The organism is Actinosynnema sp. CA-299493 (assembly GCF_050946825.1).
In the GTDB taxonomy this organism is placed as follows: Bacteria; Actinomycetota; Actinomycetes; order Mycobacteriales; family Pseudonocardiaceae; genus Actinosynnema.
In genome coordinates, this window is sequence record NZ_CP191993.1 from 8,917,811 (window position 1) to 9,029,353 (window position 111,543).

115 protein-coding genes and 4 tRNA genes (2 of these 119 only partly in view) are annotated in these 111,543 nt (G+C 72.3%); 41 read left to right on the plus strand and 78 right to left on the minus strand.

Annotation, left to right across the window (positions count from 1 at the left end):
• The 3 genes in view from ccsB to ACQPYE_RS38485 are tightly spaced (at most 50 nt apart) and all read right to left on the minus strand, a layout consistent with a single transcriptional unit that may run on beyond the window.
• Window positions 1-590: the 5' portion of a c-type cytochrome biogenesis protein CcsB gene (gene ccsB, locus ACQPYE_RS38475; RefSeq protein ID WP_498718009.1), read on the minus strand. Its footprint begins 352 nt before the window's first position; 590 of the gene's 942 nt are visible here — the first part of the coding sequence; it begins with the start codon at window positions 588-590; its stop codon lies off the left edge, out of view.
• Window positions 590-2,101, minus strand: a complete 1,512-nt coding sequence (gene resB / locus ACQPYE_RS38480) for a cytochrome c biogenesis protein ResB (RefSeq protein WP_498723072.1) — start codon at window positions 2,099-2,101, stop codon at window positions 590-592. The genes ccsB and resB overlap by 1 nt, the downstream gene beginning before the upstream one ends.
• Window positions 2,102-2,151: 50 nt before the next feature.
• Entirely contained in the window at window positions 2,152-2,973 is an 822-nt protein-coding gene (locus tag ACQPYE_RS38485) for a cytochrome c biogenesis CcdA family protein (protein WP_498718010.1), read from the minus strand.
• Between the two features lie 150 nt (window positions 2,974-3,123).
• On the opposite strand from ACQPYE_RS38485, the gene ACQPYE_RS38490 reads away from it, so the two are divergent.
• On the plus strand, window positions 3,124-4,089 hold the full coding sequence (locus tag ACQPYE_RS38490; protein WP_498718011.1) for a M64 family metallopeptidase: 966 nt from the start codon (window positions 3,124-3,126) through the stop codon (window positions 4,087-4,089).
• Window positions 4,090-4,120: 31 nt separating this feature from the next.
• Here ACQPYE_RS38490 and ACQPYE_RS38495 read toward each other — a convergent pair whose 3' ends face one another.
• From ACQPYE_RS38495 to ACQPYE_RS38575, 17 genes are all read right to left on the minus strand, one after another.
• Complete coding sequence (locus tag ACQPYE_RS38495) at window positions 4,121-4,708, minus strand: TlpA disulfide reductase family protein (protein ID WP_498718012.1); 588 nt, start codon at window positions 4,706-4,708, stop codon at window positions 4,121-4,123.
• Window positions 4,705-5,334 carry a histidine phosphatase family protein gene (locus ACQPYE_RS38500; RefSeq protein WP_498718014.1) on the minus strand — a complete coding sequence of 210 codons (630 nt, stop codon included), beginning with the start codon at window positions 5,332-5,334 and terminating at the stop codon, window positions 4,705-4,707. Before ACQPYE_RS38500 ends, ACQPYE_RS38495 begins: the two co-directional genes overlap by 4 nt.
• Entirely contained in the window at window positions 5,331-6,620 is a 1,290-nt protein-coding gene (gene hemL / locus ACQPYE_RS38505) for a glutamate-1-semialdehyde 2,1-aminomutase (protein ID WP_498718015.1), read from the minus strand. The genes ACQPYE_RS38500 and hemL overlap by 4 nt, the downstream gene beginning before the upstream one ends.
• 11 nt (window positions 6,621-6,631) lie before the next feature.
• Window positions 6,632-6,979 carry a hypothetical protein gene (locus ACQPYE_RS38510; RefSeq protein ID WP_498718016.1) on the minus strand — a complete coding sequence of 116 codons (348 nt, stop codon included), beginning with the start codon at window positions 6,977-6,979 and terminating at the stop codon, window positions 6,632-6,634.
• A 31-nt stretch (window positions 6,980-7,010) separates the two neighbouring features.
• Window positions 7,011-7,454 carry a transport-regulating membrane protein Mce1N gene (gene mce1N, locus ACQPYE_RS38515; protein WP_498718017.1) on the minus strand — a complete coding sequence of 148 codons (444 nt, stop codon included), beginning with the start codon at window positions 7,452-7,454 and terminating at the stop codon, window positions 7,011-7,013.
• Window positions 7,455-7,470: 16 nt separating this feature from the next.
• On the minus strand, window positions 7,471-8,052 hold the full coding sequence (locus tag ACQPYE_RS38520; RefSeq protein ID WP_498718018.1) for a hypothetical protein: 582 nt from the start codon (window positions 8,050-8,052) through the stop codon (window positions 7,471-7,473).
• The gene (locus ACQPYE_RS38525; RefSeq protein ID WP_498718019.1) at window positions 8,049-8,684 is read right to left on the minus strand and encodes a hypothetical protein; all 636 of its coding nucleotides are present in this window, start codon (window positions 8,682-8,684) and stop codon (window positions 8,049-8,051) included. Before ACQPYE_RS38525 ends, ACQPYE_RS38520 begins: the two co-directional genes overlap by 4 nt.
• A gap of 17 nt (window positions 8,685-8,701) precedes the next feature.
• Complete coding sequence (locus tag ACQPYE_RS38530) at window positions 8,702-9,103, minus strand: hypothetical protein (RefSeq protein ID WP_498718021.1); 402 nt, start codon at window positions 9,101-9,103, stop codon at window positions 8,702-8,704.
• Window positions 9,100-10,260, minus strand: coding sequence for a hypothetical protein (locus ACQPYE_RS38535; RefSeq protein WP_498718022.1), 1,161 nt, complete (start codon window positions 10,258-10,260; stop codon window positions 9,100-9,102). The genes ACQPYE_RS38530 and ACQPYE_RS38535 overlap by 4 nt, the downstream gene beginning before the upstream one ends.
• Entirely contained in the window at window positions 10,257-11,234 is a 978-nt protein-coding gene (hemB, locus tag ACQPYE_RS38540) for a porphobilinogen synthase (protein WP_498718023.1), read from the minus strand. Before hemB ends, ACQPYE_RS38535 begins: the two co-directional genes overlap by 4 nt.
• Window positions 11,235-11,507: 273 nt before the next feature.
• On the minus strand, window positions 11,508-13,040 hold the full coding sequence (locus tag ACQPYE_RS38545) for a bifunctional uroporphyrinogen-III C-methyltransferase/uroporphyrinogen-III synthase (protein ID WP_498718024.1): 1,533 nt from the start codon (window positions 13,038-13,040) through the stop codon (window positions 11,508-11,510).
• Window positions 13,041-13,054: 14 nt separating this feature from the next.
• Window positions 13,055-14,017: a hydroxymethylbilane synthase gene (gene hemC, locus ACQPYE_RS38550; RefSeq protein ID WP_498718025.1), complete on the minus strand. Its 963-nt coding sequence runs from the start codon at window positions 14,015-14,017 to the stop codon at window positions 13,055-13,057.
• Window positions 14,014-15,336, minus strand: coding sequence for a glutamyl-tRNA reductase (locus ACQPYE_RS38555; RefSeq protein WP_498718026.1), 1,323 nt, complete (start codon window positions 15,334-15,336; stop codon window positions 14,014-14,016). Before ACQPYE_RS38555 ends, hemC begins: the two co-directional genes overlap by 4 nt.
• A 34-nt stretch (window positions 15,337-15,370) precedes the next feature.
• Window positions 15,371-16,159, minus strand: coding sequence for a redox-sensing transcriptional repressor Rex (locus ACQPYE_RS38560; RefSeq protein WP_498718028.1), 789 nt, complete (start codon window positions 16,157-16,159; stop codon window positions 15,371-15,373).
• A gap of 138 nt (window positions 16,160-16,297) precedes the next feature.
• The gene (locus ACQPYE_RS38565) at window positions 16,298-17,800 is read right to left on the minus strand and encodes a molybdopterin-dependent oxidoreductase (protein WP_498718029.1); all 1,503 of its coding nucleotides are present in this window, start codon (window positions 17,798-17,800) and stop codon (window positions 16,298-16,300) included.
• Window positions 17,801-17,859: 59 nt separating this feature from the next.
• Window positions 17,860-18,096 carry a glutaredoxin family protein gene (locus ACQPYE_RS38570; RefSeq protein WP_201437781.1) on the minus strand — a complete coding sequence of 79 codons (237 nt, stop codon included), beginning with the start codon at window positions 18,094-18,096 and terminating at the stop codon, window positions 17,860-17,862.
• Between the two features lie 5 nt (window positions 18,097-18,101).
• Complete coding sequence (locus ACQPYE_RS38575) at window positions 18,102-19,589, minus strand: AMP-binding protein (RefSeq protein ID WP_498718030.1); 1,488 nt, start codon at window positions 19,587-19,589, stop codon at window positions 18,102-18,104.
• A 171-nt stretch (window positions 19,590-19,760) separates the two neighbouring features.
• On the opposite strand from ACQPYE_RS38575, the gene ACQPYE_RS38580 reads away from it, so the two are divergent.
• From ACQPYE_RS38580 to ACQPYE_RS38590, 3 genes are all read left to right on the plus strand, one after another.
• Window positions 19,761-20,414: a sigma-70 family RNA polymerase sigma factor gene (locus ACQPYE_RS38580; RefSeq protein WP_201437783.1), complete on the plus strand. Its 654-nt coding sequence runs from the start codon at window positions 19,761-19,763 to the stop codon at window positions 20,412-20,414.
• Between the two features lie 102 nt (window positions 20,415-20,516).
• Complete coding sequence (locus ACQPYE_RS38585; protein WP_498718031.1) at window positions 20,517-21,611, plus strand: DUF5667 domain-containing protein; 1,095 nt, start codon at window positions 20,517-20,519, stop codon at window positions 21,609-21,611.
• Between the two features lie 39 nt (window positions 21,612-21,650).
• The gene (locus tag ACQPYE_RS38590; protein WP_498718032.1) at window positions 21,651-22,538 is read left to right on the plus strand and encodes an HAD family hydrolase; all 888 of its coding nucleotides are present in this window, start codon (window positions 21,651-21,653) and stop codon (window positions 22,536-22,538) included.
• A gap of 106 nt (window positions 22,539-22,644) precedes the next feature.
• On the opposite strand, the gene ACQPYE_RS38595 is transcribed toward ACQPYE_RS38590, so the two are convergent.
• The 13 genes from ACQPYE_RS38595 to ACQPYE_RS38655 form a co-directional block, all read right to left on the minus strand.
• The gene (locus ACQPYE_RS38595) at window positions 22,645-23,661 is read right to left on the minus strand and encodes a lysophospholipid acyltransferase family protein (protein ID WP_498718033.1); all 1,017 of its coding nucleotides are present in this window, start codon (window positions 23,659-23,661) and stop codon (window positions 22,645-22,647) included.
• Window positions 23,662-23,722: 61 nt separating this feature from the next.
• Window positions 23,723-24,760, minus strand: coding sequence for an NAD-dependent epimerase/dehydratase family protein (locus ACQPYE_RS38600; RefSeq protein ID WP_498718034.1), 1,038 nt, complete (start codon window positions 24,758-24,760; stop codon window positions 23,723-23,725).
• A 210-nt stretch (window positions 24,761-24,970) separates the two neighbouring features.
• A complete protein-coding gene (locus ACQPYE_RS38605) occupies window positions 24,971-25,072 on the minus strand; it encodes a 30S ribosomal protein bS22 (protein WP_015105422.1) in 102 nt (33 codons plus the stop codon).
• Between the two features lie 123 nt (window positions 25,073-25,195).
• Window positions 25,196-25,399: a helix-turn-helix domain-containing protein gene (locus ACQPYE_RS38610; protein WP_498718035.1), complete on the minus strand. Its 204-nt coding sequence runs from the start codon at window positions 25,397-25,399 to the stop codon at window positions 25,196-25,198.
• A 121-nt stretch (window positions 25,400-25,520) separates the two neighbouring features.
• Entirely contained in the window at window positions 25,521-26,333 is an 813-nt protein-coding gene (proC, locus tag ACQPYE_RS38615; RefSeq protein WP_498718036.1) for a pyrroline-5-carboxylate reductase, read from the minus strand.
• 105 nt (window positions 26,334-26,438) lie between these two features.
• Entirely contained in the window at window positions 26,439-27,245 is an 807-nt protein-coding gene (locus tag ACQPYE_RS38620) for a thioesterase family protein (RefSeq protein ID WP_498718037.1), read from the minus strand.
• An 8-nt stretch (window positions 27,246-27,253) separates the two neighbouring features.
• Entirely contained in the window at window positions 27,254-28,174 is a 921-nt protein-coding gene (locus ACQPYE_RS38625; RefSeq protein WP_498718038.1) for a proline dehydrogenase family protein, read from the minus strand.
• A gap of 136 nt (window positions 28,175-28,310) precedes the next feature.
• Window positions 28,311-29,096, minus strand: coding sequence for a sugar phosphate isomerase/epimerase family protein (locus ACQPYE_RS38630; protein ID WP_498718039.1), 786 nt, complete (start codon window positions 29,094-29,096; stop codon window positions 28,311-28,313).
• Window positions 29,093-30,313, minus strand: coding sequence for an Rv0497 family membrane protein (locus ACQPYE_RS38635; RefSeq protein ID WP_498718040.1), 1,221 nt, complete (start codon window positions 30,311-30,313; stop codon window positions 29,093-29,095). The genes ACQPYE_RS38630 and ACQPYE_RS38635 overlap by 4 nt, the downstream gene beginning before the upstream one ends.
• Entirely contained in the window at window positions 30,313-31,326 is a 1,014-nt protein-coding gene (locus tag ACQPYE_RS38640; protein ID WP_498718042.1) for a Ppx/GppA phosphatase family protein, read from the minus strand. The genes ACQPYE_RS38635 and ACQPYE_RS38640 overlap by 1 nt, the downstream gene beginning before the upstream one ends.
• A 27-nt stretch (window positions 31,327-31,353) precedes the next feature.
• Entirely contained in the window at window positions 31,354-32,034 is a 681-nt protein-coding gene (locus tag ACQPYE_RS38645; RefSeq protein ID WP_123745146.1) for a response regulator, read from the minus strand.
• The gene (locus ACQPYE_RS38650; RefSeq protein ID WP_498718044.1) at window positions 32,031-33,230 is read right to left on the minus strand and encodes a sensor histidine kinase; all 1,200 of its coding nucleotides are present in this window, start codon (window positions 33,228-33,230) and stop codon (window positions 32,031-32,033) included. Before ACQPYE_RS38650 ends, ACQPYE_RS38645 begins: the two co-directional genes overlap by 4 nt.
• 108 nt (window positions 33,231-33,338) lie before the next feature.
• On the minus strand, window positions 33,339-34,154 hold the full coding sequence (locus tag ACQPYE_RS38655; protein WP_498723073.1) for an oxidoreductase: 816 nt from the start codon (window positions 34,152-34,154) through the stop codon (window positions 33,339-33,341).
• Between the two features lie 55 nt (window positions 34,155-34,209).
• Between ACQPYE_RS38655 and ACQPYE_RS38660 the strand changes: the two genes are divergently transcribed.
• Window positions 34,210-34,857 carry a DNA-binding response regulator gene (locus tag ACQPYE_RS38660; RefSeq protein WP_498718045.1) on the plus strand — a complete coding sequence of 216 codons (648 nt, stop codon included), beginning with the start codon at window positions 34,210-34,212 and terminating at the stop codon, window positions 34,855-34,857.
• Here the strand turns inward: ACQPYE_RS38660 and ACQPYE_RS38665 are convergent.
• From ACQPYE_RS38665 to ACQPYE_RS38700, 8 genes are all read right to left on the minus strand, one after another.
• Window positions 34,854-35,600: a phosphoglyceromutase gene (locus ACQPYE_RS38665; RefSeq protein ID WP_498718046.1), complete on the minus strand. Its 747-nt coding sequence runs from the start codon at window positions 35,598-35,600 to the stop codon at window positions 34,854-34,856. The genes ACQPYE_RS38660 and ACQPYE_RS38665 overlap by 4 nt on opposite strands.
• Before the next feature lie 114 nt (window positions 35,601-35,714).
• On the minus strand, window positions 35,715-35,966 hold the full coding sequence (locus ACQPYE_RS38670; protein WP_498718047.1) for a hypothetical protein: 252 nt from the start codon (window positions 35,964-35,966) through the stop codon (window positions 35,715-35,717).
• A gap of 158 nt (window positions 35,967-36,124) precedes the next feature.
• Window positions 36,125-37,690 (minus strand): 4-coumarate--CoA ligase family protein, encoded by a 1,566-nt coding sequence (locus ACQPYE_RS38675; RefSeq protein ID WP_498718048.1) that lies wholly within the window; start codon window positions 37,688-37,690, stop codon window positions 36,125-36,127.
• A gap of 366 nt (window positions 37,691-38,056) precedes the next feature.
• Window positions 38,057-38,932 (minus strand): DUF4349 domain-containing protein, encoded by an 876-nt coding sequence (locus tag ACQPYE_RS38680; protein ID WP_498718049.1) that lies wholly within the window; start codon window positions 38,930-38,932, stop codon window positions 38,057-38,059.
• A gap of 68 nt (window positions 38,933-39,000) precedes the next feature.
• Complete coding sequence (locus ACQPYE_RS38685; protein ID WP_498718050.1) at window positions 39,001-39,483, minus strand: type III secretion system chaperone family protein; 483 nt, start codon at window positions 39,481-39,483, stop codon at window positions 39,001-39,003.
• A complete protein-coding gene (mshA, locus tag ACQPYE_RS38690; protein WP_498718051.1) occupies window positions 39,480-40,733 on the minus strand; it encodes a D-inositol-3-phosphate glycosyltransferase in 1,254 nt (417 codons plus the stop codon). The genes ACQPYE_RS38685 and mshA overlap by 4 nt, the downstream gene beginning before the upstream one ends.
• A complete protein-coding gene (locus tag ACQPYE_RS38695) occupies window positions 40,730-41,527 on the minus strand; it encodes an alpha/beta fold hydrolase (protein WP_498718053.1) in 798 nt (265 codons plus the stop codon). Before ACQPYE_RS38695 ends, mshA begins: the two co-directional genes overlap by 4 nt.
• 342 nt (window positions 41,528-41,869) lie before the next feature.
• The gene (locus ACQPYE_RS38700) at window positions 41,870-43,015 is read right to left on the minus strand and encodes a L,D-transpeptidase (RefSeq protein WP_498718054.1); all 1,146 of its coding nucleotides are present in this window, start codon (window positions 43,013-43,015) and stop codon (window positions 41,870-41,872) included.
• Window positions 43,016-43,105: 90 nt separating this feature from the next.
• Here ACQPYE_RS38700 and ACQPYE_RS38705 point away from each other — a divergent pair, with 90 nt between their 5' ends.
• The gene (locus ACQPYE_RS38705) at window positions 43,106-43,837 is read left to right on the plus strand and encodes an SDR family NAD(P)-dependent oxidoreductase (RefSeq protein WP_498718055.1); all 732 of its coding nucleotides are present in this window, start codon (window positions 43,106-43,108) and stop codon (window positions 43,835-43,837) included.
• Between the two features lie 68 nt (window positions 43,838-43,905).
• On the opposite strand, the gene ACQPYE_RS38710 is transcribed toward ACQPYE_RS38705, so the two are convergent.
• Window positions 43,906-44,871, minus strand: coding sequence for a chymotrypsin family serine protease (locus ACQPYE_RS38710; protein WP_498718056.1), 966 nt, complete (start codon window positions 44,869-44,871; stop codon window positions 43,906-43,908).
• A 103-nt stretch (window positions 44,872-44,974) separates the two neighbouring features.
• Window positions 44,975-46,084, minus strand: coding sequence for a UDP-N-acetylmuramate dehydrogenase (locus ACQPYE_RS38715; RefSeq protein WP_498718057.1), 1,110 nt, complete (start codon window positions 46,082-46,084; stop codon window positions 44,975-44,977).
• Here ACQPYE_RS38715 and ACQPYE_RS38720 point away from each other — a divergent pair.
• From ACQPYE_RS38720 to ACQPYE_RS38740, 5 genes are all read left to right on the plus strand, one after another.
• Window positions 46,083-46,577 carry a DUF2505 domain-containing protein gene (locus ACQPYE_RS38720; RefSeq protein WP_498718058.1) on the plus strand — a complete coding sequence of 165 codons (495 nt, stop codon included), beginning with the start codon at window positions 46,083-46,085 and terminating at the stop codon, window positions 46,575-46,577. The two genes, ACQPYE_RS38715 and ACQPYE_RS38720, sit on opposite strands and share 2 nt — an antisense overlap.
• Window positions 46,556-47,359: a class I SAM-dependent methyltransferase gene (locus ACQPYE_RS38725; protein ID WP_498718059.1), complete on the plus strand. Its 804-nt coding sequence runs from the start codon at window positions 46,556-46,558 to the stop codon at window positions 47,357-47,359. Before ACQPYE_RS38720 ends, ACQPYE_RS38725 begins: the two co-directional genes overlap by 22 nt.
• A gap of 95 nt (window positions 47,360-47,454) precedes the next feature.
• Window positions 47,455-48,189 carry a maleylpyruvate isomerase family mycothiol-dependent enzyme gene (locus tag ACQPYE_RS38730; RefSeq protein WP_498718060.1) on the plus strand — a complete coding sequence of 245 codons (735 nt, stop codon included), beginning with the start codon at window positions 47,455-47,457 and terminating at the stop codon, window positions 48,187-48,189.
• Window positions 48,190-48,201: 12 nt separating this feature from the next.
• Window positions 48,202-49,080: a formyltetrahydrofolate deformylase gene (gene purU, locus ACQPYE_RS38735; protein WP_498718061.1), complete on the plus strand. Its 879-nt coding sequence runs from the start codon at window positions 48,202-48,204 to the stop codon at window positions 49,078-49,080.
• Between the two features lie 28 nt (window positions 49,081-49,108).
• Window positions 49,109-50,191 (plus strand): LOG family protein, encoded by a 1,083-nt coding sequence (locus tag ACQPYE_RS38740; RefSeq protein ID WP_498718062.1) that lies wholly within the window; start codon window positions 49,109-49,111, stop codon window positions 50,189-50,191.
• Between the two features lie 193 nt (window positions 50,192-50,384).
• Here ACQPYE_RS38740 and ACQPYE_RS38745 read toward each other — a convergent pair whose 3' ends face one another.
• On the minus strand, window positions 50,385-50,933 hold the full coding sequence (locus ACQPYE_RS38745) for a YbaK/EbsC family protein (protein ID WP_498718063.1): 549 nt from the start codon (window positions 50,931-50,933) through the stop codon (window positions 50,385-50,387).
• A gap of 71 nt (window positions 50,934-51,004) precedes the next feature.
• On the opposite strand from ACQPYE_RS38745, the gene ACQPYE_RS38750 reads away from it, so the two are divergent.
• A complete protein-coding gene (locus tag ACQPYE_RS38750) occupies window positions 51,005-51,763 on the plus strand; it encodes a MerR family transcriptional regulator (RefSeq protein ID WP_498718064.1) in 759 nt (252 codons plus the stop codon).
• Window positions 51,764-51,832: 69 nt separating this feature from the next.
• On the opposite strand, the gene ACQPYE_RS38755 is transcribed toward ACQPYE_RS38750, so the two are convergent.
• From ACQPYE_RS38755 to ACQPYE_RS38775, 5 genes are all read right to left on the minus strand, one after another.
• A complete protein-coding gene (locus tag ACQPYE_RS38755) occupies window positions 51,833-52,387 on the minus strand; it encodes a type 1 glutamine amidotransferase domain-containing protein (protein ID WP_498718065.1) in 555 nt (184 codons plus the stop codon).
• Between the two features lie 9 nt (window positions 52,388-52,396).
• Complete coding sequence (locus ACQPYE_RS38760; protein ID WP_498718066.1) at window positions 52,397-53,056, minus strand: alpha/beta fold hydrolase; 660 nt, start codon at window positions 53,054-53,056, stop codon at window positions 52,397-52,399.
• Window positions 53,053-53,337, minus strand: coding sequence for a DUF2516 family protein (locus ACQPYE_RS38765; protein WP_498723074.1), 285 nt, complete (start codon window positions 53,335-53,337; stop codon window positions 53,053-53,055). Before ACQPYE_RS38765 ends, ACQPYE_RS38760 begins: the two co-directional genes overlap by 4 nt.
• Before the next feature lie 116 nt (window positions 53,338-53,453).
• Complete coding sequence (locus ACQPYE_RS38770; RefSeq protein ID WP_498718067.1) at window positions 53,454-54,152, minus strand: hypothetical protein; 699 nt, start codon at window positions 54,150-54,152, stop codon at window positions 53,454-53,456.
• Between the two features lie 5 nt (window positions 54,153-54,157).
• Window positions 54,158-54,556 (minus strand): helix-turn-helix domain-containing protein, encoded by a 399-nt coding sequence (locus ACQPYE_RS38775; protein ID WP_498718068.1) that lies wholly within the window; start codon window positions 54,554-54,556, stop codon window positions 54,158-54,160.
• Between the two features lie 112 nt (window positions 54,557-54,668).
• Here ACQPYE_RS38775 and ACQPYE_RS38780 point away from each other — a divergent pair, with 112 nt between their 5' ends.
• Complete coding sequence (locus ACQPYE_RS38780) at window positions 54,669-55,793, plus strand: methyltransferase domain-containing protein (protein ID WP_498718069.1); 1,125 nt, start codon at window positions 54,669-54,671, stop codon at window positions 55,791-55,793.
• Window positions 55,794-55,911: 118 nt separating this feature from the next.
• Here the strand turns inward: ACQPYE_RS38780 and ACQPYE_RS38785 are convergent, their stop codons facing one another.
• Window positions 55,912-56,457, minus strand: coding sequence for a TFIIB-type zinc ribbon-containing protein (locus tag ACQPYE_RS38785; protein ID WP_498718070.1), 546 nt, complete (start codon window positions 56,455-56,457; stop codon window positions 55,912-55,914).
• 73 nt (window positions 56,458-56,530) lie between these two features.
• On the opposite strand from ACQPYE_RS38785, the gene ACQPYE_RS38790 reads away from it, so the two are divergent.
• Window positions 56,531-58,468: an NACHT domain-containing protein gene (locus ACQPYE_RS38790; protein WP_498718071.1), complete on the plus strand. Its 1,938-nt coding sequence runs from the start codon at window positions 56,531-56,533 to the stop codon at window positions 58,466-58,468.
• Here the strand turns inward: ACQPYE_RS38790 and ACQPYE_RS38795 are convergent.
• Window positions 58,448-59,620, minus strand: coding sequence for a pyridoxal phosphate-dependent aminotransferase (locus ACQPYE_RS38795; RefSeq protein ID WP_498718072.1), 1,173 nt, complete (start codon window positions 59,618-59,620; stop codon window positions 58,448-58,450). The genes ACQPYE_RS38790 and ACQPYE_RS38795 overlap by 21 nt on opposite strands.
• 29 nt (window positions 59,621-59,649) lie before the next feature.
• Here ACQPYE_RS38795 and ACQPYE_RS38800 point away from each other — a divergent pair, with 29 nt between their 5' ends.
• On the plus strand, window positions 59,650-60,906 hold the full coding sequence (locus ACQPYE_RS38800; RefSeq protein WP_498718073.1) for a DUF445 domain-containing protein: 1,257 nt from the start codon (window positions 59,650-59,652) through the stop codon (window positions 60,904-60,906).
• Window positions 60,907-61,049: 143 nt separating this feature from the next.
• Here ACQPYE_RS38800 and ACQPYE_RS38805 read toward each other — a convergent pair whose 3' ends face one another.
• Window positions 61,050-61,586 (minus strand): CGNR zinc finger domain-containing protein, encoded by a 537-nt coding sequence (locus ACQPYE_RS38805; protein ID WP_123745119.1) that lies wholly within the window; start codon window positions 61,584-61,586, stop codon window positions 61,050-61,052.
• 152 nt (window positions 61,587-61,738) lie between these two features.
• On the opposite strand from ACQPYE_RS38805, the gene ACQPYE_RS38810 reads away from it, so the two are divergent.
• The 7 genes from ACQPYE_RS38810 (at window position 61,739) to ACQPYE_RS38840 (ending at window position 70,286) form a co-directional block, all read left to right on the plus strand.
• On the plus strand, window positions 61,739-62,263 hold the full coding sequence (locus ACQPYE_RS38810) for a PadR family transcriptional regulator (RefSeq protein WP_498718074.1): 525 nt from the start codon (window positions 61,739-61,741) through the stop codon (window positions 62,261-62,263).
• A complete protein-coding gene (locus ACQPYE_RS38815) occupies window positions 62,260-63,045 on the plus strand; it encodes an ABC transporter ATP-binding protein (RefSeq protein WP_498718075.1) in 786 nt (261 codons plus the stop codon). Before ACQPYE_RS38810 ends, ACQPYE_RS38815 begins: the two co-directional genes overlap by 4 nt.
• A complete protein-coding gene (locus ACQPYE_RS38820) occupies window positions 63,042-65,387 on the plus strand; it encodes an FtsX-like permease family protein (protein WP_498718076.1) in 2,346 nt (781 codons plus the stop codon). Before ACQPYE_RS38815 ends, ACQPYE_RS38820 begins: the two co-directional genes overlap by 4 nt.
• 170 nt (window positions 65,388-65,557) lie before the next feature.
• Window positions 65,558-67,759 (plus strand): FtsX-like permease family protein, encoded by a 2,202-nt coding sequence (locus ACQPYE_RS38825; protein ID WP_498718077.1) that lies wholly within the window; start codon window positions 65,558-65,560, stop codon window positions 67,757-67,759.
• A gap of 88 nt (window positions 67,760-67,847) precedes the next feature.
• Window positions 67,848-68,387, plus strand: coding sequence for an RNA polymerase sigma factor (locus tag ACQPYE_RS38830; protein WP_498718078.1), 540 nt, complete (start codon window positions 67,848-67,850; stop codon window positions 68,385-68,387).
• Window positions 68,384-68,848, plus strand: a complete 465-nt coding sequence (locus ACQPYE_RS38835; protein ID WP_498718079.1) for a hypothetical protein — start codon at window positions 68,384-68,386, stop codon at window positions 68,846-68,848. Before ACQPYE_RS38830 ends, ACQPYE_RS38835 begins: the two co-directional genes overlap by 4 nt.
• A gap of 496 nt (window positions 68,849-69,344) precedes the next feature.
• The gene (locus tag ACQPYE_RS38840) at window positions 69,345-70,286 is read left to right on the plus strand and encodes a hypothetical protein (RefSeq protein ID WP_498718080.1); all 942 of its coding nucleotides are present in this window, start codon (window positions 69,345-69,347) and stop codon (window positions 70,284-70,286) included.
• A gap of 708 nt (window positions 70,287-70,994) precedes the next feature.
• Here the strand turns inward: ACQPYE_RS38840 and yczR are convergent.
• A complete protein-coding gene (gene yczR, locus ACQPYE_RS38845) occupies window positions 70,995-72,455 on the minus strand; it encodes a MocR-like transcription factor YczR (RefSeq protein WP_498718081.1) in 1,461 nt (486 codons plus the stop codon).
• A 61-nt stretch (window positions 72,456-72,516) separates the two neighbouring features.
• On the opposite strand from yczR, the gene yczE reads away from it, so the two are divergent.
• Window positions 72,517-73,146, plus strand: a complete 630-nt coding sequence (gene yczE, locus ACQPYE_RS38850) for a membrane protein YczE (RefSeq protein WP_498718082.1) — start codon at window positions 72,517-72,519, stop codon at window positions 73,144-73,146.
• Here yczE and ACQPYE_RS38855 read toward each other — a convergent pair.
• Both ACQPYE_RS38855 and ACQPYE_RS38860 read right to left on the minus strand, forming a co-directional pair.
• Window positions 73,115-73,651 carry a Clp protease N-terminal domain-containing protein gene (locus ACQPYE_RS38855; RefSeq protein ID WP_498718083.1) on the minus strand — a complete coding sequence of 179 codons (537 nt, stop codon included), beginning with the start codon at window positions 73,649-73,651 and terminating at the stop codon, window positions 73,115-73,117. The genes yczE and ACQPYE_RS38855 overlap by 32 nt on opposite strands.
• Window positions 73,648-73,860, minus strand: a complete 213-nt coding sequence (locus ACQPYE_RS38860; RefSeq protein WP_077010893.1) for a helix-turn-helix domain-containing protein — start codon at window positions 73,858-73,860, stop codon at window positions 73,648-73,650. Before ACQPYE_RS38860 ends, ACQPYE_RS38855 begins: the two co-directional genes overlap by 4 nt.
• 65 nt (window positions 73,861-73,925) lie before the next feature.
• Between ACQPYE_RS38860 and ACQPYE_RS38865 the strand changes: the two genes are divergently transcribed.
• Window positions 73,926-74,693, plus strand: coding sequence for a protein phosphatase 2C domain-containing protein (locus tag ACQPYE_RS38865; RefSeq protein WP_498718084.1), 768 nt, complete (start codon window positions 73,926-73,928; stop codon window positions 74,691-74,693).
• Between the two features lie 44 nt (window positions 74,694-74,737).
• Here the strand turns inward: ACQPYE_RS38865 and ACQPYE_RS38870 are convergent.
• The 4 genes from ACQPYE_RS38870 to ACQPYE_RS38885 form a co-directional block, all read right to left on the minus strand.
• Window positions 74,738-74,814 (minus strand) — tRNA-Phe (locus tag ACQPYE_RS38870).
• A gap of 35 nt (window positions 74,815-74,849) precedes the next feature.
• A tRNA-Asp gene (locus ACQPYE_RS38875) sits at window positions 74,850-74,923 on the minus strand.
• A 76-nt stretch (window positions 74,924-74,999) separates the two neighbouring features.
• Window positions 75,000-75,072, minus strand: a tRNA-Glu gene (locus tag ACQPYE_RS38880).
• Window positions 75,073-75,316: 244 nt separating this feature from the next.
• Window positions 75,317-75,562 carry a hypothetical protein gene (locus ACQPYE_RS38885; RefSeq protein WP_498718085.1) on the minus strand — a complete coding sequence of 82 codons (246 nt, stop codon included), beginning with the start codon at window positions 75,560-75,562 and terminating at the stop codon, window positions 75,317-75,319.
• Between the two features lie 164 nt (window positions 75,563-75,726).
• Here ACQPYE_RS38885 and ACQPYE_RS38890 point away from each other — a divergent pair, with 164 nt between their 5' ends.
• Together ACQPYE_RS38890 and ACQPYE_RS38895 are read left to right on the plus strand one after the other, a co-directional pair.
• Window positions 75,727-76,143: a hypothetical protein gene (locus ACQPYE_RS38890; protein ID WP_498718086.1), complete on the plus strand. Its 417-nt coding sequence runs from the start codon at window positions 75,727-75,729 to the stop codon at window positions 76,141-76,143.
• 263 nt (window positions 76,144-76,406) lie between these two features.
• Window positions 76,407-76,721, plus strand: coding sequence for a hypothetical protein (locus ACQPYE_RS38895; protein WP_498718087.1), 315 nt, complete (start codon window positions 76,407-76,409; stop codon window positions 76,719-76,721).
• 134 nt (window positions 76,722-76,855) lie between these two features.
• Here ACQPYE_RS38895 and ACQPYE_RS38900 read toward each other — a convergent pair whose 3' ends face one another.
• The 3 genes from ACQPYE_RS38900 to ACQPYE_RS38910 form a co-directional block, all read right to left on the minus strand.
• Window positions 76,856-77,059, minus strand: a complete 204-nt coding sequence (locus ACQPYE_RS38900; protein WP_015105489.1) for a cold-shock protein — start codon at window positions 77,057-77,059, stop codon at window positions 76,856-76,858.
• Between the two features lie 213 nt (window positions 77,060-77,272).
• On the minus strand, window positions 77,273-78,100 hold the full coding sequence (locus tag ACQPYE_RS38905) for a glutamate ABC transporter substrate-binding protein (RefSeq protein WP_498718088.1): 828 nt from the start codon (window positions 78,098-78,100) through the stop codon (window positions 77,273-77,275).
• Window positions 78,101-78,281: 181 nt separating this feature from the next.
• Window positions 78,282-78,413: a hypothetical protein gene (locus ACQPYE_RS38910; protein ID WP_498718089.1), complete on the minus strand. Its 132-nt coding sequence runs from the start codon at window positions 78,411-78,413 to the stop codon at window positions 78,282-78,284.
• A gap of 128 nt (window positions 78,414-78,541) precedes the next feature.
• Here ACQPYE_RS38910 and ACQPYE_RS38915 point away from each other — a divergent pair, with 128 nt between their 5' ends.
• Complete coding sequence (locus ACQPYE_RS38915) at window positions 78,542-79,084, plus strand: excalibur calcium-binding domain-containing protein (protein WP_498718091.1); 543 nt, start codon at window positions 78,542-78,544, stop codon at window positions 79,082-79,084.
• A gap of 88 nt (window positions 79,085-79,172) precedes the next feature.
• On the opposite strand, the gene ACQPYE_RS38920 is transcribed toward ACQPYE_RS38915, so the two are convergent.
• From ACQPYE_RS38920 to ACQPYE_RS38940, 5 genes are all read right to left on the minus strand, one after another.
• Complete coding sequence (locus ACQPYE_RS38920) at window positions 79,173-84,017, minus strand: DNA repair ATPase (RefSeq protein WP_498718092.1); 4,845 nt, start codon at window positions 84,015-84,017, stop codon at window positions 79,173-79,175.
• Window positions 84,014-86,011, minus strand: a complete 1,998-nt coding sequence (locus ACQPYE_RS38925) for a flotillin family protein (RefSeq protein WP_498718093.1) — start codon at window positions 86,009-86,011, stop codon at window positions 84,014-84,016. Before ACQPYE_RS38925 ends, ACQPYE_RS38920 begins: the two co-directional genes overlap by 4 nt.
• Entirely contained in the window at window positions 86,011-86,592 is a 582-nt protein-coding gene (locus ACQPYE_RS38930) for a hypothetical protein (protein ID WP_498718094.1), read from the minus strand. Before ACQPYE_RS38930 ends, ACQPYE_RS38925 begins: the two co-directional genes overlap by 1 nt.
• Window positions 86,593-86,672: 80 nt before the next feature.
• Complete coding sequence (locus tag ACQPYE_RS38935) at window positions 86,673-87,893, minus strand: hypothetical protein (RefSeq protein WP_498718095.1); 1,221 nt, start codon at window positions 87,891-87,893, stop codon at window positions 86,673-86,675.
• Between the two features lie 48 nt (window positions 87,894-87,941).
• On the minus strand, window positions 87,942-88,487 hold the full coding sequence (locus ACQPYE_RS38940) for a TetR/AcrR family transcriptional regulator (RefSeq protein ID WP_498718096.1): 546 nt from the start codon (window positions 88,485-88,487) through the stop codon (window positions 87,942-87,944).
• 57 nt (window positions 88,488-88,544) lie between these two features.
• On the opposite strand from ACQPYE_RS38940, the gene ACQPYE_RS38945 reads away from it, so the two are divergent.
• Complete coding sequence (locus ACQPYE_RS38945; protein WP_498718097.1) at window positions 88,545-89,570, plus strand: FAD-dependent monooxygenase; 1,026 nt, start codon at window positions 88,545-88,547, stop codon at window positions 89,568-89,570.
• Window positions 89,571-89,620: 50 nt separating this feature from the next.
• On the opposite strand, the gene ACQPYE_RS38950 is transcribed toward ACQPYE_RS38945, so the two are convergent.
• A complete protein-coding gene (locus tag ACQPYE_RS38950; protein ID WP_498718098.1) occupies window positions 89,621-90,478 on the minus strand; it encodes an exodeoxyribonuclease III in 858 nt (285 codons plus the stop codon).
• 156 nt (window positions 90,479-90,634) lie between these two features.
• Here ACQPYE_RS38950 and ACQPYE_RS38955 point away from each other — a divergent pair.
• The 7 genes from ACQPYE_RS38955 (at window position 90,635) to phoU (ending at window position 98,522) form a co-directional block, all read left to right on the plus strand.
• A tRNA-Lys gene (locus ACQPYE_RS38955) sits at window positions 90,635-90,707 on the plus strand.
• 119 nt (window positions 90,708-90,826) lie between these two features.
• Window positions 90,827-91,297 carry a superoxide dismutase gene (locus ACQPYE_RS38960; protein WP_498718099.1) on the plus strand — a complete coding sequence of 157 codons (471 nt, stop codon included), beginning with the start codon at window positions 90,827-90,829 and terminating at the stop codon, window positions 91,295-91,297.
• Window positions 91,298-91,590: 293 nt separating this feature from the next.
• Window positions 91,591-92,739 (plus strand): tRNA dihydrouridine synthase DusB, encoded by a 1,149-nt coding sequence (gene dusB, locus ACQPYE_RS38965; protein ID WP_498718100.1) that lies wholly within the window; start codon window positions 91,591-91,593, stop codon window positions 92,737-92,739.
• Window positions 92,732-93,187, plus strand: coding sequence for a hypothetical protein (locus tag ACQPYE_RS38970; RefSeq protein WP_498718101.1), 456 nt, complete (start codon window positions 92,732-92,734; stop codon window positions 93,185-93,187). Before dusB ends, ACQPYE_RS38970 begins: the two co-directional genes overlap by 8 nt.
• Window positions 93,188-93,367: 180 nt before the next feature.
• Window positions 93,368-94,231: a GGDEF domain-containing protein gene (locus ACQPYE_RS38975; protein ID WP_498718103.1), complete on the plus strand. Its 864-nt coding sequence runs from the start codon at window positions 93,368-93,370 to the stop codon at window positions 94,229-94,231.
• Window positions 94,232-94,440: 209 nt separating this feature from the next.
• The gene (locus ACQPYE_RS38980; RefSeq protein ID WP_498718104.1) at window positions 94,441-97,770 is read left to right on the plus strand and encodes an LCP family protein; all 3,330 of its coding nucleotides are present in this window, start codon (window positions 94,441-94,443) and stop codon (window positions 97,768-97,770) included.
• 80 nt (window positions 97,771-97,850) lie between these two features.
• Entirely contained in the window at window positions 97,851-98,522 is a 672-nt protein-coding gene (phoU, locus tag ACQPYE_RS38985) for a phosphate signaling complex protein PhoU (RefSeq protein ID WP_498718105.1), read from the plus strand.
• A 66-nt stretch (window positions 98,523-98,588) separates the two neighbouring features.
• On the opposite strand, the gene ACQPYE_RS38990 is transcribed toward phoU, so the two are convergent.
• The 10 genes from ACQPYE_RS38990 to ACQPYE_RS39035 form a co-directional block, all read right to left on the minus strand.
• Window positions 98,589-99,383, minus strand: coding sequence for an ESX secretion-associated protein EspG (locus tag ACQPYE_RS38990; RefSeq protein WP_498718106.1), 795 nt, complete (start codon window positions 99,381-99,383; stop codon window positions 98,589-98,591).
• A complete protein-coding gene (locus ACQPYE_RS38995; RefSeq protein ID WP_498718107.1) occupies window positions 99,380-100,939 on the minus strand; it encodes a PPE domain-containing protein in 1,560 nt (519 codons plus the stop codon). The genes ACQPYE_RS38990 and ACQPYE_RS38995 overlap by 4 nt, the downstream gene beginning before the upstream one ends.
• Before the next feature lie 17 nt (window positions 100,940-100,956).
• The gene (locus ACQPYE_RS39000) at window positions 100,957-101,496 is read right to left on the minus strand and encodes a DUF3558 family protein (protein WP_498718108.1); all 540 of its coding nucleotides are present in this window, start codon (window positions 101,494-101,496) and stop codon (window positions 100,957-100,959) included.
• A 12-nt stretch (window positions 101,497-101,508) separates the two neighbouring features.
• Window positions 101,509-101,910, minus strand: coding sequence for a hypothetical protein (locus tag ACQPYE_RS39005; RefSeq protein ID WP_498718109.1), 402 nt, complete (start codon window positions 101,908-101,910; stop codon window positions 101,509-101,511).
• 162 nt (window positions 101,911-102,072) lie between these two features.
• A complete protein-coding gene (gene pstB, locus ACQPYE_RS39010) occupies window positions 102,073-102,849 on the minus strand; it encodes a phosphate ABC transporter ATP-binding protein PstB (protein ID WP_123745088.1) in 777 nt (258 codons plus the stop codon).
• Between the two features lie 10 nt (window positions 102,850-102,859).
• Entirely contained in the window at window positions 102,860-103,774 is a 915-nt protein-coding gene (gene pstA, locus ACQPYE_RS39015; RefSeq protein ID WP_498718110.1) for a phosphate ABC transporter permease PstA, read from the minus strand.
• The gene (gene pstC / locus ACQPYE_RS39020; protein WP_498718111.1) at window positions 103,771-104,826 is read right to left on the minus strand and encodes a phosphate ABC transporter permease subunit PstC; all 1,056 of its coding nucleotides are present in this window, start codon (window positions 104,824-104,826) and stop codon (window positions 103,771-103,773) included. The genes pstA and pstC overlap by 4 nt, the downstream gene beginning before the upstream one ends.
• 34 nt (window positions 104,827-104,860) lie before the next feature.
• Window positions 104,861-105,988: a phosphate ABC transporter substrate-binding protein PstS gene (gene pstS / locus ACQPYE_RS39025; protein ID WP_498718112.1), complete on the minus strand. Its 1,128-nt coding sequence runs from the start codon at window positions 105,986-105,988 to the stop codon at window positions 104,861-104,863.
• Window positions 105,989-106,182: 194 nt separating this feature from the next.
• Window positions 106,183-107,061 (minus strand): mycothiol synthase, encoded by an 879-nt coding sequence (mshD, locus tag ACQPYE_RS39030; protein ID WP_498718113.1) that lies wholly within the window; start codon window positions 107,059-107,061, stop codon window positions 106,183-106,185.
• 200 nt (window positions 107,062-107,261) lie between these two features.
• Window positions 107,262-108,017, minus strand: a complete 756-nt coding sequence (locus tag ACQPYE_RS39035) for a winged helix-turn-helix domain-containing protein (RefSeq protein ID WP_498718114.1) — start codon at window positions 108,015-108,017, stop codon at window positions 107,262-107,264.
• Window positions 108,018-108,246: 229 nt separating this feature from the next.
• Here ACQPYE_RS39035 and ACQPYE_RS39040 point away from each other — a divergent pair, with 229 nt between their 5' ends.
• The 6 genes from ACQPYE_RS39040 to ACQPYE_RS39065 form a co-directional block, all read left to right on the plus strand.
• A complete protein-coding gene (locus ACQPYE_RS39040) occupies window positions 108,247-108,951 on the plus strand; it encodes an alpha/beta hydrolase family protein (protein WP_498718115.1) in 705 nt (234 codons plus the stop codon).
• Entirely contained in the window at window positions 108,948-109,751 is an 804-nt protein-coding gene (locus ACQPYE_RS39045; protein WP_498718116.1) for an LmeA family phospholipid-binding protein, read from the plus strand. Before ACQPYE_RS39040 ends, ACQPYE_RS39045 begins: the two co-directional genes overlap by 4 nt.
• Window positions 109,752-110,180, plus strand: a complete 429-nt coding sequence (locus ACQPYE_RS39050; RefSeq protein ID WP_498718117.1) for a TlpA family protein disulfide reductase — start codon at window positions 109,752-109,754, stop codon at window positions 110,178-110,180.
• A gap of 65 nt (window positions 110,181-110,245) precedes the next feature.
• Window positions 110,246-110,323: a putative leader peptide gene (locus ACQPYE_RS39055; RefSeq protein WP_360462167.1), complete on the plus strand. Its 78-nt coding sequence runs from the start codon at window positions 110,246-110,248 to the stop codon at window positions 110,321-110,323.
• 102 nt (window positions 110,324-110,425) lie between these two features.
• Window positions 110,426-110,881, plus strand: a complete 456-nt coding sequence (locus tag ACQPYE_RS39060) for a DUF4395 domain-containing protein (protein ID WP_498718118.1) — start codon at window positions 110,426-110,428, stop codon at window positions 110,879-110,881.
• A gap of 40 nt (window positions 110,882-110,921) precedes the next feature.
• Window positions 110,922-111,543, plus strand: partial view of a sulfurtransferase gene (locus tag ACQPYE_RS39065; protein WP_498718119.1) — the 5' portion only. It continues 224 nt past the right edge of the window; the window shows 622 of its 846 coding nt (coding positions 1-622); it begins with the start codon at window positions 110,922-110,924; its stop codon lies off the right edge, out of view.

Consider the following 111,543-nt stretch of genomic DNA (forward strand, 5'->3'; position numbering starts at 1 on the left):
AGCAGGTACAGCACGCTGGCCACGCCGGGCACCAGCAGCACGCCGCTGGACACCGAGATCACCGAGACGTGCACCACGAGCCAGTACGACTGCAACGCGGGCTGCACGGGCGCGGCGTCGGCGTAGAGCACCGTGCCGCCGAGGAACATCAGGACCACGATCGGCACGAGCACGAAGCCGCCGAGCTTGCGGACGTCGAACGTGCGCGAGAGCACGAGCCACGTCACGACGGCGGCCAGCGTGAGCAGCGAGCCGTACTCGTACATGTTGCCCCACGGCGCGCGCCCGGTCGCGAACCCGCGCAGCACCAGGGAAGCGGTCTGCAGCAGCGCGCCGAGGACGGTGAGCGCCACGCCCATGCGGCCGAGGCGTTCGGCGCGGGACAGCTCCGGCTTGGTGACCCGGCCGGGCGCCCACGTGCCGTCGGCCTGCGTGCCGCCCGCCGCGACGGCCCCGGCCGGTTCGCGGGTCTTCGCGGGCCGGGCGAACGCCGCCTCGCACAGGTACAGCACGGCGGCGAGGAAGTAGATCGCCACGGCCGCGCCGTAGGTCCAGTCGCTGTAGGTCGCCAGCGTCGTGTTGACCGGCATCAGCCCTCCTCCTTGTGAGCGAGCAGGTCGCGGGAGGAGACCAGGTCACGGGCCAGCGCCGTGAACTCCTCGCCGTACCCGGCCTGATCAGTGCGTGCGAGGCCGCCGACCTCGACCACGGTACGCCCGTCCTCCCGGGGCGCCGCCCGCACCCAGACGCGGCGGCGCTTGATGCTCAGCGAGACGGCCAGACCGAGGATGACCAGCACCGAGAACACCAGCACCCACACCTGGGTGGGGTCGTGGGACACCTGCAACGACACCCAGTCGCGGACGCCGTCGAAGCGGATCACGGTGCCGTCGTCCAGCTCCAGCTGCTCGCCCTGCTTGAGGTTCTGCCGGGCGACCTTGGTCAGCTTGCCGTCCTGCACCATCTTCTGGTCGATCGAGAAGATGGACTGGCCGCGGCCGGAGTCGGTGCCGAGGTCGCCCCGGTAGACGTCGATCGCGACCGCCGGGTCGTTCGCGGCGGGGAACGCGGAGTCGAGCAGCTCGCCCTGGAAGGCGGCGGTCGGCGCGAGCAGGCCGGTGATCGCGAGCTGGCTCCTGCGGCGCTGCTCGGCGTCCGGCACGTTCGGCGGGTCGAACTTCGTCGCACCCTCCGAGGCGAGCGTGACCTGGTCGACCGGGCGCCACTGGGTCGCGCCGGTGCGGGTCTCGCCGTTCGGGAAGGTGACCGTGAACAGCGGCGTGTAGCCGTGGCCGAGGAGGTAGAGCCGGTCGCCCGCGGTGCGCAGGGGGCTGTTGACCTCCAGCGGGTACGGCCGCCAGGCGCCGGTCGCCAGGTCCGCGCCGGACTGGTACTGGATGCTCGCGCGGAAGCTCTCCGCCTGGCCGTTGTGCAGGTACGTGGCGTCGAAGTCGTCGACCCGCACGCAGAACTGGTTGAGCTGCGTGCCGTCCACGCGCAGCCCCGGGCGGAACGAGTCGTAGTTGTAGACGCCCGAGTTGCAGAACTGGCCGCCGGCGGCCTGGACGATGACCTGGCCCTCGTAGCCGAACATCTTGCCCAGCGCGAACGCGACCAGCAGGCCGAGCAGGGAGAAGTGGAACACCAGGTTGCCGGTCTCGCGGAGGAACCCGCGCTCGGCGCTGATCGTGCGCGCGCCGTCCGGCTCGTCGCGGGTGATCGTGCGCCAGCCCTTGAGCCGGCGCTCGGCGTGCTCGATGACGGCGCTCGGCGACGCGGCCGTGTCACCCGACGCGTGGTGCGGCATCCGGGCCAGGTTGCGCGGCGTGAGCACCGGCTTGACCCGCATCTGCTTGAAGTACTCCCACGTGCGCGGCAGCAGGCAGCCCACCAGGGACACGAACAGCAGCACGTAGATCGCGGAGAACCAGAAGCTCGCGTAGACGTCGAAGAACTGCAACCGGTCCAGGAGCCGGCCCCACCAGCCCTTGTCGGCGATGTACTCGTCGACCTTGAACGAGTTCAGCGAGCGCTGCGGCAGCAACGCGCCCGGCATCGCGCCGAGGGCGAGCAGGAAGAGCAGGGTCAACGCGGTGCGCATGGCCGTGAGGCCGCGCCACGTGTTGCGCAGGAAGGCGATGAGGGTGCGCACTACAGCGGCAGTTCCAGGTCGTTGATCACCGCGTCGCGCAGCCAGGCGACGAAGTCGCCCCACAGACCGGTGACCAGGGCCACGCCGACGGCGATCAGCAGCACGCCGCCGAACACCTGCACCTGGCGGACGTGCGAGCGCAGCCAGCCGGTCGTGCGGACCGCCCAGCGCGCGCCGACCGCGATGAGGATGAACGGCAGGCCGAGGCCGAGGCAGTAGGCCAGCACGAGGACCGCGCCGCGGCCGGAGACCGAGCCGACCTCGGTGCTGCGGGCCAGCGCCATCACGCCCGTCAGCGTCGGTCCGAGGCACGGCGTCCAGCCGAGCGCGAACACGCCGCCGAGCAGGGGCGCGCCGAGCAGGCCGGCCCGGGGCGTGCGGTGCAGTCGGACGTCGCGCTGGAGGGCGGGCACGAGGCCGATGAACACCAGGCCCATGGCGATCGTGATGACGCCGCCGACGCGCTGGAGCAGGTCGGCCTGGATCAGGAACAGGTCGGTCAGCCCGAGCACCACGAACGACATCAGGGCGAACACGACGGTGAAACCGAGGACGAACAGCAGCGCGGCGCCCGCGACCCGCCAGCGACCGCGCTTGGCGGCCTCGCCGTCCGCAACGGCCGGCGCTTCCGCGCCCACCAGGCCCGCGAGGTACGCGAGGTAGCCGGGCACCAGCGGGACCACGCACGGTGAGGCGAACGAGATCGCCCCGGCCAGCACCGCCACCCCGGTCGCGAGCAGGATCGGGCCGGAGGTGGCCAGATCGGTCGGGTTCACGTCGTCCAGGGTAGGTATCCGCACCTTGACGCCGTGCACCGGCATCCCTTATGGGCGACCCACGTCACAGCGCGGAGGTCGTCCGGATGGCGCTGCGGCGGGGTGATGAGACGGCCTTGATACCCCATCCGGTGAATGTCTAAACGCGACCATCAACCCTTGTGGGTTAGTGGTCCGCTTCATAGCGTCACTGCCATGCGAGCACACCGGCTCACCCTGCCCGTGCTGGCCGTCGCCTTCGCCGTCGTCGCCGCTCCCCTGCCCGGCAGCGCCGCGGAGTCCGGCGGTCCCGGCGCGGAGTGGGTGGAGGTCTTCTCACCGGACGGCACGATCTCCCGCACGCCCGTGCCGGTCGCCGTCGAGACCAGGGCCGCGCCCGGTGAGGTGGCCGCCGACGTGGTGGCGATCCAGGAGACCGGCCCGCCCGACCAGCGGTTCGACCTGGTCTTCGTCGGCGACGGCTACACGGCGGGCGAGATCGCCGTCTTCCACGAGCACGTGGTGGACAAGTGGGCGGAGCTGTCCGCCGTGGAGCCGTTCAAGTCCCACCGCCAGTACTTCAACGTCTGGCAGGTCGACGTCGTGTCGGACGAGTCCGGTGTGGACCACGACCCGGCCCTGGGCGCGGACCGCGACACGGCGCTCGACATGGGCTTCTGGTGCCAGGGCCGTGACACCCAGACCGAACGGCTGCTGTGCGTGAACCAGACCAAGGCGGCCCAGTTCGCCGCGCTCGCGCCGCAGGCCGACCAGGTCATCGCGCTCGGCAACACGGCCAAGTACGGCGGCGCGGGCGGCGGCGTGGCGACCGCGGCGGGCGCGAACGACCAGGCCGGCCAGATCGCCGTGCACGAGCTCGGCCACTCGATCGGCGGGCTGGCCGACGAGTACGACTACCCGTACGACCGGTACGGCGGCGACGAGCCGGCCGAGGTCAACGTGACCGCGGACCCGACCGGCGCGAAGTGGTCGGCCCACCTGGGCCAGGCGTCGCCGGACGGTGGCGTGGTCGGCGCGTTCGAGGGCGCCCGGTACCACAAGTCCGGCCTGTACCGGCCGACCGACAACTCGATCATGCGCACGCTCGGCCGCGAGTTCAACCTCGTCGGCCGCGACGCGATGGTCGAGGCGTTCCGGGCGAAGGTGCCGGAGCTGCGCTGACCTCGGTGGGACGGCCGAGCCGCGGTGACGGCTACGGCTGTTCCGCGGCGAGGTCGTCGACCAGCGGCACCAGGTCGGTGGCGATCACCGCGCCGAGGAACGCCGCGGCCACCCGGTGCTGCTTGTCCAGCACGAACGTGGACGGCACGGCGTTGGGCGGCAGCCCGCGGAACGCCAGCATCGCCCGCCCCGACTCGTCATAGATCGACGGGTAGGCCAGCTTCCGGTTCGTCATGAAGTCGCGGGGCGACTCGGTGGAGGACTCCTTGACGTTGACGCCCAGCACCTGGACGACCTCCGACCCGAGCTCGTCCTGCACCTTCTGCAGCTCCGGCGCCTCGGTCCGGCACGGCCCGCACCACGCGCCCCAGATGTTGACGATCACGACCTTGCCCGCGTAGTCGTCCAGGGAGACGGTCTTGCCGTCCTCCATCAGGCTCGGCCCGGCCAGTCCGGTGACCCGCTTGCGCTCGTCGCCGTCGTAGCGCAGCTTCGTCTCGCCGTTGGGCGCGACGAGCTGGAACTCCGAACCGGCGACCACCGCGTCGTCGCCGGTCGAGCAGCCGGCGAGGAGCAGGAGCGCCACCGCGAGGCCGGCGAGGGGTGAGCGGGCCCTCATGCCCCGGTCACCCTCGGGTTCGTCGCGCCGGCGGGCTCGGTGTAGACCACCCGCACCAACTGCTCCCCCTCGAACACGAGGCTGGTCAACGACGCCAGCGAGCACTCGCGGCGACGCGGGTCGTGCCACATCCGCTTGCCCTCCAGGAACCGCCGCAGCGTCCAGATCGGCAGCTGGTGCGACACGCACACGGCCTCATGGCCCTCGGCGGCGGACCGGGCCCGCTGCACCGCGCCGAGCATCCGGTGCGCGATCGCCAGGTACGGCTCGCCCCACGACGGCCGCAGCGGGTTGACCAGCTTCGGCCAGTGCCTCGGCGAGCGCAGCGCGCCGTCGCCGACGGCCACCTTCAGGCCCTCGAACTTGTTGTCCGCCTCGATCAGCCGCTCGTCGGTGTCCAGTTCGAGGCGGTGCGAGTCGGCGATCGGCGACGCGGTCTGCTGCGCCCGGTCCAGCGGGGACGCCACGACGTGCGCGATGTCGTGGTCGGCCAGGTGCTCGGCCACGGTCAGCGCCTGCTTCTGGCCCCGTTCGGACAGCTTGAAGCCCGGCAGGCGGCCGTAGAGGATGCCGGTCGGGTTGTGCACCTCGCCGTGCCGCAGCAGGTGGACGACAGTCCGGCTCACTGGGTCGCCTCCGCGGCGGCGCGGGCGGCGTGCGGCAGGGCGTCGGCGATGACCTGGAAGTCGTCGTCGGTCATGGCCGCGTTGACGAACCACGCCTCGAAGGCGCTCGGCGGCGCGTACACGCCGCGGTCGAGCAGGGCGTGGAAGAAGGCCGGGAAGCGCCACGTCTCGGCTCGCTGGGCGCCCGCGTAGTCGGTGACCTCGGTGTCGGTGAAAAACACGCTGACCAGGTTGCCGGCGAACTGGACGCGGTGCGCGACACCCGCCTCAGTGAGCGCGGCGGTGAACAGCGCGCCCAGTCGCGTGGCGTTGGCGTCCAGGGTGCGGTAGACGTCGTCGGTCGCGGCGCGCAGCGTGGCCAGGCCCGCCGCCACCGCGACGGGGTTCCCGGACAGCGTGCCCGCCTGGTAGACCGGGCCGGCCGGGGCGAGCTTCGACATCACGTCGGTCCGGCCGCCGAACGCCGCCGCGGGCAGGCCGCCGGACATGACCTTGCCGAACGTGTAGAGGTCGCCCTCGACGTTCTCCAGGCCGTACCAGCCGGCGCGGGAGACGCGGAAGCCGGTCATCACCTCGTCCATGACCAGCAGCGCGCCGTTGTCCCGGCAGAGCTGCTTGAGCTCGGCGTTGTGCTTGGGCGCGATCGCGCCCATGTTGCCCGCGGCGGCCTCGGTGATCACGCAGGCGATCTCGTCGGGGTTCTCGGCGAACGCCCGGCGGACGGCCTCGACGTCGTCGTAGGGCAGCACGAGGGTGTCGGCCGCCTGCGCGCCGGTGACACCGGGCGAGGTGGGCAGGCCGAGCGTGGCGACGCCGGAGCCGGCCTGGGCGAGCAGCGCGTCCACGTGGCCGTGGTAGCAGCCGGCGAACTTGACGATCTTGCGACGGCCGGTGAAGCCGCGGGCCAGCCGGATCGCGCTCATGGTGGCCTCGGTGCCGGAGTTGACCAGGCGCACCTGGTGCACCGGGGCGACCCGGTCGATGATCTCCTCGGCCAGCTCGATCTCGCCCTCGGTGGGCGTGCCGAACGACAGGCCGCGCACGGCCGCCTCGCGGACGGCGTGGACCACGTCCGGGTGGGCGTGCCCGAGGATCATCGGGCCCCACGACGAGACCAGGTCGACGTACCGGTTGCCGTCGGCGTCCCACAGGTGCGGTCCCTCGCCGCGCACCATGAACCTCGGCGTGCCGCCGACCGAGTGGAAAGCCCGCACCGGGGAGTTCACGCCACCGGGGATCACCGCCGCCGCGCGCTCGAACAGTGCCTGGGATCGCGTCGCTGTCACGCCGTCCAGTCTCACACGTCGGGTTCTTCGCCCTGCTTCCGACCACGGGTGCGCACGGCGAGCACGGTCTGGCGGACGGCGTCGAGCAGGAGCACGCCCGCGATCGTGACGAGGCCCGCCGACGCGCCGATCCAGTTGCCCTTGAAGCGGGTGGACTCCAGCGGCGGGTGGTCGGGCACGGGGTAGCTGTAGTGCAGGACACCCCGGTTCCAGCACCACGCGGCGAGCGGCACGAGCAGGGCGACGAGCACCACCTCGCCGACCGCGACGAGCGCGCGTTTCGGCTGGTGCAGCGTCGGCGCGCCGGGTTCCGGCTCGGGTTCCGGCACGGTCTCGGTCTCGGCGGTGGCCGCAGTCACGTCGGTCAGCCTCTCATGCCCGGCTCGCTCGTCACGCACGTGTGCTCAACAGTGCCGCGATCTCGGCGCGGAGGGCGTCGGCGTCGCGCGCCCAGCCCATCACCACCGCGCCGCCGACGAGCCGCAGGGGCACCGCCGTCGTGCCGCGCGGCAGGGTCCAGGCCCCGCCGAGCACCTTCACGCCCGCGCGCGGTTCGACGCCCTCGACGGCCTCGACGTCGCCGAGCCGCAGCTCCTCGCGGCCCTGGCGCAGGGCGACGGGGGTGAGGCGGACCTGGTAGAGGCGACGGCGGGCCTGCACCCAGAGGGCGGTGGGCAGGAGCAGGACCAGTGCGACGGCGAGCCACAGGAGCGGGCGGGCCGCGCCGGTCGACGCCTCGACGCCGAACCCGAGCGCGGCGAACACCGGGCCCCACAGCAGCGGCCACCAGGACGTGCCGGACTCGGCGTACAGGGTCGGCTGGTCGTGGTCCACTCGTCGGTCCCCCTCGTCAGTTCCCCGAGAAGTACTGCCGCGTGCCGGGCAGGAAGCCGAACACCGACGCGGCGGCGGGCAGCGCCAGCCGCAGCACGATCACCACCCAGTCGACCGGACCGGTGTCGCCGTCGCGGGCCGCCACGATCGCGGCGGCCAGGGCGAGGACGCCGATGACCAGCGCGCCACCGCACAGGCCGAGCCGCGCGTGGTAGTTGCCGCCGAGGAGCAGGACCGCGCCCCAGCCGCACGCGATGGCCAGGCACGCGCTGGTGAACAACGCCATGATCGGCCCGAAACCGGTGACCGCGCCGTCCTCGGCGAGCGTGCGGGCGAGCGAACCGACCGGCCAGGAGAGGGCGGTCAGGAGCCAGAGGACGAAGGAGACGACGACGGCGGTGGGACGGGACCGCGCGGTGGTGTGCTGGTCGACGTCGCGCATCCGGCCGGGGTAGGGCGACGGGGGTTGGTAGGGCGACGGGGGTTGGTAGGGCGACGGGGAGTGGTAGGGCGACGGGTAGGGCTGTTGCGGGCCCGCCGGCGGGTACTCGACGGGCTGGACGGGCTGGTGGTGGGGGTCGAACGGCGGCTGGGTCATCTCGTGGCCGCCCTGGTGTAGGCGTTCGACGCGGGCAGGTACATCGACACGAAGCCGAGCGCGCAGACGCCGAGGAACACCCACGACCACGCCACGCCGACCACCCAGTCCACGTACGTCTCACCGGAGGCGAACATCAGCATCGCGACCAGCCCGAAGGCCGCGCCGGGCAGGCCGAGGACGGTGAGCAGCACGCGCGCCCAGTTCCGGCCCGAGCGGAGCTTGGCCGCGGCGATCACGAACGGCACGGACAGCACCGCGAACCCGAGCGCGAACAGGACCGGTGTCAGCCGCGCGGCCACCTCCGCCTCGCCCCGGGTCAGCGGGTCGGCCTGGAGCGGCGCGTCCGGTTGGACCGCAGGGGCGCGCGCGAGGTCGTCGGCCAGGCCGTCGATCCCGGTGTAGAACAGGCCGGGCAGCGCGAGCACCACCAGCACCGCGCCCGCGATCCAGCACCACGAGGCGACGGTGGCCGTGACGGGGCGGCGTGGCGCGTACTCGCCCGCGCCCACCGGAGGCATGGGCGCGGGCAGCTGGAAGCCGGGCGGCAGGGGCGCGTTCGACGGCCCCCGGCCCGGCAGGTCCACGTGGTGGAAGGGCGAGGTGAACGGATCCGGATCCGGTTCGGGCATGGGGTTCTCCGCAGGGGTCAGTGCTGCTTCACCCACTGTGCCGTACCCGGCAGCCAGGTGACCGCCAAACCGACGGCGATCAGCAGCAACGTCACCAGGTTCACGGCACTGGCGCCCGGCAGCACGATCCACAGCACGTGCAGCACGGCCACGCCGGTGAGCACACCGCGTGACCACCGCCTGCCCCGCTTCAGCAGCCACCCGAACAGGCCGTAGCCGATCGTGAAGGCCACCGCGACGACGGTCAGCTGCGCCAGCAGCCCCGGCACGTCGGCCGGGTCGTCGCCGGCGCGGACGGCGGCCTCTTCGAACTCGGCCCGGCGCAGCCACAGCACGGCGTTCTCCAGCAGCAGGAACACGCCGAGGGCCAGCCACACCGCGACCGCGCCGCGCACCACCGCGGGCGGCTGCCCGGTCATCCGGCTCGCTTCACCGAGTCGAAGTAGGCCTTCGAGGCGGGCAGGTACAGGGTCACCACGGCGGCGGCCACGACCAGCACGACCAGAAGACCGACCAGCGTGAGACCGATCAGGTAGTAGATACACACAATCGCGCCGAGCACCGTAAGGGTGATCCGCGCCCAGTTGCGGCCTGCGCGAACCTTGAGCCCGAAGAACACCATCAGCGCAGCCAGCACTACACCGATGACCACTGAGATCATCAGGATCGCAGAGGTCAAGGTCTCTACCTGATCCAGCTGTTCTGCCGTGAAACCCTCGGCTCCACGTGCCGCCTTGCGCGCTTCTTCGAGCAACGTGTCGCGACTGAGCAGTACCAGCACCGACGACACGACGAGCAGGACCGCACTGGCCAGCCAGAGGAAGAACGACAGGCGGACTTCCTTCGGCTCCGGCACGGCGGGCCGCTGCGCGCCGTAGCCGGCCAGCTCCGACTCGCTCAACGGCGGCGGAGCCGGGGTGTAGGGCTGCTGCTGGTACGGCTGCTGCGGCTGGTACGGCTGCTGCGGAGGTCGGTTGTCAGGGTCCTGTGGGGTGGTCACGCCTGCAGACGCTAGGGCCCGGCCGAGGCCGTTGTCCACCGTGACAGGCGGTGGCTGCGCACCTGTGACCTGCGACCTCGGGTGGTGGGGAGGGGCTGGGCGGGTGATGAAGTAGCCCGACGCGGACCGCTGGTACATCAGCACCAGGGCGGTCGCCTCGACGAGCATCGTGACCACGCCGACCAGCGCCGGGACGCCGGAGTCGGCGATGACCAGCCGCAGGACGCCCAGGAGGAGCGCGAGGCCGGCGATGATCGTGAGCAGGACCCGCGCCCAGTTGCGGCCGGCGGCCATCCGGTTCGCCAGCAGCGCGTAGACCAGGACCACGGCGGACGCGAGCACCAGGCCGAACAGGATGCCGCCGGTCGCGGCGGCGTCGACCTCGTCCTGGCTCAGCGTCGGCTGCAGCACGCGCAGCTCGCGGATCAGCATCTGCCGGTCGCCCAGCTGCACCATGAACCGGACCATGCCGATCACGGCGCTGAGGATGAACAGCCAGCGCGCGAGGTCGACCGGCTTGGGAGGCGTCGGCTTGGGAGGCTTGGCGGGCTTGCGTGCGTTCAGCGCGCTGGTCATTCCCGGTCCAGCCAGGCGGCGGCTTCGACCGCCCAGTAGGTGAGGACGATGTCCGCGCCGGCGCGGCGGATCGACGTCAGCATCTCCAGCACGGTCCGCTCGCGGTCGATCCAACCGTTGCGGGACGCGGCCTCGACCATCGCGTACTCCCCGGAGATCTGGTACGCGGCGACGGGGACGTCGGAGATCTCCGAGACGGCCTTGAGGATGTCGAGGTAGGGCAGCGCGGGCTTGACCATGACCATGTCGGCGCCCTCGGCGAGGTCGAGCGCGACCTCGCGGAGCGCTTCCCTGGCGTTGGCCGGGTCCTGCTGGTAGGTCTTGCGGTCGCCTTGGAGCTGGGACTCGACGGCATCGCGGAACGGGCCGTAGAGGGCGGACGAGTACTTGGCGCTGTAGGCGAGGACGCCGGTGTCGGTGTGGCCGGCCTCGTCGAGGGCGGCGCGGATGAACCCGATCTGGCCGTCCATCATGCCGCTGGGTCCGACGACGTGCGCGCCCGCCTCGGACTGGGCGACGGCCATCTCGCCGTAGACCTCCAGGGTGGCGTCGTTGTCCACGGCGCCGTCGGGGGTGAGGACGCCGCAGTGGCCGTGGTCGGTGAACTCGTCCAGGCAGCAGTCCGACATGAGGACGGTCGAGTCGCCGAGCTCGTGGCGGAGGTCGCGCAGGGCGGCGTTGAGGATGCCGTCCGGGTCGGTCGCGCCGGAGCCGACGGCGTCGCGCTCGGCGGGGACGCCGAACAGCATGATCCCGCCGACACCCGCCTGGACCGCTTCCACGGCGGCTTTGCGCAGCGACTCGCGGGTGTGCTGGACAACGCCCGGCATGCTCTGGATCCCGGTCGGCGCGGTCGCGCCTTCCTTGACGAACATGGGCAGGACCAGCTGCCGCGGGCGCACGGTGGTCTCGCTGACCAGGCGGCGCATGGCCGGCGTGGTGCGCAGGCGGCGGGGGCGGTGGGATGGGAACACGGCGGCACTTCCCTGGTGGTCGGTCTGCTTTGTCGGTGCCCTGTGGTTCGGTATGTGCAAGGGGTGCTGCGGGTCGGGGTACGCCTGTTCCGGGCTGAGGCCGGCTCGATTGGACATGGGGCCCTTACGAGCACCCCAGGCAGGCCGCAGCCGGCAGGCCCGGCGGGGAAGAGCGTCCCGCCAAGCCTGCCGGCTCCGACCAGCCTAAGGCACTCGAACCCATGTCAAATCGGGCCTCGTCGGCCCCGGCTGTGTCGTCGGGGACCGGGTGGGTCAGGAACGGCGCAGGCGCTTGGTCTTGCGAGGGGGTGGCAGGGCGCCTTCGGCCCGCAGGCGTGCGGCGTGCTGGGCGAGGGCGTCGACCAGGGCGGGGACGTTGGCGTCCTCTGGTTGGACGTCCACGCGGAGGCCGAACTCGCGTGCCGTTTCCGCGGTCTGCGGGCCGATGCACGCGACCAGGGTGCGGGCGTGCGGCTTGCCCGCGATGCCCACCAGGTTGCGGACGGTCGAGGACGAGGTGAAGCAGACCGCGTCGAAGCCGCCCGACTTGATCATCTCGCGGGTGTCCGCGGGCGGCGGGGCGGCGCGGACCGTGCGGTAGGCCGTGACGTCGTCGATCTCCCAGCCGCGATCGCGCAGGCCGGCCGCCAGGGTTTCGGTGGCGATGTCCGCTCGCGGCAGCAGGACCCGGTCCACCGGGTCCAGTATGTCGTCGTACGGCGGGAAGTCGGCCAGCAGCCCTTCCGAGGACTGCTCGCCGGAGGGGACCAGTTCCGGGATGATGCCGAAGCTGCGGACCTTGGCGGCCGTGCTCTCGCCGACGCAGGCGATCTTCACGCCGGAGAACGCGCGGGCGTCCAGGCCGAACTCGCGGAACTTCTCCCAGACGGCCCGGACGGCGTTGGTCGAGGTGAAGACGACCCACTGGTAGCGGCCGTCGACCAGGCCCTTCACCGAGCGCTCCATCTGGGCGGGGCTGCGCGGTGGCTCGACGGAGATGGTCGGGACCTCGACCGGGATCGCGCCGTGGGAGTGCAGCCGGTCGCTCATCGCGCCCGCCTGTTCCTTGGTGCGCGGGACGAGGACCCGCCAGCCGTAGAGCGCGCGGGACTCCCACCAGGAGAGCTTCGGCCGGCCGGCCACGGCCGCGCCGACGGTGACGACCAGCGGGCCGCCCAGGTCGCCGGCGTCGGCGGCCAGGGAGGCGAGCGTGGTGTCCACGGTGCGCTGGCCGAAGCCGGTGCCGTCGCAGGTCACCGCGACCGGGGTCTGCGGGGCCAGGCCGTTCTCGACGAGCGACGACGCGGCCTCGGCCAGGTGGCCGCCGGTGGCGTGCAGGACGAGCGTTCCCGGCGCGGCGGCCAGGCCGGACCAGTCGGTCACGCCCCGGACGTCGGCCTCGGTGTGGACGGCGCCCAGTGCGACGCCGGCGTAGGCGGGCACGGCGGTGCCGGCGGGGACGCCGGGCACCACGTCGAAGGCGATCGTGGTCTTGGAGACGGCTTGCGCCTCCTTCACCACCGAGTCCAGGGTCAGCGGGTCACCGGCTACGAGGCGGACCACGGCGAGGCCGTTCTTCGCCTCGGCGACCAGGTCCTTCGCGACGTCGGCGGGATCGCCCACGGCGGGTCGCACCTCGACGCCGTCGGGTACCAGCGCCACCACCTCGGCCGGGACGTCCGGGTCCGTGACCACGAGCTCCGCCTTGTGGAGCAGGTCGCGGGCCCGGACCGTGAGCAGCCCGGTGTCGCCCGGACCTGAGCCGACGAACGCGACTCGGCCGGGGGTCTTGCGTGCGCGGGTCATCAGGGCACTCCCCATCAACTACGCCCCGCCGGCGACGCGGTGGCGTGGCCGGAGAGGTCGAGCAACTCGGCGGCCAGCGCGCGGCCGAGTTCCTCTGCTGCGGTCAAGTCACCGGTGGCGGACGCACGGAGGAGGTAGCCGTCCTCCGTCGCCATGACCCCGCGCAGGGACAGGCGGAGGACGACTCGCGTCGTTCCGTCCGCGTCGCCCGCGTCTTCGGCGAGGTCTTCCACCACATCGGCCAGTGCGCCGACCGGCGCGCTGCAACCTGCCTCGAGCGCGGCCAGGAGGGCACGCTCGGCGGCGACAGCGGCCCTGCTGGCCGAATCGTCCAAAGTGGACTGGAGTAGGTGTTCGGCGTCGACGTCGTCGACCCGGCACTCCACTGCGAGGGCGCCCTGTGCGGGCGCGGGGAGCATCTGGATGGGCTCCAAGGTCTCGGTGATCTCGGCCGTGCGGCCGAGGCGGGCGATGCCGGCGCGGGCGAGCACGACGGCGTCCAGCTCGCCGTCCGCCACCTTGCGGATGCGGGTGTCGACGTTGCCGCGGAGAGCGACGACCTCGATGCCCAGTCCGAGGGCGTTGAGCTGCGCGGCGCGGCGGGGTGAGCCGGTGCCCACCTTCGCGCCGGTCGGCAGTTCGCCGAGGGTCAGGCCGTCGCGGGCGACCAGCGCGTCGCGCGGGTCCTCCCGCAGCGGGACGGCGGCCAGCGACAGGCGCGGGTCGGGCGCCGTGGGCAGGTCCTTGTAGGAGTGCACGGCGACGTCGATCTCGCCGTTCGCGAGCGCGTCGCGCAGCGCCGAGGTGAACACCCCGATGCCGATCTCGGCGATGGGTGCGGACGAGCGGTCACCGGGCGTGGAGATCGTGACGATCTCCACGGTCGCGCCCGCGTCGCGCAGCGCGTCGGCCACGTGGCCGGTCTGCGCGAGCGCGAGGGCGCTGCCGCGGGTGCCGATCCTCAGGGTGCGGTTCACCGCTTCTCACCTTTGGGTTGCGTCGAATGGGGGGTGCTGACGGCGGACGGCGCCTGCGGGTCGAGCCCGAACAGCTCGCGCAGCGCCTCGGCGTAACCGGCGCCACCGGGCGCGGCGGCCAGCTCCTTCACCCGCACGGTGGGGGTGTGCAGGAGCTTGTCCACCACCCGGCGCACGGTCTTGGCCAGCTCGTCGCGGACCGGTGCGGGCAGCTCGGGCAGCCGCGAGTCCAGCCGCAGGAGCTCGGCGTCCACGACCTCGGCGGCCCGCTTGCGCAGCGCCGTCACGGTGGGCGTGACCCCGGCCGAGCGCTGTCCGGCCAGGTAGGCGCGGACCTCCTCGGCCACGATCTCCGCCGCGCGCAGCGTGCCCTGCCCGGTCGGGGCGTCGGACAGCCTGCGCTGGAGGGTCTCCAGGTCGACCACGCGGACGCCGTCGAGCAGCGCCGCCGCCGGGTCGACGTCCTTGGGCAGGCCGAGGTCGCAGACGACCAGCGGCCGGTCCGGCGCGCGGTCGCCGATGTGCTCGGCGCCGACGACCGTGCCGACGGAGCCGGTGCACGCGAACAGCACGTCGGCCTCGGCGACCTCGGCGGCGAGGGTGTCCAGGCCGGTCGAGGTGGCGTTCACGCCGTCCGCGCGCAGGGCCGTGGCCAGGCGTTCGCCGTTGGCGGGCGTCCGGTTGGCGATCACGACCCCGCCGATGCCGGCTCGGCGCAGGTGGGCGGCGGCCAGGCCGCCCATGGAGCCCGCGCCGACGATGAGCGCCTTGCGCCCTTCGAGGCCGTCGAGGGCCGCCGCGGCGTCCGCGAGGGCTTCGGAGACGACGGACGCGCCGGCGTGGTCGATGTCGGTCTCGGTGTGCACGCGCTTGCCGACCCGCAGGGCGTGCTGGATCAGCTCGTGCAGGGTGCGGCCGACCACGCCCTGCTCGTCGGCGGCGTTGTAGGAGGTGCGCAGCTGGCCCAGGATCTGGGCCTCGCCGACCACCATCGAGTCGAGGCCGCCGGCCACCGAGAACAGGTGTTCGACGGCGGCGGCGGAGTAGTGCACGTACAGGTGCTCGAACAGGTCGGCGGGCTCGGCCCCGGCCTGGCGGGCGAGCACCTCGACGACCTCGTTCATGCCGCCGTGGAACGTCTCGACGACCGCGTACACCTCGACCCGGTTGCAGGTCGACAGCAGCACGGCCTCGGACACGCTCGGCGCCGCCAGCAGCTGGTCGAGGACCTTGCCGCGGTCGGCGTCGGCGACCGCGACGCGCTCCAGCACGGGAACCGGGGTGGTCCGGTGGGAAAGACCGACGACGAGCACGCTCATGCGCGCACCACCGATCGGCTCGCTACCCGCACGATCACGGGCGAATCACCACCCCGTCCACACCGATGCCGTTGACGACGTCACCGGCGGCCTCGTCAGCCCGTCGCGCGACGTGGAACGACAGGATCTGCATCTCGACCGCCAGGTCGACCTTGCGCACTTCGACGTAGTCCGGCACTTGGAGCACGACGGGTGCGAAGTTCAGGATGCACTGGACTCCGGCGGATACCAAACGGTCGCAGACGGCCTGAGCTGCCTGCGGGGGTGTCGCGATGACCCCGATCGAGACCTCGCGCTCCGCGCAGACGGACGTGATGTCGTCGATGTGGTTGACGGGTATGCCGCCTACCGGCACTCCCGTCAGGTCCGGGTCGATGTCGAACAGCGCGGCGACCGGGAAGCCGCGGCTGGGGAAGCCGCCGTAGTTGGCCAGCGCGTGACCAAGATTACCGATGCCGACGACCGCCACCGAGTGCTTGCGGGTGAGGCCGAGGATGCGCTCGATGTGGCTCACGAGCACCTCGACGTCGTAGCCGACGCCGCGCGTGCCGTACGAGCCGACGTAGGAGAGGTCCTTGCGGAGCTTGGCCGAGTTGACCCCCGCCGCGCCCGCGAGCTCCTCGCTGGAGATGGTCGTCACGCCCTGCTCGACCATGCCCGAGAGCACGCGGAGGTAGACCGCGAGCCGCGCCACCGCCGCCTCGGGGATCGCGCGCGCCCGCTCCCGGACGTCGGCGGGCGCTTCGGGGCCGGTCTCCCCCGGGCGGGTCACGACACCGTCACCCTCGCCCCGCTGAGCCGCCACGCTGGAACTCCTCGACATCCGTCGCACTGACCCGCCGGGTATCGCCACCAGCGGAGTGATGCACCCACCGTACCGCTTGTGAACGCATGCACAAAGTCGGCGACCGGACCCCGGACCAACGCGGACGCGCGGCTCCACCTTGGGGTGAACTCCCGGTCACCGGACCGTGAAGAAGACGGAGTGCCAGCCGGTCGCGCCGTCGGGGATCGGGGCGAGGCGGGTCTGGGGCTGGGTGAAGCCCGACTTGTCGGTGGCGCGTGACTCGATGGTGTGACCGCCGGACGGCAGGTCGAGCTCCACCCGCCACATGCGCCACGTCGAGCCGTTCACCTCGTCGGACAGCGCGGCGGTCCGCCACGGGCCGTTGTCGACCCGCACCTCGACCCGCTGGACGCCGGTGGGCTGGGCCCACGCCACGCCGGTGGCGACGACCCGGCCGGAGACCGTGGACCGGCCCGCCGGGCGGTCGACCCGGGACATCACCTTGACCGGCGCCTTCGCCGCCCACGCGCGGTCCAGCCAGTAGCCGCGCCTGGCCTCGAACGTGGTCAGCTCCAGGTCGACGACCCACTTCGTGGCCGAGACGTAGCCGTAGAGGCCGGGCACGACCAGGCGGGCCGGGAAGCCGTGCTCCAGCGGCAGCGGCTCGCCGTTCATGCCCAGGGCGATGAGCGCGCCGCGGTCCTCCTCCATGACCACGTCGACCGGCGAGCCCGCCGTCCAGCCGTCGGCACTGGTGGAGAACAGCTGGTCGGCGCCCCGCCGGACGCCCGCCTCCAGCAGCACGTCGCGCAGCGGCACGCCGACGAAGTTCGCGGTGGAGACGTAGTGCCCGCCGACCTCGTTGGACACGCAGACCATGGTGATCGTGCGCTCGACCAGGTCACGGCGGCGCAGGTCGTCGTAGCGGAGGGTGAGCTCGCGGTCGACCAGGCCGTGCACGCGCAGCACCCAGTCCTCGGCGCGCACGCGCGGCACGCTCAGCGCGGTGTCGATGCGGTAGAAGTCGGCGTTCGGCGTGATGAAGGCGGGGGTGCCCTCGGCGGCGAAGTCCGCGCCCGGCGGGACGGGAGGCGCGGGCGAGGCCGGTTCGAGCGCGCCCACGGCCCGTCGCGACGCCTCGACGTCCACCCGGTCGCCCGCGAACCGGCCGACCAGGGCGGCGAGACCGGCGACCGCCGCCGTCGCGCCCGAGGCGACGAGGAACGCGCGCCTGCCCTCGGCGGGGTCGGCCGGGTCGAGCGCCTTGGCGTGCAGCCACCGGAAGACCGCGACACCGGCGGCCAGGGCCGCGACGGGCGCGAGGACGCCGAGCTGTCCCAGGTCGGGCCGGTACAGCACGGCGCCGACGCCGAGCAGGCCCAGGACGACGGCCAGGACCGTGCCCGGCCGCGGCGAGCGGCGGGACAGCAGGCCCGCGACGACGGCCGCGACCAGCAGGACCACCGCCATGCCGAGCCGCAGCACGAGCTTGTCGTAGGTGCCGAACGCCTGGATCGCGAAGTCCTTCAGCGCGCTCGGCGTGAGGTCGATCGCGGTGTTGCCCACCGCGAGGAACGGCGAGGCCGACGGCCCGACCACGCCCGCGACGAGGTGCCCGGCCGCGAGCGCGGCGGCCACGCCGAGGATTCCGATGAGGGCGGCGGTCGCACGTGTCACGAGGTGATTCGACACCCTCGGCGGCCCGGTCCGGCGATTCCGTAAGCGGTCGGTAATCGTCAGCGCAGGGCGGCGCGCAACCGGTCCTCCTCGACCGACCAGTACCCGTGCTCCTCGCCGTCGACCAGGATCACCGGCACCCGGTCGCCGTACTCGGCGCGCAGCTCGCGGTCGGCGTCGACGTCCCGCACGTCCCAGGGCACGCCCAGCTCGCCGCAGATCCGCTCCAGGTCGGCCCGGGCCTGCTCGCAGGCGTGGCAGTCGACCCGGCTCATCAAGGTGACGTGGTGGCTCACGGCGTTCAGGCTAGGGGTAGCCGCAGCCGGGCCCGCGCGAGCTTGCCGGTCGGCGAGTGCGGCAGCGCGTCGGCGAACTCGACCACGGTCGGCACCTTGAACTTCGCCAGCCGACCGGCGCAGTGGTCCTTCACCGCGTCCTCAGTGAGCTCCGCGCCCGCGGCGGGCACCACGACGACCTTCACCGACTCGCCGGTCCGCTCGTCCGGCACGCCGACCGCCGCCGCCTCGGCCACGCCGGCCAGCTCGGCCAGCACCTGCTCGACCTCGTGCGGGTAGACGTTGAAGCCGTTGACGATGATCAGGTCGCCCGCCCGGTCGACCAGGTGCAGGTCGCCGTCGGCGTCGAGGTAGCCGACGTCGCCGGTGCGGAACCAGCCCTCGGCGTCGGGCCCGTGCGCGCGGTCCGGCCAGTAGCCGCTGAACAGGTTGTCGCCCTTGGCCGCGACCAGGCCGGTGCCGGGCTCGTCCTCGTCCTGGTCGAGCGGCCGGCCGTCGGAGTCGACCAGCCGGACCAGCACGCCGGGCAGCGCGCGGCCGACCGACCCCGCCTTGGGCGCGCCGCCGGCCAGGGTGGTGGTCAGCACGGGACCGGTCTCGGTCAGGCCGTAGCCCTCGTAGACGGGCAGGCCGACGGCGGCGCGCACGGCGTCGAGCAGGCCGGCCGCCAGGGGCGCCGCGCCGGAGGTGAACAGGCGGACGGTGGCCAGGTCCTCGCGGAGCCGTTCGACGGGCTCGGCCAGGATCGCCGCGTACATCGGCGGCACGCCGACCACCGTGGTCACCCGGTGCTCGCGGATCGCGGTCAACGCCTGGTCCGGGTCGAACCGCTCCAGCAACACGGCCGTCGCGCCCGCGCCCGCCACCTGGAGCAGGCCCGGGCCCAGGCCGTAGACGTGGAACAGCGGCAGCGCCAGCAGCACCCGGTCGCCCGCCGTCACCGGCGCGGGGCGCAGGGACGCGCACTGCGCGACGTTGGCCAGCAGCGCCCGGTGCGACAGCATCGCGCCGCGCGGCGAGCCGGACGTGCCGGAGGTGTAGCCGAGCACGGCCAGGTCCTCGCCCGAGCCGATCGCGGGGAACTCCTCGCCCGGCTCCATCGACGGCGCGGGCAGCACCTCGACGTCCACGCCGCCGGCGTCGCCGACGAGCAGCTTCGCGCCGCTGTCGTCGACCAGTCGCCGCAACTCGCGCGCCGGCTGGCCGGGTCCGGCGGGCACCAGCACGCCGCCCGCCCGCAGCACGCCGAAGACGGCGACGCAGAAGGGGGCGCCGGTGGGCAGCCGCACGACCACCCGGTCACCCGGCCGCACGCCCGCCCGGACGAGCCGGTGCGCCTCGCCGTCGACGGCGGCGTCGAACTCGGCCCAGGTGTGGCTGGTCGCGGTCGTCCGGTCGCCGTGGGTCGTGACATCCACCAGCGCGGCGTGCTTGGGTCCACGGTGCGCGGAGGCGCGAACCAGGTCGGCGATGTTGCTTGCGGATGCGGTCAACGTGACCTCCTGGTGAACCACAGCGGACCTCAGCGCAGTCTGTCACGGCCGGGCGGCGTCACGCAGTGCCTCCACCCGCGTCGCGGATTCGAGACCACTTGCCGCTACCTACTACGGAGTAACAAGACGTATGCTGCCGGCACGGCGACTCTGTGGAGGTGCCGCGAGCCGATGACCGCAAGGGCACGCGAGAACTCCGTCCGAACCATCCGGACGCTCCGCTCGAAGTGGAGTGCGGGAGGGCAGTCCAGCACGATCGAGAGCGTGGAGAGCAACGCGGCCGAAGAGCCGTGGAACCTGGTCCGCGCCGCTCAGGGCGGCGACACGGACGCGTTCGGCGCGCTGTACGACCGGTACGTCGACGTGGTCTACCGCTACGTGCTCTTCCGGGTCGGTGACCGCACCCTGGCCGAGGACGTGACCAGCGAGACGTTCCTCCGCGCGCTGCGCAGCATCGGGTCCATCAGCTACCAGGGCCGGGACGTGGGCGCGTGGTTCGTCACGATCGCGCGGAACATCGTCTTCGACCACGTGAAGTCCAGCCGCTACCGACTGGAGATCACGACGGCCGAGCTGGCGGACAACCGCGAGGTCACGGACGGTCCCGAGCAGGAAGTGCTGACCGACGCGACCAACGCCGAACTGCTCCGCTGTGTCGCCCAACTGGGTGACGACCAGCGCGAATGCATCACCCTCCGCTTCATCCAGGGCTTGTCCGTGGCGGAAACGGCGGCGAGGATGGGACGCAATGAGGGCGCCATCAAGGCCTTGCAGCACCGGGCGGTGCGCCGGTTGGCCCAACTGCTGCCCACCTGGCTGCGGTGAGATCACCGTCGCACCTCCCGGCGTGCGCGTAACCCCGGGACCTCCCGGTTCGTTGTCCGGGGCAGGAGCGCTCAAGACGTGCGGGATGGTTGGCCAAGCGGGATGGTAGGCAAAGGGGTCACGCCGCTGCGGCGGCACAGGCAGCGCGAGCGGTTCGCCCGCGCGGTCGAAGCGCACCCCGGGTCCGCGCCGCCCGAGGACGACGAGCTCGCCGAGGAGCTGGCGGTGGTCGCCCTGCTGCGGGAAGCCGCAGTCACGGTGGGGCCCGACGAGGCCGCCAAGGCGCGCATGCGGGCACGGGTGCTGGGCGCGGCCGAGGCGCCGCCGACCAAGCTCGACCGGCCCGTCCGGGAACGCCGCACCGGCGCGCGCGGACGATTAGCGGTGGCCCTCGCCGCGGCGCTGTGCCTGTTGTTCTCGCTGGCCGGGATGAGCCTGCTGCTCAGCCGGGACGCGTTGCCGGGCGACGCGCTGTACGGCGTCAAGCGCACCGCCGAGTCGGCTTCGCTCGGCCTCACCTTCGGCGAGGAGTCGAAGGGCTACAAGCGCCTGGAGTTCGCCGCCGCGCGCGTCGCCGAGATCGAGACCCTGGTCGACCGGTACCGCGAGTCCGGCGGCGGACCGCTCGGCGGCTACCTGACCGCGTTGACGGACTTCGACGCCGACGCGGCGGCCGGTTCCCGGGTGCTGACCGCGCTCGGGTCGAGCGCGGACCGACGCGTCCTCGAAGGGCTGCGCGACTGGGCCGACTCGCAGGCCACCCGGCTGACCGGGCTGCGCGCGTCGCTGCCCGCCGAGGCCGCCGACCGCGCGGGCACGTCGCTGGACCTGCTCGACCGGATCGCCGACCGCGCGTCCGCGCTGCACGCCAGGGCCGACTGCGCGGCCGTGACGTCGGGGCAGGTCGACCAGGTCGGGCCGGTGCCCGCCGAGGACGAGTGCGCGGCGCGACCCGTCGACCCCGGCGTCCCGCCGAGCGACTCGCCGTCCGCGCCGCCGACCACCACCAGCACCGCCGCCGTCGCCCCCACCACGCCCGGCTACGCACCGGGCGGCACGAGCACACCGGGCGGCGGCGTGCCGGGCACCACGGCTCCCCCGGCGCCACCCGCGCCGACCACCACGACCCCCGGACCACTGCTCCCGCTGCCCACGTTGACCCTCCCGTCGCTGCCGCTGCCCGGCCTCGGCGGCTGATCGCTACCCTGTCCCCATCGGACCGCGGGAGGCGCTGACGTGGTGAAAAGGCGTGTGGTGGAGGGCTCGGCGGAACGGGAGCGGCGTGCCGCGCTGGCCGGCGAGGCCTCGGCCGAGGCCGCGACCACGGTCGGGCCGTCCGGGAGCGCGCCCACCGACCTCACCGCCGCCGCCTTCTTCGACGTCGACAACACGATGATGATGGGCGCGTCGATCTTCCACTTCGCCCGGGGTCTCGCCGCCCGCAAGTACTTCAAGAACTCGGACCTGGCCGGGTTCGCGTGGCAGCAGCTCAAGTTCCGGGTCGGCGGCCGGGAGGACCCGCAGAGCGTGGCGGCGTCCCGTGAGCAGGCGCTCTCGTTCGTGGCCGGCCGGTCGGTGGCGGAGCTGATCTCGCTCGGCGAGGAGATCTACGACGAGCTGATGGCGGACCGGATCTGGGCGGGCACCCAGGCGTTGGCGCAGATGCACCTGGACGCCGGGCAGCGGGTGTGGCTGGTCACCGCGACGCCGGTGGAGCTGGCGCAGATCATCGCCCGGCGGTTGGGCCTGACCGGCGCGCTGGGCACGGTGTCGGAGAACACCGACGGCATCTACACCGGACGGCTGGTCGGCGACCTGCTGCACGGCCGGGCGAAGGCGCACGCGGTGCGGGCGCTGGCCGCGAAGGAGGGCCTGGACCTGCGCCGGTGCACGGCGTACTCGGACTCGGTGAACGACGTGCCGATGCTGTCGGTGGTCGGCACGGCGGTCGCGGTGAACCCGGACTCCGGCCTGCGCGAGACGGCGCGCAAGCGCGGCTGGGAGATCCGCGACTTCCGCACCGGCCGCAAGGCGGCGAAGATCGGCGTCCCGTCCGTCCTCGGCGCCGGCGCCCTGGCCGGCGCCGTGGCCGCCACCCTGGCCTACCGCCGCCGCGTCCGCTGACGCCCGCGAGTTGTCCACAGACCCGCTCCGACCGACCGCGACCGTCGGTCCACGCCGGCAAGATCAAAGCAGGGGTCCCCTGGGCGAGGACCCCTGCGAAGCGTGATCAGCCGAGGAAGACGTTGCGCCGTTGCGTGAGCAGCCGGTACAGGGTCTGCTGGATGGTCTCGCGCACCTGGTCGGTCAGGTTGAACACCAGCATCGGGTCGTCCGCCGCGTGCTCGCCGTAGACGTCGGTCCGGATCGGCTCGCCGAACTCGATGTACCACTTCGACGGCAGCGGGATCGCGCCGAGCGGGCCCAGGAGCGGGAAGAACGGCGTCACCGGGAAGTAGGGGAAGCCGAACAGCCTGGCCAGCGCCTTGATGTCGCCGATCTTCGGGTAGATCTCCTCGGCGCCCACGATCGAGCACGGGATGATCGGCACGCCGGTGTTCAACGCCGCCGACACGAACCCGCCCCGGCCGAACCGCTGGAGCTTGTACCGGTCCCGGAACGGCTTGCCGACGCCCTTGAAGCCCTCCGGCCACACGCCGACCAGCTCGCCCGACCTGAGCAGGCGCTCCGCGTCCGGGTTGCACGCCAGCGTCTGACCCGACTTGCGGGCCAGCGCGCCGAGCACCGGCGTCTTGAACACCAGGTCGGCGCCGAGCATCCGCAGGTGGCGGCGCTTCGGGTGGTCGGCGCGCACCGCGTACGCGGTCATCGTGGCGTCCAGCGGCAGGGTGCCGGAGTGGTTGGCGACGATCAGCGCGCCGCCCTCGCCCGGGACGTTGTGCATCCCGATCGTCTCCACCCGGAACCACCGCTCGTACAGCGGCTTGAGCGGCGGCATCAGGACGTGGTCGGTCAGGTCCGGGTCGAAGCCGAACTCGTCCACCTCGTAGTCGCCCCGCAGGCGCCTGCGGGTGAACGCCAGCAGGTCGGCCAGGCGCTGCTCCCAGCCCGTCGCGCCCCCGGCCGGCTCCGGTTCCGGCTCCGGTTCCGGCGCGGGCGGTTCGGGCACGGGAACCGGTCCGAGGGCCTGGTCCGCGGCGCGCCGTCGTCGGGCCGCCTCCCGGTCCGCCCCCCGGTCCGCCCCCCGGTCTGCACCGTGCAACGGGATCACCCGTGCCTCTGCCACGTGCCACCTCCTCTGTCTGATCGCCGACGTCGTCTGATCGCCGACCCCGCCGGCGTCGCCGCTAGCGGAACCTCGCGGCGAGGTCGAGCACACCGCGCTCGATCGACGCCACCAACCCCGGATCGATGACCGGGCGCAGCGCGCGCCCGCTCACGTAGTCGTCGAACGCCTGCTGGGTGGTCCACCTCGGCGTGAACCCGAACTCCCGCTTCAGCAGGGTCGTGTCCATCACCCGGCCCCAGTTCAGGAACCTCATCTGATCCGGCGAGAAGTCCACCAGCCGGGCGCCGCGGAACAACCGGCCCATCGTCGGCACCGCCGCGCTCGGCACGGGCAGGCTGACCCGGCCCGCCCGGCGGATGGCCTGCGACAGCATCAGCACGCCGTCACCGCCCACGTTGTAGACGCCGGGCAGGTCGTGCAGCGCGGCCCGTTCCAGCACGGCCAGCGCGTCCTCGGAGTGCAGCAGCTGCACCCTGGCGTCGTACCCCATCACCGTCGGCACGACGGGCAGGGCGAAGTACCTGGTCAGGACCGTGTCGATGCGGGGGCCGATGAAGTTGCCGAACCTCAGCGCGGTGACGTCCACGTCCGGCCTGCGGCGCGCGAACCCGCGCACGTACCCCTCGACCTCGACCGCGTCCTTGGCGTACCCGCTGGACGGCAGGTCCTTCGGACCCATGTCCTCGGTGAACACCGCCGGGTCGCGCGAGCTGGACCCGTAGACCGCGCTGGTCGACTTCACCACCAGCTTGCGCACGTGCGGCGACTTCTGGCACGCGGCCAGCAGCTGCATCGTGCCGATGACGTTCATCTCCTTCATCGCGGTCCGCCCGCCGGGGCCGGCCGGGTTCGCCGTCACCGACGCGTGCACGACCGTGTCGACCTGCGCGGTGGCGATGACCTTCGCGATGAGGGGGTTGCGGATGTCGGCGCGCACGAACTCGGCGCGGCCCATGCGGCGCAGCAGGTCGCGCGACGGCGGTTCGGTGTCCACGCCGAGCACGCGCTCGATGTCGGGGTTCGCCGCGAAGCGCGCGGCGAGGTGACCGCCGAGGTAGCGGCTGCAACCGGTGACGAGAACGACCTTGGGCGCCATGCGACTCCCTGTGCGGGTGGTGCGACTCGACGATGCTAGCCGGGAACCGGGAGCGCGATCGGTCGCGGAACGTCCTCTCGACGCAGGTCACCGGGGCTTCACCGGTGAATCACCCGGATGGCGGGACCACGCCGGGTGGCGAGGAACGAAGACACCGCCAGTCCCGCGACCGGTGTGGCCGGGGACTGGCGGTGCTAGAACCCGCAGGGGTTACTTGCCGCGCTTCCTGCGCTGGACCCGCGTCTTGCGCAGCAACTTGCGGTGCTTCTTCTTCGACATGCGCTTGCGGCGCTTCTTGATGACCGAGCCCATGCGGGTTCCTTCACTACTAGACGTCGGGTGGTCTCCACGCGCCGGTGGAGACACCCGTCAAGTGGGCGCGCCGACACCAGGCACGAACGGCCTATGAGTTTACCCGGCGGCCCGATCGCGCCGTCACCCGGCGTCGAAGTAGGCGTTCCGCAGGTACTCGTCGACCGCCTTCTCCGGCACTCTGAACGACTTTCCCACGCGCACCGCCGTCAGCTCACCGGAGTGGACCAGGCGGTACACCGTCATCTTGGACACGCGCATCATCAGCGCGACCTCGGCGACCGTCATGAATCTGACTTGACCGAGGGACTTCTCCTCCGCAGGCATTGGATCACCGCGTCCTTCGACACGCGTCGTGCCGTCGGCTTCCCCACCGACGGTTCGACACGCACGTGCTCCCCTGAGGGTAACGGGACGGGTGGGACTGGTGCGACGGCTAATGGCGGTATCAGTCCGCCTCGTGGCCCCGTCCCAGCTCCACCGAACGGTCGCGGGCCGCCTCGATGGCCGCCAGCATGGCCGCGCGCACGCCGTGCTTCTCCAGCTCGCGGATGGCCATGATGGTGGTGCCGGCGGGCGAGGTGACGGCCTCGCGCAGGATGACCGGGTGCTGGTCGCCCTCGTTCAGCATGGTGGCCGCGCCCACCGCCGACTGGATGATCAGCCGGCCGGCCAGGTCGCGCGGGATGCCGAGCAGGATGCCCGCGTCAATCATGGCCTCGACCAGGTAGAAGAAGTAGGCGGGGCCGGAGCCCGACAGCGCGGTGACGGCGTCCTGCTGGTTCTCCGGGACGCGGGCCACCTTGCCCACGGTCGTCAGCAGCTCCTCGACCAGGTTCAGGTGCTCGTCGGTGGCGTAGCGGCCCGCCGAGATGGCGCTCATCGCCTCGCCGACGACCATCGGGGTGTTCGGCATGACCCGGACCACGGGCGTGCTGTCGGGCAGCCTGCGCTCGTACAGGGACGTCGGCAGGCCCGCGCACAGGGACACGACGAGCGTGCCGGGCTTGAGCACGGGTGCGAGCTCGTCCAGCAGCGGTTCGATGTCCTGCGGCTTGACCGCGACCACGAGGACGTCGGCCCGCTGGGCGGCTCCTGGCACGTCCAGGCCCGCCACCCCGTACCGCTCGGTCAGCGCGGCGGCCCGTTCCGGGTGCTTCTCGGTGAACAGCAGGTCATCGGCCTTGCGCCCCCCTTGGAGCAGCCCCGACAGCAGCGCTTCACCGATCTTGCCGGCACCCAGCACGGCGATGGTCGTCATGCGCCAAGCCTGCCACGCCACCACAACCCGAATACCCACAGGTCCCGCGCGTGTCCTACGTCCAGAACGACCGTGTCCTACGTTCAGGACCCCCGAGTTCAACGCTCAGGTCGCTGGCGTCAGCGCCAGCTGCCGCGCCTGGCACACCAGCCGCCCGGCCGAGTCGATCACCACGGCGTCCTCGTCGAACCACTGCCCGTGCACCGCGCTGCACGACACCCGCACGCGCAGCCACCCCGGCGCCGGGTTCGCCCGCAGCAACGCCGTCAGCTGCACGGTCGGCGACCACCCGAACCGGCCGAGGTTGAACGTCACCGGCATCGAGATGTCACCGGCGACCAGCGCGAAGTACGGGTCCGGCCGCTCACCCAGCGGACGCGCCCACAGCCGCAGCACCAGCGGGTCGCCGACCCGTCCGGTCAGGAACCCCGCGCCCTTCTGGTCCAGCCGCACGTCGCACACCGCGCCGAGCTTGTACACGCCGGCCGCGCCCATGGACGCCAGGTCGATCGCGTCCGGCGGCGGCGCGGCGGGCATGTCGGGCAGATCGGCGTAGTCCGGCGCGGCCGTCGGCATCCGCCCGACCGTCACCACCGCCTCCACGCAGCTGCGCCCGCGCTGCTCCAGCGTCGACGTCACCACGGTCGCCGTCCGGCCCGCCTTGCGCACCTCGGTCCGCACCAGCACCGGCCCCACCTCGGGCGCGCGCAGGAACTGCGTGCTCACCGACAGCGGCGCGAGGTCGTCCGCCCCCGGCACGGCCGCCCGCGCCCTGTCCACCGCCGCCCGCGCGACCAGGGCCAGCAGGAACCCGCCGTGCGGCTTGGGGCCGACGGTCCACTCGGCGGGCAGGGACGCGGTGTACGTGCCGTCGCCGAGGGGGCGGACCGCACTGGCTACCGAGAAGGACACAGGGCTCCTCACGAGCGGCTGACCAGCGAACGCAGGAAGAACGCGACGTTGGCCGGCCGCTCGGCCAGCCGGCGCGTCAGGTACCCGTACCACTGCCGCCCGTACGGCACGTAGACGCGCACGACGTGCCCCTCCGCCGCCAGGTGCCGCTGCTCGCCCGGCCGGACGCCGTGAAGCATCTGGAACTCGAAGTCGTCGACCGCCTTGCCGTGCCAGCGGGCGCGTTCGGAGACGATCTCGATCAGGCGCGGGTCGTGGGTGGCGAACATCGGGTAACCGGAGCCGGCCAGCAGGACGTTGGCGCAGCGCACGTAGTTGAGGTCGACCTCGTGCGGGTCGACGTGGGCCACCGACGGCGGTTCGGCGTACGCGCCCTTGCACAGCCGGACGCGCGTGTCCGCGAGTTCGCGCACGTCGTCCAGGGTGCGGCGCAGGTACGCCTGGAGCACCGCGCCCGTCGACGGCCAGTGGCGGCGCAGCTCGGCGAGCACGCGCAGGGTGGCGTCGGTGGTGGCGTGGTCCTCCATGTCGATGGTGACGGTGGTGCCCGCCTGCTCGGCCGCCGCGCAGACGCGGGAGGCGCTGTCCAGCGCGAACGCCTCGCTCGAACCGAGGCCGACGGCGGACAGCTTCACGCTGACCTCGGCGTCCGCGGCGAGGCCGACGTCGTGCAGCTGGTCGAGCAGCTCCAGGTAGGCGCGCACGGCCCAGTCGGCGGTGGCGCGGTCGGCGGTGCCCTCGCCGAGGTGGTCGAGGGTGACGCGCAGGCCGTCGCCGATCAGCCGGCCGGCCGCGTCGACCGCGTCGGCGGTGGTCTCACCCGCCACGAACCGGCGCACCACGTCACGGCTGACGGGGGCGGTCGCGACGACCCGGCGCACCGTGTCGTTGCTCGCGGCGGCGAGGATCAACGTGCGCACCGGGTTCACGATCAAGACCCTAGCCGCTGACCCGCGCCGGAGCGGATGCGAGTTCGGCGTCCGGTGACCCGAGCGTTGAATTCGGGTGTCCCGAACGTAGGACACGGTCGTTCCGAACGTAGGACACGCGCGGGCTGGAGGTTGGTCAGAGGTGCAGGCGGGCGAACAGGAGCGATTCGGTCAGCAGCTCGGTGCGCTCGGCGGCGGTGCGGGCGCGGCGGGTGTTGACCTCCAGCACGACCTGCCCGGTGAAGCCCGTGCGGGTCAGGTGGGCCAGCAGCTCGCCGCACGGCTGGGTGCCGCGGCCGGGCACCAGGTGCTCGTCCTTGGGCAGGCCGGAGCCGTCGGCCAGGTGCACGTGGGCCAGCCCGTCGCCCATGCGCTTGGCCAGCTCCATCGCGTCCACGTGCGCGGCCGAGGCGTGCGACAGGTCCAGCGTGTAGTTCCGGTGGCCGACGTCGGTCGGGTCGATCGACGGCCGGAACGCCGTGACCTGCACCGATCGCCCCCGGCCGAGGGGACGCCGCACCGGGAACATGTTCTCCACCGCGATGGCGACGCCGCTGTCGTCCTCCAGCGACGCGACCAGGTCCGCGAACCCCTCCGCGTACCGCCGCTGCCACACGAACGGCGGGTGCAGCACGACCGTCCGCGCGCCCAGGTCACCGGCCGCCTGGACGCTGCGCCGCAGCCGCTCGGCCGGGTCCGGCGACCACACGCGCTGGCTGATCAGCAGGCACGGCGCGTGCACGGCCAGCACCGGCACGCCGTAGCGCTTGGACAGCCGGTCCACCGCGCGCACGTCCTGGCTCACGGGGTCGGCCCACACCATGACCTCGACGCCGTCGTACCCCAGCTCGGCCGCCGCCTCGAACGCGGCGCCCGCGGGCTGCGGCCACACGGCCGCGGTGGACAGGCCGACCGGGATCAAGAGTTCACCAGCAGCATCGCCGCGGGCGACACCGTCACGATCAACCCGACGAGCACCGCCAGCACGGTCGTCTGGAGGTCGTCCGCGCGGCGGATCTTGCGGACCATCATCACCAGGCCCACGGTCACCGCCAGGGCCACCACCAGCGCCGCGGGCGCGGCCGTGCGCCACAGGAAGTTGAAGCCGAGCCACAGCGCCGCGCCACCGATCACGCCGGCGGCGAGCTGCCCGATCATGAGCAGCCACTCCTTGCCCGCCGAGCGGTCGGCGGGGCGCTCGTCCTCGTCGTCCTCGTCGTCGAGGTCGCCCAACCCGGCGGGGCCGTCGTCGTCGGGGTCGCGGCGCTTGAAGTCGCGGCGCGGGTAGTCCTCGTCCTCGTCTTCCTCGTCGAGGTCGACGTACGGGTGGAACGCGGTGCTCTCGCCCTCGACGGCCTCTGCCGGCTCGTCGTCGCCGAACCAGTCCTCGGCGGACTGGTCGGGCAGCGGTTCGGGCAGCCTCGGCGGCGCGGGCGGCACGATCAGCACCGACTCGGTCGGCAGCGACTCCAGCGGCACGTTCGGCGTGAGCTTGTCGGTGATGCGCGGTATCACCTCGGTGACCGGCTCGCGCACCGGCGACTTCGCCGCGGGCGGCACGCCGGGCGGCACGGGCCGCACCAGGTTCGAGCGCGACGCCTCCGGCTTGACCGGCGGTGTCGGCAGGGTGGACCGGGACGGCTCACCCTGGTAGTCCGCCACGATCGGCGGCACGACCCGGGTCTCCTCGGCGGGATCGACGTCGGGCGCGCGTCTGCGCCCGGACTCGGCCTTCTTCGGCGGCTCCAGCCGGGACGCGGGTGGTTCCAGCCGCGAGGCTGGCGGCTCCAGCCGCGAGACGGGTGGCTCCAGCCGGGAGGCGGGCGGCTCGGGACGGGACACCGGCGGCTGGTAGGCCGTGCGCTCGGCCTCGACGGGACGTTGCCGCTGCGGCAACGGCGCGGGCGACAACGGCGCCGGTGGCGCGGCGGGCGGCGGCTCGGGCTCGTCGCGGATGGCGCGCAGCTGGCCGCTGTCGGAGTTGACCCGGTCGATGATGGCCTGCGGAGCGGTGTCCGAGGTCTCTTCGGCACGGCGCCGTCGCCGACGCGGCGTCACCTCGCCGGAGCCCCCGCCGTACTGGGCGAGCAACTCCGCGACGGTGCGCTGGGTCTGCTCCGACTCGCTCTCTCGACTCATCAACTCCACCGTGCCCCGTGGCGGCCAGTCCGTCCAGTGTCACCCGTCCGGCGGGTGCGATCCGGTGGGGTGTCGTCCGGTTCCGCACCACCAGTGTGGTCCAGCCGACGCAGGATGACACCTTCCCGCAGGGCCCAGGGACAAATCTCCAGCTCGCCGAGTGACAGCGCTCGCATGGTGGCCTCCGCCACCAGCGCGCCCGCCACCAGTTGGTGGGCCCGGCTCGCGCTCACCCCTTCGAGCTCGGCCAGGTCGGCCGCGGACATCCGGGAGATGAACGCGATGAGCTGCCGCAGGCCCGAATCGGTGAGCACGCGCCGCGCGTGCGGACCGGCCGACGACGGCGCGGCGCCGGTCAGCCTGGCCAGCGTGCGGAACGTCTTCGACGTCGCGACCACCCGATCGGGGGCGCCCACCCGGCGGAGCTTCTTCGCCACCGGCGCCAGCTGCTCGGCCAGCCACTCGGCGGTCTCGCCCACCTCGGCCCTGGTCGGCGGGTCGTGGCGGAACCGGGTCCGGGTCAGCCTGCCCGCGCCCAACGGCACCGAGAACGCCTCCTCCGGCTCCTCGTCCACGCCGACCGCCAGCTCCAGCGACCCGCCGCCGATGTCCAGGCACAGCAGCCTGCCCGCCGACCAGCCGTACCAGCGGCGCACCGCGAGGAACGTATACCGCGCCTCGTCCTCGCCGGTCAGCACCTGCAGGTCGACGCCGGTCTCGGCGCGCACCCGGTCCAGGACCTCGGCGGAGTTGCCCGCCTCGCGCACCGCGGACGTGGCGAACGCCATCAGGTCCTCGCAGCCCAGCCGCTCCGCCGACGCCTTGGCGGCGGCGACGGTGCGCACCAGCTGGTCGGCGCCCTCGCGCCCGAGCAGCCCGACGCCGTCCAGCTGCTCCGCGAGGCGCAGCACGGACTTCTCCGAACTCATCGGCGTCGGGTGGGCACCACGATGAGCGTCCACCACCAAGAGGTGGACGGTGTTCGACCCGACATCAAGCACCCCTAGGCGCACGCGGTGCACCGTACCTGGTCGGGGTGATCAGGATTCGAACTTGTAGCCCAGTCCGCGCACGGTGACCAGGTACCGGGGCGCCGAGGGGTCGGGCTCGATCTTCGACCGCAGCCGCTTGACGTGCACGTCCAGGGTTTTGGTGTCGCCGACGTAGTCCGCGCCCCACACCCGGTCGATCAGTTGGCCGCGGGTCAACACCCGGCCGACGTTGCGCAGCAGGTACTCCAGGAGGTCGAACTCCTTGAGCGGCAGGCTCACCTCGCCGCCGTCCACGGTCACCACGTGCCGCTCCACGTCCATCCGCACCGGCCCCGCCTCCAGGACCTGCGGCAGCAGCTCCTCGGACTCGCCGCCGCGCCGCAGCACGGCCCGGATGCGGGCGATCAGCTCACGGGCCGAGTACGGCTTGGTGACGTAGTCGTCCGCGCCCAGCTCCAGGCCGACGACCTTGTCGATCTCGCTGTCCCGCGCCGTGACCATGATCACCGGAACGGCGGAGCGGGCGCGCAGCTGCTTGCACACGTCCGTGCCGCTCATGCCGGGCAGCATGAGGTCGAGCAGCACGATGTCGGCACCGTTGCGGTCGAACTCCTCCAACGCCTCCTGGCCGGTGGCCGCGAGCGCCGCGGTGAAGCCCTCCTTGCGCAGCAGGAAGGCGAGCGGATCGGCGAAGGACTCCTCGTCCTCCACGATGAGCACCCTGGTCACAGCTCTCCTCCGTGGTTGCTGCCCGTGCCGCTCGGCACCGGGCTCGCCAGCTCCTGCGTCGGCAGGTCCTGGGTGGGCTCGTCCTGGTCGGGATGAGCCGGGATGCGCAGCGTGAAGGTGGAGCCGGTGCCCGGCAGGCTCCACAGCTTCACCTCGCCGCCGTGGTTGTTGGCGACGTGCTTGACGATGGCGAGGCCGAGCCCGGTGCCCCCGGTGGCCCGCGACCGCGCCTTGTCGACCCGGTAGAAGCGCTCGAACACGCGGATCTGCTGGTCCTCCGCGATGCCGATGCCGCGGTCGGTGACGGCGATCTCCACGACACCGTCGACCAGCTTGCGGCTCACCGACACCGGGCTGCCCGGCGGCGAGTACGCGACCGCGTTGTCCAGGAGGTTGCTCAGCGCCGTGACCAGCAACGTCCGGTCGCCCTCGACCTCGAGGCCGCTCGGGGCGTCGGTGGCGATCTCGATGCCCGCCGACTCGGCGGCCAGCCTGGAGCGGCCCATCGCCTCGTCGATGACCACGTCGACCTCGACCCGGCTGAGCTCCGGCAGCTTCTCCGCGCCCTGCAACCGCGACAGCGCGATCAGCTCGGTGACCAGCGTGCCCAGCCGGGTGGCCTCCTGCATGATCTTGGCGCTGAACCGGCGGACCTCCTCCTGGTCGTCCGACGCGTCCAGCACCGCTTCGGCCAGCAGCGCGAGCGCGCCGACCGGGGTCTTCAGCTCGTGGCTGACGTTGGCCACGAAGTCGCGCCTCGTCGCCTCCAGCCGCACCGACTCGGACTCGTCGGTGGCGTCGACCACCGCGAAACCCTCGGTGAGCACCTTGACGGTGGCGTGCACGGCCTGCGGCTGGCGGCCCTTGATGACCTCCAGCGACGACAGGTCCACCGAGATCACGCCACCGTTGCGGCGGGCCATCTCGGCGGCGCGCCTGGCCCGGTCGTCCGCCCGGTTGTTGCGCACCACGCCCAGCTCCTCGGCCCGGGTGTTGTGCAGCACGACGTCACCGAAGGCGTTGAGCACGGCGATGCCGTCGGGGGACGAGTGGACGACCATGGCCATCAGGTCGGCGACGGTGAGGCCGCGCGGACGCGTGTCGCGTGCCCGTGCGGTCGTCCGTCCGGCGAGGAACGCGACGCCGCCGATCAGCAGAGCGCCGATCGACAGGACGAGGTAACCCGTTGCGGTCACCAGCGCATCGTAAGCAGGTCAGGCGGGGTACGGCCTAGTGTTCAGGCGTGGTTCGTGACTCCTGCGACACCGTCTGGGACCGATGTTCTCCCGGCAGACGACCGCCGTTCACCCAATCGTGTCCAATTGAGTCAGGTCTTGTTCGGACAGGTGCAGATCCGCGGAAGCCAGGTTCTCCTCCAGGTGACGAGTGGAGGACGTGCCGGGGATGAGCAGGACGTTCGGCGCGCGGTGCAGGAGCCACGCCAGCGCCACCTGGCGGTCGGTCGCGCCGTGCCTGGCGGCGACGTCGTTCAGGGTGTCGTGCTGGAAGGGCGTGAACCCGCCGAGCGGGAAGAACGGCACGAAGGCGATGCCGTCGGCGGTGGTGCGGTCGAGCAGCTTCTCGTGCTCGCGGTCGGTGACGTTGTAGAGGTTCTGCACGCACACCACCGGCGCGATCGTCAGCGCCTGGTCCAGGTGGTGCTCGCGGACGTTGCTCAGGCCGAGGTCGCGGATCAGGCCCTGCTCGCGCAGCTCGGCCAGCACGGTGAACGGCTCCTCGACGGACTCCGGGTCGTGCGCGCCGCCGACGCGGAGGTTGACCACGTCCAGCCGCTCCAGGCCGAGCCGGCGCAGGTTGTCGTGCACGGCGTCGCGCAGTTCCCCCGGCTCCCGCGCGGCGACCCAGTCGCCGTCCGGCGTGCGGCGGTAGCCGACCTTCGTGACGATGGTCAGCTCCTCCGGGTACGGGTGGAGCGCGGCCTTGATCAGCTCGTTGACCACGTGCGGGCCGTAGAAGTCGCTGGTGTCGATGTGGTCCACGCCCAGCTCGACGGCGCGGCGCAGGACGGCCTTGGCGTTCTCGGGGTCGGCGGGCGGGCCGAAGACGTGGGGTCCGGCGAGTTGCATCGCGCCGTACCCGACGCGCTTGAGGTTCAGCATGGTGTCCACGATCGCCTTCCACGATCGCGCCCGCCGGGATTGGCAGCTTGCTGCCATGCTCATCACCGTGGACGCGATGACCGTGGTGCGCGGTGAGGCCGAGCTGTACGAGCGGACGGCCCACCTGTTCACGGCGACCAGGACCGAGCTGCTGTGCGCGGCGAACGCGCTGCGCACGTGGATGGGCACCCACCCGCGCGCCGGCATCGCGCGGCACCCGCCGGGCCTGCGGGTGCGCAAGCTGTTCCGGCTGAGCACCCTGCTCGACCCCCGGTGGGCGCACCACGCGCGGCACATGGCCGAGCACGGCGCGGACGTGCGGGTCAGCGCGCACGACGTGAACGAGACGATCGTGCTGGACGGCCGCGTGGTGATCCTGGCGGGCGACGAGTCGCACGGCGCGCGCAGCTACAGCGTGATCACGCAGCCCGAGGTGGTGCACGGCATCACGTCGCTGTTCGAGGCGGCGTGGCGGGCGGGCACCCAGCTGGCCGTGCACGAGGCGGAGATGGCCGAGCTGCGGGCGTTCGCGCCCGGGGTGCTGGACGCGTTGAACGAGGGGTGGACGGACGAGACGGCGGCACGCGCGCTGGGTGTGTCCCTGCGCACGTACCGCCGTCGCGTGGCGGAGCTGATGACCGCGCTGGGCGCGTCGTCCCGGTTCCAGGCCGGGGCGCGGGCCCGCGAGCTCGGTCTCGTCTAGCGGCCCTGGTTGGCGACGGCCTTGATGGCGTCGGCCGCCGCGTCCGGGTCGAGGTACTCGCCGCCCGGCTTGAGCGGCTTCAGCTCCTCGTCCAGGTCGTAGCGCAGCGGGATGCCGGTGGGGATGTTCAGGCCCGCGATCGCCTCGTCCGAGACGCCGTCGAGGTGCTTGACCAGGGCGCGCAGCGAGTTGCCGTGCGCGGCCACCAGCACCGTCCGGCCCGTGAGCAGGTCCGGCACGATCGCGGACTCCCAGTACGGGATCATCCGCTTGACCACGTCCAGCAGGCACTCGGTGAGCGGCAGGTCGGGGCCGAGGTCGGCGTAGCGGGGGTCGCTGTCCTGGCTGAACTCGGTGCCGGGCTCGATGGGCGGCGGCGGGGTGTCGTAGGAGCGGCGCCAGAGCATGAACTGCTCCTCGCCGAACTCCTCCAGGGTCTGCTTCTTGTTCTTGCCCTGGAGCGCGCCGTAGTGGCGCTCGTTGAGCCGCCAGTCCCGGCGGACCGGGATCCAGTGCCGGTCGGCCGCGTCGAGGGCGAGGTTGGCGGTGCCGATGGCCCGTCGCAGCAGCGACGTGTGCACCACGTCCGGCAGCACGCCCGCTTCGCGCAGCAGCACGCCGCCGCGCTTCGCCTCGTTCACACCCTTCTCCGAGAGGGGGACGTCCACCCAACCGGTGAACAGGTTCTCCGCGTTCCAGACGCTCTCGCCGTGGCGGAGCAGCACCAGGGTTCCGACAGCCATGGGCGTCAGCCTGCCAGATGGACCGGCCCGGCTCACGTCGGTGGCGGGTGTGACCTTGATCGGTGCAGCCGGGCGGGCGGGCCGGGCCTCTCGCGGACCCGGCCCGGAGCCGGCTCAGCCGCCGAGGCCGCCGATGCCCACGAGCCCGCCGGTGAGCCCGCCGAGGCCACCGGTCGTGCCGCCGAGCCCGCCGGTCACCGGACGCAGCAGGCTGGTCAGCGCGCCCAGCGCGTCGCCGCTGGGAACGGCGTCCATCGCGCCGGTCGTCCGCTCCATCGCGGCGTCGGCGGCGTTGGCGGCCGGGGAGGCCAGCAGGATGACGGCAGTGGCGCCGGCCGCGACGGCCAGCCTTCCGAGAATGCGCATGGGTGTGCTCTCCGATGTGTGGTTCCGATTCGCACCCGACATGGTTGTGCACCGTGACCGACCGGGCTCATTGAGTAGCCGAGGTCCACACCATCGAGTGACCGGACAACGGAGAACCCCCGGCAGCGCAGTCGCCACCGGGGGTCTCGCGAGCGAATTCAGGCAGACGCCTCGCGGGCGCGGAGGTCCTTGCGCAGGATCTTGCCCGCGGCCGATTTCGGGATCGTGTCGATGAACTCCACGACCCTCACCTTCTTGTGCGGGGCGACTTGGGAGGCGACGAAGGACATCACGGCGGACTCGTCGAGTTCGGTGCCCGGCTGGCGGACGACGAAGGCCTTCGGCACCTCCTCGCCCTCCGCGTCGCGCACGCCGACCACGGCCGCGTCGGCGATCTCCGGGTGCGTCAGCAGCAGGGCCTCCAACTCCGCCGGCGGCACCTGGTAGCCCTTGTACTTGATCAGCTCCTTCACCCGGTCGACGATGCTGACCAGGCCGTTCTCGTCGATGACCGCGACATCGCCGGTGTGCAGCCAGCCGTCCTCGTCGAGCGTGGCGGCGGTGGCTTCGGGGTTGTTCAGGTAGCCCTTCATGACGTTCGGGCCTCGGCACCAGAGTTCGCCGCGCTCGCCGACGCCCACGTCCTCACCGGTGGCCGGGTCGACGAAGCGGCACTCCATGTTCGGCGCGATGACGCCGACCGTGCCGACGGAGATGTCGTCGCGGCCGTCCGGGATCGCGTGGCTGACCGGGCTCATCTCGGTCATCCCGTACCCCTGCGAGACGCGGCAGCCCAGGCGCTTGGCGACGATCGCCGCGAGGTCGACGTCCAGCGGCGCGGCGCCGGAGAAGATCGTGTCGATGCCGGACAGGTCGTACTGGTCGACCAGCGGGTGCTTGGCCAGCGCCACCGCGACCGGCGGCGCGATGTAGACGCGGTCGGTCCGGTGGTCCTGGATCACCCGCAGGAACTCGGGCAGGTCGAACTTCGGCAGCGTCACCACCGTCGCGCCGACGTGCAGGCCGTTGTTCATCAGCACCTGCATGCCGTAGATGTGGAAGAACGGCAGCACGGCGAGGATCTTCGTGCGCTCGCCGATCCGGAGCATCGGCCCGCACTGGACGATGTTCGCGACCAGGTTGCGGTGCGTGAGCATCACGCCCTTGGCCCGGCCGGTCGTCCCGGACGAGTACGGCAGCACGGCCACGTCCTCGGCCGGGTCGATCGACACCTCCGGCACCGGCTCGGCGTTCGCCAGCAACGCCGACAGGCTGGGGTAGCCCTCGGCGGCGTCCAGCACGACCACGTCGGAGATGCCCGCCTTCTCGGCGCCCGGCGCGGCGTTCGGCAGCAGCACGGACACCGTGAACAGCATCTTCGCGCCGGCGTCCGCCAGTTGGTGCGCGACCTCGTCCGCCGTGTAGAGGGCGTTGACGGTGGTCGCGGTGGCGCCCGCGCGCAGGATGCCGTGGAACACGACGGCGTAGTAAGGGGTGTTCGGGCTGAGGATGCCCACGACGTCGCCCTTGCCGATCCCCCTCGCGGCCAGCGCGGCGGCCAGGCGGTCGACCGCACCGGCCAGTTGGCGGTAGGTCAGCGACGCGCCCGAGGAGCCGTCGACCAGGGCCACCCGATCGGCGCGCTCATCGAGGTCGGCGAACAGCAACTCGTGCAGCGTGACGTCCGGAACCGCGACATCGGGGAACGGACTGCGGAAGACCATGCGGCTGCCTCACTCATCCAGGGGGCCGGGATCCCGCCATCGTGAGTCACGCCACATCGCTGGTCAAGGCAGTCGTTCGTCGCGCTACAGCGTTACTTAATTCGGCTAAGAACACTCGAACGGAGTAGTGCCGCCCCTTGTGGCGGCCACCGGGCATCTGCCAAGTTGGCATGGCCTCGCGGGTCGGCCCCACGCACTCCGATCGGCCCGCACGGCAGAACCGCGGTTCGCCATCCCCCCGTCGAACCGCGGCCCGCTTGGAAGCCCGGGCTCCCCCCGCCCGGTTCCAACCCCAGCGGGGAACGACGCGGGGCGGCTTGAGCTCGCGACTCCCCCTCTCTCCCAAGCCGCCCCGCGCTCCGCGGCCTAGGGCGTGCTCGGCGGCGCGACGGGCGCGACCCTCCGGCGACGCCGCCACCACAGGTAGCCGAACGTCGGCAGCCCCAGCACCACCGCGAACGGCAGCACGCCGCCCAGCACCACCAGCAGCCAGCCGAACGCGCCCACCAGCGCCTCCCAGCCACCGGCGAACGCCTCCAGGAAGTCGTTCTCGTCCCGCACGACCACCGGCTCGCCCGTCGCCGAGATGACGACGGTCAACGTCGCCATGGCGACCTGGCCCTTCACCGCCTCGTACCGGCGCTGCAACGACTCCAGGTCGGACTGCCGCTTGGTCAGCTCGGCCTCGATGTCGGTGATCTCGGACGTGGTCGTGGCCCGCTCCAGCAGCCCGCGCACCCGCTCCACGCTGGCCCGCTGGTTGGCGAGCCGGGCCTCGATGTCCACCACCTGCTCGGTCACGTCCTCGGTCTGCAGCTCCCGCCTGCCGACCTCGACGCCCTCCAGCCCGGCGATCGACTCCATCACCCGGTCCAGCCGGTCGCCGGGCACCTTCACCGTCACCGACGCCCGGCCGGCCTGCGACCTCTCCTGGGCCGAGTACCCGCCCTCCGCGATGACCAGGTCCTTGACCTGGGACAGCACCGCGTCGGAGTCCGGCGCGCGCAACTCGACCGTCGCCGTGCGCACGAGTTGCCGGTTCTGCTGCGCCGACGTGCCCGCCTGCCGCGCCTCATCCGTGCCGGCCGAGTCCTGCTTCGGCGTGCCGCCCGGCTGCGCGTTCTCCTGCGCGGGCGCGGGCGCCGCCAGGTCGGCCGACGACCCCGACGTGCCGCTCGCACCGCACCCCGCCAGCGCCAGCGCCGCGAACGCGGCGACCACCAGCCCCACCCGTCTGCCCATGTGACCCTCCCTGGTTTCCGGTCACGGGTGGGACGGGGCGGGGGATCACCCCCGTTGCTCCCCCGCCATCACGATTCGGACACCAGGTGCCGGAACGCCTCCAGGTTGGCCAGCGACTCGCCGCGCGAGACCCGCCAGTCCCACTCCCGCTGGATGGCGCCGGCGAACCCGATCTCCAGCAGCGTGTTGAAGTCGCCGTCGGCGGCCTCCACCACCTGCCCGAGCACTCGGTCCAGCTCGTCGGGCGTCACGGCGTGCGGCGCGATCCGGCCGACCAGGTAGATGTCGCCGGTCGTGTCGATCGTGTAGTGCACGCCGTACAGCTTGGCGTTGCGCCGCAGCAGGAACCGGTAGACGTCCTCGTGCGCCTCGTCCGGCTTGCGGCACACGAACGCCTCCACCACCAGCGCGTGCCTGCCGACCACCAGCCAGCAGTTCGTCTGGAGCTTCTTCGTGCCGGGCAGGGTCACGAAGAACCGCCCCGGCTCCTTGCGGTCGTAGCGCAGCTCGCGGTCGTCCAGGGTCGACCGGATGACGTCGTCCAGGCTCAAGCGATGACCTCCTCGCGGAACACGTCCCGGGCTTCGGCGTACCCCGCCAGGAGTGAATCAGTCGTGCGGTCCCAGGAGAACCGGCGGGCGTGGCCGACGGCGTTGCTGGCCAGCTCCTCCCGGCACGCGGGGTTCAGCGCGATGGACGTCAGCACCCGCGCCCACGCGCCCGGCTCGTGGCCGTCCACCAACGCCCCGGACACCCAGTCGCGCACCGCCACCGGCAACCCGCCGACCGCCGCCGCGACCACCGGCGTCCCGCACGCCTGCGCCTCCAACGCCACCAGCCCGAACGACTCGTTGTGACTGGGCACCGCGACCACGTCGGCCGCTCGGTACACCCGCGCCAACGCCTCACCGCCCTGCGGCGGCATGAACCGCACCACGTCCGAGATCCGCAGCTCGGCCGCCAGCCTGACCAGCTCCTCGGGCGTCTTCATCCCCGACCCCGACGGCCCGCCGACGACGAGGACCACCAACCGCGACCTCAACCCGGGATCACGCGCCACCATCTCCGCCGCCGCTCGCAACAGCACGTCCGGCGCCTTCAGCGGCTGGATGCGCCCCACGAAGGCCAGCACCACCGACTCGGGCCGCAACCCCAGTGCCGCCCGCGCCCCGTCCCGATCACCGGGCGTGAACCGCTCGAGATCCACCCCCGGCGGCACGACCAGCACCTTCGACGGTTCCGCGTCGTACAGCTTGACCAGCTCGGCCGCCTCGACGTCGGTGTTGGCCACCAGCCGGTCCGCCTCCGCGACCACCTGCTCCTCGCCGATCACCCGCATCCGGGGCTCCGGCGTGTCGTCGGCCGCCAGCGCCAGGTTCTTCACCTTCGCCAACGTGTGCGCCGTGTGCACCAACGGCACCGCCCACCGCTCCCGCGCCAACCACCCGACCTGCCCCGACAGCCAGTAGTGCGAGTGCACGACGTCGTAGTGACCGGGCTCGTGCCGCGCCTCCGCCCGCAGCACACCAGCCGTGAAGGCGCACAGCTGACCGGGCAGCTCCTCCTTGCCCAGCCCTTCGAACGGCCCCGCGACCACGTGCCGCACCTTCACGCCGGGCGCGAGCTCGGCCACCGGCGGCAACTCCGAGGACGTCGCCCGCGTGAAGATCTCCACCGCGATGCCCCGCCGCGCCATCCGCGTCGCGGTCTCCACGATGTAGACGTTCATCCCACCGGCGTCGCCCGTGCCGGGCTGCTCCAACGGCGACGTGTGCACCGACAGCACCGCGACCCGCTTCACCGCGACACCTCCGCGACGAACCGCCCGAGGTCGGCCGCGAACCGCTCCGGCCGTTCCAGGAACGGCGAGTGTCCGATTCCGTCGTAGCGGCGCAAGTCGGCTCCGGGGATCAGGGCCGCCGCGTACTCCCCGGCGGCCGGGTCGACCACCTCGTCGGCGGTGCCGTGCACGACCAGTGTCGGCTTGTCGACCGCCTTCAGCACACCGGCGCTGTCCACGTCCCGCCGGAACAGCTCCCGCCGAACCCACGGCGGCACCCGCAACGCCGTCCCCACCATCCGCTGCACCACGTCACCGGCCAACCCGGGCGCCTGGTCGCGGCAGAAGTCCGTCAACGCCGGCGCCGCCACCGCCGGATCATCGGAGAACGCCGCCGGCAGCACCGCCTCCATCACCCGCCCGATGACCGCGCCGGGCCGCCCCCGCCCCAACTCGGTCACCGCCCCGACCAGCACCAACCCACTGATCCCGGCCGTGCCGTGACAACGCAGGTAGTCGGCGATCACCACCCCGCCGTACGACCACCCGACCACCACCACCGGCCGCCCGACGTGATCGATGACGGCCTTCAGGTCAGCCGCCCAGACCGCCGAGTCCCGATAACCGCCCTCGGCCACCTCCGACGCCCCGTGACCACGCAGGTCCACCGCGTAACCGCGCAAGGACGGCTGAGGCGACCACACCTCCCCGGACTGCGCCCAACCGTGCACCAGCACGACCGCCGGGGCGTCGGCAGGACCCGACTCGCGAACCGACAGCCGGACGCCCTCGGCGTCGAGGAGAGTGTTCCGCACGACTTACGACAACGCGTAAATCATCCCACCACTTCCCGCACAAGCGATTTTGCGCCATCAACCACACCCCACCACCCACCCCTTGATCACCAAGAACACCCATATCTTGATCATCAAAGCCCACCCCAACGGACCCGCGACTCACCCACCGAGGCCCGATTTGACATGGGTTCGGGTGCTTTAGGCTGGTCGAAGCCGGGCAGGCTTGGCGGACGCTCTTCCCGCCGGGCCTGCCCGGCTTTGGCCTGCCTGGAGTGCCCGTAAGGGCCCCATGTCAAATCGAGCCGGACTAACCCAACCCCAACCCCACCAAGCCACCCCCACCCCAACCCACCCCCACCGTCACAGAGCCGACATCGTCTGCCACTGCGCCCAGGGAATCTGCCAGTCGTACCAGTCGAACTGCGCCGGCAACGTCGTGCTCGCCCCGGTCACCTCCACCGGATCACCGACCATCGCGCTGTCGTAGTACGCCTTGGCGTCGGCCTCCAGCAGGTTCGCGCACCCGTGCGATGAGTTGACCCTGCCGATGTTCGCCGCGTTGTCGTTGTTCTCGTGGATGAACTCGCCGTGGTTGGAGAACCGCACCGACCACTTCTTCACCACGTTGGTGTAGCCGTACTGGGGGTTGTCGAAGCTCCACGTGTCGAACTTCTGCATCACCACGAACGTGCCGTTCGGCGTGTTCAGCGCCGGGTCGTCGTCCTTGCCGAACGACGCCGGGTAGGTCGCCACGGTCTGCCCGTCACGCTGCACGACCAGCTGGTGCGACGGCGTGTCGATCTTCACGACCTGATTGCGGCCGATGGTGAAGTCGCTGGTCACGTCCGCGCGGCCGAACGCGCCGCCGCCGTAGGCCACCCCGTACAGCTTCGCCTCGACGTGCACCTGCGTGTTCGCGGGCCAGTACTTCTCCGGCCGGTAGTGGACCTCGCGCGAGCTCAGCCACGCCCAACTGCCCTGGACGCCGGCGGAGTTCGTCACCGTCAACGCCTTCTGCACCGTCGCCCGGTCCGCGACGTCCGCGTCGAACTCGACCTTGATCGGCACGGCCACGCCCATGGTCTCGTTGTCGCCGGGGAACAGCGTCGCGCGCACCTGGGACGCGGGGTTCACCGTGGTGAACCCGCCCTTCAGGTCGACCGGCCGCCCGTCCGTCCCGGTCGCCCGGCCCGCGTACGCGTAGGCCTTGCCGAACCCGAGCGGCTCCGTGCTGGCCCACGACTTCTTGTCCTCGGCGAGCTTCCCCTCGATGGCCTCGCCCTCGGGGTTGGTGACCGTGACCTGGTCGATCGTGCCCTCGGCGACGGCGACCTGCACCGGCACGTTCACCGGGGCGTCGATCGCGCCGTCCGCGGGCGCGGTGGTGAACTCGGCCACCGGCGGGTTGTCGCCGCCGACCGGTTTGGCCGTGCCCGTTTCCACCTTCGCCGAGCAGCCCGCCACCAGGGCCAAGCCGAGCAGCAGAGCCGCCACTGTCCTGTGCACGTTACGACCTCCTGATCGAAGGACGTCCCACCCGACTCCCGGTGCGAGTGATCCGCGTCACGTGCGCGGCCCGCGCTTAGGATCGCCGGTGTGAACCGTCCTATCGCAGTCGTGACCGGAGCCAGTGCGGGCATCGGCGAGGCCACCGCCCGCAGGCTCGCCGCCGAGGGCTTCCACGTGGTGCTCGGCGCCCGGCGGGTCGACCGCCTCAAGGCTATCGCGGATGAGATCGACGGCGTCGCGGTCGAGTTGGACGTCACCTCGGCCCCGTCCGTCGAGGCCTTCCTCGACGCCATCCCCGCCGCGAACGTGCTGGTCAACAACGCCGGCGGCGCGCGCGGCCTGGCCACCGTCGCCGAGGCGGACGAGGAGCACTGGCGGTGGATGTGGGAGACGAACGTGCTGGGCACGTTGCGCGTCACCAAGGGCCTGCTGCCGAAGCTGATCGCCTCCGGCGACGGGCACGTGGTCACCGTCACCTCGGTCGCCGCCTACGAGGCCTACGACAACGGCTCCGGCTACACCTCCGCCAAGCACGCCCAGTCCGCGCTGCACCGCACCCTGCGCGGCGAGCTGCTCGGCCAACCCGTGCGCGTGACCGAGATCCTGCCCGGCATGGTCGAGACCGACTTCTCCGTCAACCGCTTCGACGGCGACGCCGACCGGGCCGCGGCCGTCTACCAGGGCGTGACGCCGTTGACCGCGGCCGACGTGGCCGACGTGATCGCGTTCGCGGTGACCAGGCCGCCGCACGTCAACCTGGACCAGATCGTCCTCAAGCCCCGCGCGCAGGCCTCCGCCTCCCGGGTGCACCGGGCGTGATCCGGAACCACCGAGCTTGATCCGGAACCACCGGGCGTAGCTCGCGAACCACCGGCCGCACCTCACGATCACGAATCAGCCGTGAGCAGCTCCACGTCCAACTGGTCGAGCACCGGACCGATGGGGTTCGCGAACCCCCGGTCCGGGCTCCCGCCGCAGTACAGCCCGACCACCCGGTTCGCGTCGTCCACCAGCACCGCACCCGAGTCGCCGTGATCGGCGAACCGGGGCGTCTCGATCCGGATCTGGTCGTGCAGCGTCCGCACGCCCAACCCCACCCCGAAGTCCAGCGTGATCGCCGCGTCCGTCGACGCCACCACGCCCTCCGTGATCGCCGTCGTCCGGCCGCGCTTGCGCACCCGGTCACCGACCCGCGCCCGCGCCCTGCCCGCCACCGCGCCCAACCCCACCACCTCGGGCCGCACGCGCGGTGTCGTCAGCACGATCGCGGCGGCGTCCACCCGCGCCGACAACGCCGCCCGCGCGAGCGCGCCCACCCGGTCGTGCACCGGGTGCCCGCCGTCCACGCGGGACGGGTGCACCATCGGGTCGCCGACCGCCCAGGCGTCGTCCACGCAGGCCACGTGGAACGACGTCAGCGCCATCACGATGTGCCTGCCGCGCGGCGTGACCAGCGCGCCCAGCGTCCCGGCCACCACGTAGTCGTCCGCTTCCGCGACGTCCGGTGGCACCAACCGGATCGCCCGGCTCGGCCCGATCCCGATGCCGCCGGCCAACGACTCGTGCCGCTCCGCCCCGCTCACGCCCTCCGGCGAGGCGATCGTGTGGTGCGGCCAGAACGTGTCCTCGACCACGTCGGTCGGCACGCCCAGCACGTCCGGCGGGATGGCGAACTGGGCGGCGCGGCCCTTGCGGCGGACGAACACGACGATCGCCAGCCGACCGGTCCCCCGGCCGCCGACCGTCTTCTCGCCGAGGTCGACACCCACCACGCCGGGCCGGCTCAGGAAGTCGTCCTCAACCAGCTTCTTGATCGGCCTGACGGCCGCGCGATCGTCGTCGGGGTAGGCCATGACGACCTCCAACAGGTGCCCCTACCTCCATGAAACGCGTGGAGTGAGGATTCGTCACACCCAGTCACCCGTTCGGCCGTTCACCTCAACCACCGCGGGCCGATCACCCGAGCTCGCAGCCCACCAGCACCGGTTCCGGCAGCAGTTCCACGCCGAACGCCGTCCGCACGCCGTCACGCACCTCGCGCGCCAGGTCCAGCAAGTCCTCCGTCGACGCGCCACCGCGGTTGGTCAACGCCAGCGTGTGCTTGCCCGACAACGCCACCCGGCCGCCCGGCCCCCGGTGGCCGCGCCCGAACCCGGCCCGCTCGATCAGCCACGCCGCCGACAGCTTCGAGTAGCCGACCCCCGCCGGGTACGTCGGCACCTCCACCTCCGGCCCCAACCGCTCCGCGACCCGGATCAGCACCCCGGCCAACGTCGAGTCGTCCAGCAGCGGGTTGGTGAAGAACGAGCCCGCGCTCCACGTGTCGTGGTCGGTCGCGTCCAGCACCATGCCCTTGCCGCGCCGCAGCTCCAGCACCGCCTTGCGGGCCGCGTCGGCGGGCACCCGCTCGCCCGGCGCGACGCCGAGCACCCGGGCCAGCTCGCCGTACCGGATGGGCGCGGACTGCCCGCCCGCGGTCAGCGCGAACCGCGCCCGCAGCACCACCGCGTGGTCCGTGCCCTTCAGCACACTGGTCCGGTACGCCAGCCCCAAGCCGTCCGCCGGCACCTGGTGCACGCGACCCGTGCGCCGGTCCAGCAGGTCGACCGAGGTCAGCACCTGCGCGACCTCGACGCCGTACGCGCCGACGTTCTGCACCGGCGTCGCGCCGACCAGCCCCGGGATGCCGGACAGGCACTCCAGCCCGCCCAGCCCCTGCGCCACGGCCTCCGCGACGACCGAGTCCCAGTCCTCGCCCGCCTCCACGGTCAGCTGCACGAGACCGTCGCCCAGCGGGTCGAGCCGGCGGCCGGCCGTGCCGACCGCCACCACCGTGCCGTCGAACCCGGCATCGGACACCACCAGGTTCGAACCGCCGCCGAGCAGCAACAACGGCTCGCCGTCCGCGTCCAACGCGCGCACGGTCTCGACCAGCTCGGCGGCTGTGGCGGCGCGCGTGAACCTCGTCGCGGGGCCACCGAGCCGCAGCGTGGTGCACTCGGCCAGCGGCACACGGGCACTGGAGGGCGGGGTGGTCACGACCGAGAACGGTAGCCTCCGCGACATGGCACGCCGCATCGAGCACCGAACCACGTCCCGCTGGCCGGCGAGGGACGTGTACGCAGCGCTGGTGGACCAGACGTACCTGCGCGACCGGCTCGCCGAGCTGGGCGGCACGAACCCGCAGCTGGTCGCCTTCACCACCACCGAGCGGAGCACGTCCTACCAGCTCAAGCAGGGTGTGCCCGCGGACAAGCTGCCGTCGGTGGCCCGCGGCCTGCTCGGCGGCGACCTCGTCATCGACCGCGCCGAGTCGTGGACCGAGGCCGGCTACGCGGGCACGGTGGAGGTGACGCTGAACGGCGTTCCGGGCCGCCTGGACGGCACGATCACGCTCGCCGACACCGGGAGTGGGAGCGAACTCACGCTCACGGGCCAGGTCAAGGTGGGCATCCCGCTCATGGGCGGCAAGCTGGAGGCGATGATCGTCGACCAGGTCTCGCTGCTGCTCGACAAGGAATCCGAGTTCACCGCCGAATGGCTCGCACGCCGCGCCTAGCCGCGGGCCGGGCGCGCGCGCTCGGCCTGCCCACGAGGGGCACCACCAACCCGAACCGCCTGCGCCGGGTCGACCGGTGGGTCGCGCACACCTACCGCGACCTGCTCGCCGCGCCCGAACCGCTGGTGGTCGACCTCGGCTACGGCTCCTCCCCGATCACCACCGTCGAGCTGGCGTCCCGGCTGCGCGCGGTCAACCCGGCCGTCCGCGTGCTGGGCCTGGAGCTCGACGCCGAACGGGTCGCCGCGGGCAAGGAGGTCGCCGACCCGCCCGGTCTCGACTTCCGGCGCGGCGGGTTCGAGCTGGCCGGCGCGCGCCCGGTGCTGCTGCGCGCGTTCAACGTGCTGCGCCAGTACACGGAGGAGCAGGCGGCCGAGGCGTGGGACACCATGGTCGGCCGGCTCGCGCCCGGCGGGGTGCTGGTCGAGGGCACGTGCGACGAGATCGGCCGCCGGTGCTGCTGGGTCGCGTTGACCTCCGAGGGGCCGCGGACGTTCACGCTCTCCTGCCTGCCCGCCGACCTGGAGACCCCGGGCGACCTGGCCGAACGGCTGCCGAAGGCGTTGATCCACCACAACGTGCCCGGCGAGAAGGTGCACGCCCTGCTCTCCGAGCTGGACGCGTGCTGGGCGACGTGCGCGCCGTTCGCGCCCTACGGCCCGCGTGCGCGCTGGGTGGAGTCCGTGCGGCTGCTGGCCGGGCGCGGGTGGCCGGTGCTGGACGACCGGAAGCGCTGGCGGCTCGGCGAGGTGACCCTGCCCTGGGACGTGGTGAGCCCCTGAGCTGCCCCGGGACGTGGTGAGCCCCGGGACGGTGAGCCGAGCTGCCCTGAACGTGACGGGTCCCCGGGCTGCCCTGATTCCCTAAGCTGTGCGGGGTGGACCACGCCGATCACGTGCAGCACTTGAGGACCCAGTACACCGCCCTGCGCGCCGCCGCGGTGGCCGCCGGTCCGGACGCGCCGGTGCCCACCTGTCCCCGGTGGACGGTGCGGGACCTCGTCGACCACGTGGGCATGGTCCACTCCTGGGCGTTGCGCGCACTGCGCACGCCGGTCGACGGCGAGCGGCCACGACCCGACGACCGCCCCGCCGACTGGGACGAGCTGCTCGACTGGTGGGACGGGAAGGTCGCCGAGCTGGCCGACACCCTGGCCGGCGCCAGGTCGGACACGCCCGCGTGGACGTTCACCGGGCCGAAGACCTTCGGCTTCTGGTCACGCCGGCAGGCGCACGAGACCGCGGTCCACCGGCTCGACGCCGAGCACGCGCGGCACGGCGCGGACGTGCCGTCGCTGCTGTTCGACGTGGAGTTCGCCGCCGACGGCGTGGACGAGTTCCTGACCCGGATGCTGGTGCGCGCCGCCCGGCGCAAGCCGGTCGAGCGGGCGGGCCGGGTGCTGTTCCACGCCGCCGACGCGGGCCGTGCCTGGGAGGTGCGCCTCACGCCCGGTCAGCCGCCGGAGGTCGGCCCCATCACCGGTTCGGCGACCGACGAGGACGCCACCGCCGCCGGCACCGCCGACGCGTTGTACCGGGCGGTCTGGGGCCGGCCCAGCGGCGCCATCACATCGGGTGACAGGTCATTGCTGGACGGGCTGCCGCGACCGTAGATACTTCCGGTCGTGCCCCTGCCTGAACGACGCTACGTGATCACCTTCGGCTGCCCCGACCGCACCGGCATCGTGGCCCGGATCTCCTCGTTCCTGGCCGAGCACGGCGGCTGGATCGTCGAGGCGGCCTACCACACCGACCCGGCCACCAACTGGTTCTTCACCCGCCAGGAGGTCCGGGCCGACTCGCTGCCGTTCGACGTGGAGGAGCTGCGGGCCCGGTTCGCCGAGGTGGCCCGCGGCCTGGGCGCGCACCCCGGCTCGTGGCGGGTCGCCGACTCCGCCGAGCGCAGGCGGGTGGTGATCCTGGTGTCCAAGGAGGGGCACTGCCTGTACGACCTGCTGGGCCGGGTGGCGTCGCACGAGCTGGACGTCGAGGTGTCCGCGGTCATCGGCAACCACGCCGACCTGGCCGGCATCACCAGGGCGCACGGCATCCCGTTCCACCACGTGCCGTTCCCGGCGAACGACCCGGAGGGCAAGGCGGCGGCGTTCGCGCAGCTGCGGCAGCTCGTCGACGGGCACCGGCCGCACGCGGTGGTGCTGGCGCGGTTCATGCAGATCCTGCCCCCGGAGCTGTGCGCGGACTGGGCCGGGCGGGCGTTGAACATCCACCACAGCTTCCTGCCGTCGTTCGTCGGGGCGCGGCCGTACCACCAGGCGCGCGGCCGGGGCGTGAAGCTGGTCGGCGCGACGTGCCACTACGTGACCGCGGACCTCGACCAGGGACCGATCGTGGAGCAGGACGTGATCCGGGTGGACCACACCGACTCCGTCAACGACATGGTGCGCAAGGGGCGTGACATCGAGAAGGTCGTGCTGGCGCGCGGTCTGCGGTGGCACCTGGAGGACCGCGTCCTGGTGCACGGCAACCAAACCGTCATCTTCTGACCGCCCGCCCCGCACGTAGGCTGCGCCGGTGCGCACCGAGTACACCACCCTGGACCAGGTTCGCGCGGCGACCGGGTTGAGGCACGCCGTCCTCGTCGGGCTCGACCTGGGCGAAGAGGAGCTGCGCGTGCCGATGGACGGCGCGCTGTTCCTCGGCTGCACGCTCTCCCCGCTCGCCCAGCGACGCGCGGCGGCGGCCGGGGCGCTGGTCTTCCCGACCATCCCCGACCTGCCCTACGACGTGTACCGGTCGCGGCTCTACCCGCCGGCCGAGCTGTTCGCCGGGTTCGACCCGGACGACCCGCTGTCCTACGCCGACACCCCGGACGCCCGGATCTACCGGCACAGCCGCGCCCAGGGCCACAACCCGGACCCGCTGCACGCCCTCGCCGAACGCCTGCACGACCACGCGATCACCGAGGCGCTGGCGGACGCGCTGCCCGAACGGCCGGTCGCCGTGATGGGCGGGCACGCGCTCGGCCGCGACACGGACGGCTACCGACGTGCCGTGGAGCTGGGCGCGGCGCTCGGCGAGGCCGGGTTCACCGTGCTGACCGGCGGCGGGCCGGGCGTGATGGAGGCCGTGCCGCTCGGCGTGCGGATCGGCGTGGACGAGCCGACGTTGCGGGACCTGGCGAAGGCGCCCAGGTTCGGCGACGACGCCGAGTCCATCGGCCGCTGGATCGCCGCGTGCCCCACCGACCTGCCCACGTCCGCGCCCGCGGGTTCCGGCAGGCCACGCACGATCGGCATCCCGACCTGGTTCTACGGCCACGAGCCGCCCAACCCGGCGTGCGAGCTGCACGCCAAGTACTTCGCCAACTCGGTGCGCGAAGAGGGCCTGCTCACCGTCGCCGCCGGCGGCATCATCTACACGCCGGGCAGCGCGGGCACCGTGCAGGAGGTCTTCCAGGACTACTGCCAGAACCACTACGGCTCGGTCGGCCCGGCCGCGCCGATGGTGTTCCTGGGCCGGGACTTCTGGGTCGACGAGGTGCCGGCCGCGCCGCTGGTGCGACGCCTGGCGCGGGGCCGGGAGGCCGAGCGCTGGATCCTGGTCACCGACGACGCCGACGAGGCCGTCGGCTTCCTGCGGGAGTACGCGGCGTGATCACCCGCTCCACCGGCTCGGTCGCGTCCAGGCAGACGTCCTCGCGGTAGGCCGGCCCGATCAGCTGCACGCACGCGCCATCGCGCTGCCCGAGCGCGCCGAAGCCGGGGTGTGGCTCGCGTTCGTCGCGCGGGCGGCCGTCAGCCCGGCGCTCGCACCCGTCCTGCGCGCCGGCGGCGGGCTGACCGCGCCCTCAGCGGGCCAGGCCCTCGACGACCTCGGCGTTCGGCAGCTTCGCCAGCACCTCGCCGGGCACGAGGATCTTGCTGCCCCTGATGCCGCTGCCGACGACCAGTTCCGGCGCCGCCGCCACCTCCGGCGACAGCAGCACGGGCCAGTCGTCGGGCAGGCCGATGGGCGTGATGCCGCCGTACTCCATGCCGCTGAGCGACACCGCGTCGTCCATCGGCGCGAACGACGCCTTGCGCGCGTCGATCCGCCGCCGGACGACGCCGTTCACGTCCGCGCGCGTGGTCGCGAGCACGACGCACGCCGCGTACCGGACGGTGTCGCCGCGCTTGCCCGCCACGACGACGCAGTTCGCCGACGCCGCCAACGGCGAGCCGTAGTGCGCGCAGAACTCGGCCGTGTCCGCCAATCCCGGGTCAATCTCCGCGACCGCGAGCCGCGCGCCGTCCGCCATCGACCGCAGCGCCGCGGCGACCGGGTCCGCGACCAGGTCGAGCCGGTCGAGCACGGGCAAGGGGGTCAGGGTGCCTGCGATGGTCCACACGCCCACCATCCTGCCGGCCGACCTTGACGTTGACGCTGCGTCAACCCCTAACGTGGTCGGCACAGGGAGGGAGCACGGTCATGGCCTGGTCGATCGCGCAGGTCGCGCGCATGTCGAAGGTGACTTCGCGGACGTTGCGGCACTACGACGCGATCGGCCTGCTCGAACCGGCGTGGATCGGCGGCAACGGCTACCGGTACTACGAGCGCGAGCAGCTGCTCCGGCTCCAGCGCATCCTGCTGCTGCGCGACCTGGGACTCGGCCTCGACACGGTGGCCGAGGTCCTGGACGGGCGGCACCGGACGGTCGACGTGCTGCGCAACCACGCGCGGTGGCTGGCCGCCGAGCAGGACCGGCTGGCGAAGCTGGCCCGGACCGTCTCCCGCACGATCGAGGAACTGGAGGGGAGTGACGGGATGAAGGTGGAAGAGCTGTTCGACGGCTTCGACGCGGACCGCCAGGCCCGCTACGAGGCGGAGCTGGTGGAGCGCTACGGCGAGGGCGTCCAGGAGCACGTCGACGAGAACAAGCGCCGGGTGAAGGGCTGGACCAAGGCCGAGGCCGACGGGTTCACCGCGGAGTGGAAGGCCGTCGTGCAGGCCTACGCCGAGCTGTTCGACTCCGGCGTCGCGGCCGACGCGCCGCGCGCGCTGGACGTGACCGACCGGCACCACCGGTGGATCCGCCGGAGCTGGACGCCGAACCGGGAGTCCTACACCGGGCTCGGCCGGCTGTACGTGGACGCGCCGGACTTCAAGGTCCAGTTCGACGCGCACGCCGAAGGCCTGGCCGAGTACGTCCGCGACGCCATCGCGGCGTACGCGGCGGCCAGGCTCTAGCGGGCTCCGGCGACACCGCGACGAGCCCACGGGGAGGTGCACATCCCCGTGGACCCGGGCTTCACGTCCTCAGATGTCCTGGAGCCCGAAGGCCTTGAGCGCCTCGCGGTTGAACGCCGGCAGGTCGTCGGGCTTGCGGCTGGTGACCAGGGTCCACCCGGCCGCGCCGCAGACCCGGACCTCCTCGTCCGCCCAGTCGGCGCCCGCGTTGCGCAGGTCGGTGGCCAGGCTCGGGAACGAGGTCAGCTTCTTGCCGCGCACCACGTCCGCCTCCACCAGCAGCCACGGCCCGTGGCAGATCGCCGCGACCGGCTTGCCCGCGGCGACGTGCTGCTCGACGAACTTCACCGCGTCGCGGTCCATCCGCAGGAAGTCGGCGTTGGCCACCCCGCCCGGGATCACCACGGCGTCGTAGTCCATGGGATCCGCGTGCGCGAACGGCACGTCCACGTCGAACTTGTCGGCCGGCGTCAGGTGGTCGTACGCCTGCACCTGTCCCAGCTTGGGCGCGAGCAGCCTCGGCACGGCGCCGGCCTTCTCCACGTGCCGCCAGGGCTCGGTCAGCTCGACCTGCTCGATGCCCTCCGTGTCGACCAGGAATGCGATCCTCTTCGGTTCGGCCATGCGGTTCGGCTACCCGCGCAGGAAGTCGACCAACCACGTGCGGACGTCACCGCGATGGGTCGACCACGACGGCACGAGTTCGAGCCTGCCGTTCGGGAACGCGGCGGCCACCTGCTTGGCCACGTCCTCGGGGTGCAGCGGGTCGTCCGTCGCGCCGATCACCAGCACCGGGGCCGTGACCCGGGCCAACGCCGCGCGGTCGGTGACCGCGACCTGGCCGGGCAGCTCCCCCAGCGCGCCGTCCAGCCGCGCGAACGCCCGCCGCCGTTCCGCCTGGTAGTCGGGCGGACCGCCGACGGCGGCGATCGCCTCCTCGCGGCCGAGCAGCCGCCTCGGCTCGTCCAGCACGGCGGGCAGCAGCAGGGCCACGCGGTCGAACGCGTCGGGTTCGTCGGCGAGCAGGGCCAGCAGCGCGCCCGCCGTCAACGACACGCCGACGGCCCGGGTCGCGGCGGTCTCCCGTGCGGCGGCACGCAGGTCGGCGGCGATGCGCGGGTAGGTCCAGTAGCCCTCGGGCGCGTCCGGCTCGTCGCCGTGCGAGGGGAGCGTGACCACCACTTTCGTGCCCGGCAGCCCGGACGTGGGCAGACGGGCCTCGCCAGGTGTCGCGCCCAGGCCGTGGCCGACCAGCGTGACGGGCGCGCCGGAGCCGAAGCTCCGGTGCGTCACCACCGCGGGCCGCGCTGGACCTCGATCAGCCGGGGCCGGACGTCGACCACGTACACCGTGACCGCGACCAGCCCGGCGAGCCAGAACATGCCGCCGGCGGAGAACGGGTGGAACAGCAGCAGCGCGAACGCGCCACCGCCGGTGATGCCGAGCCACGCGGGCTTGGTCATGCGCTCGGCCGCCGTGAACGCCTCGGCCCGCTGCGAGAGGGCGTGCGCGAAGGCGAACACGCCCATGACCAGCGCGGCGTAGTACGCCGCGAACATGACCCAGGCGTCCAGGTAGAGGGGACTGAAGTCTGGGAACGTTGGCAACACATCTCCAGCCTACGTGCGCGGCGTGCTCGCGGTACAGCCGAAACGGGGCGCCCCTCGTAGGACGCCCCGTCGCGGTCGGGTCACTCGGCGCTGTCGGTCGGCTTCTTCGCCGTGGCCGGGCGGGCGCCCGCGGCCTTGGTCGCGGTGGGCTTGGTCGCCGCGGGCTTCGCCGCCGTGACCGGCTTCGTCGCGGCGGGCTTGCGCGGCGCGGCCTTGCGGGTGGTGTCGCGCACCTCGGCGGCGACGTCACCGCCGAGCTCGACCACGGTCTCGGCCAGCTTCTCGCTCGCGTCGTCCAGGTCGTCGGCGACCTTCTCGCCGACCGCGCGGGTGCGGCGGGACACCTTGCCGAGCACGTCGTCGGCCAGCACCCGGGCGTCCGCGGCGGCGGCCTCGGTGCGCTTCTGGGCCGTGCCGACGGCCTCTTCGACCTGGTGCAGGGCCTTCTGCAGGCCCGGCTGGGTCTTCAGCTTCTCCAGCGCCTCCTCGCCGTGCTGGGCGAAGAACTGGTAGAGGTTCAGCGCGGACTGCGTGTAGGCGTCCACGACCTTGCGCAGCTCGGCCGGGTCCAGCCGGTCGCGCAGGTCCTTCTTCAGGTCGGCGGACTCGGCCGCGGTCTTCGCCGACTCGGCGCGCTCGCGGGCCTTGCCCAGCGCGTCGATGACCGCCTTGGCGGCCAGGTCGCCGGCGCCGAGGGCGGCCAGCAGGGGCGTGCGGGCGGCGGCGACGGCCTGCTCGCCCGCCTTGCGCAGTTCTTCGGTGGTGGGCAGGTTCGGCATGGAGATCACTCCTCCTCGATCTGGGTGGCGGCGATGTCCGCCTTGGCGGTGTTCTCCCGCCGGAACGACTCGTAGACGTCGAGCAACACCTGTTTCTGCCGCTCGGTCAGGTCGGGGGCGGTGACGATGGCGTCCGCCAGGGCGCCGCCTTCGCGCTGCTCCAGGATCCCGGCCTCGACGTACAGCGCCTCCGCCGAGATCCGCAGCCCCTTGGCGATCTGCTGCAGGATCTCCGCGCTCGGCTTGCGCAGGCCGCGTTCGATCTGGCTCAGGTACGGGTTGGAGACGCCGGCGAGCCTGGCCAGCTGCCGCAACGAGATCTTCGCCGTGTTGCGCTGCTGGCGGATGTACTCGCCGATGTCGCGGCCGAGATCGGCGACCGCCTCGTCGATGGACTTGTCCAACTTCGCGGCACCTCCTCGGTCCGCTGTCGACGGTACGCGGAGGTGCTAGCTGCTGCAAGCGCCCTGCTAGCGATCGGGACGTGTGCTCGACCACAGCGCTACGGTGGAGCGCGTGGACGTTGCGGCGAACCTGCGAGCACAGCTGACCGACTCGCTGCTGACCGCCGGCGTGCTGCGCGACCCGCGGTGGGCGGACGCGTTTCGGCAGGTCCCGAGGCACGCGTTCGTGCCGGGGTTCTTCGTCCAACGCCCCGACGGCGCCTGGGAGCCGATCACCGCCGAGCACCCGGACCACCTCGCGCTGGCCTACCGCGACGACGTCTGCGTGACGCAGCTCGACCACGACGACCGGGCGTGGCAGCAAGCACTCGCCACCGGCGCCGCGACCGGGGTACCCACCAGTTCGTCGAGCATGCCGACGATCATGGCGATCATGCTGGAGGCCCTGGCCGCCGCGCCGGGCGACCGGGTGCTGGAGGTCGGCACCGGCACCGGCTACAACGCCGCCCTGCTCTGCCACGTGCTCGGCGACTCGCGGGTGACCTCGATCGACGTCGACCCGGGCGTGCTGGCGCGGGCCGAGGCCCGGCTGGTCGCCACCGGCCACCACCCGACGTGCGTGCTGGGCGACGGCGAGCGGGGGCACCCGCCAGGCGCTCCTTACGACCGCGTCCTCGGCACGTGCGCCGTGTCGCGCATCCCCGCGGCGTGGCTGGAGCAGACCGCGCCCGGCGGGGTGGTCGTGACCACGTTCAACCGGGCCATCGGCGCCGGTCTGGTGCGGTTGACCGTGCGCGACGGGCGGGCCACCGGGCGCGTGCTGGCGGAGGACGGGCGGTTCATGCCGTTGCGCGCGCACCGGCAGGCGTGGGCGGACGAGGCGCTGCCGGCGGCCCTGACCGAGGAGCCGGCGACGTCCCGCACGACCCTGCTGTCCGCGCGCGACGTGCTGGACCCGGCCGGCGGCTTCGAGTTCTTCGCCGGGCTGGCGCTGGCCGGGGTGGCGGTGGCGGTCGACCCGGTCCGCCTCGTGCACCCCGACGGCTCGTGGGTGCGGCACCGCGGCGCGGTCGTGGACCAGGGCGGCCCGCGCGCGCTGTGGGACGTCGCCGAAGCCGCCTACCGGCAGTGGCGGGCGCTGGGCAGACCCCGGCGCCACCAGTTCACCTTCACCGCCACCCCGACCTCGCAGCACTTCGCCCTGGACCACACCGACCTGACCTGGCCACTCCCGTGAGCCCTACCTCCACGCCGCGCGAGTCCTACGTCCAGAACACTCGTGTCCTACGTTCGGAACGACCGTGTCCTACGTTCAGGACCCCCGAGTTGAACGCTCGGAACGCGCCGGCGGCCGGTCAGTCGAGCAGTTCCTCTAGGAAGCTGCGCTTGCGGCGCGGGTAGTACGGCTGCGGCGCGTAGTACACGGCGGGCGGCGGCGCGGCGGGCGCGGAGCCGGGCGGCGGCTGGTACGGCGGCGGCGGGCCGGTCTGCGTGCCGGGAGGCGGCTGGTAGGGCGGGGGCGGGCCGGCGGCGGGCGCGACAGGCGCAGCGGCAGGCACGTCGACCGGCACGTCGGCGGGGACATCGGCAGGCGGCGGACCGGCGGGCTGCCGCCCTCCCTCGACCGGCACGTCACCGTCGACCGGCAACGTCCCCCCGATCGGCACGACCGCCGTCGGCTCCGCGGCCGGCGCGAAAACCGGCGCCGGGACGGGCACGGGCATCGACACCGGCACGCCCTCCGGCCGGTACGGCTGCGCGTAGTGCGCCCGCTCGGCGGCGATGATCTGCTCCAACTCGCCGCCGTCCAGGAAAACGCCCTTGCAGTTCTCGCACTGCTCGATGTGCACGGAGCCACGGCCGATGGTCCGCATGAGGTCCTGGCATTTCGGACAGATCACGCCTTCGAGGGTACGCACGACACAGGGGTCACCGCGTCACCACCATCCGTGACCGGTCAGTCATGATGCGGTGGTGTCCAGATTCCGCCAACGGGCCGTGCTCACGGGGTGCGTGCTGGCCGCCGTGCTCGCCGCGGCCGGGCTGTTCGTCACCGACTACGGCATCGACCCCGAGCTGTGGCTGTCCGGCCTCGCCCTCGGCTTCCTGGCGCTGCTCGCGGCGCTGGACCCGTGGCTGCACCGCAGGCGTGCCGCCGGCCTCGCCACCGACGACAACCTCGACGCCGCCGCGAGCGCCCTGGCCCGCGCCCTGCACGCCCAGTGGAACGAGGAGTGCCACGCCCGCGGCCTGCCGGAGCACCTCCTCGACCTGCACTGGAGCGCCACGCGAGGCGAGCCCGGGCACAGCGACGCGGTCGTCCGCGCGTACCGGCGCGACCACCGCATGGTGTTCCTCGGCGAGCCCGGCGCGGGCAAGAGCACGACCGTGATGCTGCTCACGATCGGCCTGCTCGACCGCCTCGTGGACGGCCCGGTGCCGGTCCTGCTGCCGCTGTCCACGTGGAACCCGGAGGCGGAGGACGTCCGCACCTGGATGACCCGGCGGCTGTACGAGGACCACCCGGCGCTGCGCAACACCGAGCTGTACGGCAGCTACGCCGGCGACCTGCTGGTCGAGCAGCGCCGCGTGTTCCCGGTGCTCGACGGCCTCGACCAGATCCCGCCCGAACGGCGCGCCGACGCGCTGGACCGCATCAACCGCGCGTTCCCCGGCAACCACCCGCTGGTCCTGACCAGCCGGACCGACGAGTTCGCCGAGTTGGCCGCCGAGGTGCCGAACGCGCAGGTGGTGGAACTCCAGCCGCTGGACCTGGAGGAGGTCGCGGGGTACCTGCGGTCGGTGTCGGACCCGGTGACCGCGGCCCGCTGGGAACCGGTCTTCCTGCACCTGCGCGACGAGCCGGACGGACGGCTGGCCGACGCGCTGGCCACGCCGCTGGCGGTGTGGCTGGCGGGCGTCGTCTACGGGTACGGCGAGCCGAGCGAGCTGCTGGACCGGACCCGGTTCCCCGACCGGGCCGCCATCGAGGACCACTTGGCTGACCTGCTGGTCAGCGGCGCGTTCGGCGACCGCGGGGTGGCGCACCAGGCCAAGGCCAGCCAGGTCTGGCCCAAGGACAAGGCGGCCCGCTGGCTCGCGTTCCTGGCCGGCGAAATGCGCCGGCGCGGCGTGCGCGAGCTGGGCTGGTGGGACCTGCGCCGCTCGGTCGGCAGCACGTGGCTGGCCCTGCTCGGCGCGGTCACGCTCGGCCTGATCGGCGGCGTCGGCGTCGCCTGGCTGATGGCCTACGCGAGCACGCCGGGGCTGGCGCCGATCACCGGCCTGGCCGCCGGGCTCGCGGTGGCCGTGGCCGCGCTGTACGCGTCCGGGCACCGCGTGGCGAAACCCCGGCTCGACGTGTGGCGCAGCCTGGTGGTGGTCAGCGGCGTGCTCGGCACGGCGGCCGGCCTGGTGTTCGGCGCGCTGTACGGGCTGTCGGCGGGCCTGGTCGTCGGCCTCGGCATCGCGGTGGCGGTGGCGCTGCGGTTCGGGTTGGGCAGCACCGCCGAGCTGAGCCACCCGTCCAGTCCGAAGTGGACGATGGCGCGGGACCGGATCGCGGTGTGGACCGGGTCGCTGGTGCTGGCCGTGGTGTTCGGCGCGGCGGCCGGGCTGGTGTTCGGGCCGAGCCAGTCGGGCATGGTCGGGCTCGGCCTGGCGTGCGGGCTGATGCTCGGCTTCACGCTGTCCGTGCTGCACCTGCGCTGGTGGTGGTTCACCGTGGCGCGGATCTGGCTGGCGGCGCGCGGCAGGCTGCCGTGGGAGCTGATGGTGTTCCTGGAGGACGCGCGCAAGCTCGGCGTGCTGCGACAGGCGGGCGCCGCCTACCAGTTCCGGCACGCGCTGGTGCAGGACCGGCTGGCGGGCGACCGCCCGTCCCGCGTCACCTCAGACGCCGAGCTCTCGTAGCCTGCCGATCGCCTCGTCCAGCACCTCGTCACGCTTGCAGAACGCGAACCGCACCAGGTGCCGCCACTCGTCCGGGTGGTCGGTGAACACCTGCACCGGCACCGCGGCCACGCCGATCCGCTCCGGCAGCTCGCGGCACAGCTGCAGGCCATCGGTGAAACCGAGTGGGCGCACATCGGCGGTGATGAAGTACGTGCCCTCGCTGGGCCGCACCGCGAACCCGGCGTCGGCCAGGCCCTCGGACAGCCGCGACCGCTTGTCCTGAAGCGACGTGCGCAGGCCCTCGACCCACTCCAGCTCGTGCCGCAGCGCGTGCGCCACGGCCGGCTGGAACGGCGCGCCGCCGACGAAGGTCAGGAACTGCTTGGCCGCGCGCGCCGCGCCGACCAGCTCGGCCGGTCCGCACGCCCAGCCGATCTTCCAGCCCGTGCAGTTGAACGACTTGCCCGCGCCGGAGATCGTCACGGTCCGCTCGGCCATGCCGGGGAACGTGGCCAGCGGCACGTGCGCGAGGCCGTCGAAGACCAGGTGCTCGTACACCTCGTCGGTGATGGCCACGAGGTCGTGCTCGACGCACAGCGCCGCGACGGCCGCCAGTTCCGCGTGGTTCAGCACGGTCCCGGTGGGGTTGTGCGGCGAGTTGAGCAGCAACGCCCTGGTCTTCGGGCCGATCGCGGCGCGCAGCACGTCGACGTCGAGCCCGAGCCGACCCGTGCCCGGCTCCTCGACCAGCCCCACCGTGCGGCGGGTCGCGCCGGCCAGCGCCACGGACGCCGCGTAGGAGTCGTAGTAGGGCTCGATGAGCACGACTTCGTCACCGGGCTCCACCAGCGCCAGCAACGTGGCCGCGATGGCCTCCGTGGCGCCGACCGTCACCAGGACCTCGGTGTCGGGGTCGTAGTGCGTGCCGTAGCGCGCCCGGTGCTCGGCGATGGCCTGCCGCAGCTCCGGCATGCCCGGACCGGGCGGGTACTGGTTGAGCCCGGCGTCGATCGCGGCCTTGGCGGCCTCCAGCATCCCGGGCGGGCCGTCGGTGTCCGGGAAGCCCTGCCCGAGGTTCACCGCCCCGGTGCGCGTGGCCAACGCCGTCATCTCGGCGAAGATCGTCGAGGTGAACGGCCTCATCCTGGTGACTAGCGCTGGTGCCCGCACAAGGCCGAATCTTCACGGACAATGGCGGCGTGGAGCAACTGACCCCCGCTGACCAGCTCAAGCGCCAGGGCCTGCGCCGGATGAAGCTCGTGGCGACCGGCTTCTTCCTGGCCGCGACCGTGATCTTCGTGGTGACCCTGCTGTTCGAGGACGGCGGCCCGGCGTGGCTCGGCTACGTCCGCGCGGCGGCCGAGGCGGGCATGGTCGGCGCGTTGGCCGACTGGTTCGCCGTGACCGCGCTGTTCCGCCGGCCGCTCGGCCTGCCGATCCCGCACACGGCGATCATCCCCACCCGCAAGGACAGCTTCGGCGACGCGCTGGGGTCGTTCGTCGGGACGAACTTCCTGTCCGAGGCGGTGGTGCGGGACAAGCTGCGGCGGGCGGGCATCGGACGGCGGCTCGGCGAGTGGGTCGCGCGGCCGGAGCACGCCGAGCGGGTGACGTCCGAGCTGGCCAACGTCGTGAAGGGCGCGGTGACCGTGCTGCGTGATGACGACGTGCAGGCCGTGGTCGAGCAGGCGCTGGTGCGGCGGTTGGTCGACCGGCCGTGGGGACCGCCGCTGGGCAAGCTGCTCGGCCAGGTGCTCACCGACGGCGCGCACCACAAGTTCGTCGACCTGGTGTGCGACCGGGCCTACGACTGGGTGCGGGACAACTACGAGAAGGTCATGGGCGTGGTGTCGGACCGGGCGCCGTCGTGGTCGCCGAAGTTCGTCGACTCGATGCTCGGCGACAAGGTCTACACCGAGCTGCTGAACTTCGCGTGGGCGGTGAAGACCGACGTCAACCACCCGATGCGGCTGGCGGTGGACCAGTTCCTGATCGAGTTCGCGGCCGACCTGCGCACCGACCCGGTGACCATGCGGCGGGCCGAGCAGGTCAAGCAGCAGGTCGTGGAGCACCCGGACGTGCAGCGGCTCATCGGGTCGGCCTGGGGCACGGCGAAGAAGATGCTGCTCGACGCGGCCGAGGACCCGTCGTCGGAGCTGCGCAGGCGCGTGCGCGAGGGCTTGATGGCGTTCGGGCAGCGGATGGTGGAGGACGGGTCGCTGCGCGACAAGGTCGACGGGTGGCTCGAAAGCGCGGCCGGGTACGTGGTGACCAACTACCGCGACGAGATCACCACGCTGATCACGGACACCGTCGAGCGCTGGGACGCCGAGGAGACCTCGCGCAAGATCGAGCTGCAGGTCGGCCGCGACCTGCAGTTCATCCGCATCAACGGCACGGTCGTCGGCGCGCTCGCGGGCCTGGTGATCTACACCGTCAGCCAGCTCCTGACGTGACCTGAGCGTTCAACTCGGGTGCCCCGAACGTAGGACACGGTCGTTCCGAACGTAGGACTCGCGCGGCGTGGACGTAGGACTCTCGCGCGAGTCCTACGCTCGGGTACCGCGTGTCGAACGCTCGGGCACGTCGGGTTCCACGCTCAGCTCACGCTCAGCGCGCGCCGTTCCCGCCAGTTGCGCGCCTTCTCCCGGTTGCCGCACGTCTGCATCGAGCACCAGGTGCGCGAGCGGTTGCGCGAGCGGTCGAAGAACGCCCACCGGCAGTCGTCCGCCTGGCAGATCTTGAACCGCTCCCACGACCCGAGCACGGCCAGCCGCGCCGCCGCGCCGAGCACCGCGCCGAGCGCGTCGGTGCTGGACATGGTCGGCACGCCGTGGCTGAGGTCGACGCGGATCAGGCCCGCCACGGGGGTGGGGTCGGGTCCGTCGTGCCGTTCACCCAGCGAGGCCCGCAGCGAGGCGCGGACGGCGCGGACCTCCTGCGGGTCACCCGCCCGGCCGAGGCCGCGTTCGGTGACCCACGCGCGCCAGGCGGCGGCGCTGTCCAAGACGTCCGTCCCGAGTTCGAGGTCCCGGGTGTTCAGGAAAGCGAGCAGCAGCTCCACATCGTGTTCCGCATCGCCGGCTCGACCCTGCGTGAAAGCCGCGTGGTCCCAGCCGGCCGCCAGACCAGTCACCCCTCCACTGTAGGCGTCGGAGCCTCGTGATGTGGCGAAGTAACCGGCAAACGATCACCATCGGTTACCACCACTGCCCGTTCGGACCAACGGTCCCCATCCGCCGATCGGGCTATGAACCATGTGTATACCTCGTGTGTATAGTGCCCCGCATGTCGATCGGACACACCCTGCTGGGACTGCTCGAAAAGGGTCCACGGCACGGCTACGACCTGAAGAAGGCCTACGACGAGCGCTTCGGCCAAGACCGGCCCCTGCACTACGGGCAGGTCTACACCACGCTCTCGCGCCTGCTCCGCAACGGCCTGGTCGAGGAGGCGGGCGTCGAGTCGGGCGACGGTCCGGAACGCAAGCGGTACGCCATCACGGACGCGGGCGTGACCGACGTCGAGCACTGGCTGGGCACGCCCGAGAAGCCGGAGCCCTACCTCCAGAACACGCTCTACACGAAGGTCGTGCTGGCCCTGCTGTCCGGTCGCAGCGCGGACGACGTGCTCGACGTCCAGCGCGCCGCCCACCTGGCCACGATGCGCGACCTGACCAAGCGCAAGGCCGGCGGCGACCTCGCCGACCAGCTGATCTGCGACCACGCCCTGTTCCACCTCGAAGCCGACCTGCGCTGGCTGGAGCTCACCGCCGCGCGCCTCGGCCGGCTCAAGACGGCGGTGACCGAGTGAGCGACGACCCGGCGACCAGTGACCCGATCAACGGCGACCCGATGAGCGGCGACCTGCTGAACGGCAACCTGTTGAACGGCGACGCGACGAGCGTCACCGACCGGGCCAGGGTCCTGCTGGAGGCCGTCGACCTGCACAAGTCGTTCGGCCCCACGCCCGCGTTGGACGGCGCCGGCCTGAGCGTGCGCGCGGGCGAGGTGGTGGCCGTGATGGGGCCGTCCGGCTCCGGCAAGTCCACCCTGCTGCACTGCCTGGCCGGCATCCTCACGCCCGACAAGGGCACGGTCCGCTACCGCGACGTGGAGCTGAGCGCGATGGGCGACGGCCCGCGCAGCGAGCTGCGGCGCACCGACTTCGGCTTCGTGTTCCAGTTCGGCCAGCTGGTGCCGGAGCTGACCTGCCTGGAGAACGTCGCGCTGCCCCTGCGGCTGGGTTCGGTGAAGCGCAAGGAGGCCGAGTCGCGGGCCCGCGAGTGGCTGGAGCGGCTGGAGGTCGCCGACGTCGCGGACAAGCGCCCCGGCGAGACGTCCGGCGGCCAGGGCCAGCGGGTCGCCGTCGCGCGCGCCCTCATCACGGGACCGCGCGTGGTGTTCGCCGACGAGCCGACCGGCGCGCTCGACTCGCTCAACGGCGAGCGCGTGATGCAGCTGCTGGTCACCGCGGCGAAGGAGACCGACGCGGCGGTGGTGCTGGTGACGCACGAGGCGCGGGTGGCGGCCTACTCCGACCGCGAGGTCGTGGTGCGCGACGGCAAGTCCCGCGAGATGGAGCCGGTCAGGTGAGGCTCTGGTTCGCCGACCTCGCGCTCGGCGTCCGGCTGGCGCTCGGCGGCGGGCGCACGTCGTGGGTGCGGCTGGCGTTGACCGGCGCGGGCATCGGTCTCGGCGTGGCCGTGCTGCTGGCCGCGTCGTCGGTGACGACGGTGCTCACCGAGCGCGGCGAGCGGCAGTCCGCGGCCGGGCCCGTCGTCGCCGAGAAGGCGTCGGGCGAGCAGGCGTCGGGTCAGCAGGCGTCGGGCGAGCAGGCCACGGGCGACGTGCTCTACATGACGTTCTGGAACACCGACTACCACGGCGTGTCGATCACCGGGAACTTCGTCCGCGGCACCGGTCCGGGCGCGCCGGTGCCACCGGGCCTGTCGGCGGTGCCCGGCGACGGCGAGATCGTCGTGTCGCCCGCGTTGGCGGAGCTGCTGGCCGGGCCGGACGGCGAGCTGCTGCGGGCGCGGTTCCCGCAGGAGGTGGTCGGCACCATCGAGCAGAGCGGCCTGGTCGCGCCGCACGACCTGAAGTTCTACGCGGGTGACGCGTCCGTCGGGCACGACGGCGAGAGCCCGATCACCGGCTTCGGCGGCGCGGTGACCGATCGCGAGCTCGAACCGGTGCTGCTCCTGCTGATCATGGTCGGGTCGGTGGCGCTGCTGTTCCCGGTGCTGGTGTTCGTCGGCATCACCACCCGCCTGGCGGGCGCCGAGCGGGACCGCAGGCTGGCGGCGTTGCGGCTGGTCGGCGCGGGTTCGCAGCGGGTGCGCCGGATCGCGGCCGGTGAGGCGCTGCTGGGCGCGTTCGTCGGGCTGGCGGTCGGCGCGGCGCTGTTCTTCACCGGGCGGCGGTTCGTCGAGCGGGTCCGGCTGCTCGGGATCAGCGTGTTCGCCGACGACCTGACGCCGTGGCTGCCGCTGGCGGTGCTGATCGTGGTGCTGGTGCCCGTCATGGCGGTGGTGACGTCGGTCGTCGCCATGCGCCGCACGGTGATCGAGCCGCTGGGCGTGGTGCGCCGCACGAAGCCGGTGCGGCGGGTGCTGTGGTGGCGCGTGGTCCCGATCGCCCTCGGCGTGGTCGCGCTGCTCACCCAGGCGGGCGCGTTCGGCGGTGAGGCGGTCCAGGGGTCCGACGTGGTGGTGATCGGCGGGGTCATCCTGCTCCTGCTGGGCATCCCCGTGCTGCTGCCGTGGGTGGTCGAACGCGCGGTCGGCCGGCTGCGCGGTGGCGCGCCGTCGTGGCAGCTGGCGATCCGCAGGCTCCAGCTGGAGAGCGGCACGGCCGCGCGCGTGGTCGGCGGGGTGGCCGTGGTCCTCGCGGGCGGGATCGCCCTGCAGTCCGTGCTGGCCAGCACGCAGACCAGGATCGTGGACCGGCCGACCCCGGAGGCGGACAAGGGCCGGATCGTGGTCAGCCTCCAGGACTCGCCGCCTGACGTGACCGAGCGGACCGCCGACCTGCTGGCCCGGGCGGACGGCGTGCAGCGGGTGCTCACGACGCGCAGCGTGACCTTCAAGACGGGCCCGGACGAGTACCACATGGCGACGGTCGGCTCCTGCGACGCGTTGCGGACGCAGGCCGCGCTGCCGAGCTGCCGGGACGGCGACAGCTTCTACGTCGACCCGGGCTCGTCGCGCGGCTCCGACCGCCCGAAGCTCGAGCCGGGTCAACGGGCTTCGGTGCTCGTGTACTCCGGCGGCGGCGAGGAGACGGGTCCGCAGTGGACGGTTCCCGCGTTCACCGCGGTCCAGCACCCCGGCGACACGTCCCTGTACCGGTACGGCCTGCTGGTCACGCCGGCGGCGGCGCGGGACCTGCCCGTCGACCCCGACGGCTCCGGCGTGACGGTGCTGGTGGACCCGGACCAGCCGGACGTCGCCGAGCACGTCCGCAACGCCCTGGCACCGTTGACCTGGCGCGCCTACACGTCGTACTTCGGCCAGGTCGACGTGGCCGAACGGGTGAAGGAGTTCGAGAGCATCCGGCAGGCGCTGCTGGCCGGTTCGCTGGTCACGCTGCTGCTGGCGGGCGCGAGCCTGCTCGTGCTGGCGCTGGAGCAGGTCCGCGAGCGCAGGCGGCCACTGGCCGTGCTGGCGGCGAGCGGTGTGCCGCGCGGCGCGCTGAGCCGTTCCCTGCTCTGGCAGAACGCCGTGCCGCTGCTCCTGGCGCTGGTCGTGGCCGTGGGGGTGGGCGGCGGCCTGGCGGTGCTGCTGCTGCGGATCATCTCCGCGCCGCTCGTGCTCGACTGGGCCGGGATCGGGCTGCTCAGCGCCGCCGCCGCCCTGCTGGTCGTCGTCGTGACGCTGCTGTCGCTGCCGTCCCTGCGACGGGCCACCGGCGCCCTCGGCCTGCGCTCCGAGTAGGTCCGAGGCGGGTGTCGCCGCCCCTGACGCCCCAAGCCCGGGGCGGCGACACCATCTCAGTCGGCACACCGAAGCCACGTCCGGGCGCTCCGGGACGTCTGAGGAGATGTGACCCCACTTCCCCACCACCCCCACCACGTCACCCGCGCGGGCGACCGGAGCGTGCTCCGATGAGGTGGGCCGCAGACCTGGTCCTCGGCATCCGGCTGGCCGTCGGGGGCAGCCGGACGTCGTGGGCCAGGTTGGCGCTCACCGCCGCCGGCGTCGGCCTCGGCGTCACCGTCCTGCTGCTCGCCGCCTCGATCGGTCCCGCGCGGGAGGCCAAGGCGCAACGCGTCCACTCCGCGTCGGTCCACGCGACACCGGGCGACGCGACACCGGGCGACGCGAAGCTGAAAGCCCGCCACGTCAGCGTCTCCTGGCAGGGTCGCCGCATCACCGGCGTGGAACTGGCCGCCACCGCGTCCGACGCGCCCGCCCCGCCCGGCGTCGGCCGCGTCCCCGGACCGGGCGAGCTGGTCGTCTCGCCCGAGCTGCTCGACCTGATGCGCACCGACGACTCGGTCCGCGCCCGGTTCCCGGAGAGCGTGATCGGGGTGATCGCCGACGCGGGCCTGCCGAGGCCGAAGTCCCTGATCTTCTACGCGGGCCTGCCCGAGGCCCACCACGACAGCGCCCACCCGGCCGCGGGCTTCGGCAGCGACCAGCCACCGGCCACCCTGCCGCCGATCTACCGGCTGCTGATGGTCACCGCGATCGGCGCCCTGCTCGTGCCCCTCGGCATCTTCGTCCTGGTCGCCACCCGCCTCGGCGCGACCGGCCGGGCGCAGCGCCTGGCCGCGATCCGGCTGGTCGGCGCGTCGCGCACGCAGCTCCGCTGGATCGCGAGCGGCGAGACGTTGACCGGCGCGGTGCTCGGGCTGCTCGTCGGCGTGGCGCTGTTCTTCGCCGCCCGGCCCCTCGCCCGGTTCGTCGAGGTCGAAGGTGTCGGCTTCTTCCCGACCGACCTGCTGCCCGACCCGCTGCTCGGCGCGCTGATCGCGTTGGGCGTGCCGGTGGTGGCCGTCCTGTCGGCGCTGCTCGCCCTGCGCACGGAGGACGTCGGCCCGCTCGGCCTGTCCCGCGCCGTCGAACTGCCCCGCCGCCGCGCGTGGTGGCGGTTCGGGCTGGTCGGCGCCGGAGTCGTGCTGATCGTGGTGATCTCGGCGATCGGCGGCTACTGGCAGGTGATGGCCGACGCGCGCCTGGCCGTGGGGCTCGGCACCGGCATCGCGCTGGTCCTCGCGGGCACGGGCGCGGTGCTGCCGTGGCTCGTCGGCGAGGTCGCCCGCCGCGTCGAACCGGACGGCATCGCGCCGCTGCTCGCCCTGCGGACCCTCCGCTTCGACGCGGGCACACCACGCGTGCTGTCCGGCGTGGTCGTGGTGCTGACCGGCTCGTTGACCTTGCAGATCCTGCTCGGCGTGGCCGCCCAGTTCAGCGCCTCGCCGCCGTCGGACACCCCGGACCGGTGGGTGCTCGACCTGCCCCCGCGCTCCGAGGTGCGGTCGTTGGAAGAGGCGATCGCGCTGGTCGGCGGCGTGCGCCAGGTCAGCGAGGTGCGCCTGCACCCGATCGAGGGCGGTGGCGGCGTCACCAGCACCGACTGCGTCGAGATCGCCGAGCGCCTCGACGTGCGGGACTGCGTGAACGGCTCCGCGTACCTGGTGGGGTGGGGGTCGGGGTCGAAACCGGAACCGGGCAGCGAGGTCAGGATCAACGGGCAGGACTGGGTCGTGCCGCGGTACCAGGAGGTGAGCGGCGACCTGTGGGGGCTGGTCGTGGCGGGAGGCGCCGACCCCGTGCTGACCTCCGTGCCGCCGAGGGAGCTGGTCGTGCGCGGCGACCCGGACGAGTCGTTCGGCGACCGCCTGCTGGCCGCCACCGGCCGCGCCGACCGGGGCGTCACGCTGCGCCGCCAGTCCGAGGACGGGCAGGTCGAGCTGTACGCGTCCCTGCGCGGCGGCGTCATCGGCGGCTCGGTGCTGCTCACCCTGCTGGCCGTGATCGGGCTCGCGGCGGCGGCCGTCGACCAGGTCTTCGAACGCCGCCGGCCCACCGCGGTGCTGGTCGCCAACGGCGTGCCGCCGAAGGTCCTCGCGGTGTCCGCGCTGTGGCAGTCGGCGATACCCGCGGCGCTCGGCATCGGGCTGGCCCTCCCGATCGGCCTGGGCACGGCGTGGCTCGTCGCGCCGTCCGGGCGGTTCCGGGTCGACTGGACCGAGATCGCCACCACGGTCACCGCCGCGGCGGTCGTCGTGCTCGTGGTGTCGCTGTGCACGGTGCCCGCGCTGCGCTCGGCCATCCGCCCCGCCGGCCTGCGAACCGAGTAGCGACGCACGGCGGCGACCGTCGGTTCCGCCGGCCACACCATCGAGCGGAAGCGGTATCCCCAGGTCAGCACGGGTGCTCTCAAGGAGCATGCAAGATCGGGACAACGCAGAGCTGCTCATCCGCGCCGACTGCGGCGACGCCGCCGCGTGGCACGAGATCGTCCGCCGTTACGCGCGCCTGGTGTGGGCCGTGCCGCGGTCGCACCGGCTGAGCCCGGAGGACGCGGCCGACGTCTGCCAGGCCACCTGGCTGGCGCTGGCCGAGAACCTGGCCCGCATCCGGCGCCCCGAGCGGTTGGGCGCGTGGCTGGTCACGACCACCCGGCGCGAGACGCTGACCGTGCTGCGGCTGCGCGGTCGGGAGGTGCCGCTCGACGGGTGGGAAGCGGCCGACGACGGGCCGACGACGGAGGAACGCGCGCTGGCCCGGGACACCGGGTTGTGGCGCGCGTACGCGACGCTGACCGACCGTTGCCGGGAGATCCTGCGGTTGGCGGCGTTCGCGCCGGAGCTGTCGTTCACGCAGGTCGCCGAGGCGGTCGGGATCCCGGTCAACAGCCTGGGCGCCACCCGCGGCCGGTGCCTGGCCGTGCTGCGCCGCCGCCTCGGCTCGGAGGTGTCGCGATGATCGGAGGTGTCGCGGTGATCGGGCCGAGGCTCGCGCGGACCGACCGGGAGCTGCTGGACGCCCTCGCGCTGGTGGTGGACGCCCTCGACCCGATGCCGGGACCGCTGGCCGCGCGGGCGTGCTCCGCGCTGGTCGAACGCACCGACGCGGTCACCTTGGGGCTGTCCTCCGACTCGGTGCACGTCGAGCCGCACGGGATGGCCCGCCGGATGGCGTTCACGGGGCTCGACCTGCGGCTCTCCCGGGTGGCCGGTGGACTGGACGTCACCGGCACCGCCCGGGTGGGCGCTCTCGTGGGCGCTCTCGTGGTCGCGCGGTGGCCGGGCGGCCAGGTGACGGCGGAGGTCGGCGCGGCGGGCCGGTTCCACGTCGGGCGGGTGCCGTTCGGGCCGGTCAGGTTCGTGCTGCGCGGTGCGGGCGCGTCGGGCCGCGATCACGCCACGCCGTGGTTCGTCGCGTGATGGATCGGATTCACGTGGCCGGAGCGGGCCGGATCCAGGCCAGACGAATTGTTTTCATATCTACAATTGGGCGACGGGCAGTCGCACAGCAACCTTGCAAATCAGGCGCAAGCGCTTGCGCAGGCACGGTGATCTGGGCTTCGCCCGCGTGGGGCAGGGGTGACCGCGCGGGCTGGCATCACCTGTTTGAGTGACGCTCGTACAGGTGAGTTGGCCATGGGTACCGAATCCGCCGGTCAGGCGTTCGTGATCGGTCCACAACGGACGCGGGGCGTGCGTTCGTTGTGGACGATTCGCGTCATCGCACCCCCGAGGGGGCACGACGGACTGTGTTCACGGACGGGTGGGACAACACGGACAGCCGCACCGCACCGCCCTTCTGAGCGGTTTCCGCCGGAGAACGTTCGAAAATGCGGTTCCCAGTGCTAGACATAGCAGAACGTCGACCTCGAACGGTCCGTCCCGTTCGCCTTACCCGGAACGGTGGTGATCCACAGTGGCAACTCCCGACGCGGTGCGCCCGGGTGGCTCGCTGCTGCTCCGGGCGCTCGCCGTCAGCGGGTTGGCGGCGGCGGCGTGGTTCGTGTGCGCCGGGGTCGCGTCAGCGGGCGAGGACCACCCGGACGAGGCGACGAAGACCCTCGACTCGGTGAACGTGGCGATCGGCGCGCAGCAGGCGGCAGCGGCCGACCTGATCACGTCGGCCGTGCCCGCCGACGTGGCGCCGTTCACGACCGTCGCGGTCGCTCAACGGCCGTTCGAGTCACCGTCGTTCATCGGGGTGGCACTGCCCGGGACCGAGTCCCGGCCGGCGGGTCTGCCCGCCGTGACCGTCCTGCCCACCGTGACCGTCCTGCCCGGCGAGCCCGCACCGGACGCCGACCGCGACCAGGAGCCGTACCCGGAGTCGTCCACCGACGGTGGCTACTACTCCGGCGGCTACAGCCACACCGGTGGCTACTCGAACGGCTACAGCCACTCCGGCACGGTGTCGAACACGATGCCCGTGCCGCTGTACGAGGCGAAGGTGGCCGAGAAGGCCGCCGTGCGTGCGGCCGCCGCACGTGCCGTCGCCGCTCCGGAGCCGGTTCCCGTGGTCGCGGTCGTGGTCGTTCCCACTCGCGCGAACGAGCCGCTCACGCCGACCACCCCACCGTCACCGGTTGCTTCCCAGGTCACCCCGGACACCGAGGTGACCTGGGAGGCGCCGGAGCCGAACGCGCCCGCGCCGATGCCGAAGCAGGCGCCCGCGCCGAGCGCGCCGACGGCGTCCTCGGGCAGCGCGGACGGCGGCGGCGGCGGCCACCGGGGCGGCGTGATCGCGTCGTTGTCCGGGCAGGCGGACCTGAAGCCGTCGGCCGCGTGGTCGGCCGTGCGGTGGGATGACGGCCGGTCCCCGGGCAGCGTCCCAGGGCTGCCCAGCACGTCACCCGACTGAGGTCCGACGGGATCCGTGTGCCCTGAGCACGCGTGACCGCACATCGTCTGACCAGGTCATTTCGCTCACATCACGTTTCACTGACGCCTGTCGCGCACCACCCAAGGGTTCCCGTCCTGCCAACCGCGCCCTGGCAGGACGGGCCAGGTCCCGTCGCCGCGCTGCCCCCGCGAGCGCTGGGACCGAACGGGAACCTGCGGCAGGGGACGCCAATCCCTGGAGCGTCCCCGCCGCAGGTCCACGAACCGCCGCCGTCGGGCTCCGGCTCAACGAGGGGCTGCGCCGGATCCCGACGGCCCGGACTAACACGATCGAGTGGTCCTCACCGAAATATGTACGGAAACACCGTTACCACCCCTCGGTTAAACCATGAGGACCCCCGCCAACCACCACCCACCTCCCCACACCCACCACCCCACCCTCCCGACCCCGCGCCCCACCGCCCCAACCCCACGCCCAGCCATCCCAACCCCACGCCCCGCCACCGACCACCACCAACCACACCCAGCCACGCCGTCACCGACCACCACCCGCACCCCACACCACGCCTTGCACCCCCGCGCCACGCCCCCGCACCACGCACGCCACGGCCTGGCGTCACCGACCACCCACCACCGATCACCCACCGCGCACTCCGCACGCAGCAGCAGGCCCCACAGCGCCCGACGAGCTCGGCGGCGCCGAGACAACCCCGAGCAGCTGGACCCGCTAGGCGACCGGCACGGCGAGGTCGGCGTCGGTGGGCATCGTGTGGCCCGTGACGGACGCGGCGACCAGGCCCAGGCGGCGGACGGCGTCGCGGAGGACGTCCGGTGATTGCACGAACGGCAGGCGCAGCCAGCGTTCGAAGCCGCCGTGGACGCCGAAGCGGGAGCCCGGAGCCAGCCGGATGCCGTGGTTCTGGGCCACGACGGCGATGCGCGTGCTCACCGGCGCGTCCAGCTCGCACCACACGCTGAGGCCGCCCTCCGGCCGGCGGAAGCGCCAGGTCGGGCAGTGTTCGCGCAGGCCCTCGATGAGCACGTCGCGCTGGGCCGCCAGTTGGGCCCGCCGTTCGCGCAGCGCCGGTTCGGGGTCGGCCAGCAGCTCGGCCAGCACCAGCTGATCGACCACCGCCGAGCCCAGGTCGAGGGCGGTGCGGGTGGAGATCAGGCGGTGGACCACTTCGGTCGACGCGCGGATCCAGCCGATCCGCAGGCCGCCCCAGTGCGACTTGCTGGCCGAGCCCAGGGTCACGACCAGGTCGTCCGCGAACTTCGCCAGCGGTGGGGGGCCGTCGAGCGGGTCGCCGTCGAGGTCCAGTTCGGCGACCGTCTCGTCCACCACCAACGGGGTGCGGGCGCGGCGGGCGGTGTCGGCCAGTTCGGCGCGGCCCTCGGCGTCCAGGCGGTGCGCGGTGGGGTTGTGGAAGTCCACCACGACGTAAGCCATGCGCGGTGCGGCTTGGCGGAGGGCGGCGGCGATCCCGGGCAGGTCCCAGCCGGTGTCGGTCATCGCGACCGGCACCGGGATCGCGGAGACGGCCTTGATCGCGTCCAGCGCGTTCGGGTAGCTCGGCTGCTCCACCAGCACCCGGTCACCCGGTCCGGTGAACAGGCGCAGGGTCAACGCCAACGCGTGCTGCGCGCCGCTGGTCACCACGATCTGGTCCGGCGACGTCGGCAGCCCCCGTGCCGTGTACCGGTCCGCGATGCGCTCCCGCAGCTGCGGCACCCCGTGCTCGTAGTACCCGTGATCCGCGAGGTGGTCCGGCAGGTACCGCCGGACCTGGTCGAACGCCGCCAGCACGCCCGGCAGCGCCGGAGGCGCGGCCCGCGCGAAGTCGACCATGCTGTGCCCCACCAGCGGGGTGTCCGGCACGACGCCCAACGTCCCCGTCGGCAGGCTGATCCACGACCCCGCCCCGCGCCGGCTCGCGACCAGCCCCTCCGACCGCAGCTGGTCCAACGCCGCCGTGATCATCGTGCGGCTCACCGGCAGCACTTCGGCCAGCTCCCGTTCCGCGGGCAGGCGGGTGCCGGCGGGCAGCCGGCCGTCCAGCACCAGCATCCGGATCGCCGCGGCCAGGTCCACCGACCCGTGACGTGCGCCACGACGACGCCACTCGCCGAGCAGTCGGGCCAGGCGGAAGCCGGATATACGTCCACCTGGTGGGATGTCGGAGTTCACAAGGCCAATTATTGCCGATTGGCTCTGGAATACAAGGCCAATCGGCGCGAAGGATGGCCACATGCTCGCCGCACTCACCCAGGTCCCGGTCACCGTCTCGCCCGTTCGCCGTGTCCCCCAACTGCTGGTGGGGTTGTGGCTCTACGGCGCGAGCATGGCGCTGCAGATCCGCGCCACCCTCGGCCTCGACCCGTGGGACGTGCTCCACGAGGGCCTGACCAAGATCACCGGCTTGTCCTTCGGCCTGATCACGGCCATCGTCGGCGCGGTGGTCCTGCTCTGCTGGATCCCGCTCAAGCAGAGACCCGGCGTCGGCACGGTCAGCAACGTGGTCGTCATCGGCCTGGCGGTGGACGTCACGCTGTTCCTCCTGCCGAACCCGACCGACCTGCTGCCGCGCATCCTGTTCCTCACCGCCGGCATCGTGCTGAACGGCCTGGCCGCCGCCGTCTACATCGGCGCCCGCCTCGGCCCCGGCCCGCGCGACGGCCTGACGACCGGGTTCTGCGCGCGGACCGGGACCTCGTTGCGCCTGGTGCGCACGGTGGTCGAGGTGGCCGTGCTCGGCATCGGCTGGCTGCTCGGCGGCACGATCGGCGTCGGCACGGTCCTGTACGCCTTCGCCATCGGCCCGTTGACCCAGCTGTTCCTCCCGCTGGTCACCTGGGTGAGCGAACGACCCGCTTCCTGACCTCGACGTAGTTCACGCCGCGCGCCCCCAGCACCTCGGCCACCAACCCGCCCTGCGCCAGCAGCGCGAGCAGCATGTGCTCCTCGCGGAGCGTGTTGTGGCCGAGGTCGCGCGCTTCGACCAGGCTGCGCTCCAACGTCTTCTTCGCCGCCGCCGTGAACGGCAGGTGGTTGCCGAAGAACCGCCGTCGACGGCGGGTGGGCGAGCCGGCCAGCGCGCCTTCGCCGTGGCTGCGCTCGACCGACGCCACGATCTGGTCGACGTCGATGCCGAGCCGCCGCAACGCCTCGGTGTCGGCGTCGCTGAGCCCGCCCTTGCGCCGGGCGGCGGCGAAGGCGTCGACCACCTCGTCGCGGGCCAGCTCGAACTCGGCCAGGACCGGCGAGTCGAGCAGCGCCAGCGCCAGGTGCTCGGGCCCGATCTCCGGCGCGTCGAGCCGTTCGGCCTGCACGACGGCCTCGTGGACGGCTTGGCGGGCGGCCCTGGTGAACCGTTCCCCGATCATCGGTCTCCCCCGTGCTTCTTGTGGACGGCCTGCCGGGTGACCCCGAGCTCGGCCGCGATCTCCTGCCATGACCAGCCGCGGGCGCGGGCGTTGCGCACCTGCACGGCTTCGAGTGTTTCCAGCAGCCGGCGCAGTGCGCTCACCGCTCGCAGCCCGACCCTGGGGTCTTGGTCGCCCGCCGCCGAGGCGAGCTCGGTCGCTTCCGTCATGCCGTCAACTTTGGTTGACAAACACCGACTTGTCAATCCAGGTTGACGCGCTAGGCTCGACGGCGATGCCGGAGATCACCACCGCCGAACGGGCCGGAGTGGGCCGCGACGGCTTGCCGCGCCCCACCGAGGACCGGATCGTCCGACTGCCGAACGCCGTGGTCCTGCTGGACGGCGCGACCTCGCCGACCCCTCGTGAACGCGACGGCGGCTGGCACTCCCGCCACCTCGCCGCCGAGCTGGCGCACCCCGACCTCGCCGACCCCGGTGACCGGGCCCCCGACCTGGCCGACGTCCTCGCCCGCGCCATCGCCCGCCTGGCCGCCGAGCACGGTCTGGCGCCGGGGGACTCGCCGTCCAGCACGGTCGCGATCACGCGCTGGACCGACACCGCCGTCGACGTGCTGGTGCTCGCGGACAGCCCGGTCGTGGTGTTCACCGACGCCGGTGTCGAGGTCGTCGCCGACAACCGGCTGCGCGACCTGCGGGGCGCGGTCGACCGGATCACCGACTGGCGCAACCGGGAGCACGGCTGGTGGGTGGCCGAGGCGGAGCCGGCCGCCGCGCACCGGGCCGTGCGGGCGAGTTGGCCGCGTGACCGGGTCCGCGCGGTGCTGATGGCGACCGACGGCGTGTCCTGCGGCGTGGACGACTACGGCTTGTTCGAGGACTGGCGGGCAGTGCTGCGCATCACGTCCGACAATGGCCCGGACGCCGTCCTGGACGAGATCCGCGCGGCCGAAGCGGGTGACGCAAATCGCACGAAGTGGCCGCGACCGAAAGTCCACGACGACCAGGCACTGGCGGTCATCCGATTCGCCGCCGGAAAATGAGAAAAGCCCCTCGCGGGAAGCGAGGGGCTTTTCTCGAAACGTTCTGGTGGCCAGGGGCGGGGTCGAACCGCCGACCTACCGCTTTTCAGGCGGTCGCTCGTACCAACTGAGCTACCTGGCCAGGTAGCGGATCGACCAACCGGCCGAACTGCCTTGCGACCCAGACGGGACTCGAACCCGCGACCTTCGCCGTGACAGGGCGACGCGCTAACCAACTGCGCCACTGGGCCTTGCTTACTGCTGTGTCTTGCCGTTCGTCACTATACCGCAATCAAACCATACCGCATATCATTCAATTGTACCGCGTGCCCCCAACGGGATTCGAACCCGCGCTACCGCCTTGAAAGGGCGGGGTCCTAGGCCGCTAGACGATGGGGACCCAGTTCCTCCGGCAGCCCTTGGGCCACCTTCTTTCCCAGGCCCTCCACGCTGTCCGGTGGAAGCATCGTAAGCATAGGGCACAAGGGTCCACACCTCCAAAACGGGGGTGGCGGATGGTGTTGACCTGCGATTCCACCCCGGTTCGCGGCGGTTCGACCGGCTTCCGGAGCCACCCGGCGGGCGGCACGGACGACCGCGGCCCCTCCGTGCACGAGTCTCGAAGGGGCCGCGAGTTCGGCGTCCTACCGCTGCACGGGCGGCACGCCCCCGTCCTCGCCCGGCGACAGGCCGAGCATGTCGAGCAGCAACCGGCAGTCCTCGGCGCTGGTGGCCCCGCGCGCCACCGACAGCCGAGCCCGGTGCACCTGCTCGTCCGAGATCCTCGACGGTTCACCGGTTCGCTGGGCAGGCACCCCACCGCCACCCGGCCTGGACATCGTCTCGTCCTGGCTCCACAGGAACTGACGCATTTCTAGTGACCCGCTCATGACGCCTCCCCGACTTGAGGTTGGCGCGAGGCTAAGCGAGCCCATCGAACCACCGCAGCCCCCCGGAGAGTGATTCAGGGGCGACGGAGCGTCACTTTCCGTGTAGGCCACTTGGTGTCAAGCGTCGCGTGATGTGCTTGACGCGAACGAGGAGGGTGCAACCCATGACCGAACCGGTACCGGGGCAGACGCCGGAACCAGCGGTGGCGGACGACGCGATCGCGACGCCGCCGCCGGCAGGCGAGCCCGACACCGCCGCGACCGACGCGACCGACACCGGCGGCGCCGCCGAGCCCGGGGTCACCGGGCCGGCGACCGCCGCGACCGACACCGCCGACACCCCGGGCACCGCCGGGACTGACGGGGCCGACGGGCCGCGACCGGGGGCGGCGAACCCGCAGGAGCTGCTCGGCAGCCTGTCGCTGTCCGCGATCGAGGCGGACATCGACCGGTTGATGAGCGACAAGATGAGCCAGCTCGACGGGATGCTCGCGGGGCTGGAGGACCTGGTGCAGCGACTGGAGGGCGAGATCACCAACATGGAATCGCCGTCGGACGGACCAGATACCCCCAAGGGGTAGCGCCCAGGGGCCGTCGACGGGCGAAAACGGGCTGAGCATAGGGTTCGGCCCATCGGCTACCTGAAGATTTCGGCCCAACCCACTCCCCAGGTCCACGTGCGCGTGCAACAATCCGAATTGCTGACACACCCCCGGTCAGCACCTGTGGAGATCCCCTCCGGCCCCCGCGTTCCTCCCCCTGGCGCGGGGGCCTCTCCATGCACACATATGTGACCCAGGCCACAGTGTGGTCGGTTCCGCAATCCAACCGTTATCGTGTCGCCGTGCCTCTTGGATCCCTTGGACGGTCGAAGTCCGGCCGGCATCGCCCGCCCGCGCGCGAACTGGAAGAAGCCGGCGTCCCCGCCGACGAGGAGCTGGAGTCGTACCTGGCCGCCCTCGCCCCGGAGACGGCGGACGCGGAGACGACGGCCGGCACCAGCTTCGGCACCGCGCAGGTCTACCAGCTCCGCCTCCAGCTGATGGCGAACGAGCAGCTGAAGGAACTGGCCGCCGAGCGGCAGACCTCACCCCAGGCGCTGGCCACCGAGTGGGTCATGCAGCGACTGGAGTGGGAAGCCCGCCAGCGCGGCTACTAGGACTTCGCCACCCGCACCGACGCAAGCGCCCCGGCACCCGAATGCCGGGCCCGAACGCGAACAGGCCCCCGACCATCCCGGTCGGGGGCCTGTTCCGTGGTGCTCAAGAAGTGAGTTGGAACGATTCGCCGCGATCAGACCTTGCGCACGTTCTGGGCCTGCGGACCCTTGGTGCCCTGGCCGATCTCGAACTCGACCCGCTGGTTCTCCTCCAAGGTGCGGAAGCCCTGACCCTGGATCTCCGAGTAGTGCACGAAGACGTCAGGCCCGCCGTTCTCCTGGGCGATGAAGCCGAAGCCCTTTTCGGAGTTGAACCACTTGACAGTGCCCAGTGCCATGTACCTGCCTCCATCGCAGGAAAGCTTGGGGCTGCACCGTGCAGCCCCGGCCGTCCCGGGGCGTTTCCCCCACCGCTCAGGGTGGGGACGGCACGCCCGCGTGTCGTTCCGCGAGCGTGAGACACGAACACAGAAACCACGGCCTGCGTGGCTGAGCGTATCGGTTGGTGACGCCCAGCACTACACCCCCGAAGTCATTGGTCCACCGGACAGCTACTTCTCGGTCACCTTGGGTGGTTCCGGCAGTCGCACGTCGGCCTGACCGATGTTGCGCTCCAGCGCCGAGCGCCACTCGCCGGAGCCGACCATCTTCTCGATGGCCGCGCTGACGTCCGCCCGGCCCCTGGCGTCCGCCTTGGCCAGGCCGATGCCGTACCGCTCGGTGGTGAACGGCGTGCCGACCAGCTTGAGCAGCTCGGGGTTCTCCGCCACGTACCCGGCGAGGATCACCTCGTCGGTGGTGACCGCGTCGACGTTGGCCGCGAGCAGGGCGATGACGCAGTCGGAGTACTGGCCATACTCGACCAGCTGCACGTCCTGGGCGAACTGGTCCTTCACCTTCTGCGCGGACGTCGAGCCGGTGACCGAGCACAGCTTCTTGCCGTTGAGCGTCTCGGGGCCGCTGATCTCGTCGTCGGTGTAGCGGACGAGCACGCCCTGGCCGGTCTCGAAGTACGGGCCGGCGAAGGACACCTGCTCCTTGCGCTTGTCGGTGATCGAGTAGGTGGCGACGACGAAGTCCACCTCGCCGGACTGGATCAGCTTCTCGCGGTCGGCGGAACGCGCTTCGCGCCACGTGATGCCGGCTTCGTCGACGCCGAGCTGGGCGGCCACGTACTTGGCCACGTCCACGTCGAAGCCGACGTACTTGCCGTCGAGCCTGCGCTGGCCCAGGCCCGGCTGGTCGAACCGGATGCCGATGGTCAGCTCGCCGTCGTCGGCCTTGCCGGCCAGGGTGTCGTCGCTCGCGCCGCCGCACGCCGCGAGCAGGGAGAGTGCCGCGACCAGGGCGGTCGCGGGCAGCAGTCGTCGGGACAGCATGAGGTGCGAACCTCTCGGGGTGCTCGACTCAGGTTCTCGGGATGACCAGGCGCGGATCGACGCGCCGGACGGTGGCCATGCTAGGCAAACCGAGCGGTCCTCTTGATGCGATAAAGGTCGCAGTGGTCCATGCCATTGGGCCGTTCGGCGCAATCCGCGCTGTGAGGCCGGCGACTACCGGTCAGGACGGGAGGAGCGCACGTCTCGGCGCCACGCGCGGGCCGAGTCGCCGTAACGCCTTGTTCACGTGGCCTTGGGGCACGGCCCAGCGGATCGGCGCGGGCACCAGCAGGGCGGCGGCCCCGACGTCCACCACTCGACCGTGTCATGTCGGACGGTTCCCGTCACCCCTCGCGACCTGCCGGAACAGGCTGGGGCGTAACGAGTTCAGCGGCGTGAACGATTCCACGTGACACCGTGGAGCCTGGATCGGGTGCTGGGATGAGCAGTGGCAGGAGTGTCGCCTTCGCCGGCGTGGCGCTGTTACTGGCGACCGGTGCTCTCGTGGCGCTGGCGCTGACGGTGAACGAACCGCGGCCCGTCGAGGCGCGCCAGGTGCACTCGGGCCCGGTCGAGCCCGGCGTGCTCAGCGCCACTTACACGACCACGCTGGAGATCGCGCGGCCGACGACGGTCCCCGTGCTGGTGCCGCCGCCCGCGCAGCGGCCCGTGCCGCCGATCACGTCCGCCACGATCGTCACGACCGTCCCCGCCGTCGCCGTGACGACGACGTCCGAGCAGCTGCCCCCGCAGGTCGGCACGCCGGCGCCGAGCGCCACGTCCACGCGGCCGTCGTGGGGTGACAACTGCGACTTCTCGTACGTGACCGACGGCGCGTGCGTGCCGTGGCGGTTCCCGCGCGGTGTGTCGCAACCGTGCGAGTGGCTGTACGAGCAGGGCGTCAGGCGCATCGAGGTGGTCGGCTGGGACCGCCACCGGCTGGACCGGGACCGGGACGGCATCGCCTGCGAACGTGCCGACTGACCGTCCGGCGGCGACCTGAGCGTTCAACTCGGGGGTCCTGGACGTAGGACACGGTCGTTCTGAACGTAGGACTCGCGGGGTCGGGGGGTCAGCGGTCGGCGAGGCGGTCGAGGGCGGTGCCCACGCGGTCGGTCAGGAGCGAGAGGGCGCCGACGGTGCGGGTGGTCGGGTCGTCGGTGGAGCCGCCCAGGGCCTGGGCGCGGACGTAGGCCGCCTTCACGTCGGCCCAGCGGGCGGCCTGGGCGGGGGTCAGGGCGCCGCGCAGTTCGGCCAGCTTCAGCAGGTTCGCCTCGGCGCCCGAGGTCAGCGTCTGCGCCTCGCCCGCGTAGTGGTCGTCGATCAGGGCGGCCAGCTCGGCGTCGTTCATCACCGGCACGACCTTCTCCGCCAGCTTGTTCATGTTCCGGTAGGAGCCCTGGAGCTGGAACGGCGGCTCGACGCGCGAGGCGTCGGACTGGGCGGCCGAGGCGATGTAGGCCTGGTTGTTCGCCAGCACGACCTCCTGCACGCGCAGCAGCTTGCGCAGCACGGACAGCACCTGCGCCAGCTCGACCGACGAGTACGGGTGCGCGAGCCGGTCGGCCCGCACGTCCTCGCCGCGCGCCATCCGCACGAGCAGCTCCACGTCGCCCCGGTCACGGGTGGACAGCGGCGCGAGCACCGGGTTCGACGTGAGCGCGTTCTCGATGTAGCTCAACGCGAACAGGTCCTCGCGCCCGGACAGCACGTCGCCCAGGTTCCACACGTCGGCGCGGTTGGCGAGCATGTCGGGGATCCGGAACCGCTGCCCCGACTCGGTGTACGGGTTGCCGGCCATGCACACCGCGAACCGCTTGCCGCGCAGGTCGTAGGTGCGCGTGCCGCCGTCCCAGACGCCTTCCATCCGCCGCTGCGCGTCGCACAGCGAGATGAACTTCTGCAGCAGCTCCGGCGACGTGTGCTGGATGTCGTCCAGGTACAGCAGCACGTTGTTGCCCGCCTCCAGCGCGAACGAGATCTTCTCGACCTCCTGCCGCGCGGTGGCGTTCGGCGCGTCCGCCGGGTCGACCGAGGTCACGTCGTGGCCCAGCGACGGGCCGTTGACCTTGACGAACACCAGCCCGAGCCGGTTGGCCACGTACTCCATCACCGTGGTCTTGCCGTAGCCGGGCGGCGAGATGAGCAGCAGCAGGCCCATCTGGTCGGTGCGCTTGCCGTCGCCCGCCGCGCCGAGCTGCTTGGCCAGGTTGTCGCCGATCAGGGGCAGGTACACCTCGTCCAGCAGCCGGTTGCGCACGAACGCGCTCATCACCTTCGGCTGGAACTCGTCCAGTCGCAGGCGGGCGCGTTCGGCGGCCACGACCTCGTTGCGCCGCCGCTGGTAGGCCCGGTAGGCGGGCACGCGCTCGTCGCGGAACCGGCGGGTGCGGGTCAGCAGCTCGTCCAGCCGGATCGTCAACGACCGGTCGGCGATGCGCGGGTGCGTGCCGAGCAGGCCGTCCGCGGTGGCCGTCAGCTGCGCCGACGACTCGTGCCGGGGCAGGTCGCGGCCCAGCTCCAGCGCCACCGCCTCCGGCAGGTCCGGATCGGGTCGCCCACCGAGGAACGCCTCGTACCAGCCCTCCACCAACCGCCGCCGCACGTCGAGGTCCGCGACCGCGCGCAGGTCTTCGTCGAACTCCTTGCGCCCGCCCAGCGCCCGGTGGAACGCCTCCACCAGAGCGCGCGCCCCGGCACTGGTGGCGAACCCGAACGGCGCGCTGCACAGCTCCTCGAACAGGTACTCGCCCGCCAACGGGTCACCCGCCGCCGCGGCCAGCTCGGCGCACAGCTCGTCGATCGCCGCCGTGTGCCCGAACGCCGCCCGCGCCCGCCCCAGCGACGACGCCCGACGCTCGAACAGGGCCCGCGCGTCCTCGTCCGCCGAGGCCCAGAACAGCTGCGCCGCCGCACGCGCGGACGGCGGGTACCGCAGCACGCCCGCGCCCGCGTGCAGCCGCAGCACGACGTCGAGGATCCGTGCCGCGTCGTGGTCGTGCACGCCCCGCTCGTAGCCCTCGTCCAGCCGCGACTCGGCCACCTGCCGCACCAGGTCGGGCAACCGGTCCTCGGTGACGGCGGCGTGCAGCCCGGCCACCGGGTGCGTGGCCAGGATCGACGTGGCCAGGTGCTCGGCCCGGTACACCTCGGCCGTCTCCGAGACCAGCGGCTGGTCCCAGAACGGCCTGGTGTCCGCGAACGCGGGGTCGCGCACGGGCGAGCGGAAGTCGGTGCCGGTGAGGGCGAACGACAGCTCGCCGTCCTTCGGCACCAGGGTCAGGTCCACGGGCTCGGTGTTCACCGCGAACCGGTGCCTGCCGAGCCGGATCGTCCCGCCGTCGAACAGGTCCAGCCGGTCGCGCAGCGAGCGCCCCGCCTCCTGCCGCGCGGCCAGCACCCGCCCGGCCAGCTCCTCGGCCCGCACCTGGTCGCCGAGCGAGCGCAGCTCCTCGGCCACCGAACGGATCTTCGCCACCATCGGGTCGGCCGCGAAGTAGGTGTTGACCTCGTCCAACGACGCCAGCGACGCCACCCGCCTGGTCACGCTGACGAGGATGCGGTCGGCGGAGGACGCGAGCCGGTCGGCGCGCCGGGCCCGGTCGTCCAGCAACGCCTGCTTGCGCGACGAGAACGCCTCGTAGACGTCGGTCCGCTTGTCGCCGAGCCGGGTCAGGAAGTCGTCGAACTCGCCGAACCGCGACTCCAGGTTCTCCAGGTGCAGCAGCAGCCGGCCCAACTGCTCGTCGCACCGCTGCGGCGTGTCGGCGACCGCCAGGGCGCCGGTGACCGCCTGGCCCAGCAGCGCGAACTCGGCGGCGAACTCGGCCCGGCCCTCGGTGGCCAGCAGGGCGCGCCGGCGACCGTCCACGGTGGCCCGGGCCCGGTTCAGCCCGCCGAGCACCTCGCCGATGCGCTCCAGGATCGACGTGCGCACGGTGGCGTCGGCGATGTCCAGCGAGCCGACGACCTCGGTCAGCACATCGAGGCCGCGCTGCCGCTCGGCCAGCTCCTCGACCACCGGACCGGCCTCGGCGACCGTGCCGATCGCGTCCGCCTGACCGACCAGCGCCTCGACCTGCTCGTGGTAGTCGGTGAACGCGTCGTCGCGGCGCAGGTGCTCGACCGCGCGCCGCGCCGTGCCGCCCAGCTCGTCCTCCAGCGACGACGCCAGGGCGTCGATGCGGGCCACGTCGACGTACCTCAGGTCCTTCAACGTCACCAGGTGCCCCTGCTCCCGCCGCAGGTCGGCCAGCTGCCGCACCCACGCGTCGGCGGTCGTCGGCACCTCGCCGCGCACCCGGCGGATCATCGACGCGATCCGGCCGTCCGCCTCGGCCACCGCCGTCGCCGCCTGGTCGGTCAGCGCCTGCACGGCCTCGAACTCGTCCAGCACCTGCTCGGCCGTCGCCCGGACCTGCGTCAACGGCGTGCGCAGGTCCTCCAGCTCCGCGTCACCCAGCCAGTGGTAGGCGTCGAACACCCTGGTGCACGAGGAGATCAGGTCCTCGAACACCGGCACGGACGGCGCCATCTCGCCGACCATCCGGCTCACCGACAGGCAGTCGGAGATGCCGCGCACCAGGTCGGCGTTGCCGACCCGCTCCAGCGGTCCCGTGCCGACGGGTTGCGCGGCGGCGTAGGCGTCGGACAGGTACGGCGTCTGCCACACCTGCATCGGGTGCACGCGGGTAGGCTCGTCGCTCATCGCGCGGAACACGACCAGCGTGCCGTCGTCGAACAGCGAGTACCCGTGGCACGACAGCGGGTTCGCCACTTCCTTGCGGATCACGTTGTACGGCAGCAGCAGCGACCGGCCGTCGCGGCGGGCGTGGAAGACGTACAGCACGTCCTCGCCGTTGGTGGAGCGGATGACCCGCTCGAACTCCAGCTCGTCCACCGGCGTGTCGAACGTCTTGCTGACGCCCGTGGCCAGGTAGTAGCCGCCGGGGAAGATCAGGCCCTGGTCCTCGGGCAGCCGCTGGCACGCCTGGCCGATGCCGTCGAGCCGCACCACGGCCCTGGTGCGCGTGTTGAACACCAGGTGCCGCCACGCGGTCTCGTTGTACGGGCGGATGCGCAGCAGGATCAGCGAGCCGACCCGCGCGTAGTGCACGTCGCCGTCGGCCAGCGACTGCAACGGCTCGTCCACCGGCTCGGTGTAGACGCCCTCGCCGGTCTCGGTGTTGTTCTCGACCTTGATGGTGAGGTCGCCGCCGATGGTCTCGACGAACACCTCGTCCTCGATCGAGATGTGCGGGTGCCGTCCCGGCACGTGGTGCTCGCGGCCGGTGACGACCCACTCGAAGTCGTGCGACGGCGGGAACACGTGGTCGCGCTCGCCCCGGTTGTCCAGGTACTCGACCGCGCCGTCCACGCCGACCTGCCAGCGCAGCACCCGGATGTCGCCGATGCGCGCGCCGGTCTGGAACACCGCCAGCAACCGGCCCTCGACCCGGCGCAGCTGGATCAGCCTGGTGTCGCGGTAGTACCGGTACAGCTCGGCGAAGTCCCGTTCGAACTTCGGGTCGCGCAGCAGGCCGGGCAGCTCGCCGTCGGCGGGATCACCGGAGGCGGCGTCCTCGAACCGGAACGCGTCGCCGTCACGCGTGAAGCGGTGCAGCGAGAACACGTCGTCGACCGTCGTCTCCGGCTTGAGGCCGATGAAGACGTTGTAGCCGAACAGCATCAGGCCGGCCACCTGGACGACGTCGCGCGGCACGCAGTTGTGCTCGGTGCGGATGCGCTCGGTGCCCAGCAACGTCAGCTCGGCGCCGCCGAACGCGTCCAGCCGGCGCGCGTTGAGCGCTTCCGCCCGGCGGGCGAGCCCGGCCGCCTGCTCGGCCAGCCGGGCCCGCAGCACCTCGTAGGTGCCGGCCTCCAACGTCGCCGGCGCCACCTCCACGGGCGTGCTCACGACAGCGAGGCGACCGGCCGCTCGGCCACGCCGAGGCGCTGCGCGGCGGCCAGCAGTTCGCGCAGCCTGCCCTCGTCCGGCCCACCGGAGTTGATCAGCTTGAGCAGCAGCGCGGACACCGTCAGGTTCTGCACGTCACCCGTGCTGATGGAGCCGAGCAGCCTGCCGATGTCGTCGGTGAAGCTCGCCGACCCGGTCAGCCACGGCCCGGCGAGGGTCCGCGCGACCTCGGAGTGCCCGACGAAGCCGTCGACCTGCTTGCCCATCGTGATGGCGCCGACGATCCGGTCGAAGAACATGCTGTCCCCGCCGACGATGTCGATGTCGGCCTTCTCCAGGCCGGCTGCCAGCACCAGCGCCTGCGACTCGGCCACCTGCCGCTGCACGTCCAGCCCGGCCAGCCGGACCTCCTTGTCGGCCTCCAGCCGCAGGCGGTACTCCTCGTGCTCGCGGGTGGCGTCGTCCAGCGCGGCCATCGCGCCCGCCTTGTCCGCCAGGCCCTCGGCCTCGCCCTTCAGCTTCTCGCGGATCGCGAGGGCCTCGACCAGCGCCTTCTCCCGGTCCACCACGGCCTCGGCGCGGCCGACCTTCTCGGTCGCCTCCGCGTCGCGCTCGCGCACCTGCACGGCGGCCAGCCCGGTCGCCGCCGCCTCGGCCTGCTTGCCCTCGGCCAGCCGGATCATCGCGCGGGTGTCCAGCTCGGCGGCCTGCTGCCGCGCCTCGGCGAGCAGCAGCTCCTCGCGGGCCTTGAACTTGGCGGCCTGCTCGGCGGCCTCGGCCGCCTTGATGTCCTTGACCAGGCCCTCCTGCGCCTGCGCCTCGGCCCTGATCACCACGGTCTGGCGGTCCCGCTCGGCCTCCTCGACCACGCGCAGCCGCTTGATGATCTCCTCCTGCTCGGCCACGGTCTTCTCCACCGCGATGCGCTCGCGCACCACCTCGGCGATGGACCGCTTCTCGGCCTCCAGCTCCTTGTCCGCGGCGATGCGGGACAGCTCGGTCTCCCGCTCCCGGCCGATGACCTCCAGCAGCCGGTCCTTCTCGATGCGCTCGGTCTCGATCGCGATCACGCGCTCGCGGTTCTTCTCCGCCACCGCGATCTCGCGCGCCTTGTTCTCGGTCTGGATGCCGAGCTGCTCGTCCGTGCGGATGTGCGCGGTGTTCGACTTGAGGCGCTCCTCGGCCTGCACCTTGGCGATCTCCGCCTCCTCGCGCGCCCGCATCGTCTCGACCTCGCGCTTCTGCTTGATCTCCGCGTCCGCCTGGCGGCGCTCCAGCTCCAGGATCGCCTCGCGCGCCTCGACGTTCTGGCGGGTGATCTCCTTCTCCTCGTGCCGGGTGAACTCGTTGGTCCGCACGTGCTCGATCGCGGTCAGCTCGGTGATCTTGCGGATGCCCTGCGCGTCGAGGATGTTCGACGGGTTGAGCTGCGCCATCGGCGTCTGCTCCAGGTAGTCGATCGCCGCGTCCTCCAGGCTGTAGCCGTTGAGGTCGGTGCCGATGACCTGGATGATCCGGTCGCGGAACTCGTCGCGCTTGGTGTAGAGGTCGATGAAGTCGAGCTGCTTGCCGACCGTCTTCAACGCCTCGGAGAACTTGGCGTTGAACAGCTCCTGCAACGTCTGCTCGTCGCTCGCGCGGGCGGTGCCGATCGCCTGGGCGACCTTGATGACGTCCTCGACGGTCTTGTTGACCCGCACGAAGAACGTGATCCGGATGTCGGCCCGGATGTTGTCCTGGCAGATCAGGCCTTCCTGCCCGGCGCGGCGGATCTCGATGGTCTTCACCGAGATGTCCATGACCTCCGCGCGGTGCAGCACCGGCAGCACCACGGCGCCGGTGAACGTGACGTCCACCTTGCGCACCTTGGAGATGATCAGCGCCTTGCCCTGGTCGATCTTGCGGAACAGCCGGCTGACCAGGATCAGCAGGCCGATGACGACGACCAGGACGACGGCGACGAGAATGCCGAACCCGGTGGTGATGACGTCCATCAGTGGTCCCCCCGTGTGAGAGTCGGGTCGTGTCCGAGGTCGAGGGACGCGACCCAGAAGAACTCGCCGTCCACGTCGTAGTCGAAGATGAGCGCGGTGGCGCCCGAGGTCAGCGCGTCGGCCCCCGGCTGCCGCACCTGCACGACGGCCGACGAGCCGTCCGCGGCGGTGACCTCGGCCTGGCCGAACGTCCGCGTGACGCGGCCCGTGCGGATGACGCAGGTGCGGCCGACGAAGTCCAGGCGCGACGCGGGCGGGTCGGCCGGGAACAGCCGCTTCAGCGGCGTCATCACCAGCCGGGTCAGCACCAGGCCGACCGCGAGCGACCCGCCGAGCACCCCCGTGCCCGCGAGCGTCGAGGTCGGGTCGAGCACGACGACGCCCGCCAGGCACGCGAACCAGGAGAACGCGACCAGCAGGGAGAGCCCGAGGGTCGCGGGCACGCCGCCGATGTCCAGCTCGACCCAGTCCGCGTCCGCCGCGCCGAAGGCGACCAGCAGCCAGTAGGCCACCACGATCACCAGCAGGACGCTGAGCACCGCGACCGGGAAGCCCAGCGACGCCGCGAAGAACTCCCCCATGTACCCCCCTTTCGCGGGACCCTAACCCGTTCTCCGCGGGGATCCGGGGGGAATGACGCAACGCGGTCGGACCACGCCGGTCAGTGCACGAGCAGCCCGGACACCTTCGTCAGCGGGTTGCCCGCGTAGCTGACCACGGCGCCGTCGGCGAACGGCATGGACCGGATGCTCATGCCCGCGAACCCCTGGTCGGTCACGAACCAACCCCACGTCGTCAACCACGGGCGGTCGTCGCCGGGCACGACGTCGGGCGTCGGCCGCACGCGTTCCTGCACGACGAACGGCTGCCCGGCCACGTCGTCCAGCATCTCCACCCACTCCTTGTCGGTCATGAGCCAGCCGGGGTGCACGCCCGCGCCCGCGAACCCGCCCGACGCCTTCACGATCAGCTCCTCCCGGTCCGCGCGCAGCCGGTCGCGCGGCACGTCCCGCAGGTAGCGGGTCCACGGCACCAGCCGGTCCACCAACGCCTTCTCGTCGTCGGTCAGCACCTCCCGGTGCTCGGACAGCAGGGCGATGGTCGACTTGCTGCCGTAGTAGTAGCTCGACAGCGGCGTGTACAGCTCCGTCTTGTGGCCCTTGGCCAGGAGCCCGGCGTAGCCCACGGCCTGGGTGGCGGAGAAGTACCGCACCGCCACGTCCAGCTTCGTGCCGCGCAGGTGCAGGAAACCGTTGCGCTCGGTCACCTCGTGCAGCTCGCCGAGCAGCACGTCGACGCCCAGCCGGGCGCAGGCCTCCTGGAAGCTCGCGAAGCCCTTGGCGAACCTCGTCAGCATCCCGCCCTCTTCGAGGAACGCGATGGTGCGGTCGCGGCCGACGGCGTCGAGCAGCTTCTCGATCGGGTTGAAGCAGGCCAGCCCGTGCTCGCGCACGAACGGCTGGAAACCGGGCTCCTCGTGGATCACGCGGGCCAGTTCGCCGAGGTCCGGGCCGCCGAGCTGGGTGCCCGCGTTGATCTCCAGCAGCCGGAACTCGTCACCGACCCGGTAGATGTCCGCGCGGCCGTGCATCGGCGGGCGGTCGGAGCCCATGATCGCGGCTTCCTCCGGCGGGATGCCGATGGCCTCGGCGAACCGCGTGAAGCTGCCGCCGAACATCTTGCGGGGTAAGGAGAAGAGCAGCTCGAAGAAGTCCAGCACGTCCGCCGCGATGCTGTGCGCGGTGTACTCCTCCAGGAAGAACGGCCGGTCGACCAGCCGGTGCGCGTAGGCGGCGCGCAGGTGTGGCGGCAGGTCGAGCCGTCCCATCACCCCGTGCAGGCTCTCGTCGTCCAGGTAGGCCTGCGTCACGTGATCGGTCACCGTCGCCGCTCCTCGGGTCGTGGGTCGGCGCACATGATGGCGGAGCGGTCACCCCGCGAGCATCCCCCGAAGCACCGTGCGCACCGCCGCGGCGGGGTCGAAGCGCGGGTTCGGGTTCGCCAGCTGGTTGGCCAGCAGGCCGTCGATCACGGCCAGGAGCAGCGCCAGGTCGGCGGGCGGGTCGGCCGAGCCGAAACCCGCGACCAGGGGCAGCGCCCAGCTCCCGATCTCGCGGTGCGCCCGGTCGACGTCGCCGCGCAGCCCGGGGCGCTGGGCGACCTCGACGAACAGCGCGTGGCGGGCGAGCGTGAGGACGCGGTCCTCGGCCAGGCGCCCGACCAGCGCGCCGACGGCGGCGGCGAAGGCTTCGGGGGTGGCGACGTCGCCGGCCAGGGCGGCCCACAGCTCGGTCTCGCGTTCGAGGAGGCGGCCGAGGACGGCGCCGATCAACGCGTCGCGGGTGCGGAAGTGGTTGGACGTGGAGCCCTGCGGGAGGCCGGCCTCGGTGTCGACGGCGCGGTGGGTGAGCTGGCGCATGCCGCCCGTGCCGAGGACCCGGATCGCGGCGTCGAGCACCTGCTGCTGCCTGGTCATCACCCTGGACACTACACCCGTAGTATTGATCACTACAGCTGTAGTACGGTGCGCCGCGTGGAACGTCGGCGAGCAGCGGTGATCGGTGGAGGGGTCGGCGGCCTGGCCGCGGCCGTCGGGCTGCGGAGGCACGGGTGGGAGGTCGACGTCTTCGAGCGCTCGGCGGCGTTGCCGCGGGTCGGGACGGGGCTCGGGATCTGGCCCGACGCGATGGCGGCCCTGGACCGGCTGGGGTTGGGCGACGCGGCCCGGCGGGTCGGACGGCGGCAGGCGGACGGGGTGGTGCGCAAGCCGGACGGGACGGTGATCGGGACCATCGCGGCGAGCTCGGTGCACCTGCTCACGCGGCCCGCGCTGCTGGGCGTGCTCGCGGGGGCGTTGCCGGAGGGGGTGGTCCGGTTCGGCGCGGCGGTGGGCTTGGCGGACTGCGCCGGGTACGACGTGGTCGTGGGCGCGGACGGCGTCCACAGCGCGGTGCGCGGCGAGCTGTTCGACGCGCCGGTCCTCCGGTCGGGGGCGATCGGGTGGCGCGGCACCGTGGACGTGCCGGTCGAGGCGGGCGGTGAGACGTGGGGGCGCGGTGGCAAGTTCGGTCTCACGCCGCAGGCCGACGGGCGCACCAACTGGTACGCGATGGGCCCGGACCTCTCGCTGTTCGCCGACTGGCACGACCCGATCCCGCGCGTGCTGGCCTCGGCGCGCGACGTGCTGCGGCACGAACTGCTGCACGTGTCGCCGTTGCCGGGTTACGCCTCGGGGCGGGTGGCCCTGCTCGGCGACGCCGCGCACGCCATGACACCCGACCTCGGGCAGGGCGCGTGCCAGGCGATCATCGACGGCGTGGTGCTGGCGCAGTGCCTGGCGCAGTGCCCGGTGGGTGACGTCGAGGCGGGGTTGCGGTCCTACGACTCGAAGCGCCGCCGGGTGACGCAACGGCTGGCCGCGCGGTCGCTCCGGCTCAACCGGCTGGCCCGGGTGCGCCGGTTCACCGGTGTGCGGGACCTGGGGCTGCGCGTGGCCCTGGCACTGGCGCCGCGCCCGTCGTGGAGCGCGGACTTGGAGCCCGACGAACTGGCCGGCTAGAACTCACGGGCCGGAACTCGCGGGTCAGGACTGCGGTCAGGACCGCAGGGTCAGGACTGCGGGAGCTTCACCGTCTTGCGGGCGCGCGGCGCGGACGGCGGCGGCACGACCGGACCGATGTCGCCGTCGGGCGCTTCGTCCAAGTCGACGATCACGGGGGCGTGGTCGCTGGGCCCGGTGCCCTTGCGCGCGTGCCGGTCCACCCACGCCGCCTCGACCCGGGCGGCCACCGGGGCGGACGCCAGCACCAGGTCGATGCGCATCCCGAGGTCCTGGTGGAACATGCCGGCGCGGTAGTCCCAGTAGGTGAAGACCCGCTCGGCCGGCCACCGGTCGCGGACCACGTCATGCAGCCCGACCGCCTGCAACGCCGCCAGCGCCTCCCGTTCGGGCGCGGTCACGTGCGTGTGGCCGACGAAGGCCGCCGGGTCGAACACGTCCGCGTCGGCCGGCGCGATGTTGACGTCACCGCAGACCACCGCGTCCTCCGGGCCGGCCGCGACGACGTCCCGCAGTGCCGCCAGCCACGCCAGCTTGTAGTGGTAGTGGTCGGAATCCGGCGCCCGCCCGTTGGGCACGTAGACGGAGTGCACCCGCACCCCACCGCACGTCGCCGCCACCGCCCGCGCCTCGGGGTGGGGAAACCCGGGCCCGTCGACGAGCCCGTTCACCACGTCGTCCAGCCCGACCCGGGACAGGATCGCGACCCCGTTCCACCGACCTTCACCGTGCGCCGCCACCTCGTACCCGCGACCGGACAACTCCTCACCGAGGAGCGCCGCGAACGCGTCGTCCGCGACTTTCGTCTCCTGCAGGCAGACGACATCGGGCTGCCTCTGGTCGAGCCACGGCAACAACCGCGGCACCCGCTGCTTGACCGAGTTCACGTTCCAAGTAGCCACCCGCACCCACCCCACCGTAGTCCGCCCACCCCACCCCCACCGAGCCACAACCCCTGACCTGCACCGCCAGGTCCGATGCGTGCCGTAACGTGACACCACCCACATCACACGGCCGACCACCCTGCTCACCCGGACGCCTGGTCTCGGTAAGCTGTCGGGCACGGGCTGCTAGCTCAATTGGCAGAGCAGGAGACTTTTAATCTTCGGGTTCAGGGTTCGAGTCCCTGGCGGCCCACTGTTTCGACTGCGGTTGCCCAAGGAAGAATTGTGGGGCGTGGGAAGTCGGTGGGTGGAACGCCACCGGAACGGGTGATGGTGGTGGCGGTTGGGGTGGGTGGGCGATAAGCAGGTGCCATGCACTTCGCTGTGGCACTTGCCCTGGTGGCCTCGTTGACGACTGTGTCCGGGGAGCTGACCAGCTATGACGCCCGTGTGCCCGCCGGTGCGCGGGCGGAGGTGGTGGTGGGGTCCTTGGGCGGCGGCACGGTCGTGTTGCTGCGCACGAGTGGTCTGTTGCCGGGGCGGGAGTACGGGGCGCACGCGCACGTCAATGCGTGTGGACCGGCGTCTGCTGATGCCGGGCCGCACTACCAGCACGTCCAAGGCGGGGCGACGGATCCCGCGTTCGCCAATCCGCGCAACGAGATCTGGCTCGACTTCACCACCGACGCGCGCGGACGAGGTGAGGCGTGGGCGCGGGTCGAGTGGAAGTTCGGGGAACGGCGTGCGGGATCGATCGTGCTGCACGAGGAGCACACGCACACCGAACCCGGTCACGCGGGCACGGCCGGTGCGCGGTTGGGTTGTCTGACCGTGCCGTTCTGAGCCTTCGGCACCCACGGCGCACGGGAGACTTCCGGTGCGGTCGAGGCCGTGGGGTCGTGGGCGGAGGAAGGCCGCCGGCGGTTGCTGCGCGACAGGGATGACGTGGTGGGTGACGCGTGCCTACCTCACGGTTGGTGAGACCGTCCTCACGGTGAACGGGGTGGCGGCGTTTGTGGCCGAGGCGGTCGAAGGGCGGTGGTGGCGCGTCGCGGGCGGCCAGGTGGCCGAGGAGCGAAGGGTGATTCGCCGATGTGGCGCCCACCACTACCAGCGCTGGGCGACAATGGACGGCGATGTCCACCGCCCTGCACGCCACCAAGTCCCTGAAGATCGGCCGCTACCCGGTCGATCCCGCCGTCGTGCTCGCACCCATGGCGGGCATCACCAACGTGGCCTTCCGCCAACTCTGCCGCGAGTTCGGCAGCCCCACGTCGCTCTACGTCTGCGAGATGATCACCGCCCGGGCGATCGTCGAGCGCGACGCCAAGACGATGCAGATGATCACGTTCGGCGCGGCCGAGAGCCCCCGTTCGATGCAGCTCTACGGCGTCGACCCGAAGTCGATGTCCGAAGCCGCGAAGATCATCGTGGCCGAGGACCGGGCCGACCACATCGACATGAACTTCGGCTGCCCCGTGCCCAAGGTGACGCGCAAGGGCGGTGGCGCGGCGCTGCCGTACAAGCGGCAGCTGTTCCGGCAGATCGTGCGGGCGGCCGTGCGCGCCGCCGAGCCCGCCGGCGTGCCGGTGACGGTCAAGTTCCGCATCGGCATCGACGACGAGCACCTCACCTACCTCGACGCCGGCCGCATCGCCGAGGACGAGGGCGCGCAGGCGGTCGCCCTGCACGCGCGCACCGCGGCCCAGCGCTACTCCGGCCAGGCCGACTGGTCCGCCATCGCCCGGCTGAAGGAGGCCGTGACCAGCATCCCCGTGCTCGGCAACGGTGACATCTTCAGCGCCCAGGACGCCTTGGACATGGTCGCCCGGACCGGCTGCGACGGCGTCGTGGTCGGTCGCGGCTGCCTCGGCCGGCCGTGGCTGTTCGGCGAGCTGCAGGCGGCGTTCCGGGGGGAGCCCATCCCGCCGGGGCCACGCCTCGGCCAGGTCGCGGCCATCCTGCGCCGGCACGGCGTGCTGCTCGCGGACTTCCTCGGCGAGGACAAGGGCCTGCGCGACCTGCGCAAGCACATGGCCTGGTACCTGAAGGGCTTCCCGGTCGGCGCGGAACTGCGACGCAACCTCGCCATGGTCTCCACCCTCGCCGAGCTGGACGACCTGGTCGGCCGGCTCGACCCGGCGCTGGAGTTCCCGGACAACGCCGACGAGCCGCGCGGCAGGCAGGGCTCGCCCGGCAAGGTCGTGCTGCCCGAGGGCTGGCTGGACGACCCCGAGGACGCCACCGTGCCCGTCGGCGCCGACGAACTGCACTCGGGTGGCTGACGTGGCGCGCGCCGCGACGGCGCTGGCGTGCGCCCTCCTGCTGGCCGGCTGCGGTTCGACGGTCACCGGCGTCGCCCGTCCGCTCCAGGTCACCGACGTGGAGCGCGAGCTCGTCTCCGGCTACTTCGCCGACCTCAACGAGGCCGGCGGGCAGGGCACGTCCGAGCAGCGCGACCTGCTCAAGGACACCCAGCACCCGGACTTCCGCGACGAGGACTGCCAACTGCCCTCGGGCACGATCAAGGTGCAGCCGACCATGTCGACGCTGCGCCTCGACCCGGCGTGGGCGCCGCCCGGCGAGGACGAGCACCCGCGCGGTGTGGTGCTGGTCGTCGCGGTCACGCTGACCGTCGTGCAGGAGGGCTCCGAGATCGGCAGCCAGATCGGCTCGCAGCACGTCGTGCTGCTCAACGGCAAGGCCTACGGCTTCGCCCCGTGTGTCAATTGAGGTGTCACCGCGCCGGTTGACCACGCTCCGTCAACTTCTCGGCACTTCGACCACCGAATGCCACTAGTTCGGAGCAGTGCACAGTCAACCAGTAGAGGGAATTCCCTCTGTGACGCGTCCCGCCGGCTCAAGCGTCGCCTCGTATCAGACGACACCTTGGCAAGGAGGGAGGTGAGCGCGATGACCGCACTGCGACCCGAAGTCGCGGAGTCCGACCGCGACGACCGGACCGGAGGAAGCGCGCCCGCTTCCGAGAGCGAGGGCACCGGCTTGGTGCAACTGCACGAGTCGATCGCCGCGCTGCTCGCTTCCCGGGGCCAGTGGCGGCAGGCCTACCAGCACCTGCGCTCCGCGTTCGACCTGGTCTACGCCGACCAGGACGACCCGCCGCAGGTGCCCGAGCAGCTGCGCCGAGAGGTCGACCGGCTGCGCCGCGAGCACGCCGAGGCGCGTGAGCAGAGCCTGCGCGACAGCCTCACCGACAGCTACAACCGCAGGTACCTGGACGAGCGACTGCTCGACATCGTCGCCGAGCGGGGCTCCACCGCGGCGGGCCTTGCCATCGCGTTGATCGACCTGGACTGGTTCAAGCAGGTGAACGACACGTTCGGGCACCTCTTGGGTGACCGGGTGTTGCAGCGCGTGGTCGAGCTGTTGCAGGAGGAGCTGCCGGAGGGCGGGTTCTGCGCCCGTTACGGCGGCGAGGAGTTCGTCCTCGTGCTGCCCGACGTCGAACCCGGGCCGGCGGTGGAGATCGCCGAGTCGGCCCGGATGCGTGTCGAGCGTCACGCCTGGGCATCCCTCGCGCCGGGTTTGCGAGTGACCGTCAGCATCGGGTTGGCCTATGAGCCGCCGGCCGCCGGTGCGCCGACCCGCGCGCCGGTCGCTCCGGAGCAGCAACTCCTGCGCGCCGACAGCCTCCTGTACACCGCCAAGCAGTCAGGACGCAACGCCGTCGCCTATCGTGCGAACGGCCGCGTCCTCCTCGCGGGTGCCGCTTCCGGGCGACGGGGTATAGCCGAATCACGGGTCGCCGGTTACTGAGACCCACGTCCGCTCACCCTTTCGGACGTAGTCTGCTGCGCGCAACCGAGTACTGCCGACCCCTGTATCACCGGGAGTGGTCGTCAGGACTGGCCGTCATCCGTAGTATCGCCAAGGCAAGTGACACGCCGTTGGTGCAACCACTGTGTCCTTGCTGTCGTCAACTCGTGATGACGACCGACTAATGACCGAAGCTGAAGGGAGACCGGGTGCCCGACGAGCCCCGCCGTGGCGGCCCCGGACCCGAAGGTGACCAGGCCCCCCAGGAGGACCAGCCGACCGGCCGTCGCCGCAGGTCGCTGGACGATGGCGGGCTGAGCGTGTCCGACCTGCTGGAACAGCACAGCCGCACGAACATCCCCCGCCCGGTCCCGCCCGGTCCTTCGGACACCGGCAGGCGCGCCGCGCCCGAGCCGGAGCCGCCCCGCAGACCCGCTCCGCCCCAGGACGGCAGGCACGCCCCCGAAGGCGCCGGCCGCCGCGCCGCGCCCGAACCGCCGCCGCCTCCGCCGCGCAGGCAGGCTCCGCCGCCGGACTACGCGCCACAGGCCCCCGAGGACACCGGCACCCGGCCCAGGCCGGCGAACGGCGTGCCGCCCGCACCCGGACGCCGCCCGACCGCACCGCCGCCCCCGAACGACTTCTTCGCCGCGAACGACGGCACCGGCACCCGGACGCCGCGCCCCGCGCCGGAGGACACCGGCACCCGCCGCCGTCCCGAGGAGCCCGGCCAGGCACGTCCCGGCCGCCCCGCGCCCCCTCCGGTGCACGGACCCGCGAACGGTTACGCCGGTCGGCCCGACGACGTCGTCCCGGGACGTCCCGCCGCGCCGCGTCCCGCCCCTCCCGGCGAGCCGGGCACGCGCTTCCCGGCCAACGGCCGCCCGCAGGACCCGACCGGCCCACGACGCGCCGAGGGCACCGGCCAACGCCCGCGCCCCGACCTCCCCGGCGCCGCGCCGGGTCGACGGCTCCCCGACGGCAGCGGACCGCGGCAGCGCCCGGAAGGGCTCGCGCCCGACACACCCCGGCGCCTCGCGGACGGCGGCGGCCCCCGCCCCGAGGACCTCGCGCCCGACACGCCCCGCCGGCTCGCCGAGGGCAGCGGACCGCGCCCGCGCCCCGAGGACCTCGCGCCGGGCATGCCCCGGCGTTCGGCGGACGGCAACGCACCACGCCGGCACCCCGAGGGCCTCGCGCCCGACACGCCTCGCCGCGCGGCGGACGGCAGCGGACCGCGTCCGCGCCCCGAAGACCCGCGCCGCCGCCCCGACGAAGCGGGACCGCCCGGGCGCCGGGCCGCCGAGGGCGCACCGGCCGAGGGCATCGGCAGGCGGCTCGCGGACGGGCCGCGCCCCGGCGAGAACACCGGCCAACGCCCCCGCCCCACCCCGCCGGCCGACGGACCCCGTCGCCTCGCCGACGGCAGCGGCCCGCACGACCTGACCGGCGGGCCGCGCACCGGCCGCCGACCGGACCCGGCCGCCGACCGGCGCCGACCCGGGCCCGGCCCGGCGGGTCCGCCCGTCCCACCCGGCGAGGACCCGACCGGCCGCCGTCCCGAGGGCAGCGGCCCCCGCCGCCTCGCCGACGGCCCGCCGGTCGTGCCGGTCGACGGTGGCGCGCCGCGGCGGCTCGCGGACGGCCCACCGGACGGCAGCGGACCGCGCCCGGCCGGCGACGCGCCCGGCCGGAGGTTCGCCGACGACGGCGCCGACGCGCCCGACCAGCCGCCGCCCGTCATCGCCGCCCGCCTCGACGCGGGTCCCGAGCCGCGCGAGGCCATCGACCCGGCCAGCCTCACCACGGAGATGGAGGCCATCAGCGACGACGTCAAGAAGCGTCGCGAGGTCGACCACACGCTGGCCCGCTTCTCCGCCGTGCACGACGAGCTGGCCGAGCAGGAGCGCCTGCGCAAGGAACGCCGCCAGAAGCTCATGCCGTGGAAGGCCGAGCACGACGAGGACGCCACCGAGTACGCCTCGCCGGTCGACGCCCCCGACGACGACAACCCGCGCCGCCGCGGCCGCACGGTCAAGCACAGCAAGATCGTGCGCACGGTCAAGGTCGTCGCGCTGGCCGCCGCCGTGCTGGTGTTCGTGTCCACCGGCCTCGGCTGGGCCGCGATGCTCTACATCGACAGCCAGATCACCGAGATCGACGCGCTGAACACGAACTCCGCCGCGGTGCACGAGGCGGAGAAGCAGCTCGGCGACGAGAACTTCCTCATCGTCGGCTCGGACACCCGGGCGGGCGCGCGGCCGCAGGACGGCGTCGGTGACGCGAACGCCGAGCCCGGCGCGCGCTCCGACGTGCTGATGCTCGCCCACATCCCGGCCGACCGGAAGCGCATGGTCATCGTCTCGGTGCCGCGCGACCTGCTGATCACCCGGCCGCAGTGCGAGGAGTGGGACCCCTCCACCGCCCAGTACACCGGCACCCAGCTCGACGCCGCCGAGGACGTCAAGGCCAACGAGCCGTACGCGGTCGGCGGGCCCAAGTGCGTCAGCAAGTTCATGACCGAGCTGACCGGGTTGGAGATCAACCACTTCCTCAGCGTCGACTTCAACGGCTTCAAGGGCATGGTCGACGCGATCGGCACCGTCCCGGTGTGCGTGCCGAAGCCGATGGACGACGAAGAGCTGGGCGTGATCTTCGACAAGGCCGGTCGGTACGAGATCGACGGCACCAAGGCGCTGGACTTCGTGCGGGCCCGCAAGGTCGAGGGCGAGTCCAAGACCGACTTCGACCGCGTCGGTCGGCAGCAGCAGTTCCTGTCCTCGTTGCTGCGCAAGGCGTTGTCGTCGGAGATCCTGCTGAACCCGGGCAAGCTCAACGCCTTCCTCAACGCGTTCGCCGCGTCGACCGTCGGCCAGAACATCGGCGTGAACGACATGCTGACGCTGGCGCAGTCGTTGCAGAGCCTGGAAGCGGGCCGGGTCACCTTCGTCACCATCCCGCACGAGACGGCCGAGGGCGCGACGGCGTCCACCGACGACAACCTGGAGCTGTTGAAGGAAGACGACGTCAAGGCGTTGTTCCAGGCCATCATCGACGGCACGCCGCTGCCGGAGGAGACGCCGGACAACACCGCGGCCGACCCGAACCAGGCCCAGGGCCAGCCGGCGGCCGCCTCGCCGCCGCCCGGACCCAAGCAGGGCAAGGTCGTCGACCACAAGGGGCTGAAGGTCCAGGTGCGCAACGGCGACCCGGACAACGACGGCGCGTCCCGCCGGACCACCTCGGCGTTGCGGGAGCTCGGCTACGACGTCGTCCTCCCCGGTGACGCTCCCCCCGCCGAGAAGACCGTGATCCTGTACGGCGTCGGCGCGGAGGACGCGGCGGCGACGCTGCTGTCCTCGGTGCCGGGCGCGACGTTGCAGTTCCAGGCGAACATGGGCGGCTCGGTGCAGCTGCTGATCGGGCCCGGTTGGGACGAGGAGGTCCGGGCGCCGCAGACGTCGGGCGCCGATCCGGGCAAGGCGACGCCACCCGAGGACCTGACCGTCGTCAACGCGGGCAAGGACCCCTGCGCGTGAGCGGACTGGACGTTTCCGGTTCACCCCGGGTTCACCGGGGTGGGTCGATACCGCGATGACCTGCCCGTAGGCTGACGGCCATGCGTGAGGCCTACCACGACCGGCTCGGACAACTCGCCGACCAGCTCGCCGACATGTGCGGCATGGCGGGCGACGCGATGGAGCGCGCGACCGCTTCCCTGCTCGGGGCGGACCTCGCCCTGGCCGAGCAGGTGATCGGCGACGACGCCAAGATCGACGACGTGCGCGCCGACATCGAGGAGCAGGCGTACGCGCTGCTGGCGTTGCAGGCGCCGGTCGCGACCGACCTGCGCATCGTGCTCGCGGTGATCCACGCGGCCGAGAGCGTGGAGCGGATGGGCGACCTGGCGCTGCACGTGGCGAAGGCGGCGCGGCGCAGGCACCCGAACCAGGTGCTGTCGGACACGGTGCGGCCGTACTTCGCCGAGATGGGCCGCATCGCGGTCGAGCTGGCGCGCGAGGCGACCGACATCATCCGCACCCAGGACGTGAAGCGGGCGCGGTCGTTGGAGGACGCCGACGACGCGATGGACGACCTGCACCGCCACCTGTTCACGGTGATCATGGACAAGGACTGGGCGCACGGCGTGCCGTCCGCGGTGGACACCACGCTGCTCGGCCGGTTCTACGAGCGCTTCGCCGACCACGCGGTGTCGGTGGCCAAGCGCACCGTCTTCGTGGTCACCGGCCGGATGCCCGGCTACCACGGCGAAGCCGGCGACGACGACTGAGCGTTCAGCCGGGGCTTGAGCGGTCAGCCGGGCCGGGGCTCCCGGGCGTCAGCCGGGGCTTGAGCGTCAGCCGAGCAGGCCGTTCAGCTCCTGCGCGAGCTGGGCGGCGATGCGCGCGTTGTCGGCGGGGGCGTGGTTGAGCCACTTCTGGCCGTCCGGCCCCTGCCGCGTCTGCGACATGTAGCGGCCCTGGTCGTTGTCGAACCACGCGACCTGCGGCGCGCGCTGCTCCCGGCCGTGCCTGCCGCGCACCGTGACGCCGAACTGGCCGGCGCGCAGCCGGGGGCGCTCGAACACCGCTTCCAGCGCGCGGACCTGGGCGGACGCGGTCGAGCGCGGCGCCATGGTCTGGGTGAAGGTGGCGTTGCCGAAGTCGTCGTCCCGCCGGGGCGGTGGTGGCGCGGACGTCGGCATCGGCACGGTGATCGACTGGCCGGGGCCGGGCCGGGCCGGCGGGACCAGGTCGACGATCGCGCGCAGCAACGCGGGCGCCCGCATCAGGTCGACCTTGATCTGCCGGTCGTCCATCACCGCGAGCGCCGCGTTCTCACCGGCCGCGCCGCCGCGCGCCAGCAGCTGGCGCTCGACGTTGCGCGCGTCGAGCGAGGCGACCGCGTTGAGGCTGTAGTCGAAGCGGACCAGCAGGGTGAGCGCTTCCTCGACCTCGGGCGCGACCCGGCCGCGCCGGGCCAGGCCGCGCGACTCCAGGTCGCGCTGGACCGCGTTGCGGATGCCGCGCCGCTCGTCGACCGTCTGCCCGAGGTAGGGGAACTCGAACGGGTAGGGGCGGCTGCCGAGCTTCAGGTCCTCCCAGAGCATGTCGGCCGCCGCGTGGGACAGGGCGAACGAGAACACGCTCACCCGCCGATGACCGGCGGAGCGACCATGGTGCCGTCACCGAAGACGTCCTCGGTCTCCACCAGGTAGGACGCGGCCTTGTGCTCCTTGTCCTCGTCACCCTGGCCGCGCGCGCCACCGGCGCCCGCGCCCATGCCGGCGCCCATGCCACCGGGACCACCGCGGCCCGCCGCGCCCGCGCCGCCGAGACCACCGCTGCCGCCGGGGCCGAAGCCGCCCGCGCCGGACCGGCCGGCATCGCCGAGCGTGCCCGCGCTGCCACCGGGACCGAAGCCGCCCATGCCACCGCGACCGGCCGCCGCCATGCCACCGGGACCACCGGCGCCGCCGCCTCCGGGGACGCGGCCCATGCCACCGCCACCCGGACCACCACCCGGGCCGCGGGTGCCGGGACCGTTCGGCAGGCCGGGACGCCCGCCGGGCGGGATCGTCGGCCGGTTGTTCTGGCCGCCGCCACCGGGCGGGAAGTAGCCGGGCGGGTAGGGCCCGCCACCGCCGCCACCGGGCAGGTTGGTGTTGCCACCACCGCCACCGCCGGGCAGGTTGGTGTTGCCGCCGCCACCGGGGCCGTTCCAGCCGGACTGGTTGGTGTTGCCACCACCGCCGCCGCTGCCGCTCCCACTGCCGCTGCCGCCACCGCCGGGCACCCCGACGTCACCGAACCCACCACCGGTCCCCGTGCCCGTCCCGGTGCCGCTGGGGATGGTCTGGCGACCGTTGATCTCCCCCGTGCCGTTCTTGCCGGGATCGCCGCTGCCGCCGGAGCCCTCCATCGGCGGGGGCGCCGAGAAGGCGGGCATGGTCGAGCCCGACTCCTGGAAGCTGGTGGACATGGTCGTCATGACCTCGGCCGCACGTTCGTGGGCCTGCTGCTTCTCCTCGAACTTCTGCTCGATCTGGTCGATCGTCGCGGCCCACTTGAACGGGTTGGGCTCGGCGAAGAACATCTTGTAGGCGTCGGCCGTGCTGAACTCGACCGGCTCGGGCATCGCGTTCTTCGCCTGCTCGGCCGCCGTGCTCTGGGTGTACAGCTTGTTGCCGGTGAGCTGCGCGCCCTGGGCGGCGTTGCCGGACCAGGTGGCCACGTTGGTGAAGTAGCCCTGCGCCGACTCGGCCGCCGCGCCCTGCCAGGCGCCCTTGCTGGCGGCCGTGGCGCTGCTCAGGTTGGTCTGCAGCTCGGCGAGCGTGTTGCCGAGCTTGGTCCAGGCCTCGCCCTGCTCGTTGGCCGTGCTCGGGGACATGTTCGTGGTGACCATGTCCTTGAGGGCCTTGTGGTCGTAACCCAGGTAGTGGGAGCCGGGCGGTGACAGCGGCGGCCGGTAGTTCTCCACCACCTGCTCGAGCTGCTGCTCCTGGTTGGCCTGGTTCTGCGCCGACTGCTGCTTGTAGCGGATGTAGTCGAAGATGTTGTTGAAGAGCCCCGGGTTGGCCTCGCTCGCACGCTCGTACTCGGCACGCAGCTCGGCATCGGTCTGCCCGGCGTAGGTGACCTGGGTCGCCTGGCTGGTGTCCTGCGGCGACGGCGAGTTGGACGGCGGCTGCGAGTTGGGCGGCGTCACGACGTTCTCCCCTGGGGTTACTTCGGCAGCTTCGGTTCGATGGCGGTGGCGACCTTGGTGGCCGCCTCACAAGCCTCGTCCAACGATGCGTCCGCGGAAGCCGCCACATCGACCCTGGACGTGGGCGTCACCTCGACGGCGACGAGGCACGATGACTTCGTCGTCGGCGTCTTGACGAGCAAGGCCTTGCGCGAGCCGATGTTGATCTCGGACTTCTCGCCGCCCACGGCCTCGCCGATCGCGAGTTCAGGCTGCTTCGTGAGCCCGATAGACACGGTCGACGAGTAATCGGCCAGGCATTCCTTCTCGTCTGTCGGCTCGAGATCGGTCAGGTTCAGCTGCGACGTCACCGACTCGAGGACCGCGCACGGGTCGAAGTCGGCCAACGAGCCGCCGCCACCGGACGGCTTCGTGCTGGTAGTGGTCTTCGACGTCTGCTCGGTCGGCGTCGACCCGGTGGTTCCCGGCGTGGCGGTTCCCCCGGTCGTGCAACCGGTCACGACCATGGCCGACACCGCCAACGACAGAGCGACGCGAGTCGACAATCCCTTGATCAACTGTCTTCACCCTCAGTAGCGTTGGTAGGTGCTTGCGTTCGAGCTGTCGACCTCACGGTAGTTCTCGATCGCCTTCTGCAACGCCCCACGAGCCTCGTCCAACGCGGACCGCAGCTGCTCGATCGCCGGCACGATGCCGGTCGTGCCCGCACCGCCGTCGACGCTCTCCTGGTTGTAGCGCGCCATCGCGGTGCCATCGGGACTCGTGCCCAGCTTGGTCTCCTGGCGGAGACGCACGAGTTGGGGATCCAGACGGCGGAGGTCTTGCAACGCGTTGTCGATCGCCTTCAGGTACTCCTGGGCGCCGGACTCGCTGATGGCGAACGAGCCCGACTCGGCGGCTTGCTTCAGCCCCACCATGCCGGCCGTCATAGCCTGCATGGACTGCGCGCTCCACGCACCTTCCGCCGCCACGGTTACCCCCTGCGAGTCTGCCGATCCCAGCCGTCACGGTACCGGTGAACGGTTGGCCGTGTCTTGGCTTTGACGGGCCCGGCGGCTGCCCGGTTCCGCTGTCACCCTAACGGGCAAGAGCCCTCCCACCAGCGGTGGGAGGGCTCTTGGGTGGGGTGGTGATCAGCCGAAGCGGCCGGAGATGTAGTCCTCCGTGGCCTTCTGGCTGGGGTTGGAGAAGATCTTCTCCGTGTCGTCCACCTCGATCAGCCGACCCGGCTGACCGACACCCAGCAGGTTGAAGAACGCGGTCTGGTCGCTGACCCGCGCCGCCTGCTGCATGTTGTGGGTCACGATGACGATCGTGTACTCCTTCTTCAACTCCGTGATCAGGTCCTCGATCGCCAGGGTCGAGATGGGGTCCAGCGCCGAGCACGGCTCGTCCATCAGCAGCACGTCCGGCTGCACGGCGATCGCCCGGGCGATGCACAGCCGCTGCTGCTGACCACCGGACAGGCCGCCGCCGGGCCGGTCGAGGCGGTCCTTGACCTCGTTCCACAGGTTCGCCCCGCGCAACGACCGCTCGGCCACCTCGTCGAGCTTCTTCTTGTTCCGCTCGCCCGCGAGCTTCAGCCCCGCCACCACGTTGTCCCGGATGGACATCGTCGGGAACGGGTTGGGGCGCTGGAACACCATGCCGATGGTCCGGCGCACCTGCACCGGGTCGACGGCGGACGCGTAGATGTCCTCGCCGTCCAGCAGCACGGTGCCCTCCACCCGCGCCCCGGGCGCCACCTCGTGCATGCGGTTCAACGACCGCAGCACGGTGGACTTCCCGCAACCGGACGGGCCGATGAACGCCGTCACGTTCTTCGGCGGCACGGCGAGCGAGACACCGTCCACGGCGTGGAACTTGCCGTAGTACAGGTTCAGGTCTTTCACGTCGATGCGCTTGGCCATGACCGCCCGCTCACTTCGTCTTCGGAGCCAGCCACCGCGAGATCACGGTGGCCAGCAGGTTGAACAGCGTGATGATGATGACCAGGGTGATCGCCGCACCCCAGATCCGCTCGAAACCGGCCTGCGTCGGGTTGTTCCGCTCCGACGTCATGAGCAGCGGCAGCGACGCCATCGGCCCTTCGAACAGGTTGTAGTTGATGTACGGCGCGTACGCGGCCAGCACGAGCACCGGCGCGGTCTCGCCCATGACGCGGGCCAGCGCCAGCATGATGCCGGTGATGATGCCGGACAGCGCGGTGGGGATGACGACCTTCACGATCGTCTTCCACTTGGGGATGCCGAGCGCGTAGGACGCCTCGCGCAGCTCGTCCGGCACGATCTTCAGCATCTCCTCGGTGGTCCGCACGATCACCGGCACCATCAGCAGCACCAGCGCGAGCGACACCGCGAACCCGCTGCGACCGAAGCCGAAGTAGGTGATCCACAGCGTGTAGACGAACAGCGCGGCCACGATGGACGGCACACCCGTGAGGATGTCGACCATGAACGTGGTGGCCTTGGACAGCTTGGACCGGCCGCCGTACTCCACCAGGTACACGCCGACGAACAGGCCGAGCGGCACGGACAGCGCACCGCACACCAGGCCCTGCACCAGCGTGCCGTAGATCGCGTGGTAGACGCCGCCGCCCTGCTGGCGGCCCAGCAGGCCGGACAGCGACTTCTGCCACCAGTCGGCGTCGAGCACGACCGGGAAGCCGCGTTCGACGACCACCCACAGCACCCAGATCAGCGGCACGATCGCGACGAGGAACGCCCCGTACACCAGGACGGTGGCGAAGCCGTTCTTGAACTTGCGCGCGCCGCTGACGCTCTGGAACGTCGGCGGCGTGGCGAGGCGGTTCAGGTCCGCCGTGTCGGTCGTCATTCGTACTCCTTGTGACCGGCGACGATGGACCGGGCGAGGGCGTTGACGCCGAAGGTGAGGACGAACAGCACCAGGCCGGCGGCGATGTAGGCGCCCGCCGTGCGCGGGTCGTTGAACTCGGGCGCGGCCAGCGCGATCTTGGACGCGAACGTGGCGCCGCCGTCGAACAGGCTCCACGCGAACGCCGCGCCCGTGCCGCTCAGGATGATCGTCAACGCGATCGTCTCGCCGAGGGCGCGGCCGAGGCCGAGCATGGAGGCGCTGACGTAGCCCGCCTTGCCGAACGGCAGCACGGTGGTGCGCACGACCTCCCACTTGGTGGCGCCGAGCGCGATGGCGCCCTCGACGTGGACCACCGGCGTGCGGTCGAACACCTCGCGGCTGACCGCGGTGATGATCGGCAGGATCATCACCGCCAGCACGATGCCGGCGGTGAAGATGGTGCCGCCCAGCTCGATGCTGACGTTGCCCTCGGCGAACAGCGGGATCCAGCCGAGGTTCGAGATCAACCACTCGCCGATCGGGGTGAGCACCGGGCCGAGCACGAGCAGGCCCCACAGGCCGAAGATGATCGACGGCACGGCGGCGAGCAGGTCGATGACGTAGGCGAACGGCCGGGCGAGCCGGCGCGGCGCGTACTGGGTGAGGAACAGGGCGATGCCGAGGGCGATCGGCATGGCGATGACCAGCGCGAACGCGGACGACACCACGGTGACCAGGAGCAGGTCGAGGATGCCGTAGCGCATGTCGCCGACGTCGCCGGTGGACCACTCGCGGCTGGTCAGGAAGTTGACCTTGTCCAGCCCGAGCGAGGGGATGGCCTGGAGCAGCAGGAAGACGCCGATCGCCGCGATCAGGACCACGATGAAGATGCCCGACCCCGTGGCCAGGCCTGCGAAGATCCGGTCACCCGGCCGGACGTGGGTCTTCTGGTCGGCTTCCGTGGTCGGGGGAATCGGAGCCTCCGAGTCGGGTCGAGCAGCCGGAACGCCCTCGCGGGCACCGGACGTGCCGGTGCCCGCGGGGCGCGGGGCCACGATGCGGTCGTTCATCGCGATGGCGTTCCCGGGAAGTCTGCCGGCCTGGTCAGGCGATGGCCTTGACGGCGGTCAGCAGCTTGTCCTGGAAGGCCTTCGGCAGCGGAGCGTAGCCCGCGTCGGCCAGGCCGTCCTGGCCAGTCGTCGCCGCCACGGTGAGGAACGCCTTGACCGCCTTCGCGGTGTCGGCGTCGTAGCCCTTGGAGCAGACGATCTCGTAGGTGGCGAGCAGCAGCGGGTAGGCGCCCGCGGTGGTGGAGCCGTAGATCGAGTTCAGGTCGAGGACCAGGTCGTTGCCGGCACCCTTGATCTTGGCACCGTCGATGGCCTTGCCGACCGTCTCGTTGGTCAGCTCGACCGGGCCGGAGCCGGTGTCGATCCTGGCCAGGGACAGCTTGTTGTCCTGCGCGAACGACAGCTCGACGTAGGTGATGGCGCCGTCGACCGAGCCGGCGGCCTGCGCGACACCGGCGGACTTCTCCTTGGCCTCGCCGACACCACCCTTGAACTGCTTGCCGTCACCCTGGGTCCACGCGCCCTTGGAGGCGGCGGTCAGGTACTTCTGGAAGTTGTCCGTGGTGCCGGACTCGTCCGAGCGGTAGACGACCTTGATGTCCTTGTCCGGCAGCGACGCGCCGGAGTTCAGCGCCGCGATGGCCGGGTCGTTCCACTTCTTGATGCCGCCGTTGAAGATCTTGGCGGTCACCTCGCCGTTGAGGACCAGGTCCTTGACGCCCTCGAGCTTGTAGCCCAGCGCGACCGGGCCGAAGACCAGCGGCAGGTTCCACGCCGGGTTGCCCTGGCAGCGCTCGGCCGCCGCGGCGACCTCGCCCTTGCTCTCCGACAGCGGCGAGTCCGAACCGCCGAAGTCGACCTGGGCCGCGTTGAACTGCTTGACGCCCGCACCGGAGCCGGAGGCGTTGTAGGCGAGGTCGGAGCCGGGGCACTTCGCCTGGTAGGCCTGGATGAACGTGGCGATCGCGTTCTGCTGGGCGGAGGAGCCCTCGGCGCTCAGCTTCGACTTGCCGCCGCACTCGACGGGGACCGACGAGTCACCGGCCGCCGACGTGGAACCCGTGCTCGCGCCGGGGGCGTTGTTGTCGCTGCCACACGCGGTGAGCAGAAGCGCACCGGCCGCGATCAGGCCGAGTACGGCGCCGTGTCGCTTGGTCTTCACCTGGGAGTCCTCCAGCTACGGGAGCGGATTTCGCGGCGAAGCTCCGCCGCTCGACACGGACGGTAGGTAGCGAGGGTGGACAGGTGCCCAGGAGAAGGTGAACGGCGAGTGAACACCACACGGGAAGTGACCGAGTACACCGCCTTTTGGGTGTCCCGTGACCTGCACGTTTGCGTGGCGTGATGGGTTTGTCACTACCGGGCGTATTGGACGTCCGAGTCCCAGCGCGTGAATCCCAACCGGTCGTACACGGCCAGTGCCGCCGCGTTGTCGGACTCGACGTACAGCATCACGTCGGCGAGCCCGGCCGCGCGGAGGTGCGCGAGGCCCGCGAGGGTGATCGCCTTGCCGAGGCCGCCGCCCTGCGCGTCCGGGTCGACGCCGACCACGTACACCTCGCCGAGCTCGGCGGTGTGCGCCTTGGTCCAGTGGAAGCCGAGCAGCCGCCCGTCGTCGTCGACCGCGAGCAGGAAGCCGGCCGGGTCGAACCACGGCTGCTCTTCCTTCTCCCGCACGTCCTCGATGCTCATCGCGCCCTGCTCGGGGTGCCAGGCGAACGCGCGGTGGTTGACGTAGACCACGGCGGCCTCGTCGCGGCCCGGCACGAAGGAGCGCAGCGCCACGCCGGCCGGCAGCACGGGTTCGGGCAGGTCGGCGTCGAGCGGGCGGCGCAGGCGCAGCAGCTCGCGGACCTTGCGGTAGCCGAGCTTCGCGGCGAGCGCCTCGGCGCCGGGGTGGCCGCCGTGCGACCAGACCCGCAGGGGCTTGGCGCGGTCGGCCACGGCTTCGACGAGCGCGGCGCCGTGCCCGCGACGGCGGTGGTCGGGGTGCACGGCCAGCTCGGCGACCTCGTTGCCGTCGGAGTCGCCGAAGACGTCCAGGTGCAGGTAGCCGACCAGGTCGCCGCCGGCGCGGGCCAGCAGGTGACGGCTGCCCCGCGCGTCGGGGCGCAGGCGCAGGATCACGGCTTCGCCGACGGGGGCGACGCCGTCGGCGGCTTCGGCGGCACCGAGCAGACCGGACACTTCGGCGGCCTGCTCGGGGGACAGCTCCTCAACCCAGGTCAATTCCACGTCACGAACCTAGTGGAGTTCCCCGCGAGGTCGCGTCGGTAGGTCGAGACTCATTCCGCGGCGATCACGCTCTTCGATCGTCGCGGAATCAGGCTCGAACTGCCGACTTCCCGGCGACCTCGCCGCCGTCTGCGGAGCAGCGGCCATCAAGCACTGCCGACTTCCCGGCGACCTCGCCGCCGTCTGCGAAGCAGCGGCCATCAAGCGCGAAAGATCAGCTCGGCTTCGTCGATCGTCGACTCGGGCGCGTCGAGCGCGTGGTCCACGCGACGGGCGCTGCCCGGGCGCGGCGGGCGCACGAACTTGTAGCCCACGTTGCGCACGGTGCCGATGAGGGACTCGTGCTCGGGGCCCAGCTTGGCGCGCAGGCGCCGGACGTGCACGTCCACCGTCCGCGTGCCGCCGAAGAAGTCGTAGCCCCAGACCTCCTGGAGCAGCTGCGCGCGGGTGAACACGCGGCCCGCGTGCTGGGCCAGGTACTTGAGGAGCTCGAACTCCTTGTAGGTCAGGTCGAGCGGCCGGCCGCGCAGGCGGGCGGTGTAGGTCGCCTCGTCGATGACCAGTTCGCCGAGCTGGATGGAGCCGTCGCCGCCGGGCTGCGTGGCGCCGCGCCGGGAGCGCACCAGGCGCAGCCGGGCGTCCACCTCGGCCGGGCCGGAGGTCGGGAGCAGGATCTCGTCCACGCTCCAGTCGGAGTTCACCGCGACCAGACCGCCCTCGGTGACGACCGCCACCACCGGCACGTCGACGCCGCTGGAGTCGAGCAGCCGGCACAGGCTGCGCGCGGCCACCAGGTCGGTCCTGGCGTCGACCAGGACGATGTCGTGCGGACCGGCTTCCAGCAGCGCCGAGACCTCCGGGCGCAGCGGGCGCACCTCGTGCGGGAGGAGCGACAGCGCGGGGAGAACCGCCTCGGGGTCGGCGTCGGTGGTCAGCAGCAACACATCGATACTCATCGCGGCGCCCTCTCGTTCGGCCGGTGCTTGGTCACCGACCAGGCACAGGCGAAGTACGGTGACCGGGCCCCGTTGCCTGCGGATGACGGAGACGATACCGGTGCACACCACGAAAGACCCAGGTCAGCAGGTCAGAGTCACAGTTGTTTCCACAAGCGTCACGCCTGTTACATCCATGTCACATGACGCCGTCCGCCTGCACGGTGTGCATGTGAGATCGACACCGTCCGTGACGGATCTCGCATTCGTGGTGGGCCACGGCTTCACGAACCACGTGCGCAAGCCGTTCGTGTCACGCGTGTTGCACCGGTTCGCGAGGCACGGCGGGGTCGTCGCGCTGGACTTCCGGGGCCACGGCCGCTCCGGCGGGCGCTCCACCGTGGGCGGTGACGAAATCCACGACCTCGCGGCCGGCGTCTCGCTCGCCCGCGAGCTCGGGTACCGGCGGGTGGTCACCGTGGGCTTCTCCATGGGCGCGTCCATCGCGCTGCGCCACGCGGGCCTGCACGAGGACCGGCCGGACGCCGTCGCGGCGGTCAGCGCGCCCTCGCGCTGGTGGGTGCGCGACACGGTGGCGATGCGCCGGGTGCACTGGCTGCTCGAACAGCCGCACGGCAGGCTCGCCGCGCGCGCCCTCGGCGTGCGCCTCGGCCCGCCGTGGCTGACCACGCCGGAGAGCCCGCTGGAAGTGGTGCACCGCATCACCCCCACCCCGCTGCTCATCGTGCACGGTGAGCAGGACCACTACTTCGGTCCGGCGCACGCCGTCGCGCTGCACCGGGCCGCGGGCGGGGCCGCCGAGCTGTGGCTGGAGCCCGATGTGCGGCACGCCGAGTCCTCGATGACGCCCGCTCTGGTAGACCGGATCGCGACCTGGCTGGACGAACGCACCTCGCAGCACCACACCGACCGGACGACAGAGGGCAGGCGATGACCGCGAGCGACACCGACCGCCGCCGTTCCACCCGCGGGCGCAAGCTGATCATCACCGCGCTCGTCGTGGGCGCGCTGCTGGTCGCCGCCGACTTCGCGCTGGCCGCGATCGGCGAGTACCAGGTCGCGCAGAAGATGCGGGAGAAGTTCGGGCTGAGCGAGGACCCGTCGGTCCGGATCAACGGCTTCCCGTTCATCACGCAGGCGATCGGCGGCGACTACCGCGACATCGAGATCGGCGCCACCGGCGTGCCCGTGCGCGACCAGCTGCGCGACCTGGAGATCCGGGCGAACCTCAAGCACACCCGCATCGGCCTGTCCGACCTGCTGGCCGGCAACACCCGCGACGCGCGGATCGACCAGGTCAGGGGCAGCGTCAAGATCAAGGTCAACGACCTGAGCCGGCTGGTCAACCAGATCACGCCGTTCACCGACCTGGCGATCGACCCGGACAAGCGCACCAAGGTGACCGGCGGGCAGCCGCCGGACCCGACGGTGGCGGCGGTGAGGCTGTCGGGCAAGACCACCGTCGCCGGCCGCGACATCCGCATCACGGCCTACGGCACGGTGTCGCTGGTCAGCGGCCAGGTGGCCATCGCGGTGAACGACGTCGAGCTGGACGACCTGGCGCTGGACGGGCTGGACGCGGTGCTCGGCGTGGTGCGCGAGGCGTTGAGCGTGACCATCGACCCCGGCTCGCTGCCGTTCACCGTGACGCCGACGGCGGTCAGGGTGGAGAGCGGCGCGTTCACCGTGGAGGGCGCGATCAACGACATCCTCCTCGACCAGGGCGGCAACTAGGTGACCGCCGGGGCGTGGGCGCTGCTCGGGGCGGTCGCGGTCGTCGCCGTGATCGCCGTGGTCCTGCGCGTCCGCGACGGTCGCCCGCGCGCGGCGAAACCCCGTCGGGACCTGCCCGCGCCCGTGCGCGACCTGCTCGACCGGGACACCCCGGTGACGCTGGTGCAGCTCTCCACGACGTTCTGCGCGAACTGCCGGCAGACCCGCGCGGTGCTCGAAGACCTGGTCGCCCGCACCCCGGGGCTGCGGCACGTCGAGCTCGACGTGACCGACCTGCCGGACGTCGCCGCCGCCCTCGACGTGCTGCGCGCGCCGACGACGTTGGCGCTGGACGCCTCGGGCGCGGAGCTCCTCCGGCTCGGCGGCGTGCCCAAGCCGGACCGCCTCGTTGCGGCTTTGCGACCACACCTGCCTGACCCGATCGGGTGAACCTGGGCATTCCCACGCTGTGGACGCCACTCCCGACAGCAGGGACGAGCGGCTACGCTCGGACCATGACCACGCTGCTGACCAAGCGACTCGCGGTGGACCTGTGCCGCGTGCGCAGCAGCCTGTGTCGCGCGGCGCGCTGACCGGGCGGTTCCGGCGGCGCGCACACCCTTGACGGTCGTGCGCGCCTGCCCTAACACCGCCTGAGACGGACTACCAGTCTTGTCCACCGTCAGGAGGTCGCCGTGCCTGTGAACGCCACCGCCACCAAGGACGCGCCGGTCGACCCGCGCGGCCCCCGGTTCAGCGCCTGGATCACCACCGCCATCCTGGCGGTCGTCCTGCTGACCGGCTCGTGGCGGCTGCTCGCCGCCCAGACCGTGCTCTTCGCCATGTGCGCGTTCATCTCGCTCAAGCTCAACCCGTGGGGCCACGTCTACCGGTTCGCCGTGCAGCCGAGGATCAAGCCCACGAGCGAGCGGGAGGAAGCCGCGCCGCTGCGGTTCGCGCAGGGCGTCGGGTTCGTCTTCGCGCTCATCGGCACCATCGGCTACACCACCGGACTCACCGCGCTCGGAGTCGTCGCCACGTCCGCCGCGCTGGTCGCCGCGCTGCTCAACGCCGCGCTCGGCCTGTGCCTGGGCTGCGAGTTGTTCCTGCTCCTGCGCCGCCACGCACCCGCGCTCGCCCGACCCCAGTGACAGAAGTCGCAGTAAGCAACGAAGAAATTGGAGCAGCTCGATGAGCCGTGAAGACGTCCTGGTCTCGGCCGCTTGGTCCGAGGAGAACCTCAGCGCGCCCGGCGTGGTGTTCGTGGAGGTGGACGAGGACACCACCGCCTACGACGGCGGCCACATCCCGGGCGCGGTGAAGATCGACTGGAGGAACGAGCTCCAGGACCCGGTGCGGCGCGACTTCGTCGACCGCGCGGGCTTCGAGAAGCTGCTGTCCGCCAAGGGCATCTCCAACGACGACACGGTCATCCTGTACGGCGGCAACAACAACTGGTTCGCCGCCTACGCCTACTGGTACTTCAAGCTCTACGGCCACGACGCGGTGAAGCTGCTCGACGGCGGCCGCAAGAAGTGGGAGCTCGACGGCCGCCCGCTGGACAAGGAGCAGGTCGAGCGCCCGGCGACCAGCTACACCGCCCAGGAGCAGGACCTGGCGATCCGCGCGTTCCGCGACGAGGTCGTCGAGGCGATCGGCGCCAAGAACCTGGTCGACGTGCGCTCGCCCGACGAGTTCTCCGGCAAGCTGCTCGCGCCCGCCCACCTGCCGCAGGAGCAGGCGCAGCGCGCCGGCCACATCCCGAGCGCGATCAACGTGCCGTGGAGCAAGGCGGCCAACGAGGACGGCACGT

Bases quoted from the DNA above. Each gene is read 5' to 3' on its own strand.
- ACQPYE_RS38915 (WP_498718091.1), top strand. From the start codon at position 78,542: ATGAGCAGTGGCAGGAGTGTCGCCTTCGCCGGCGTGGCGCTGTTACTG.
- ACQPYE_RS38940 (WP_498718096.1), bottom strand. From the start codon at position 88,487: ATGACCAGGCAGCAGCAGGTGCTCGACGCCGCGATCCGGGTCCTCGGC.
- ACQPYE_RS39055 (WP_360462167.1), top strand. From the start codon at position 110,246: ATGACCACGCTGCTGACCAAGCGACTCGCGGTGGACCTGTGCCGCGTG.
- ACQPYE_RS38545 (WP_498718024.1), bottom strand. From the start codon at position 13,040: ATGACCCGCGCACGCAAGACCCCCGGCCGAGTCGCGTTCGTCGGCTCA.
- ACQPYE_RS38485 (WP_498718010.1), bottom strand. From the start codon at position 2,973: ATGCCGGTGCACGGCGTCAAGGTGCGGATACCTACCCTGGACGACGTG.
- ACQPYE_RS38675 (WP_498718048.1), bottom strand. From the start codon at position 37,690: ATGGTCTTCCGCAGTCCGTTCCCCGATGTCGCGGTTCCGGACGTCACG.
- ACQPYE_RS38520 (WP_498718018.1), bottom strand. From the start codon at position 8,052: ATGACCCAGCCGCCGTTCGACCCCCACCACCAGCCCGTCCAGCCCGTC.
- ACQPYE_RS39035 (WP_498718114.1), bottom strand. From the start codon at position 108,017: ATGAGTATCGATGTGTTGCTGCTGACCACCGACGCCGACCCCGAGGCG.
- ACQPYE_RS38925 (WP_498718093.1), bottom strand. From the start codon at position 86,011: ATGGACGTCATCACCACCGGGTTCGGCATTCTCGTCGCCGTCGTCCTG.
- yczE (WP_498718082.1), top strand. From the start codon at position 72,517: ATGCTCGCCGCACTCACCCAGGTCCCGGTCACCGTCTCGCCCGTTCGC.
- ACQPYE_RS38580 (WP_201437783.1), top strand. From the start codon at position 19,761: ATGACCGCAAGGGCACGCGAGAACTCCGTCCGAACCATCCGGACGCTC.
- ACQPYE_RS38825 (WP_498718077.1), top strand. From the start codon at position 65,558: ATGAGGTGGGCCGCAGACCTGGTCCTCGGCATCCGGCTGGCCGTCGGG.
- ACQPYE_RS38885 (WP_498718085.1), bottom strand. From the start codon at position 75,562: ATGAGCGGGTCACTAGAAATGCGTCAGTTCCTGTGGAGCCAGGACGAG.
- ACQPYE_RS38525 (WP_498718019.1), bottom strand. From the start codon at position 8,684: ATGCCCGAACCGGATCCGGATCCGTTCACCTCGCCCTTCCACCACGTG.
- ACQPYE_RS38830 (WP_498718078.1), top strand. From the start codon at position 67,848: ATGCAAGATCGGGACAACGCAGAGCTGCTCATCCGCGCCGACTGCGGC.
- ACQPYE_RS38810 (WP_498718074.1), top strand. From the start codon at position 61,739: ATGTCGATCGGACACACCCTGCTGGGACTGCTCGAAAAGGGTCCACGG.
- ACQPYE_RS38600 (WP_498718034.1), bottom strand. From the start codon at position 24,760: ATGGCGCCCAAGGTCGTTCTCGTCACCGGTTGCAGCCGCTACCTCGGC.
- ACQPYE_RS38930 (WP_498718094.1), bottom strand. From the start codon at position 86,592: ATGGGGGAGTTCTTCGCGGCGTCGCTGGGCTTCCCGGTCGCGGTGCTC.
- ACQPYE_RS38710 (WP_498718056.1), bottom strand. From the start codon at position 44,871: ATGGCCTACCCCGACGACGATCGCGCGGCCGTCAGGCCGATCAAGAAG.
- ACQPYE_RS38495 (WP_498718012.1), bottom strand. From the start codon at position 4,708: ATGAGGGCCCGCTCACCCCTCGCCGGCCTCGCGGTGGCGCTCCTGCTC.
- ACQPYE_RS38635 (WP_498718040.1), bottom strand. From the start codon at position 30,313: ATGAGTCGAGAGAGCGAGTCGGAGCAGACCCAGCGCACCGTCGCGGAG.
- ACQPYE_RS38770 (WP_498718067.1), bottom strand. From the start codon at position 54,152: ATGCCGAACCTGCCCACCACCGAAGAACTGCGCAAGGCGGGCGAGCAG.
- ACQPYE_RS38905 (WP_498718088.1), bottom strand. From the start codon at position 78,100: ATGCTGTCCCGACGACTGCTGCCCGCGACCGCCCTGGTCGCGGCACTC.
- pstA (WP_498718110.1), bottom strand. From the start codon at position 103,774: ATGACGACCGACACGGCGGACCTGAACCGCCTCGCCACGCCGCCGACG.
- ACQPYE_RS38750 (WP_498718064.1), top strand. From the start codon at position 51,005: ATGGCCTGGTCGATCGCGCAGGTCGCGCGCATGTCGAAGGTGACTTCG.
- dusB (WP_498718100.1), top strand. From the start codon at position 91,591: ATGTCCACCGCCCTGCACGCCACCAAGTCCCTGAAGATCGGCCGCTAC.
- ACQPYE_RS38715 (WP_498718057.1), bottom strand. From the start codon at position 46,084: ATGTCGCGGAGGCTACCGTTCTCGGTCGTGACCACCCCGCCCTCCAGT.
- ACQPYE_RS38855 (WP_498718083.1), bottom strand. From the start codon at position 73,651: ATGATCGGGGAACGGTTCACCAGGGCCGCCCGCCAAGCCGTCCACGAG.
- ACQPYE_RS38655 (WP_498723073.1), bottom strand. From the start codon at position 34,154: ATGCTGAACCTCAAGCGCGTCGGGTACGGCGCGATGCAACTCGCCGGA.
- pstC (WP_498718111.1), bottom strand. From the start codon at position 104,826: ATGAACGACCGCATCGTGGCCCCGCGCCCCGCGGGCACCGGCACGTCC.
- ACQPYE_RS38680 (WP_498718049.1), bottom strand. From the start codon at position 38,932: ATGGGCAGACGGGTGGGGCTGGTGGTCGCCGCGTTCGCGGCGCTGGCG.
- ACQPYE_RS38725 (WP_498718059.1), top strand. From the start codon at position 46,556: ATGGCTCGCACGCCGCGCCTAGCCGCGGGCCGGGCGCGCGCGCTCGGC.
- ACQPYE_RS38890 (WP_498718086.1), top strand. From the start codon at position 75,727: ATGACCGAACCGGTACCGGGGCAGACGCCGGAACCAGCGGTGGCGGAC.
- ACQPYE_RS38975 (WP_498718103.1), top strand. From the start codon at position 93,368: ATGACCGCACTGCGACCCGAAGTCGCGGAGTCCGACCGCGACGACCGG.
- ACQPYE_RS38660 (WP_498718045.1), top strand. From the start codon at position 34,210: ATGCTCATCACCGTGGACGCGATGACCGTGGTGCGCGGTGAGGCCGAG.
- ACQPYE_RS38865 (WP_498718084.1), top strand. From the start codon at position 73,926: ATGCCGGAGATCACCACCGCCGAACGGGCCGGAGTGGGCCGCGACGGC.
- ACQPYE_RS39045 (WP_498718116.1), top strand. From the start codon at position 108,948: ATGACCGCGAGCGACACCGACCGCCGCCGTTCCACCCGCGGGCGCAAG.
- ACQPYE_RS38610 (WP_498718035.1), bottom strand. From the start codon at position 25,399: ATGCCTGCGGAGGAGAAGTCCCTCGGTCAAGTCAGATTCATGACGGTC.
- ACQPYE_RS38900 (WP_015105489.1), bottom strand. From the start codon at position 77,059: ATGGCACTGGGCACTGTCAAGTGGTTCAACTCCGAAAAGGGCTTCGGC.
- ACQPYE_RS38670 (WP_498718047.1), bottom strand. From the start codon at position 35,966: ATGCGCATTCTCGGAAGGCTGGCCGTCGCGGCCGGCGCCACTGCCGTC.
- ACQPYE_RS38835 (WP_498718079.1), top strand. From the start codon at position 68,384: ATGATCGGAGGTGTCGCGGTGATCGGGCCGAGGCTCGCGCGGACCGAC.
- ACQPYE_RS38960 (WP_498718099.1), top strand. From the start codon at position 90,827: ATGCACTTCGCTGTGGCACTTGCCCTGGTGGCCTCGTTGACGACTGTG.
- ACQPYE_RS38720 (WP_498718058.1), top strand. From the start codon at position 46,083: ATGGCACGCCGCATCGAGCACCGAACCACGTCCCGCTGGCCGGCGAGG.
- pstB (WP_123745088.1), bottom strand. From the start codon at position 102,849: ATGGCCAAGCGCATCGACGTGAAAGACCTGAACCTGTACTACGGCAAG.
- ACQPYE_RS38665 (WP_498718046.1), bottom strand. From the start codon at position 35,600: ATGGCTGTCGGAACCCTGGTGCTGCTCCGCCACGGCGAGAGCGTCTGG.
- ACQPYE_RS38605 (WP_015105422.1), bottom strand. From the start codon at position 25,072: ATGGGCTCGGTCATCAAGAAGCGCCGCAAGCGCATGTCGAAGAAGAAG.
- ACQPYE_RS38555 (WP_498718026.1), bottom strand. From the start codon at position 15,336: ATGAGCGTGCTCGTCGTCGGTCTTTCCCACCGGACCACCCCGGTTCCC.
- resB (WP_498723072.1), bottom strand. From the start codon at position 2,101: ATGCGCACCGCGTTGACCCTGCTCTTCCTGCTCGCCCTCGGCGCGATG.
- ACQPYE_RS38585 (WP_498718031.1), top strand. From the start codon at position 20,517: ATGGTAGGCAAAGGGGTCACGCCGCTGCGGCGGCACAGGCAGCGCGAG.
- ACQPYE_RS38860 (WP_077010893.1), bottom strand. From the start codon at position 73,860: ATGACGGAAGCGACCGAGCTCGCCTCGGCGGCGGGCGACCAAGACCCC.
- ACQPYE_RS38535 (WP_498718022.1), bottom strand. From the start codon at position 10,260: ATGACCAGCGCGCTGAACGCACGCAAGCCCGCCAAGCCTCCCAAGCCG.
- ACQPYE_RS38490 (WP_498718011.1), top strand. From the start codon at position 3,124: ATGCGAGCACACCGGCTCACCCTGCCCGTGCTGGCCGTCGCCTTCGCC.
- proC (WP_498718036.1), bottom strand. From the start codon at position 26,333: ATGACGACCATCGCCGTGCTGGGTGCCGGCAAGATCGGTGAAGCGCTG.
- phoU (WP_498718105.1), top strand. From the start codon at position 97,851: ATGCGTGAGGCCTACCACGACCGGCTCGGACAACTCGCCGACCAGCTC.
- ACQPYE_RS38560 (WP_498718028.1), bottom strand. From the start codon at position 16,159: ATGTCGAGGAGTTCCAGCGTGGCGGCTCAGCGGGGCGAGGGTGACGGT.
- ACQPYE_RS38530 (WP_498718021.1), bottom strand. From the start codon at position 9,103: ATGACCGGGCAGCCGCCCGCGGTGGTGCGCGGCGCGGTCGCGGTGTGG.
- ACQPYE_RS38745 (WP_498718063.1), bottom strand. From the start codon at position 50,933: ATGGTGGGCGTGTGGACCATCGCAGGCACCCTGACCCCCTTGCCCGTG.
- ACQPYE_RS38755 (WP_498718065.1), bottom strand. From the start codon at position 52,387: ATGGCCGAACCGAAGAGGATCGCATTCCTGGTCGACACGGAGGGCATC.